The sequence below is a fragment of the Clostridioides sp. ES-S-0006-03 genome (assembly GCF_020662275.1).
Taxonomy (GTDB): domain Bacteria; phylum Bacillota; class Clostridia; order Peptostreptococcales; family Peptostreptococcaceae; genus Clostridioides.
In genome coordinates this window covers 1-111,721 of record NZ_JADGMM010000016.1, presented here as the reverse complement: position 1 = coordinate 111,721, position 111,721 = coordinate 1, and the positions used below count along the sequence as shown (strand labels likewise).

Here is a 111,721-nt window from a genome sequence, read left to right as displayed (position 1 = left end):
CTTTAAGAACAGTTACTAAAAGCTTTACTATTTTATGTCTTACTCTATTGCATCTATATAATCCTTTACTGCTTTTCTATACTCTGTATTGGTTACATCATCCAGTTTAAAAGGTCTATTTTTGAGTGGATTCAGCCCTCCGTTTAATATTCTTTCTGCTAATATTCTTACCACAACATTATTTATATTCATTACAACAATCCTCCTTGTAATTCATTAGTTATAATTAATAATTCATTTTCTAATTCTTCGTAACTAAGTTTTTTTTCGTATATTGGATTATCTGATAAAATTATATAGCTACATTTTAATGTTTCTGATAACTCTATTACATATAAATTGTTATTTTCATTAATTATTTTTTCTTTTTCCTCTAAAGAATTGTAATAAAATTGTTTTTTCATATCTATGCTCCTATCTTAACAATGTAACATCAGAAACTGATGTGTAAGCTTTTGAACTAGAACTATTTCCTGTTCCAACATCTGTTAATAACACTTGTATTTTTAGTTGTGTAGTATTATCAATAATTATGTCTTTTTTAAATTTTGTAGAACGACCACTAGCAGTAGCATCGCATGAAAGATAAATATATTCTTTTTTTTCTCCATATATTATTTCTAATCTAGAATTTGCAAAAGTAGCCCAATTTTTATAAACTTCTAAAGTTCCTTCAATCCTTAAACAACCTTTGATATTAGGTTTATCATTATAAATAATGTATGGACTATTTACTTCTTCTACTCTTCCTGTATCTTTACATTTAACAATTAATATTGATTGTACTATAAAATTTATCGCATTAATTAAATCAGTAAATGAGCTTTGAGTACTTGCTGATACTCCTTTATATATTAAATTATCCGCTAATGCACTTTTTAATGTTTCTGTTTTTGTTTTAGTTATATCTAGTTTATCTGTGCTTAAAAATGGACTCCCTAATACAGTTGTTATATTATCTTTACTAGTTTGAAAATCAGTTTGTACACTTTGTAATGCTGCCATAATCTCCCTTAAACTGGCATTTTCAGTTAATTTTTCTGTCATATTTTCACCTCACTTATATCATATCTATTAGATTATTTGCTATTGTAATTCCTCTACTTCTTTGACCACTTATTTCTACCATTATTTCCTCTAATACTCCATCTAACTTATCACTTGTAAATCTATCATTAGCATCTGTAATACTTATACTGGTATCTATAAGCTGTATACTGCTAATAGAATCCGCTATTTTTTTAGAGGAATAAGTAGTCATTTCAGATACTCTGTTATCATCAACAGTCGCATTTATAAAATGAGTCTCTGCATTCCCATTTATAACATAAACATTTAACTCAACTTTTACTTCACTTCTAATTTCAATTGAGTTATCATCTATAATTTTAAAGTTTGTAACTACATTCTCTTTTGTAGTAACATCTATAATATTCACAACTATTCTTTGTGTTAATAAGTTATGTGTTACAGTTGCCTTAAATCCATTTTCTGTATCATCCACCCAATCGTTAATTGTGACTCTTTGAGTAGATGCTACATTCGAGCCACCTGCGATTAATTGGTCAATTTTAGAATTTAACTCTGACTTAGCAGTTTCTATATTTGTATTAACTTTTTCAATTTCATTATTAGTGTCAATAGGCACATTCTTTAATTTTTTTACTACATCTTCATTTAACAATTTATCACCTCTTTTATTTAGAGAGCTACAAAAGTAACTCTCCATTTTGAGCATAAAAAAGAACTATCCTATATAGTCCTCACCTGTTATTTCTCTATATTCTATTTCTGTTATTTTATTCTTTTTTACTGAATTTTTAACCATTTCCTTAGTCCACATTTTATTATCATAATAATATTTTATTTTATCGTAATTTAACATTATATTAATCCTCCCATCATTAAACTGTAATTTATGTTTGCATTTTCCTGTTCTAACTCTTTAATCTTTTTTAATACTTCTTGTTCTGGTGTTAAAGGTATTTCCACATACTCATATGTAATCTCTTTTGTTACCTTATCTACATACATAATAGGTGCAAAACCTTCTCTTTGTTCTGCTTCTACTACTTCATTAACTAATACTCCATTTAATTCTAATTCTTGTACTGATTTATTTAATCCATATGTTTGGTCAAAAGGCATATTGTGAATTAAATTTACCTTATATATATTATCTTCTTTATGTTCTAATCCTGTTAAATATTTTTGCATTTTAGTTCCTCCTAATTTTTAATTATAATAAGCTACTTTTTGTACTGTATGTGTGTTTTGTAATTTAACCACTTTTTGGCCAAACTCTCCTATATAAAGGTACTTAGAATTGGTACATATTGTATATACATTGTTTATACTATCACTAAAACTCCATATTTCAGTACCATTGTGGGATAATTTTTTTACAGTTTTATCGTCACTTCCACTATAAATATTGTCTTCTGAATCTATATGTACATGGTTTATCACTCCCGTATGACCTAAGAACGTCCATATATCATCTCCAATTGAAGATATTTTTCTTATTATGTTATCGTAACTTCCACTTACAATATTACTTTTAGAATCTATTGCAACTGAATACATTAAATTAGAATAATACTTTTTCCATACAAGAACTCCTTCAGAGTTTAATCTTGTTATTGAACGGTCATTACCACATATTGTAATATTATCTTTAAAATCTACAACAACTGAACGCATATAATTTGGATTATTATAATTCCAAATTTCATTACCATCAGGAGATATTTTTTTCGTTTGATTACCTGTACTATAAATATTATCTTTAGAATCTACTACAACTGAAGGTACATAAGCTGTATGCCCATTAAATTTCCAAATTTCATTACCATCAGGAGATATTTTTCTTACTGTTTTATCATCGCTGCCAGTTATTATATTGTTATGTGAATCTATACATACACTTCTAACCCAATTATCATAACCTGTATATTCCCACAATTCTATCTTGTCTTGTGATATTTTTTTTACACGATTGCTAGCATTTCCTATTATGATATTATTATCTAAATCCAAGCATATAGAACAGACATTGCTATTTGTATTAAATCTCCATACTTCAATAGGAGCAGGTAAAACCTCTTTCACAATAGTATCTAGTTTAGTTATTTTGTGTATTTCACTTTGGTTATCTTTTGTAACTAGAATACCTAAATTTTGTTGTAGTTTTCTTACAGTAGTATCATTACTTCCACTATAAACATTACTATTAGAGTCTATAGAAACACATCTGACATAATCAGTATGACCTTTAAACTCCCATATTTTTGTGCCAATTGAAGATATTTTCCTTATAATTTTATCTCTACCTCCAATATAGACCGAACCTTCAGAATCTGTGTTGACTGTAAATATATTACTAGTATTTTCATTATATTTCCATATCTCAGTTCCGTTTGAAGATATTTTTCTTATAGATTTATCATCACTACCACTATAGACATTACTATCTAAATCTACACATACTGAATATACTGAACTTGTATGACCTGTGAACTTCCATATTTCTATACCACTTTGAGATATTTTTCTTACAGTATTATCATAACTACCACTATAAAGATTGTTATCTAAATCTGTACATACAGAAAAGACATAACTTGTATGACCTGTGAACTTCCATATTTCTATACCACTTTGAGATATTTTTCTTATTGTATAATCATCACTAGCACTATAAACATTTCCATTTAAATCTACGCATACACCTTCAACATACCCTGTATGACCAGTAAATTTCCATATTTCTATACCACTTTGAGATATTTTTCTTACTGTGTAATCATCGCTGGCACTATAAATATTATTTTGTTTGTCAACACATATGGATTTTACTGGTAGTGTATGGCTTGTGAACTCCCACATCTCAGTACCACTTGTTGATATTTTTCTTATTGTACTATCATGACTGCAACTAATTATATTATTATTTAAATCTACACATACTGAATATACTCCACCTGTATGGCCTGTAAATTCCCAAACTTCTTCAACATCATCAGGCATATCTGGCATTTGTTTTATACTACTAATATTACTTGCCATAGTTTGAAATGTATCACTACTATTAGTTGGAACTTCTTTGTCAGTAATAGCAGTAGCGATTAATTCCTTTCCATTACTGACAGATTGAAAAAGTTCATTAACTGCATCTGTTAGGTTTTTAGCATTTGTGCTTAATTCGTTTACACCTATTTTTGAATCAATTTTAACACTAGAATAAGTACTATCTAGTGTTGTTATATTATCGTTTATTGTAGCCGTTATAACTTCTTTATTTGTATTACCATTTACAACAGTCACTTTTACATCTATATTACTTTCATTAAAAATTTCTATTGTATTAGAATCAACTACAGTATAAGAATTAGTCATACTTTTCTTAGTTGCTTCATCTAGTATCGCTACAAATATATTTTCTGTAACAAGATTATGGTTAACTGTAAGTTTAAAGTATTCTCCATCAGCAACCCAATCAGAAGAAATATAAGACTTACTAAAGGCTACATTTGTTGCTGCCGAAGTCATTTCTGCTATCTTCTCATTAACTTTTTCAAAGTCATATGTCAATCTGTCTTTCAGAGTATCCTTTACAATGCCATCAATTGTCTCTCTGGCTTGCATTAACTCACCTCTAGCATCAAGGCTTTCCAATTCACCAAATCTATTCTCAAACTCAGTTATTTTATTGCTAACAGTAGTTTCCATATCCGTCTTAGCAGTATCAACTTCAACTATTTTGTCATCTACTTCTTTTATTTTTGTATCTAATTTTTTAGTACTTTCATCAATACAATCTTCAACATCAGATATAACTTGATTTACTTCATCAAGTTTGTAATCTATTTGCTCTTGATTGTCTGTAAGTTTATCTTCAAATGTTTTATCATAATAACTAAAAGTGTTTTCTGTTCTAGTATCTAAATCTTGAAATTTTTTATCTGTCTGAGCTTGTACATCAAGCATTTTATCATCAACTATATTGTCTATTTCTTCAGACTTGGCATCTATCATTTCATCAAGTTGTAATTGGCAGTCAGTTAACTTATCATCAACTTGGATTTGCATATTTTGAATAGATTTTTCGCGATTTTCCTCTTGATTTTGACGTGTTAATTCATTAAACTCTCTATCGTCTTCTTGTATATTTCTTAAGTCTTCATTATAAATTCTAATCTGCTCTGCTTTATCTCTAACTTCTTCATTTCCTAGAATAGTTATTTCAAGTTGCTCAACTCTTTTAGTCAATTCTTTATTATTCTTTATGATTTCCTCAGCTTGAGATATTAAGACTAATAAGACTCCATACTCATCAGTCGAAGTAATGTCATCATCATTTATCATACCTTCTTCGACTCTATAATAAAGGTTACTGGTATTAAGTAGGGTACCATCTTTTACAAGAGATAATTGAAATGTATTTATACCAACACTAGATAATGCTTGTCTACTAAGTTCTATTTCTACAACACCATTTTCTGCATCTACAACTTCACATTCACCATTGACTTTAAATCCGTCACTTTTTGTGATACTAACTAAAACTCTATCATATTCAGATAAATCTATTATTTCATCTTTATTTTTTAGTATTGCTTCGATATAGGCTGTTTTAACATCATTTTCATTGTAAATAAAATAGTCTAGTAATCTTTTGTTTATCCTATAATTACTAAAATCGACTTCTATAGTATGATTCTTTATTTCATAATTTTTCAAAAGTATCACATCCTACTGTTCTTTATTTTGTTTTGCTTCTTCTAACTCTTTTTTAAGATTATTTATTTCTTCTTGTTGTTGCATATTAAGTGCTTTATGTAATATAAGCTCACTATGTAAATTCTTTATTTCTTCTATCGCTATTGTATATGCATTTTGTATATTTACTTCCATTTTATTTCCCTCCTAATTTATTAACTTTCTCATATAATTCACTAACTATCATTTCTAATTCTTCTCTTTTTTGTATATCCTCTTGAAGTGCGGTAGCTACAACTGTTGTATAACCAGATGGACTAAACATTAATCCATTTTCTTCTCCAAAATCATATAGAAATGTTTTTCCAACATAGCTATCTTTAAAATCATTGGCAATAAAACCTATTTGACTATCTGCGAGGGCTCTATCTCTTTCCGCTATATAATCAAATGTTGCAGGTTTAAATTCGTCTCTTATAAAATCTAAGAATGGAGTTGGAATTACACTTGAACGAGACCTATTCTTGATGTCTTTTATGTAAACTATATTCTCTTTAAATTTTTTATCAGATTCACTAAGAGTCGAACGAGAGTATATATGTCTCCATTTATATTGGTTGCATCCAAGGTCGGTTACAGAACGTTCTGGATAGAATGAATAACCTGTATCTGATAATCTTTCTCCATTTGTAAAAGCAAATGTAGCCCCTCCACATCTTATAAACGTATCATCTTTCTCAACTATAAAATGTTCTTCTCCGTCAACATATATTTCAGCCGTATCATATCCTACCCAAAAATAATTATTACTATCATATTTAAGTCTTATTGCTGATGCTTGACTAGAACCATCAGACTGTCTTGCATCTATTGCAAATCCAGACCGACTGCTTCCAAATAATCGGATTATTGGTTCATGACCAGATGGAGTGGTTAATATATCACATGCGACAGCTCCTTGGTTAACAGTTAAACCAGACCTACTTATAACAACATAATCGGATATATCATTAAATCCAAATTGAATTTTATCAGGTTTAATCCCTACAATTGAGCCACTACCATTTCTAGTGACCATCATTGTTATATCATCTTTAGTTAATTTAATTTGAGCAGCATTTGTTTTAGTTGCACCATCCACTTTCGCTACTTCTAGTTTTATTTCTTTAGCTGTAGCATTTATTTGAGAAAATTCCTCTGAAACACTTCCACCCATACCTTTAAGAAATACACCATCAAGAGTATTTTTTAGTTCATTAACCTTTAAATTATACTTTGCGAATCCATTTGTAACTAGAATTACATCTGAAGGAGTGATTATATTATCAGATATAACTGAATTAATTATTGTTTTAAGATTATTATGTGTATTGTCTAAAGCTGTTTTAGAAGTATTAATTGCAGCAATACTTGTACTATCACTATTTGATTGGCATCTATCAATTATTTTTTGTATTTGAGTATATAAACTTGTTTTATCTGTATTCAATAAGTTTATTTCAGTCTCTATTTGAGCTTTTTCAATATCTGTGACTTCATCATCTTTAAAATATTCATTGATATTAGAATTAAATAATCCTAAATCAGAGTTAAGTTTAATTATAAGTTTATTTGTATCTTCTCTTAACTTAGTAAGTTCACTAGAATCATTAAAATTTTTAGTTACTTCCTTTACAAATATATTTATATTATCTGCTTTTTGGTCTATAACTGAGATATTTTCTTTTATGTTTTTAGCATCTTCCTGTATAGCCCCAACTGTTTGGTGTATTCCATCTATATCTTTTTCTACAATTATAAATCTATCTCCAAATTCTTTATCTGTCTCATATAAAGCATAGATATCTTTTTGTATATTTTTCTTTGCATCTCCATCATAGCTTATACTAAATATATCACTATCATTAGGTACTTCAGTATGGATTCCATTATCATTTATAACTATTAAAAACCTTTTATTACTTCTATCCAACATCAAGTTAGAAGTTTCAAGCTTATAAGGATTATCTACATTCCAGTATATATACTTTCTATTTGTTGATTCATCCTGTACAGTATAAACTTCTTCATTATAAGTCACTATACACCCTGTTATTCTTATATAACTTAGTGTATAACTATTATCATATATTGCCATTAAGACACCACACTTTCTGGAACATTCATTCTATTGAATTTTTGTCTATTGAGTAAGTACTTTTTCTTATTAACTGAATCCATAGTATGTTTTGATTTAGTTAAATAATCAGAAATAGTTCTTGTATTATCTTCCTTTAATTTCTTATTAGATAAATCCAAATTTAAACTTCCATCTTTAAAGTTTTGTGTATATCCAACAAAATATATTATATCTTCAGTATTTTCATTTCTATCATAAAATATAATTATGTCTCCTACACTTAATGATCCATTCCAATGTTGTCTAAACTCCATATTAATAATTCTACTTAAAAAATTAACAGAGTCTATTGTCCAATCAATAGTTGGCCTACATTTAAGTTCTAACTCTCTTTCACCTGTTTTAATTAAGTCTTCAACCTCCAAAAATGAATCATTTGTATAAGTATCACAATAAATAAATTCTTTTAATTCTTCTAGTAATATTTCATTAAAAATTAATTGTCCATTTTCATTAGTTGCGGTTTCTCTCTTACACAATATGTTTATTTGCTTTATACTATCTTCTAATTCTAATACTTGTTGTTCTAAATTTTTTATAGTTACTTCAAGTATTACTTTTTCATCATTATTCTTAGTTATATCTGCTGCTACTTTGGCAGCATTAATAGTATCTTTATTTGTCTCATATGTCTTTTTAATACTATATAGTGCATTGATGGTAGAGTAGATTACTTGGAGTTTATTTTTATTGTCCCTTAATTCTTTTTTCTTTTTATTCTTTTCATCTATTAATTTTAACCACTCAACTTCTCTTAACTTAATCATCTCATTATACTTAAGTATTGCAGTAACTAAGTCTTTACTCATCTCACCATTTTCTAAAAAATAAGAGTAGTTTTCAATATATTTATATCCTGTTACAGTAGCTCCAATGATGTCCATTTCTTCATTTCCAACTAAAGTCATTCTAGTGACTATTTCATCTGAATTTCTAGTCTTTTCATGTGATTTTATATAGTTATCATAAGATAATACTAATTCTATATTGTCTCCAAAGCTATCCACATCATATAAATGTACTTTTTTGTTATATGTATCAAACTGAACTACACATCCAAATTCCTCTTTAATATCATTAATTAAAAAATCATGCCAATTACTATCTACACTTTCTTGCCACCTTACCTTTTCTCTTTTTTCTCCTGTCTCAGTAGTTTCATAACCTATTGAATCATCTACATTGCCTAAAGTCCATCCAGTTTCTTCTTTCATATAATCATTGAGACTTATTATTCCAGCGTCCTTATCTTCTGTAAATAGCTGTAGTCCCATATCTTCAATGTTTAAATTTATCTTACCCAGTTTAACTTCTGCGGATGTTGCTCTAATAACTTTATTTTTATATCCATCTTCTTTTATTTCTTTTATTACAAAATACTCTTTATTATCTACACATATAAACCGTTCGTTACTTACTTCATAATACAATGGATTTATTATTTTTTGGAATGAAAAGCGATTTGTTATAAATTTTGGTATGGTAAATTGAATTTCATCTGTACCATCAATGCTACGAGTTAAACTATCTATAAATTCTATTGGAATTTCACCTAGAATTTCTTTGTTAACTTTATGGAGGGTTATATTATACTCTCTTTGGATTTGTTTGAGATTCACATTAAAATGCATATTTTATCACCTTCTTTACATTAAAAAAGTCCATCATTAATGATGGACTAAAATATTTTATTAATTGTTAAATTATGGTATAATTTGTTATAGTAAGGAATTATAAATCGAAAGTGCTAAGAGTGGTTGTTTCTATATTTAGCCTACTTCTTCAAAGGAAGGAGGTGAGCCTCACTTTATTTTTTTATAGGGAGGTGAATTTATGGAAACAGTAGTGTTTAATATTTGCCTAAATATTGTATCAAGTTTAATAGCTTGTTACATATATGATAAAGCAAAAAACCACTCAAACGCCAATAAGAGTGGTTTCAAAAGATAAATTGATTTTTAATTAACTTTAAGGAAGCAATCACTCTTTGTATTAAGTAGATTAAATTCCTTACTTTTATTATACCCTTAAATTTATTAATCTGCAATAATTATAGCTTGAATTATTATAAAAAGAGCCACTTGTTTAAGGTGGCGTAGATAAGTAGTAATTCTTGTATAAAATATTTTCAATCTTCTGTTATTTATATTATAACTTTATTCTACTCTCGTAGTCAATATAATATTAAATTCAACATGATGGTAAATTATGGTATAATAATCTTAGAGACTACATGAAAAACTATTAGGGTGAATTTTCATATACATAAGCCTCCCATGTCAAATAAAGAGGGAGGTGATATTATGAAATATCTGATTTGTTTGCTAACGATAATAACATTTCTTACAACCATAACAGTCAGTTTGATTAAATTGGTTCAGAATTTGAATAGACTCTTTAAAGAGATAGATGAGTTTAGAAAAACGTTGCAAAAAATTAAGAATCACCCGAACGGCAATTCAGGTGATTCTTCTTCCAATTAGCAACTTGCTTATTTTATGAAGAGACACCCTAGCGTAAATAGTTGTAGTCTCTTTTTTTATGTCTTTAATGATATAATTTATATCATCTATATAACTATTATACTCCAATATTGTCATTATAGTCAATATTGTCATTATCTTCATTAAATATTTTTCTAAAATAAAAAAGTCATCCTATAATAGAATGACTTCTTAGAACATAAGTCTCTTTAAATAAAGAGCGTGTTCGGAATGGTAATTATATTATATCATATCTAACAAAAAGAATCACTAGAATTTTCCAGTGACTCTTTTAATACATACGAACACCAATGAGATATTGTGGTAACTACATTATAACATATATTTTCATAATATTTTAATATTTAGTTTTTCTTACTATTTCTTTGGCAAGTTCATCTTGAGACTTTTTAATCATTTTTTCTACTTCTTTTAATATATCCCTATTCATAGTACCTTGTACACTAACTAATGGAGCATTGTAATTAAATTGATTTTGATTAGATTGTTGAGGTTGATAACTACGACCTCTAGGTACTGAATAATTGCTATATTCACCAACACCTAATTTATCTTGAATATCTAACATATCCTCCATTACTTTTTTAGCAATTTCAAGGTTACCAACTAATTCACTTTTTATAATAGCCCCTGTAGCCCCTAATCCATCACCATACTTATCAGCAAAATCAAGCAATGTTTGTTGTAAATCATGAACCTCACCATTTATGTCTGTAAATAATCCTGTATTTAATGCTTCTTTGATTAATCTAGCTAATTCTTCTTTAGTATACTTATTATCCAAATCTTCTTTAGCCTTATCTGCTTCATCTTGGAGTCTATCACTTTCATCATCATACATATCATTTACATCTTTATCAATCTGGTCTTGAACTAAATCTTCTAATGCTCTCTTAGCCTCTTCTAATTCTTTTCTTAATTCCTGTACTTTCTTTTGTCCTGATAGTGAACTATCTCTTTCAGCAATATCCAATTTCTTTTGAAGTTCTTCTATCTCTTTTGATTTATCATCATAATCACGCTGATAATCTGCTTTATCTCTAGCTTTATTGTAGGCTTCTTTTTCTTTATTAAGTGCATCAAGACGTTTTTTAAGTTCATCATCTATCTGTTTCTTACGTTCTTCAATTTGCTTTTCATAGACTTTAGTTATCTCATCTTCTATTTCTTTGGTAGTTTCTAACTTTTCTTTTAATGCTGCTTTAATTGTAGCATCTAACTTAGCCATTTCTTTTTCAGCATCAGGAATTTTATCCATCATTAAATCTAAATAAGCATCAACTAATTCTTTTGCTTCATCAAAGTTATCATTACTTTGAAACAGCTTATCTAGTTGTTGAATATAGTTAGTTATAGTACCATCATCTCTAAATTGAAATCCAAAGCCTTGAAGTTTACCTTTTATTTCATTTTGACTTTGTTTCATGTAAGCCGTAGTTTCGCCCATTTCTTTTTTCTGTTTTTCTAATAAATCTAGTTTTTGTTGAAGCAAATCATTTTTTTCAACTCCAAAAGCACTTCCCATCAGTACATCTAATAATTCAAGTTGATTATTTATATCTTCAACATCCCTACTCATAGATGTCCACTCAGATTCTTTGTGTAGCTTCCAAGCCTCATTTCTTAATTCTTGTTCAGCTTTCGCTATATCCTTTGTGGCATTTACTACTTCTTGTTTTTCTTCAACTACTTTTGGTAGTTCAGTAAACATGATATTTAAATATTCATCACAATATTTCTTAGTTTCATCCCAAGCTTTTTTAGCATCTTCATATTTCTTCTTAGTCTTATCAGATGCTTTCTCTTTATTTGCTTCTGCTTCAAGTTTAGCTAATTCTTTTTCTTTTTTTATAGATAACTCTTCATAATTTGTCATGTTTCCATCAGAGTTAAACTTGAAACCTTTATCACTCAATACCTTTTTAAATCTATTTGCTTCATCTTTTGCAAGAGATTCTTTTCTATTTAAAAGTCTTTCCTGCTCTTTATATAGTTCATTTTGTTTTTTAAGATAATTGAGTTTCTGCTCATTAGTAGCATTTTTCATTTGTTTATCTAACAAAGACAATTCATTTGTTACTTTTGAAAGTTGGTTCTCTAATTCTTTAAATAACTCTATTTCATATTTTATAATAGCATCAAAATTTTTATCTATTGGAGTGTCTTGAGTTAGTGTTTTAAGAGCTTTTATTGGTGCTGTTGCTCTTGATACTGCCCTTGAAAATAAGGATGGTTTTGTTACAGGAGTTTCGTCACTTATGGGAGCTGGTTCTGATGTTCTAGGTTGAGCTGATAAATTAGTTGGGATTGGTTGTGGAGTTTCTGTAGAATTTATAGATTGTACACTTTTCCTATCACTCTTTCCTCCACCAAGCCCAGCATTATGAGCAAGGTCAACAAGTCCACTTGTTACTTTTGAAATTATACTAACATGACCTATAATATTGAAGCTTTTGTCGCTTATCTTTTTATTCTCAGTTTGGTTGATTTTATTATTTGCGTCAGTTGCATCTGCTTTTAATTTAGCCCATTTAGGACTTAGTGTTTTTTTATCAACACTATCTATCCCAGCAATAGCTCCTTCTACCGCTGCAATTACTTCAACTTGTTTATCAGGAGGCAATTTATCTATTTCTTCAACTAATGAATCAATATCTCCATTTGCAAGAGATTTTATTATGTTTATTTTTACATCTTTATTTAAATCTAAAGCATTTAATTTCTCAACCTCATCTAATGCTTCTGGATTATTTACTATAAGGTTGGCTATAATATCTTTATTATCAGGAAAGTCATCATAGAGACTTTGAATTAAATATAACTTATCTGGATTATTCAATATAAAATTTAAAACTTTATCTTTTTGCTCTTCTGGTGTAGTATTATATAAATCAATTGCACTTCTTAATTTATCTGCATTTTCAACAGCAAAATTAATAACAGCGGTTTTAGTATCTTCGGGAGTCTTACTATATAATTCTTGAAATTCTTCTAATTTATTTGGATTATTAATTACAAATTCCGCAAATACTTGTTTTTTCTCTTTTGTATCTAAACTAGTATAGACTTCTTTTAGCTCATCAAAGTTTTCTAAATTATTTATATTGATATCATAGTCCATTGCCATTGTAGGATTATTTTTAATCCATTCAACTACAGCTTGATAATCTTTTAATCCTTTTAAACTATCTACATTATCAACTATAAATTTATTTGTAAATGTTGAACTTGTAGGGAGATTCTTTATTGTATCTAAAAATACTCCTACCTGTTCTATATTCACACCTGAAGATTCAAGTTTTAATTTTACTTCGTCTCTACCATCAAGTTGTGTAATTGAATCTAATTGTTTTTTAAAGTCTCTATTTTCTACCTGTAGTTTAATTTCTTTTGTAACAGGAGTATTTAATATATGGTCAACTACATCATTAGCTTCTTTTGCTTTTGATTTTAAAGGATTTTTATTGCTTGAAGATTTTCCTATAGCTTCTTCAGTAGAATTTTTCGCATCTTCAACAGGGTCTTTTTTATCTTTGTCACCCTTTATTTCTTTTAGCTTATTTTGAATCCACTCAATAGTATCAGATGCTAAATCCTTAACCTCTATAGTAAAAATTTTATTTGCTATTTCAGAAGAACTAATAGTTTTAATATCATCTTTAGCTTTTTCTATTTCGGCAATTACTTCTACTCTTTTATCTGGTGGTATGCTTTCAATGGCTTTACCTAGAGCGTCTATATCCCCTTCTGTTAACGCTTTATAGATGTCAATTCTTACTTCTTTACTCATAGGAATTTTATCTAATGAGGTTATTAAATCTTGTATCCCAAAGTTATTTTCATTTTTATTTAAATATATTTCAGTTATTTTCTCTTTTGGAATATGTTCTAATGCATCTTTTAAACTTGTAGCATTATATAAAGCATCTTTCCCATCAGCTAATAGGTATGTCTTTAGTTCTGGTGGTATTTTATTATATATTTCTGAGATTTGTACAGCCTTTTCTAGTCCAACACCATCTGTTTCTAAACTAGTTCTAAGCTTAGATGGTATCTTCTTATATTTAGAAGTTAACTCTAATACCTTTTTGCCACCTTCATCTGCACCCTTTTGTTCTATGATAGTATTTATTTCTTTTGGAAATCTATCATACATTTGCTTTAATGAATCAGCTTCTTGTAATGTTGTGGTAGGATTTGCTTGAATGATTGTAGTAACTTCTTCTGGGACTTCCTCATACTTCTGTTTTAAACTATCTATTATTTGATTTACATTAGCTTGACCTGAATCATCACTTAAAAGTATTTCTGGGGTTATGGTAAACGTACCTTTTCCAAATTTGTTATCTAAGTCATTTTGAAGTTTAGTTATATCTGGGTCACCAGTTTGTAACTCCATTAAAACATCCATTGTGAACTTCAATACATCAGTGGAACTTGCCCCTGTTCCTAATAAAGAATCTATCATACCTTTAACTTGGCTAGGAACTTCCTTAGTATTTTTAATGTCAGTTAATATATTTGCATCAACTTTCACATCTCCAGTTATTGTTGTTGTATCTAAGATGTTTTGTATGCTATCAAATTGATTTTGAAGTTGCATTGCAAATTCATCACCATTGGCCAAATCTAATTTTGTCTTACCAAACTTCGCTAATAATGTATTTATTGATGTCATATCCTTAATACCATTAGGATTAACTTGACCAAATAAATTTTCCCATATATTAACATCTGTATTAGTCGCTTTAGCTATGCTCTTAGCTGTTTTATCTATTGTTTGATTATATTTCTCTATATCTTGTGTTCTAGCAAATTCTTCATTGGCATCTTTAAGAGTTTTAGATAAATCTCCTACATCAACTTTTCCACTTCTAACAGCAGTAAGTAATTTATTAACTGCTTGTTCTGTGTCTACTAAAGTATCTGGTGTAACCTCACTAAAATCAAATAAACTCTCAAGTCCAGCAAAATTAGACTTATCATTTCCTTCTAATCCACTATAAAGAGTTTTATTCTTAATGTTAGAGAAAATTCCATCTCCTATTTCTTTTGAATATCCTTGAATCTTGCCCACTTGATTTCTATACATTTCATCATATTTGAAATATATCTTCTCTTCTTCTGCTTTAGCTGACATCAATTCATTTCTAGCTTTATCTCTTGCTCTGCCAGTTGAATTATTATATTTTTCTATTGCTTTTTCTTGTCTTTTTTTATTCTTTTCAACTTCTGCCGTATAATCTTCCTCTATTTTTACAAGCTTACCAGTTTCACTTTCTCTCATTCTTTCTTCCAAAGTTTTATTTGGATTTTTACTTGGAGAATTTAATTTTTTAGCAGCTGTTTCTGCATTGTCATGTTTATCATAGGACATCAATCTTTCTTTTGCATTAATAGCTCTGTCTATTTCAGCAATTAAATCAGTGACCTGACCTTTTAAAATAGGTATTCCATTTTCATCTGTACCTATAACTGAATCTGGTTTTATTTTTCCAATCTGTTGTTTTAGTTCATTTAATCTATTATTATCTTCTTTAGACTTATTTTCTTTTTTAGATAAATTATCATATTCTTCTGCAAGTGCTTGTAATTGAACCTTTTGGCTTTCATATGAATTAATTTGTTGCTTTGAAGTTTGTATATTTTTCTTTCTAGCTTGATATGCATTTTCTTCTCTGTTTGCATAATTTTCTAATCCCCTTGCTAATAAACTAATTCCCGCAAATGCAGCAGTTAATACTAAAGAATTTCCTACAGTAGAAGCAATACCTTTGCCAAAGTTCATAATTCTACTATTCGCTAATGATTGCCCCATATTTTTTAAGCCATTATTTACTATTGAAGCACCTTTTTTTACCGAAGAAGCATTTTCATTTACTTGTCTAGTTGCTTTTGATACTTTTCCAGAGGTAGCCAATAATTCCTCATTAGAGCTAACTATAGCCTTATTAGAACCTGATAATTCTCTATTTTTTGCCACTAAATCTTTATATGACTTTGAGATTTTACCATTAGCTAAAGCTGTTTGATTTGAACTTATTCCTAATTTTTTATAATGTTTAGATAGTTTAGCTGTTTCTAAGGATGTATTTTTTAAATTGGGAACACCCTTTTTAGTAGCTTTATTCATTGCTGTAGCAGAAAGTGCATATCCTTTAGTTGCAATGGTAATTCCTTTTATCTTTCCTTCAGTTCCAACTACTGCTCTGTTAAGTTCTTTCATTTGCTCTTGGGAATTCATGCCTAATGAGCGTTTTGAATATTTAAAGAAATCAAGTCCTGAACCCACTAAATTAGGAACAGTTTTTTTAGTTCCTAATGCTTTGATTGTCATAAACAAAGCCGACAAACTTGCCAGTGCTACAGGAAGCGAAATATGCATTTTATCTGCTGCCTTAGTTATCCCATTTAAAATTCCAGTAACTCCAGATAATCCATCCAAACTACTCTTAAACATATCAGTTGATATAGTATCTGTAACTAATTGTTTTAGACTTTCTTTTAACTTTATAATCTTTCCTTCTGCTGAATTTATAAATCTCTCATTTTCTTTATCAGCAGACCCTACCATTAACCCCTGTTTATACTGTTCCTGATAAGCTATGACATGTTTCCAGTTGTTCATTAAAGCTACAAAACTATTTATGTGATATTTTCCAGCCGCTGCTTCGGCGATACCATTTTTTTGGGCATCATTAAGGTCGCCCCATTTTGTATTTAACTCACCTAGAACATCCATTGTTCCTTTTATTTCACCAGTTTGTTTATTCCAAATATCTATATTGGCTAGTTGTTTGAAAGCTTTATTTGTCTTATTAGCCTCTAATGTTCCTTCCTTAGCTGAAGCCTTTACTCCTGCTAGGTTCACTGCAATACTTTTTAAAGCTGTACCTGTTTTTTCCAAATTGTTATCCATAAGGCTTTTTATCCTTATGTTCTTACATTTCTTATTAATGTAAGCTCAGCATACATTTTCACCTTCAACTTAATGTTAAGGTGGAGGACACTCGTGGGAAAATTCTATTCTATACTATTTTAAACATAAAAATAGCATAGGTTCATTTCCTATGCGTTACGGTGATTAAAGTTTTTTAATTCTTTAATTTACCTCGGTGGTAACATCTCAGCCTTCACCGATTTTGCCCCCTCATAATATTAATTATTTCTAATTAACACGCCAAAAGTTTAGCATTTTGAGTACTTTCTTGCATTCCAACCACTAATGCAATTGAATCTTCCATTGAAGTTCCAAATCCAGCTAATACACTTGCACTTCTCTGTAAAGCGGCTCCAACGTCCCCAGTTGTAACAGCAAAATTATTCTTTCACACCCTCGATTTCTCGATATTTATTAGGGGAATAGACTATACCACTATCCATTTAGGATACTCATTGGTAGTCGTTGCGACCTTTCCTTATCAATTGACTTAGGACTGTGTCTCAGGATTATCCAATCTCTAATCTTATTACCATACCATTGTAATTAGCAATGCCACGCTTCAATTTCTTTAACGCTTGGTAATTAAAGCTCTAAGGATTTTCCCTGATATTCTGAGTTCAATTATATATTACTATATAAAGGGGCTATTTTGTTAACCAGCATAATTGGCAAGGTCTGAGAACTTTGTTAGATTATTATAATCTTTTCCTGCACCTTGCAATTCAGTACGAAGAGGTTTTAAACTGTTAGCCACCCCACCGTATGCTGACATTATTGATGTCAGATACTTATTTGAATCTTCTTGTGATAAATCTGAAACATTACTAAATTGAGCTGATTTTTTTGCATACTCCATAGCATCGTTGACATTATGTATTCCTGTTTGTAAAGCTTTTGATGTTCCTTCAATTATGTCAGTACTTGAACGAGCAACGCTTATACCAGCTTCAATTGCTGAATTTTTTACATTCTTTAATTGTTCACTTGTCCCTTCAAAGTTATCAGGTGCTACTTTCATCATATCTCTTAAAGCACTATCTAATTCAATAATGGTTGTTTTAATGTTTCTTACACCATTTGTAATAGACATACCTATCATATTACCTAGAGTGTAAGTTCTCATCGAGCCATATAAATCACTAAAGAAACCACTTGTTGTTTTTACACTAGTTCCTAATCCTGTGAAATTAGATTTCATATTATTTACTCTATTTTTTATTGCATCTAATTCCTTTACTTTTTGACCTAGAGGCATACTATTTAATTGCATTAATTCTTTTTCGAGTTTATCAATTCCAGCAGTTGATTGACCCAATTCTAAACATTTTTGTCTAAGCCTATTCAAATCTGAAATTACTTTAGAAAGATTCATATTAAATTTAACATCTAGCTTAGTATTTTTAATAGCACCTTCTACTTCTTTAACCTTGTTTTTCATTGATTCTAAACCAGTAATTGCAGCGGTCATTCCACTACTATTCATATTTCTAAAATCTAAACTTTGTATTTTTTTTAAATCATTTAACATGGCATTTAGCTGAGAAGAATTAGCATACTTAGAATTTGATAGCTTAGCTATTCTTGATTCTAATTGAGCTGCATCTTTTTGAAGTGTTTTAAATTGAGCCGACATACTATTATTTATATTCGGAAGTTTAAATTTAGAAATTCCATTTTGAACAGCTTGTACATCAGATAGTAATCTTGACATACTCTCGAATTTCAATCCCTTTAATTCTGTACTAGATAATCTAGTTAATTTCGAGGACAACTTGTCTAATTCATCTAATTGAGCATTATTTAAAAATCTATTCTGTCTAAGTTTACTAATCTGATTTTGCATTTTTTCTATATCAGCTTGAGCTTTTTGAAAAGTTGTTGCTAAAGACCTCTGCATATTATCAAATGCACTATCGTTAACTTGAGTTTTCCCTTTTAGATTATCTAATGCAGAACCTAGATTAGAGATTTGATTAATAGTTCTGGTTAATTGCCCATTTAATTCTGTATATGACTGGACATTCGTAGTCTTGGACATTTGTTTTTCAATTGTATTTTTCTTATTAATTAATTTCTGATAATCGGATAGTAAACTATTTACTCCCAAGCTAGAACCTTTGCTGGATTTACCTCCAAATAAGTTGTTTTGAGTTTTTGCACTTAAAGCGTTGATTTTAGTTAAAACACTTTCTAGTTGTTTCAAGTTTTTTAATGAGGATGTATTCATCTCCACATTTAGCTTTATATTATTTTCCTTAGCAGATGTCTGTAATGATTTCAGTTGGGCTTTAGCTTTTTCATCATCCAGTTCTATACTGGTCTTAATCTTAAATTCACTCATTAAACCACACTCCTTTTTTACATAAAAAAATAGAAGACTATTTAATCTTCTACTTTATACTATATCTTACATATTCTCATTATTTATTATTTGCTGTATTTTCATTCTAAATATTTGAACATCTTCAAATATTTTATCTAAAATTGATTTATCACTTTCTGGTTTCTGTGCCACCATTTCATAATCTTTATATTGCTTACAATTAGAATTCATTTTTATTACAAGTCTCAATATATGGACTTCCTCTCTTATTTCATCTATATCTTTTGGAATATAATCATTATCATAAATTATATTTCTATCATGAAGTAATACTATTCTTATATTGCTTATTTTTTTTATATTTATTTTAATTTTCTCTTTGTTTTGTATAAAATATAATTCATTCTTTTCATTAATAAGAAATCTTCCCCACTCATATACTTTATCTTCTAATTTTGTAATTTCTTCATCTGTAGGTACTAATTCTTCTATACTCTTAACTTCATTAACTTTAGTTTTTTTAATTTCAATGTCCTTGTTTTCTTTTTCAGCAATAGTATTTTTAGACTTATCATATTCATTTTTAAATATTTTCATTTCGTTTTCTATGACTATCTTACTACTTTCCATTTCTTTAATTTTCTCTTGAATATCTAAATTTTCTATGTTCTTATATTCAGGAATATAGAATACCTCATGTGTACCTGATGTAAATGTAAAAATTAAACTTATTTTTTCAACAAAAATATATTTATTATATGCAGGAACTATTGATATAATTTTCATTACATTTTTTTCTCTTGTCTGCATATTAAACCTGACATCTAATAAATCTTTTATATCTTTTTCTAAAATTGAACTTGAATTTCCATAAACAAAATATATTTTTCCATTATCACACAATACAAATCTAGGACTATATGAGTTACCAGAAATTTTACATTTTGTCATAGATTTTTCCATCTCTATTTCCGATTTCGATTTTTTTCTATTTCTTTCTGCTATTCGTTCTAATCTAGCTTCTTTTTCTTTGGCATCATCTATTGCATTTGATATAAAAAAACAAATAATAAATAATCCTAAAACTGCTCCTATAAAGATTAAACCACCTAAATATTCTTCCATAATATTTCCCCCTATACTCTGATACTTCAATTATATCAACTCTAAAGGAAAATTTATACTACAAAAGGAAATAGAAGTCAAAACTCCTATTTCCACAACATCATTTACTCAAATATTTATCAATATCTTCTTTACTAGCCTCTTCTATGTAATCTATCATACAAATTGGAATATCCCTACTCCTAGAAACATCTCCAATTTCTTCTACTCTTATTTTCTCATTTCTTACACTTTTTAATATTCCAATAAATCCATAATACTCATGGTCATATATAGCATATGTTTTCCCTATCTCAACCATAACTCCTCTTATGTAATCATTATTTATCATGAATCTTTTAAGTACCTTATTATTCTCTCTCAATATCTTATTTACAAAATATATCTGACCTTTTCCAGTCACAACAGGTGTTTGTCTAATTACAATATTTCCTTCTTTATCTATACCAGCACTCTCAGAAATTTCTAACACTTTCAAATCCATTGACTTCTGAGTTGGAGAATTGTGGTCAGCTCTTTTCTTTTTAATCAAATATTCATTATTTCTCATCCACTCAAATAATCTATTTTGTCCTATGTCTACACCATTCTGATTTAATATCTTAGATAATTGAGCAATTAGTATTGAGCTTGATGAACACTCTATTGCATTAGCTAATTCAAGTTTTGGTTTATTTTTCTCTTGTTCTACTCTTAACTTTTCTTTAGTAGCTCTCTCATTTTTGAGTTCTGTTAATAATTGTATAGTCCAGTCTGGATCATTAATCGCTTTCTCTAATGCTTCATTAGTCATATAAGCTCCATGTTTTCTTATTGCAGGTAACACCTCATCAAATACCCAATTTTCAAATTTTTCTGCATTCGGCAACCTACTATTCATAATTAATCTATACAAATCACTCTCTGGAATAATATTTACCTCTAAAATTTTATCTTTACTTTGAGGATGAGGTATGTGGTGTTTTAGGGTACACCTGCAATGTGTTTGTATTGCATTATTTGGTTTAACATATCCAAGAACTTTTGCTATATCTGTAGCAACAAAATAGGGTTTATTTTCAACTTCAATTGTTCTTATCTCTCCAAACAATTCATTGTTAAAGCTTATTACTCTTTTTTCATCTTCTCTATTAATTATTTCCATAATTAATACCTCCTTATATATTGTTTTTTCTATAAGGAATGGTATATAATATCATTAGTATAGAATCATATACCATAAAGGGGTTATTCAAACTTGGTTGGGTGAATAACCCCTTTTCCTATCCTTATTTTTATAACATTTAGTATTGTAATAATACTTGTTGTTATATTTGTATTATATTACCAACATTTTGTTATGTCAAGTATATATTTCATAACACTTTGTGTTATAATATATGTATAGGAGGTGTTAGAACATGATTGGAGCAAAATTAAAACAACTTAGAATTAAAAATAACTTAAAACAATCAGATGTAGCGTTATTGCTAAATGTAACGCAAGGAGCTGTAGGTATGTATGAAAATGATAAGAGAACTCCCTCAGCAGAGCTAATTGTTAGATTAGCAGAACTTTTTAATGTCACTACAGATTATCTTTTAGGTCATACAGAAACTAATTATTCAGTCAATGCAAATATACCTGAAATGCCATCAATCGTAAATGAAGAAGATACTTTTATATATAATATACTTGATGAAAAAAAAGACATTGAATCTTTAGAAGACATGAATAAATTGTTAGAAAATACTGATTGTAATGATGAAGTCAAAGAAGTTCTTAGGAAATATATTCAACTAAATGAAATTGATAAAAAAGTTATAGAGAGAATTGTAGATAATGCATATGAACGATTAAAAGAGGAGGATTAATATATACCTCTTTTTTTTGTAATGTAGTGGTCCAATGTTGAAATTCCAATATGTATCCATATTGGACACACTTATATTTTTAGAAGTTGCTAAATACAACATCTGAATTTATTTGATTATTTCAAATTGTCTTAAATAGTCCAAATACTCTTGTTTTATTCTATAAAAATGTAAATCGCTCATATTTTCCTCTCAAAAATTAAAAAGAGATAGATTTTTCTATCTCTTGAATTATAGTTTCCATTTAAGGCTGGATACACCTAAATTGTTTTAATTAAAATTCACGCTTAAAGTGGTGAAACACTCAACATTAAAATAAGCTCTCATGGTGGCTAAACACCGAACAAAATGTGCGAATTATGCACACTTGTTGAAATTCCAATACTTTCAGCCATAAAAAACAACCTCTTATGTTCGATTTTGAAAAATCAAGGTATAAACACAAATAGTCATTTTTATGAAGCCTTAGAAAAGCATATAAGAGGTTGTATTTTTCACAATAAGAAAAGATACCTTCATTAAGAAAGTATCTTTTAAAATTTCATTACTAATAATTCTAAACCGCCTATCTAGGCTGAAAATAATCTAAAACATCCATCTGGACACTTATATTATAACATACTATAAATTTCCATCTATTTAGGTTTACGTTTCTTTGTACTAGTTTTTGTATATGATATTCCAGTTCCAGGTATACTCAATGTAGCTGATTTTCTTCCTTTTGAATTAACTGATACTCTAGCACCTTTAACACCAGCACTTATCCCTACACTTTTCTTACCTAAATTTAATTTTACTCCACCACCTAGATTTATGCTTTTTCTAAAATTAAATCCCACAGATACAACCTCCCTTATATATTTCAAATAAATATACTTAAAATTATATTTGTCATACACTTGTCATCATTGGTATATCTAGTATCTATATCTTTTTATGCTTTTTCTTTTTATATACTACTCCAGCAGCCACAGCTATAGTTCCAGCTCCAACACCATATGTAATATTTCTACTTTTCTCTTCTTCTCTTTTTTCTAATCCATCATCATATATACCTTTTAACTTAGTCTCAATAGACTTCATTTCACTTGGTACACTAAAATCTTCTTCATTATATCCTTGATTATATACACTTTCTTTTACTTTAGGAAGTTTAGATTTCCCATTATCATATCCTTCTTTAAACCAATTAGAGTATTTAGCATTACTTATACTTGATGTATCAAATTTATTTCCTTTAATTGCACTTTCAAATCCTTGAGTAGTATAATCATTTTTTAATTGATCTTGAATTTCATCATAGGAGCTGTTGTAAGCATCTTTAAATGAAGAATCTAATCCTTCTTCAAACGACATCTTCTCTTTATCCTTTTTACTATCATCTATTCCTTTAGCCTTGTATTCTTCTATTTTTTTAATCTTAAATTCATTATATCCAGTTGAGTAACCATTATCATAAGCATCTTTTAAAACTTCTTTTTCATATGTATTATTAGACTTAGCTCCTGTTACCCCTAAATTATAACCTGTCTCTTTAACTGCCTTTTCTTCCTCTTCTAATTTAGCCTTACCTTTTTCATATCCCTCTGAGTACTTTGATTCATATGTATCACTATAATCTCCATTATAGCTTGATGAACTATAACTTCCTTTATATCCATCCTCGTATCCTTGATTATATCCTTTTTCTCCAACAGATTTCTTTTGCTGTTCTTCATTATTAGTCGAAGTGGTTGTTGTTCCAGTACTGCTTCCTCCCCCAGTATAAGGACATGCTCCATTATCATGTAGATGTGCTGGATAACCACCACAATGATAGTGATAGCTTCCTAATCCAGATTTATTCTTATTGTCACGATGGCCTCCAGATGAATCAGTTCTTCCTGAATGAGCATATGAAAAGCTCCCTATACTAATCATAGTTACACTCATTACTATAGCTATTAACTTTTTCTTAAACATAATATATTTCCCCCTAAAATATTCTATGATTTTATTATATCAGTCAATATATTATGTTTAAACCGTTTAAATTCGACAAAGATAAAGTTTATTCTACTGGTACACCTAATCCATTCATTGTAGATTTAAAACATAAAGGAATCTCAGCTCTTACTTTAGTCTCACTTTCAATCATTATATTTGTCTTAGGTCTAAAGTTAGGTTCTTTTCTAGTACCACCAGCTCCCCAAACTGTACCCTTTTCTAATCTTTCCATTGGAAACGCTGGATTCTTACTAAATGCATCAAACCATTTCCCATTATTCTGTATTTCAGATGTAACAGAATTAGAGGAAAGTTCTGTTACATCTAAAGAATTTAATAAGTCATAAGTTCTGCCACCCCATAAATCAGGACGCCAAACACCTTGAGGTGTATATCCAGAATAAACTTGCCTATCTATTTCTTCTTTCATTATCTCTTTCATCTTTTTACCAACTTCAGGCATAGAAGCTTTAATTTGATTCTTAGTATAAGCAACCAGCTCATCTAAAGACTTAAAAACCATAATTCACTACTTTCTCTTTGACATTATTCATCTTTTCGATTTCCTCAGTTTCTTTAAGCACTTTATCTTGTAATATATCATTTTTTAACTGACCTAATTTAATTTCAGTATTCATTAATAAAGATGCTGTTAATTCATTCTCTATTTGACCTATGTAATACATTACAGTTTCTAATTCGCTAGATATATTACCATTTATTAAATCATCTATTTCAATATTTAACTCTATATTAGTCAATTCATCAACCAACATTTTAAGAATGTCTTCTTGAGACAATGCTAAATCTTGATTTTCCATACCAGCCCATATTTTATTTAATATATCTTCTTTAGTTTTCTTATCAGGATTTCTAACTTCTATATATTCTTCTTTACCATTTTCATCTGTAAATGCTATTATTGCTCTTATCTCATCTTTCATCAATTTATCTACTTGTATTTTATTCATCTTATCATTCTCCCTTTATTTTATTATTGGATATTTACATTTAATAGCAACTTTGCAGTTACCAGTAAACTTCAATATATTTACACCTCTTTTTAATCTAATCCACTTTCTATTAACAATATTAAATCTATTTTCTCCATTACTATTTAAAACTGTATAGTACAAATTATCTATTGTTATTTTTTCATTTAATGCTAATCCACTTATAAGCAAACTATCCTCTTCATTATCGCTGATAGTAGAATTTCTAATAGTTATATCTCCTTCATCAAGACATTCAACATCTATAACTGGAGAATATTCTTCATCTACATTTGATGTATTATTTAGTTTAATTTCCCTTGTATCCTTGACAGTTATCACTTTTTGAAAGTTCTTATAAGCATAATTTGTGTATGGCTGAAACTCTATCTCTAGCAAACCTTTTTTATTTTTTGTGTACTTTTTTATTATCTTCCTCGCTTTAAGATAATAGATTTCTTCTATATTGTCATAAGAAATAAATGGTTTAAACTCTCTTTGCCAAAACCAGTTACAAGTATTCTCTAATGTACAATCGTCCCACTCATAAGCCTCTCCATGTTCACTACACAAACAGAATTGTAATGTTATGGGTTCAATAGTAGTTTCATCCTCCGAGTAACAAGGATTCTTATTAAAAGTATTATCAGATTTAATTGCTTCTTCATAAGGTAACCCATATTCATTTAAAATATCATCATCACCCAATGTAACCAACTTGATGTTCATAGATTCGCTTGAGATATTATCAAATAAAAACTTATCATCTAAAAATACCAATTTATCACCTTCTTTCATTTTTTTAAGTTCAAATCCGATTAAAATTATATTTAAACGTAAAAAAATAACCCCTACTCAATTAAGAGTAGGGCAATTCACTATTTCTTAGATTTAACATCCTTTTCATCTATTAATTCAGCACCTAACATAGAGGCCATTCTAACAGGGCTAACATCTTCATTTCCAACAAATGCAAATGTTACATATTCTTTATTTTCATCTGGTAAAACATCTAGCGTCATATTAAATCCAGATGGATTTTCAGCAGTAAGATTTAATTCTATACTTCTTTGTGCTTTAGCATTTGGAATAGTCATGTATAATACCATATATTCACCATCAGCAGTTTTAGCCATAACATCTGCCTCTACTACATAGTTTGGAGCAGTAGATTCTTCTTTTATTTTTATAACTTTTGCTTTTGGTAACTCTTCTAAATAAAATACTGCTACCTTATCTCCTGCATTAAAATCAGCAGTAGATATTGTTATCTCCGTATTAGAACCTGTTACAGTTGAAGTAAATTGTAATTTCTTAACTAAAGATATACCATCTTTTTCAACACTATATACAGATATACTATTAGTGACTGGTTTTACATTTTCTAAAGTAACTTTCTTAGTACTATCAGAAGTTAATAATTTTCTTTTACCAACCTTGGCAGATTCTTCAACCATATCAGAAGCTAATAGCATTGCCAGTTGTGGCATTTGTATTACCTCTTGTTCGAGTGCTAAACTACAAGTCACGCTTCCGTCAAAAGCTATGGCATTTGCACCTTTAGCCTTGGCATAAACTGATTCTGAATCCAATTTAAAGTTAAACGCATTTAAATCCGCTGTATAAAAAAGTGGTTCTCCAGTTGTTTTATTTTTTACTATTATATTACTTGCATCTTTTATCGCAAATCTCATTATTTAATCATCCTCTCATTTTTACATAAAAATAATACTGTTATCTAACAGTACTAGTTTGTATTTTTATTTCTTTAGACCAATGCTTCATTTTATCCATATCAGTTTGATATTTAAATGACCATGCATAGCCTAAACTTTCATTGTAATTCTTAAATTGTATCTTAGTTTTATAAGCATTAATCAGTTGCCAATAAGTCATTTTTAATATTTCATCCATTGATACATATCCATCTATATTTTGAACTATATTTATATAATCACATAGATGATATGCTTCCTTTTCTCTTTTCTTTCTTTCCTTCTCTTTAAAGTGTTCAATTAACTTTTTTTCTCTCTCAGAACCAGTATTTTCAACCCATTTATCCTCATCATCTTTAAGATTTTTTTTATCAATACAAAACATCTCTAAAATTAAATCTGATACTAGTCCAAAATCTTCTCTGCTTATAAAAGCATTTTTCTTTTTATCATCAAATTTAATTAAAATACCAGTTTTAATATTATTCATATACTCAATATTTTTAATATCAGTTTTATATAATATTGATAAAGATTTTTTTATCTTGTCACTAAGTAATTCAACTTTCTCAGAAGAGTCTTTCATTGATGTTAACATCATTAAATCTAAGATGGGTATAGTGTCATATTTACACTTTAATTCAAATGATTCCTCATTACATAGCTGAGAATAGCTCTTTTCGAGTATTAAAAAAGGATTTACTATTTCTAAATTAACCATATTTAATTCAATAAGTTTTCTAATAGTTGGTTGATATATAGTTCCTAAAGTTTCACTTAATTTTATCGGAAGTCCTGTCACATAATAATTTTCTAACATTACATATCACCAAAGCTTTCAGCGGACACAGTTATTATAAAACCATTGTAATCTGTGCTTAAATTGTACATTTGGTATGTATCTTCTAATTTAATTTTACCTATACCAGCTATTTCTTTATTTTCAGTTATTGTATTAACAATACAATCTACCAGTGCGACATCTCTTAAACCATTTATTGTATTTTGACATTCATCGTGGCAGACAATACCAATTTCTATCTTTGTTTTTTTAACTATTCTACTTGCTTCAGAGCAACGTCTATATTCTTTTAACATAATATAAACTGAAACATCTGCTTTTTTTAAAACTTTTTCTACTCTTCTATTAAAAAATACTTTCTTGTTTCTAAGCTTTTTAACTGGATTTTTTATATCAGGCATGGATAAAATATCTTTTTGGGATTCATCATTATAAATCATAAATTTAGCGAAATCTTGATTTGACATCAGAGTTGTTCCTATATTACTTATCATTTTGTTAGGGAAAGCCATATAAGCTAATAATATCTACCCCCTTAGTGTTATCTTTTTAGTATCTATAATTTCATTTGTTTCTTTGTCTTTTGCTAATAATAAAATTTCTAATCCAGAGTACTTAGCCAATGTGCCACTCTGTAACGTGCATGTTTTCTCGTCTTGATTAATTATATTACAAAATCTATACTGCTTGTCTAAGAGCCACTCAACGTCTCTCATGTAGTCTATAGTATATTCATTTTCTTCTCCTAGGGTTATAAATTCATCACCTATTATTTTGTCAAAAGGTATAATTACATTATCATTTTCAGATAACTCATTATAAGCAATATTATTTATTGTATCATCCTTTGAAATTAATGCATCTTGTAAACAGATAGCTTTAATAAGACCATCTGCTCCTGTTTCTCTTCCATTGAACTCAAAGTCATTAATACTTGTAACTCTAAACACAGTTTTACCAGTCAACATTATTCTAGTATCAATGTCTATAGTCTTTGTTATAGGATTACTACCATAATAAAGCTGCCTTTTAGTGTCGGATACAGATGTGTACTTGTTGTCTGCCATCCCATCTGAGTATAAAGTTAGGTTCTCTACAGATACAGGAATTTCATACATTTGACCTTTGTATCTATAATTAAATATTTGATTACATCTTTTAATTACAAAGTGTTTCTTTGTATTAATTGTTTGATGTTCTTTAAATATAGTCACCCAGTAGCTATTATCATAAAATACATAACACCCAACATCTACATTCATATCTTTAGGTGTATATAAATACTTCTCATCTAAAGCTCTTTTATCATTATTAGTAATATCATTTATTGAAACTAAAACTCTCTTAGTTTCATCTGTTATTGTTACTTCTCCAATATCAGTCAAAGGGACTACTAATGCAGTTGGAGCAGTTTCTAAGTATTTTTTAAAACTATCTTCTATCTCATTTTCTATCTTTTCTTTTCTACTTGAAAAACTTCTTAAAACTCTATCTTTATAACACTGAAAGTAATTCATTAATTAAATCCTTTAAAGTCTTTATAAGAATAATTTCTTACTTTTACTTTTAATTCTGATTGAGATAGTTTTTTTAACTTTATTAATTTGTCCAACATATTAGCTTGAGATAGTTTCTTGAAGTCATGGTCTGTTATTTGTTGCTTCAAACTCTCATCTCTAAGAATTTTAGGTTGCAACCAATAATAAATCATTCCTAATGCAAGAATATTAATCTCATCTTCTTCCAAATCATCTACTATATCTCCTATTGTACACCAATTAATTTCAACAGATTCTTTTAGCTCTGTTTCAAAGGATAATGTACAATTTATATCATTAAATTCTATAGAATAATCTTTGTTAAGCTCATACAATTTATTAGTTTTTAGACCAATTAAATCAAACTTTGCTTCTTGTTTATCGAATTCAAATTCATATGTCAGTTGATTTGGCTCAATAATAATTTCTCCTTGCTCTGAGCCAATTATAGATAAGTTTTTTTTACATGTAGTAAACTCTATTATTGAGCTTTTTAAATATCTCAGTAGCAATTTTTCAACTACAGTAGACTTCATTAAAGCAAGAATATCATCTTCTATCTGAGATAAAAATGATTCATATATTTTATATAAAGGAGTCGACATTTAGCATTTCTCCTTTATATACTAGAAAATAAATACTTACTGTGTGATTTTTCTTCTAGCAAAATTCTTTTATAATTACTATCTAATTTTCCTTGTTTTGATAATTTAATTGCTCTTTCAATAATTCTTTTCAGTACTTTTTCATTTATCTTATCCAAAGATTTTTCAAACTTTTCATTGGTTGAGTTTTCTATAAAGTCATCTATGCTATCTAGTTTCATATCACACACTTTATATTTATCTTCTAACCCTAATACATCTAATACAGAATCCATATCTATACCATCAAAAACATCCACTATAGATAAAATTAATCCATCTAGCATACTTTTCGATTGTGTCTTCATATTGAGTAACAAATCCAAAGAAACAGTTGTTGTATCACCTGGTTCATCCAATTCTATAATTTCATTTGTTCTTTTACATTTATAAAATACTGAACCATTTGTAATATTCATAACTTCAACTTCTATATTCTTTGCATTACTTTTCAACTCTTTTCTTATAACACTTTTATTTTTTGTTTTAACATTTTCTTTATTTACTGTTGATTTTTCTTCTTCTTTAACATTTTCTTTATTTACTTTTGCCATATTATTCATCTCCCATCATTATTTATATTAAAATAAGAGATGAATAAACAAACCCATCTCTTATAGCTCTCAACTATGCACTTATAGAATACAATCCATAATTAACCGCTCTTACAACACCTATCAAGACTTTTCTCGTGAATAAGTACTCTAATTGTCTATCTTGTCTCTTTCCAGTACCTCTGTCTTCATCTATAAATGCATCGCCTTCAAACCCAGCCATTATAGGTTTTACACCAGACGGAACTATAAACAATTTATCAGTTGCTATACCCCAAGTCTTATTATCTTTATCATATGTATTTTTTATTTCTATACAGTCAACACCATTAAATATTCTTACATACCCATGATTTCTTTTATCATTTGCATCTGATTCCAGCCATTCTATACCTGGTATTTTAGATAATGCTAACTTTGTGCCATATATAGTTACCTTATTCCCACTTGAACCAGCTACCTTTTCTATTAACTCTGTTAATTTATCAGCATCCATAGCACCAGTAACGGTCATATCTGAATCTATGCCTGTATAAGCTGATACAAATGTTTTTCCTATCAATGTAGCTATTTCATGTTCAAATGACTTTGCAACATTTTGAACCATTTTAGTCCAGCTTATTCTTCCTGCCATAAACTCATCAAATTCAGCATAAATTTTTATACCTAATTCAAATGATGTCATCGGAACTTTTGTACCCAACATTTTTTGTCTTAATAAGTTATTTGTTCCTGCTGCTATAACTGCAACATCGTAAAGTCTATCATCCTCTACTTTAAATTCTATAGTATCTCCTAATGCACAATCTTTAAATTCAACAAATGGAGCAAATGTTTCTTTAACTAACCTAGAAGTTGTAACTGTCAACAACTCCGTCATTATAGCGAATATATCCCATTTATTTTTTTGGAAATTATAATAATTCCATTCTCCACCAACTTTTTCTTCCAATAATTCTCTAAGTTTATCTTCTGCTTCTCCAACAGAAAATTCTTGTACATTACCAGTATATAAGTCAATTGATAGTTTTTCTAAATCTGTCAATCTTGCCATTATATTTATTCCTCCTATTTCTTTGCATAAAAATAACACCTTAAAGGTGTTTTATATTTAACCATTATTTTTTTATATTATCTCTATCATTACTGAAGGTTGTCCCTCATAAGTTAAAACTTTTCTAACTACTGCAACTGCTTCATTTGTTGTTTTTTTAGTTAGATTATATGTAGTTGCTTTTTTCTCTAGTTCATCTCCAACCACTACATCACCATCAAAATGAGCTTTAGCTATTGTATAAACCTCGCCTTTTTGTGGTAAATATGCTCTTCCAGCTATATCTTTTTTTAGCACAAAATCTCTTTCATCTAATCTTTCATCGTGCATTAAGACTGAACATGCCAATATAGCTAATTGAGAATCGTCTTTTAATGCTTCTACTTCATAACACTCTCTTTCGTTTTGTGCAAATCCTTTTACACCTAAAAAAGCTCCACTTTCTAATGGAGTTTCACTTTTATGTTTTATTGATATTGGATTTGGATATGGTATTCTATCTAATCTTATTATTGCTGCCATTTAATTTCCTCCTTGATTTTTTATATAAAAATTAGCCTAAAATTCCACCATAAGGTTTTCGTTTAGGCTGCTTTTTTGATTTTATTGATGTTAAATCTATTGAATTATCATCTGTACTACTAAAATTCATATTTCCTTTTCTACTATTAACTATCTTCATACCTTCTAAAGCATATAATTCTTTTTGGAAGTTTTCTTTAGTTATTTCTCGGTTTAAAACTTTTTCCTTTAATTCACATATTTCATCTTCATTAAAACTAAATTCTTGAACTATAGATTCTACATCATTTTCATAATTAGCATTATCTATTGATTTTTTAAATTCTTCAAGTTTGCTCAATTCAAATTTCATTGTATTTACTTCTTCTTCTTTTAATTGAAACTTTTCTAAAACTCTATCTTTTAATTCATCTCTATTTGAATCAAAATGTACTACATTTAATTCTCCTGTTTTTTCTCTCCATTCACTTATATATTCCTTCTTATTATCAAAGTCGGCAATTATTGTATCTCCATTAATAGAGTAAGGTATTCCATAGTATATATAGCAATTTGAACTTTCTACTATTAAAATATTTTCATTTGGCAACAAATCTCTATACCAAAATTCTCTTGATTGATATTTATCACCCCAATAATCTGTTTTTTCAATAGTTCTTGACTCTATTTGTGTATATAATTGATCTCTTATATTTTCTACAGATAATCCAAATGTTTGCACTTGAGGTTCTGTATCAATTACATTTTTTTCTGACACACTACCACTCTCCCTTTCGTAATTTTTTATCTTATTATTCATTTCTTGAACAAAAACATCATATTCTTCATTATTTGAATAAATATTTAAGTTACAAGTTCCATTCATACCTTGTTCAACTTCATCACCTAAAATAGTCACACCCCTAAACTGGAATTTTTTTATATCGGTAAATCCTGTTTCTGAATTTAGTTCATATTCAAGGGTTTTTATTTCCATAGAGACATCTTTTGTACCATCATCATCCATGATTAATTGATAACTTTCATTGCAATAACCTTCCCATATATAGCAATCTGCAACCAAATGCTCTACATTATCTATAATTTCATATCTTGGATTGCAACTTTCACTAAATAAACCAATGGGTTGTTCCAAATAGAAATGTTCTAATTGGTATCCATTCTCAGTTTGAATTAATTTAGGTATTATTTTATGACTCTCAAAGTCTAACGCTTCTCCATCTGCATTTCTTTTTATATATGCTAACAAAGGTCTATTTTTCAAACTCTCTTTAGCATCATCAATAACTTCTTTAGAAAACGAAACTTTTTTTCTGTTTCCACCTTCGTGCATTATAATAACTTTAGCTTTAATAAGACCATCTTCAGAATCATTAGAAAATGTTTGTATTTTACAAGGTATTTTCTCTATTTTCAAATCTTTTCTCACCTCCTTGCTAAAAATACATTTTATTAGTAAATAAATATTTCATTTTATCTTCTTGTGAAAAATTTAAAATATTGTCTGGTATATTTTCAAACATATAAATTGTATGATTTCCTAAATCCTGACTCATTATATATTTAAATCCTTTTAAAGTTAATATTTCTTTATCTTGTTCATTCAAAGCGCATATAAAATTCACATATCTACCCTCCTATTCTAAATTTTCACCTGTTTGAGTATTTCTTTCACTAATTTGTGAATTATCAGGTCTTCCTTTTTTGGAAATTGTATGAGCTGTCTGCATAGGCATTAAACTTTCTTCTAGCCCTAACATTTTTTCGTTTTGAGTAATATTAAGTACTTGGAGTGGAGTGAAACCTTGAGTTGCTAAATATTTTTTTCTTGAACCATATAATGTTAAATTTTCTCTTTCATCTTGAACGGCTTGTCTTTTATTGTATTCAGAAGTACCCACAAAGTTAAGAGTCCAATTTCTACTTTTAGGATTCTGACCTAATTCATCATTTATCCAATTCTCTATCATACTTTGAATCTTTAGTGGAAGCAATGTGTCAACAGTAGCCCCTATGGCAATTGCTTCGTTTGTAGATTTATTCCCATTAAATAATTCATTATTAATACCAGAATTATCATAAATGCTCTCTTTTACCTTATTTATGTATTCCATTATTTTAACTTTTTCGTCACCCAGTACAACAGAATCTACTTTCATTGGTGTAGTAATAACACCAATTCCATCAGGAACAACACTTTTTATAGATTCATGAAACATCATAAGTGTATCTTGGTCTAACAATAAATTTCCTTCATCATCTGTATCTGCCAACTGGTGTAATAACTTGAAGTTATCAATCTTAGCATTATTATCTTGTATATCATCCATGTCTTCTAATGCTAATAGTGAATCAAATATATGAGCATAATATGGAATTCCCTTTTTACCCCACATATCTAAATTAAAAGCTGCTGCATTGTCATCTAGTCTATAATATGAGCTGTCTAATAAATTCTCATCTTCATCTAATTTACCATTTTTATAAAGTTTATATAGTCTTTGAATTTCAGTAGGATAAAAACCAATACTTTCATCAGTTATACCTGATAAATCTATAGCATACTTTGATACCATATTATTGTTTTTACCTACTATTTTACATAAACTTGCTGGCATCTCTTGAATTAATATACTACTTTTATTTTCCCTCTTATAAACATAAAGCTCTCCGTTAGTAAGTATTCTTTCAACCATCCATTTTGCATTAAATTTTATTTTAAACTTTTCTATATATTTAGCTGCTTCATATTCTTTTTTCTGCATAATTTCAGTTGTCTTATATTTGTTAATATCAACAGGTACTATAAAATGGTCGTATGTCAAAATCATAGATTTATATAGTATAAATTCCTTCAACATACCATTTGTTAGCTTTAATATTTCAGAGGCTTCTTGTAGAATATCTACACTTTCTAAAGGATTTTTTAAGGCCATTCGTAATTGTTTTCTTGTTATTTTTCTTGGTCTATAAATTTTGTTATATATTTTTTCAATATTTTTTAGAGGATTTTTAGACTCGAATATTAGATTTGAAGCAAATTGACTTGTATTTTCTTTTTTTATATTTTCTATTGAATTATCTATTTCTTTATCTTTCACTCAACCATATCACCACTCTTTATGTTAAAAATAGGTACTTGTTTGTACCTTTCTTTTTCTTTACAAACTCTTCATTTTCAATTAATTGAGCTAGATAGTTAGCATATGCAATACTAGAATATCTATCTTTTCTTGCCTTACCTTTTTCCACAATTCTTATATTACCATGTAACAACTCATATTCAAGATTTATCGTCTCATGAACCATCATAGTAGTTTGAAGAAATGGAATTAATATATCTGCTTGTTCTTCTGCACTTTTATCTTCAAATTTTTTATTTTCCAACATTAGATTTTGTCTTTTTTCTGTATCATCTATTAATAATCTTATCTTCTTAGTTACAAAAGAATTTTTTAAATATACAGCTATATCATTATTTTCTTTGGCATATGCTTTTAAGGCATAAACAACTGGTTTTGCTCCTTTGCTTAATGCCAAATCTATATCTGGATTTCTATTATAAGCTGTAAGTGCCTCATAATGCTCATCTCTAGCTTCGTCATATTGAGTCTTTTGTAGTTCTGTCATAACAGACGTTCCATTACCATTCGTATCAACTATCATCTTATCAGCTTCAAAGTCAAAGAATAATTGTTTTAATCTAAGTGCTTGCTTTTCAGGGTCTAAACCATTGTGAGACTCTATCCATACAACTTCTCTAGTATAACCTACTGTATTTGGTAGTAACCTCATTAAGGTGTATATAGAGTTATCATTGTTAGCACCCTCTTCAACAGCTATATCTGCACCTATAATTCTTATCTCACCATTTTTTTTTACCATTTGTTTCTTTTTCTTTCTTCTTTCATCTTTATTACAATATTCATAGTCTTTAAGTGGATAAAATGGTGTTTTCAGGACTCTACACTGATTCATTTCACTTGATTTAAAATAAGACTTTTCATTTTCTCCATACCATATACCACAGTACTCCATAAGAAAAGCTACTTCTCCTATATCAACTCTATCTTCATCAATCTTTTCTTTTAAAAGTAGTCTATTATCCAGTGAACAAATATAAGGAATATCACAAGAGAATGCACTTTTACCACTACACATATCTTTAGTTATATCAATAAATTTGTCCCAACTCCAATGTGATTTATACCATGCACTACTTAAATATAGTTCTTTATTAGGCTCTAATGGATAATCTTTATATTCTGGTTTATCTAAAAATCCTGGATGTCTTGGGTCAGTTAAAAATTGTTTTAAGACAGTATCAATATCATTCTTTTTAACTGTCCTATATTCGTCTACAATTACAACTTGCGCTCTTTTACCTCTAGCTCCATCTCCAGATACACTTGCTTGTATTATACTTCCATTTTTAAATATACATTCAATCCTATTTTGACCCGTTGAAATATCTAAAATTTCTTTATCTAATGCGATAGATTCTCTTTTCATAGTAGCTATCTTATCTGTTATAATCAAACCTGCTTGTTGCTTACTTCCAGCAGCAATTACAATTTTACTACCTGGGTATAATATACATCTAACTATGCAAAATATTGCTACAAGAGTTGATTTACCTAATCCTCTACAAGCTATAAAACAAAATTTTGTAGATACATTCATCATATACAAGAGTAACATTTGAAAAGGATACAACTTCAACCTTAGATAATCTAATACAAATCTATGAGGATTTTCTCTATAAAAACTTGTCCATATCCCTATTCCCTCTATAAGATTATCATATGAGTCTTTATATTTTAGTTTACGTTGCCTACTTTTAGTTACCATTATAGTTCATCCTCATAGGTATAATTGTTAGATTCATCTAAGCCAAATACTTTTTTGAAGGGTTTTACAAAATATCTATCTATCATCCTCTTAAACCCATCAACATCTTTAAATGAATCTAATGCATCAGGTACTGGTTCTTTTTTCTCATAAATCTCCAATAATGTTCCATAAACTAAATTATTATCGTCTCCATATTTTTTTTGTTTCGATGGAATTATATCTAACTCAGCCATCTTAGCTGATGTCTGTTTCATTAGTTTGTCATAATCATTATACTGTTGATTTACCCTACATTTCTGTGCCTCTAATTTCAATTCACACATAGACATTATTATTTCTTTTTGCTGAAGAGTTTCTGATGGAAAGTTTCGTTCGTATTTTTTATAGTTCTTTTCTAATTTTAGATATTCATCATTGGAATATCCATCTCCCCATTTGTCAATTAGATACTCATCAATTTCAATATATTTGTTGTTGCTTTCTCTAACATATGTTTCAACATCAATATCTTCAACTATATTATCTGAGGAAGTTTTTCCTCTATATTTTGAGTTTCTATTAATAATTTTCATATATTCATCAACAAAATCTTCACTTTTTTTCTTAAATAATTCATCTGCTAAATTCTCATCGAAATAAATATCAAAATTAAAACAAAGATGTTTCAAAGCCTTTATGCTCCTTCTATACTTATCATTTAATTTATTATATATCTCTTTAAGACAATCCTTGCAAACTGGTAATCTACCATTATCTGAATATATAAAGCTATAACTCTTCCAGAAATATCTCTCTTCATATTTTTCTTGCCCACAACAGGAACATTTTTTTTTATTTACTGCCACATATTATCACCACCATAAAAAAAGACCACTAGAGATAATTCTCTAGTGGTTAATAGGGAGATTCAGTTCAATCAAGAGCTGAATTAAACATACTCTTATAAACTTAACTCAACTCTTAATTAATCCCCCCTGTTTTATCAAACAAATATCATTATCAATATATTAGATAAAAAATAAATAGCCCAAAAATATTATTGGACTATTGTTTCACTCAATCTAATTGTTATATTTAAATCTGCATCACCAGAATACTTATCTAAAACATCGCTAAGTAATACCTCATTATCTCCATCTTTTAAATGTTCTATAATTTTATAAGTGCCATCTTCTTGTTTTACTATCTCACACTTTTCTAAGACTGTTCCTTTATTATTTTTCATATATTATCTCCCTTATTTTTTTATTATTTTGTAGAGTTATAATTTAGGTAGGATTAAAAAAACTATAACTCTACTAGGAATGTATTAATGTTTTTATCTGCAAGTGATTCACTTCCAGAAATTATATTACTAATTTTAAATCTATATCATTTTTTTCTAACCAACATTTAGCTATCTTCTCCATTTCCAATATTTCATTATTTGAAAATCTAGCCAACCCTTTACCTTTTCTATTTTTAACATTAATTCCAAGTTTATAATTAATAAATCTATAAAATTCATCCCATGCTTTACCAAACATACAATTGAATTTTTTAACTGCTATCGTTCTAACACATTTATTAATAATAGCCTTACTTTCTGTTATAGTTACTGAATTAGTTACAATATTTTCTAAGTTGCCTATTCTTTTATTTTTCAACCCTATTAATTCAGTCTGTAGTACGGATAATTTATTATGGTCACCAGAAATTATCGCTTCAAGCATATCTTCTTTTAAATTTTGTTCAGTTCTAATTTCTTCTATTACATCATTCACAATTTCAGTTCGTTCTTCTGCATCATGTACAATATCTAATAACCTAGTTCTGATTTCTTTAGCAACTTCTGAATCTCTAAGTAACATACCTATTCTAAGAATAGCTCTTTTTGGTATTAATATCAGACCTCTTGGAGGAATTTTAAAAGTGACATCCAGTCCCTTTTTAGTATTTTCAAGTACTTCAGATATATCATTATATTTATATAACTTAAGGCCATCTAATTCTAATTCAATTCTATTTCTCTGTATAAGTTTTTTTATTGTATCTCTATCTACTTCATAATACTCAGAAACAAGTTCTACTGTACTAAAATCTGTATTTGCTAAAGTTAATATCTCTTTCACATGTTCCAATACATCTACTCTATCTATGTTTCTATCTCTTAATTCTTTATTTTCTATAAGTTTTTCACCATTCATCTTATCAAATCTCCCTTTTATTATTTATTTAAAAGGAAGAAAGACTTACTGCTATCTCACGACATGTGCTTTCTTCCAGTTATGAAATGGTGAGTAATTATCCCACAAATTCCATTATAATTGTCACTCTCGTGAACAATATATTTGTTTGATAAATTATATTACTGCATCTTTTAAAGATTTAGTCGCTTTTATTTTAGGAACTCTTTTATCTTCAGTCTTCCAAGGCTTTTTAGTTCCATCTTCAAGAGTCATTTCTCCTTCTCTTCCTTTTTGTACTTTAGTTAGATATTTAACTCCCATCAATGTCAATTCTTCACCATCTTGTAGTACTTCGTTTCTTTTTTTTTCTATCACATCAAGCATCTCTCTTACTCTTATCTGTGATACACCTAATTCTTCTGCTACTTCTTTTAAAAAATCTACTTTTTTCATATTTTATTAATCTCCCTTTTCTCATATAATTTTCATTTGATAATAATAAGGGGTAATTTTATTATTTTTATTAACCCCTTACATAAGTAATATGTTTTAAGCGACCCTTTTTTAAACCACTTTTCCCCACCAGCTAATTACAGCTTTTACAATTTGAACGATATCCCTTTTTACCATTTTTATCAAACTTAGATAGCAGCTTAATTTTTCCACATCTACTACATTTTTTATATTTTCCTTTACAAACAGATATATAATAATAATTTTCTTCATAATTTTTCTCATATACATCTATTATTTTATTTACTATTTTATTTATTTGATTATTTATTGCTTGAGGAGTTATATTCATTAAATTTGAAATAAACTCTAATGATTTATCTTTTCTATATAAATTTAAAATATCTTTTTGTACTGTGGTAAATTCAGTTTTAGATATAATATTATTTAAATCCATAACTATACATGTTAAATCATCTTGTAAATCATTGCCCTTTTGAACCTTTAGAAGCTCTTTAACATGTGATTTATCAAACATATCTAAATAATCCCATTCTGGGCTTCCAGCATCTGCTAATGGTGCTTTCCATATAATAGGTTTCTCTATAGAATTTTTAACATCAGTCATATCATTTTTTAATGCATTTAAATTTTTCCTAACTATTCTCTTAAGTTTTAACTCTTCTTTACTTAATTGTTTATGTCCTAATTCTTTATACTTAGCTTTATACCATTCATAAGTATCTGAATATGTTTTTATAATTGGATATTTTCTAATATCTTTAGGTTTGACTTTTATATCTTTTATTTTTTTATAGTTTTTAGGTAGTTGAAAAAATGCAAAAGAATTGTCTTCTAGGAATCCATCTTTATTAGAAGTGTTTGAATTTATATTTCCACCATTTGCAGGTGCTATTTTATTTAGAAGTGCTTCTTCCTGACATGCTCTATTAAATAACTCTTTTGAATTGTATATTCTTATTTTAGTTTCTTTAGGTTTGTCATCTGCTGATAATATGTAACTCCCCATTATTTCTAATGCTTTTGCTATATTAGAAGTGGAATATGTGCTGTCTGCTTTATTTAATAGCAACTTAATTTTTGATGTATTATGATGTGTGTACTCCCATGTACCATTACTGTTACTAAAAGGATTTTTAACATCTATATATTTGACTGGATTAATCTGATTATGGTCACACCAAGTAATGAATCTATTATAGTCCATAACTATCTCTTCTCCATCAATAGTAACATAATATACACCATCTTTATCTAAAGGGCTATCTGATGTTTGCTCAAATATATTTTCCCAAAATTTATCATTGAATTGTTTTTTTTCTTGATATTTCACTCTAGTAATAATATTCTCATTTCTTTTTGCAAGAGTATTATAAAATGTATCCATATAACTTCTATTTGACTCTTCAAACCATGTGTGTTTTACCCCTAATCGTTCCTCTATGTGTTTAATTCTGTCTTTGCTATTGCCTATGCTATAATCTAAATTCTTTATGTAATCTTGTGCAGATTTCCCATCTATTTCTTCATAAAAATTGTTATTATTATATATCAATATTATATCTCCTTTCCTTGCAATCCATCATCATAATCTGTATCATCATAACCCCAGATTTCATCTTTAAAATCCTCCTTATGCCTTTCATTTATAATTTTATATGAAGACCTTTTACTCATCTCTATATATGTATCTATTTCTTTTTCATACTCATCACTCTTATATAAATTTATTTCTTCTAACGACTTTAAATCTTCTAAATATATTAGTTCTATTTTTTTTCTCATAATGCCCCTTTTATTTTTAATTTACCTTGATTTTAAAATTGATTTGCAAAGATTTGCTTTCTTTGACTTAAATTTATAGATCTATTATTATAGATATGCATAAGTAATTATATATCATTTTTTTGCTCTAGTATCAATACCAAAATCTGTCTTAATTTCCGATAACATTTCCCCTATTTTATTCTTTTTTTCTTATTAATCTTAGTGTTTAGATTTTCTAATTCTTGATATAAATTTGCAAAGAGATGCTTTTTTTGATTTGAATTTAAGTTATCCTTAAACTTATATATTAGATATCTAATGGCATGTATTTTATCCATTCTGTCTTTTAAAAACCATGTATTTCTAATTGATTCAATATCTTTCAGTAAATCTTCATATAAATTTACTATACTTACCACTCCCTCTATATTTCATAATTCAAATATTTATACAACAACTCACGCATTCTTCTGCTAGGTATATAGATATTTATTGGCTCTCCTTTTCTTATCCTGCTTCTCCATATCCATTGCAATAAATCACTTACAGCTAATAAATCTACATTTACATTTATTCTTCTATCTTGAAAAAAGCTTTGCTCTATAGGATTAATATATCTATTATAAACATATGCCAAATTACTTCTATCTTGGTAACTATTAGTAGCTCTTATATTGAAAGCTAGAAAACCTCTAGCGTATCCATCACCTTTTAAATCTTTTTTAACTTCTTCTAATGTTGTCCATAGATTATCTTTTGTTCTAGAATTACATATATTCTTGAAGTATGTTTGCAAATTAGCTTTAAGTCTTTCTTTCTCTTTATTTGTAGCTCTTCTCAACCAACTAGCCGATAATTCTGTATGCTTAAAACTTTCCCTACCTTCAATAAAATAATTACTATTTAGTTTGCTTTTACCATTATCTTCATATACTCTTATAAGTTTTTTTAAATTTGTTCTGCATTCATTTTTTTTATCATATTCTTTCAACTCATATTTTTTATTTTTAGAATTAAATACAATTGAATAGTGTTCATATTCCATACCAAAATACTTATAATAGTATGCTTGTAATTGTCCTTCAAATAAATAAGTTAGAATATATGCTTCATCAAACAAATCAAATATTTTATATGGGAAAGTCCAAAACATAAAATTACTTCTACTCATATATAAATTATTATTATTTGCTAGATATTTTATATCTCTAAACTTGCCATGATAATTATTATCTCCTAACCATACAACTCTCCCATCTTCTTGTACTCTTATTAACTCTTGTTTAAATAATATTTCTTTATCCTTTTCATCAATGTTCTGAAGTTCTATAATAGACATAACTTCATCCAATATCAAAACATAATTATTATTTTTCAATCCTTCAATTACCTCTTCATCAGCGTATCTAAACAACTGATGAGACATACAAATATTTTCACCTTCAGCTATTAAACTTTTTAAATTTCTAAACTTACTCCCCTTACCTGAACTAGTTCTATTATTTGGTTGTATCATATTTCTAGTTGTAACACTCCTTTGTATTCTCTCACATTCATTTATATATGGTGTTACATAAAGATAACTTCTAGTGTCATTAATGTTGTTCATCATCTGTATTGCAAATGATGATTTTCCACTCCCCATAATAGAATCTATTACTTTTATTTTTCTCAAGCAATACCCTCCTTTTTTACATTAAGAATTTTTATAATACCTAAACCTTCTTTTTCTCAATAGTCACTTTTCATTTTCCCTAGAAAAACAGGGGTTTTTTTAATTTTTTTTTTCTTGTCCTTAAAGAAGATATATATATAACCTTCTTATTCTTTTTTTTAAGTACTGTATTTATTGACTTTTTTTAATTCATCCTTAAAGAAAATCCATAATATAAGCTGACATTTTCATCATTTATCCTCCTTTTATGTGACTTATAATTCAATCGCAAGATAAAAAACATCTTGCAATTGTTCTTCGCAACAAGTTGCTTCAGAAATTTTATTACCCTCTATGTTCTATTTATATTTTAAGTATAACATATACCTTCTTCGTTCTCAATAGTTTTCAAAAAAATATCTACCCAAATTTTTATGAGTAGATATTTCTGTATTTAATCAGGCATATTATTAAATATATTTTTAATAATAGGGTTTTCTTTCTTTATCTCTTTTTTTTCTTCAGTTATAGTTGTTTCTTTATTTATCATATATGAACCATTGCCTAAACACTGTTTCAATAGTTTATTTTCTTCTTGAAGATTCTTCCACTCTAAAATGATTCTCTCTAAAGCTGTATTCCTACTGCTTATATTTTTATCACTTTGATACTTTTCTATTTCATCAAATATATCCTCTTCTAAATAAAAACTAGATGATTTTTTCATATAATACCACTCCTAGAATTGTTCCATACCTACTTCAAATAAGCCCTTAGATGTAGCCATTTGAGCATCTTGGGACACTTTAAATCTATTGTCAAATGTCATATGTAATGCAGTACCACCAGACACATATACATCCATCTCATCAATATTTTTCCACTTAGAGGAAATTCTTTGAGCAGTACTTTCAGAAGCCATTATATAAGCAACCTTTTTAAGTTCATCATAATCATTAGAACTATCTATCTCATTAAGTTCTCTTATTATTCCCCTATCCTTTAATTGTTTCTGAACCATTGTTAATGCATCCTGATTTCCAGCTTCTAATGTATCAGATAGTTTATCATTAAATACAAAACCCTTTTCAAAGAAAGACATCTCAGTACTTCTAAAACCTATTGAAACCATGCCAACAGCCTTATCTTCATTTACTTTTCCTTCTAATGTATGAAATAATGCAGCATCTCCTTCTCTAAAAATTGATATATCAGATATTTTTATTTCTTTGTGTCCACCTTTTATTTTATCTTTTACTTTAAAAGTCTTACCTTTATATGTATCTATCACTTCTTTTAATGTAGTTTTTCTAAACGACTTATATGGAACACCCATCATTATTTTTACTTCATCAGCTACAGCTATTTCATTAAGAGCTGCTGCAACTAATATTCTCATTGTAAAAGACGTTTTTGAATCATCAGAATTTCTAATAGGTGTTATACTTTCTTTTTCTGCCAACGAACCAACAAAATAACTCACACTTTCGAAATCTATATATATTGGATTTTCATGTTTCTCAAAATCTATATTTCTTCCATCACCAAACACTGATTTAAATAAACATTCTTTAACCATTCCATTATATTTACTATATCCTTTTACATATCCTCTTCCTATATCTAATCCTATAACTTGGTAATTTTCTTCCATTTTTATTCCTCCTAAGTAAATATTTTCTATATACATTATATCATATAAATAGTTAATTTTTGCATTAAAATTGCACAAAAATTCAACTATAAAATGACATATTTTATATTTAAGTTTAAATCCATACTAATTTCAAACTATTTATAGTTCAAATATACACTAAAAAATATTTGTAATGCTTTTTAGTTTATATTTGAACTGTATTCAACCTAAATATACATCAAAATTTTAATACATTTAAATATATTATCTATGTTTATCTCAATCATAAGTTTTAGTTTTCAGCAGAATATTGAAATTTATTTTCTTACAGACGATATTTTAATTTAAATTTAATAAAATGACCTATATTACAAAACAATATTAACAATTTATCCTTTTATATTTTTTTAGTAATTTTCTAAATAATACATACATACCTTTTCAGTATATATTTTTCTTATTCAAAGTAGAATTTTAGAATGAAATCCTTAGAATTATCTTTAGACATAATATGATTTTATACGAAAAATGCAGGTTCATCTCGTCTGTAAATCCGTCTGCATTTATATGTTTTTTTTGAGATGTGGAAATGAAAGGACTACACACAATTATTTATCCACAAACAAGTCACTTTCCTAAAAATACCCCCTATCTATTTTTACTTTAATTTATTATATTAAATATCATTTTTATCTTATTTAATTAATATAAGTATTGCTTTTTACTCATTTTCTAAATCGTTATTTTTGTCAGTAATACACGGCATAAAATCAAGTATTCTATGCCATTTTTACAAAACCTAGTATTTTCAATATCTTTAAAGGTATATTATTTTAATTTGTCAGTAAAATGTCAGTTATTACTTTTTATACGCTATAAAACTATTGTAATCACTATATTATGTGAACTTTAAAGTATTAGGTTTTATATAAAATATCACTTATCTTATATGAAAATTTTTGTTATGGATTAGAAAGTCTTATAGACATTAATATAGACATTAACTTGACATTAATTCAATATCATAATATTAAACAAATTTTAGGACTTATAAGCATTGACATAACTAGACTTGAACAAATATATAAATAATACACTTCATAATTATCACGTTTATACTTGCAACATTGTAGTCGTTCATGGTATAATAAACTTGTACCAAAATTTAACATAAAGGGGGAACAATAATGTGGGTAAGCATAGTAGACGTATCAGCAAAGTTTTATTGTTAAAGAAAGTTTTTATTATAACCTTTAACATAGTGAGTATAATAAGTTCTCTAATAACTATCTATTGTTTTATTAATAAGTAAAACAATAAGCCTATACAAGAGTGTACCGACTCTTGTATGGGTGATACGTCTACTATATATTATAACACATTTAAACAAGCTATGAAAAGAGATACTAAAACATGTATATTGTATGGTGTTGGTTGTTTAATAGTTATTATTGCATTAATAATAAACATTAAACGATTGTTTTAGGAGGTGGGTACTGATTAATGAAACTAGATTTATTGAAACAATACAGACTTGAAAGGGGACTAACACAACAACAATTATCTACTTATATTGATATGTCTTATCGAAGTTATTCAAGTAAGGAGAACGGGCAAAGACCTTTCTATATTGGAGACTTAGAAAAGATATTCGATGTACTAAATTTAAGTGATAAGGAAATATTAAGTTTGTTAGACAGAAAAAATGTATAGTGTAACACTCAATAGACTAGGTTGTAATATATCTAGTCTATTTTAATGTGCTAATATATTTCAGAAATATTTTACCGAAATATATTTACATATTATTCCATTTATGATATTATCTAATCATAGTAAGAAAAACTTACTAAATAATTTAATATTGGGGGGGTGTCTTGATGAAGTTCACTAAAGACAAAATAAAAGAGCTAATCGAGTTGGTAGGACAACTTGAAAAGCTCATAGTTCAGATAATTCAATCTGCTGAACATATTTTTATATCTTTAATATCTTTATTAGGCTGGGTTTTTATTTTTATCTATATTATATTTAATTAAAGATAACATAAAACCCTTACAATATACCTATAAGTACATTATATAGGTATATTGTAACACACCCAATATTAATTATACAAGAGGTGATTTAATGAACCAACATACAAATACAATCTTTAAAATACTTCGATTTTTAGGATTATGTATATTCCTTTATTTTGCATTAAAAGCCATGTATATAGTTTATTTGTAAAGTAGGTGATAGAATGAAACTAGACAAAGTTTCACAATTAAGAAAAGATAATAAATTAACTCCAACCGAACTAGCATATCATTTAAATATGTCCGTAAGAAGTTATCAAAATAAAGAAAAAGGCAAAACAGAGTTTACGGCATCAGAAATTGAAAAGCTTATAAATCTTTATGATATAGAAGCAAGGGAGATACTTAACATTAAATAAAATAATTTAATAATACTCAATAGACTAGATTGTAATATATCTAGTCTATTTTATTATAACAATACATCATACAAGCTATTTAAATCCATTTTAAGCACATTGTAACATACCCACTTTATGTTTGTACCTTTCTTTTTTAAAATCGAATATAAAAATAAGCTAGAATTATATATCTAGCTTACAGTAGTTTTTTTAATGTATTAATTTGTTCTTGTACTATTGTTTTACTTTTAGTGTCTAACTCTCTATAATTATTTAATAGTTGTTTTTCTTCTTCTTCTAGTTGTGTATTCTCTCTATCGTCTGTAAGACAAGTTATATAATCTAATGATACATCATATAATTTTGCTAAATCTTTTAATTTATCTATATCTATTTTTCTTCTGCCATTTTCCCAATTTTGAATACTTGTATAATGTACATTTAGTTTATTTGCAATTTCTTGAGTAGATAAATTCATTTCTTTCCTTAATTCTCTTAATCTGTTCATTGTATCACCCCTATTCTTTATATAAATAATAACATAAAGATATATTAAATACAATTTTTTTAAGACTCAATGTCTTGTAATTGCCGTTATTCAAGACTTAATGTCTTTTTTTATTAATGTTTTTTAGAATTATCATTGACTTTAAAGACAAAACGTCGTATAATTAAATCATAGCAAGGGAGAACAAGAAAACACAGAGCCACCTCTCACAGAAGTAACAGGCGAAGAACCTTCTTAAAACTCTAAGCTAATAAATAATATTGAAAACTAAATATGACATAGTAGTTATGAAGCATGTCATTATCAAAAACACATCAAGTATTTAGTAAAATAATTTACGGATTGTTTTATTAAGTACTTGAATATAGTACTTAATATTATGTTATAATAATAAAAGGAGCGTGGTCGTGATGGATGAAAAAATATTAGAACTATTACAGAAAATGGATAGTAAACTTAATGGAATTGAAAATGAATTAAAAGAAGTAAAAACAGATATGAATACCAGATTTGATAGTATCGAAAACAGACTTGATAGTATTGAAAAGAAACAAGATATACTATATAATCAATCTATTTCAACAGCCGAGGAAATGACTTCTATTAAAGATAACTTTGATGTGGTTGACATTAAGTTAAATGCAATAGAAACTAGAGTAATTAAGATTAATAGAAAGCTAAATGGAGCGACTGACCAAGTAGCTAGAAATATGGAACAGTTAGAAGAAATAAAAATAAAATTACAATAATACATAAAAAGTACTTGACATTTTGTTAAGTACTTTTATATTTTTATAATTTTTTCCACAGGTTACATAATGATATATATATTTATATAAGTATGTAACCCGTGACATTTTTTAATATGGTTATATTATAGCAGATTTACACAACATAATATATGATACAAGCCATTTAAAACCATTCTAAGCGTGTTGTAATACATCTGTTTTATATTTTGCACCTTTTATTTTTAGAATCGAATATAAAAAATAATCTATATATAATTCTAGTTTATAGTGATTTGTTTATTCTTACAATATTGTCAAATTTGACAAAATACTATTCTTAAAATATTATATAATATATGTAGTAAAAAGGAGTGGTAAAAATGAAACTTGATAAACTTAAAGAATTAAGAATAGAAAGAGGATACAGTCAGCAACAGTTTGCTACTTATATAAATATATCTCAAAGAGCATACAGCTATAAAGAGGCAGGAAAAAGGGAATTTTCCATTTCAGAAGTCGAAAATATCTTAAAATTTTTAAATGTAGAACCATTGGAATTACTTGATTTAGAGTAGATTCCAATATTTTTTATATTTTTTAGAACATTTTTACTTGTAATTTTGTTCTAAACACAGTATAATTAAATCATAGCAAGGGAGAACAAAGAAAATACAAAGCCACCTCTCAAATGAAGTAACAGGCGAAGGCTTCTTAAAACTCTAGCTAATTAATAATACTAGTTGGTGAGGTGTTCCCAACATTGAGTAAATTAAGTAAGTAAATAAAATTAATAAAGGTTTCCAGTTGTTAGCCTACAAAAATCTGAGGTATCAACTTAGTTGCTCCTAAAATGGCACTCAATACAACTTAATACGACATAGCAGTTGTGAAGTACTGCATTATCAAAAGTACTAAAGATTGAGCATTAAAATTATAGTTTGTACTGCTTAACACCTACATTGGTCATAAACTATCTAATATTTACTAAAATTATTTAAGCTATTTATTTTAGATTATTTTAGTAAGTGTTAGAATACAACACTTGAATTATGATATAATAATAAAATAGGAGTGTGAACGGCATGGATGAAAAAATATTAGAATTGTTACAAGAAATGCAAGGAGAAATAAAAGGAATTAATACTAGACTAGATGGCATTGAAGGCGATATTAAGGACTTAAAAACTGGACAAGTTGAAATTAAAGACGATTTAAAAGAAATAAAAGGCGATATAATAAAATTAGATTTAAAAACAGAAGATACAAAAAGAAGTATAAAACTTATGCAATTAGACATTAATAAAATAGAAACTATTACTAATTATAATCTGAATGATATAGCAACACTTAAAGCAATTAAGTAGGAGTGTGGTATTAATGGATGAAAAAATATTAGAATTATTACAAAAAATGGATAATCGACTTAATGGAATTGAAAGTAGACTTGATAGTATCGAAAATGAAGTGAAAGAAGTAAAAGTTGATATGGGCAATCGCTTTGATGAAGTAGACAAAAAACTTGATTACATACACAAAGATATACTTATCGCTAAGACAGATATAAACGAAGTAGATAAGCATTTGGATAGAATTGATGATAATATGAATTTTGTAGAAATGGCTACATCTAAAAATTGGAATGAGATTGCAAGACTTAAATCAATTAAATAGTAGTACGTAAAAAAGACACTTGAAGTATTGAGTGTCTTTTATATAACTCTTTAATATGATATTATTATTCTATAATAATATTACTAGGAGGTATGACATGAATTTAGCTAGACTTAAAGAATTAAGAGTAGAAAAGAAATTTACACAACAACAATTAAGTACTGCTATAGGAATAACTTTTAAAACATATTCAAAAAAAGAAAATGGACATAGAGAGTTTACAATTAGTGAGTTTGAAAAGATTTGCTTTGTATTAGATATAGAACCATCTGAGTTGTTAGAAATAGAAATGTAAAAATTTTTTAATAAAATATCTACAAAAACATATTGCATTATTGGCGAATATGTAATATAATAAAATCAAGAAAAGTACAAGAGGGAATAATAATAAAATATAACTCGCCGTTTTTACCATATTAAATAAGCGAACAATTATAAGGAGGATATAAAAATGCTAAATATATACATAACTAACTTAGGGAAATACAATGAAGGTGAATTGATAGGAGAATGGGCTAAACTTCCAGTAAACGAGGAAGAATTACAAGAAATATTAAATAGAATAGGCATCAATGAAGAATATGAGGAATATTCCATAACTGATTTTGAAACAGATATGAAAGGATTAGAAATAGAAGAATATAGCAACATAAAACAACTAAATCAATTGGCTGAGAAAATTGAAGAACTAGATATCGCTGAGTTTGGACAATTAGAGGCTTTGCTTGAAGGTGACTATATAGATATTGATACAATACTTGAAAATGATATTTCTAATTTATTAGAAAAACACGATTTTACATTACTTGATGGTGAAAATCCTAGTAAAGAAATTGAATTAGCATATAATTCTATTGAAAATCTAGGTGGAATTGACAATTTAGATATAGAAACACTTAAAAAATATTTTAACTATAAGGAATATGGTGAGTGTTTAATTACAAATGGTGCTTATATAGCATCGAATAGTATAGCCGTAATTAACTAAAAAAGTTTTAGGGCGTTCTTCAAAAACGCCACTTCCAATAAAAAAATTGAAAGGGGAATAAATTATGAAAAAATTAATAATCAAGATAAAATTGTTGTTTAAAAAGGATTTAGATAGTAGCTATTGGAGTAATACAGAAAGTATTTTATTAAAATGTGGGAATAGTAATCAGTTAGAATTATTAAAACAAGCTAATAAATTATAGGAGGATATAAAAATGAATGAAATAATTGAAAAAAAATCAAATATTGAACTTGATAACATTATAGAAAGATTAATAGGAATAGGGTTCTGCGAACCAAAATATTATAAAGTTACTGTCTGGAAATATGCTAATTTAGTAATGCAAGAATTATGTAATATGAGACTTGTTTATCCTTTTGACTTTGGAAGAGGTAAGGGAAAATATAAGTCAAATACTGATGAAGAGACAATTTATAAGAGAGCTAAAGAAAGTACAAAGATACAAGAATATAGTAAAAAGTATCTAAGCTATATTGCTAAAACTAAAAAATAGTATAAGTAAATAAAATTTAAATTTAATATAACAGGAGGCAATAACATGAATAGAATAGTAGTATTTTACGATAATGAAGACCATCCAGTTTTTCAAGTACTTGTAAGAAATGTAAAAAAATATACTAGAAAAAATATAATAGTTGAATTAGTGGAGGATTATATTGAAAATAATACAGGTGAAATTGATTTAAAAGATAAGGGAATATGTGACATTGTAAGTTGGGAAGTATTTACTATAACGGATACAAAAGTATATAATTTATTATTCGATTTAAAATTAGATTATGATAGCTTAATTGATAATAAAAATAATGTAGATACAAGAGATTGTAATACAGAAGATAGTAATATAGGGAGTTATAATAAAGGAGATTGTAATACAGGACATAGCAATACAGGCGATAGGAATACAGGACATGGCAATAAAGGAGATTGTAATACGGGATACAACAATACAGGAAATTGGAATACAGGAGATTATAATATGGGAAGTTTCGATACAGGTGATAGGAATACAGGAAATTGGAATACAGGAAATGACAATAGAGGGAATCGTAACTCAGGACATGATAATATAGGGGATGACAATACAGGATATTGTAATGTGGGAAATTGGAATACAGGAAATTATAATATAGGAAAATGTAATACAGGAGAATGGAACATAGGAGATTATAATACAGGTATATTTTGTACAGATGTTCCAAAAATTAGGATGTTTAATAAAGAAACTGATTTAACATATGAGGATTGGATGAATAGCGAGGCACGAAATATTTTAAAAAGAAATAGTTATTTAGAAAAATGGATTCATATTGATGACATGACAGAAGAAGAAAAAGAAAATAATCCAGAATATTTAATCAATCATGGTTATTTGAAAGTATTTTCTACATTCAAAGAGATGTATAAAGATATGTGGGATAGTTTAACTGAAGAAGAAAAGAAAATTATTATGGACATACCTAATTTTGATGCTGATATTTTTAAAGAGATAACTGGAATAGAAGTAAAAATAAAGTAATGAATATAAGAATATAAATAAAATTCAACTTTTAAGTTGGTATAAAATATTAGGAGGATATAAAAATGAAAAAAATATTATTGTTTGAAGGTGCTGGAATGAATATATATGAAAAGGGTTCAGATGTTGGAAATCATAGAATTAGAACCGCTTTTATAAATGGTAATGGAGATAAAATATATTTAGAGCTAGGAGGAAGTATACTAAATTGTAAAACTTCAAAAAGATTTGGGTGGTATACACATATTGACCATTGTTTTAACATTAGTGTATCGACTGATGAAAATGTTTCAAGAATAAAATTGAATAATACATTTTTTAAGGGATATTCAAAAAGGGAATTAACAAATTATATAAATGAAAATCTTAACTGTAAGTTTGACACTATAGAGGTTTTAGACTGGATGGAAGGCTATAGAGTACATAGGAATAGACATGAGTGTAATTTAATGGATGACCATAAGTTGAACAGAAAAAGAACTATAGCAAGAAATAAAGCTTATGAAAAAATAGATAAAGAAATAAGAGAAAAATTAGGAGAAAAATATTCTAAAATAAGCCTTTATTCTATGGATGAAGAGTCTATAACTATCAGATGTCATACATTTGAAAAAGACTTATACAAAATAGGAATGAGTAAAGATAATAGATTATTAAAAATACCAGTTAATTACTAGATATAGTCAAATATTTAAAAACAGGTGGTTAAGCATTAAAGTAAATAAAATTAAACTCTTAATAAAAAATAGGAAATGGCGGTAAACAATATGGAAAATAAATTAAGAAGCGTAAATTTTAAACAGTTTGAAGACAATTTTGGAAATTTAATACAAGAATATGAAATAATAAAGTATCATAAAAATTCAAATGGAGAATGGATAGAAGATAGGAGGTTTAATAGTTCAAGAAATTATTATATTGTAAATAATAATTTATATCATAGAATAAATGATAGTTTATTCTTATGTAATATGGATTTTAATAGTTCTACATGTGGAGCATGTTATCAAATTGGAAAAGAAATAATAAATAATAAAAAAATAATAGGAAACAAAATCTTATTTACAGAAGTATGTAAACTTGATAATCAATCATTAATATTAAGTTTGCATAAACAAAGTTACTCAGATAATACTTCTTTTTATTCTCTTCGAGATAGATATAATAATTTTAAATTAGAATATGGGAGTAATAATATTGAAGATTTAATAATTCAAATAGAAAAAGAAATCTTTTTAAAAGAACGATATATAAAAGAACAAGATGAGACTCATGTAGAACATTTAAAAAAGATTTACAATTGGAAAATTAATATATTTAATAGATTACAGAATATTCAAATTAAGTATTAAAGTGAATAAAATATTAATTTTAATAGCATATATGAGTTATCAAATTACTATCATTCTAAAACTTAAATGATAATGATAGTAATTTGATAAAAAGATTTTAAAAAGTATAAAAACGCAAAGGTATAAATACATTAAGAGGTTATTCAAAGAGCTTATACGAGCTTGTACGAGTTCGTGATTATAAACTAGGAGGGTACTAAAATGAAAAATTTAAAAAGTATGATTATAGGAATGTTATTAGGTTTAATTATTATAGGAGTTGTTGGATCAATAGAAGTTAAGGCTGCCGAATTAGATAATTTTTATGTAGAAACTACAGATAGAGTTATTGAAGTGTTAGAAGATGAAAGTGTAGTTTTATATGATACTAAAGAGCAAGTTTATAATTTCTATCCTGTTTGCTTAGGTGATTGGAACTATAGCTTTGATAATAAAAAAGAGTTGCACAGAGCAGTTAATACTTACAAAGAATTATCTAGCAATATAAGTCATTCAAGTAAAACATATGTGGTTAATAAGTTAAATTACAATGGAAACATTAAAGTGTTTCTAAGCGATGGAAGTTCAATTGTTTATATAAAACAGGATAATAAATATTACTTTTATCCTTCTTGTATGGGTGACTGGTACTTAACATTGGATAGTAAAATTGATTTAACTAATTGTATTAATACTTATATAGAATATTATTATTCCTTGTCAACTGGAGGTGGCACAAATGAATAATAATGATAAGTTATCTATATTAAATCAATTGGAATACATAGAAAATGATATTGATGCAAGAAATGAAATGATTGAAAAATTTAAGGACTTATTGGTCAAATATCCAAAAAGTAGAGATATAAGAAGATATATCAAACAACAAACTCAATTCTTAAATGGTATTAAATATATATATGATAATTTAGATATTTTGAAGAATATGGTAAATAATAACAAGAAGTGAGAACATTACTAGACATAACAATGTCTACTGAGTGTAAAAGGGATTCATTTAGTCAATACAAAGTTATTATGCCAATTTTTAATTAAATTGTAATTTAACATAAAAATGTAGTTACTATTTTAAAACTCATAATAACTACATTTAATAATTTAAAAAGGGAGATGGAAAAAGTGAATGAATTAAAAGTTAAAGGAAAACAAAAGTTTATGAATTTAGAAATACTGGTTATAGAAGGTGGTTTTGGTGAAGATAAAAAATGTATGACGGATAAGACTATATCTGAAATACATAATCAACCGAATAGAGAAATTAGACGTAGAATATCAGACAATATAAAAAGATTCAAAGATAATATAGATTATATAGATTTAAAACGTGTGGGCGATAGCCACACGTTGATAGAATTAGGTTATGCCAAGCAATCTATAACTCAAGCTGATAATATATTTTTATTATCTGAAAGAGGTTACTCAAAGTTAATTAAGATAATGGATACTGATTTGGCTTGGGAAATACACGATAAAATAATGGATGAATACTTCAATATGAGAAAAAAGTTAAATGACCCTTTTGAAAACTTATCTCCAGAGTTAAAAGTTATAATCAAACTAGAACAAAGACAAGCAGAACTTGAATCTGGGCAACAGGAATTAGAAGAAAAAGTTAATATTCTATATGATTTTTCTACCATAGACTACAATCAACAAGAAACTATTAGAAATTTAGTAAATAGAAAGGTAATACAAATATATCAATGTTTAAATTTTTCAGCTTATGAAGATGCTAAATTAAGAAAAAGAGTATACTTTTCACTATGGAAAGATTATAGAAAAAAGTTTGGTGTTAATAGCTGTCAACCGCCAACTACCCTAAAGGGTAGTAGCTTGTAAAAAGCTAGTTGAATAGCCTAAGTTTACACTACGTTATGTAAGAATATATAGGTACTTCAGGATACTTCTCTAGTCCTGAACTCTACGGTATATCATTAAACATCACTGATGGCAGGTGAAGTGTGGTATATTCAAAACCTTTCATAACATTGGCGAAGAGAGTCTACCACCATAAGGTGAGGTTAAATTATCTGAAAGGATTATACTATGGTATATGTAATTAATTTTGAAGGAAAACCATTAATGCCTACTACTAATGCAAAGGCTAGAAAATTATTAAACCAAAAGAAAGCTACTGTTAAAAGAGCTAACCCATTTACTATACAGTTGTTGTATAAGACAGATACTGAATATATTCAAACTATAACATTGGGAATAGATAGTGGATATTTAAATATAGGCTTTTCAGCTATAACAGATAGTAAAGAATTAATAGTTGGAGAAGTAAAATTGCTTCAAGGTATAAAAGATAGATTATTAGAAAAAAGTCAGTATAGAAAAATTAGGAGACAAAGATTAAGATATAGAAAACCTAGATGGAACAATAGAAAAATAAGACAAGGATGGTTAGCACCAAGTTTACAACATAAGTTAGATACTCATGTTAAATTTATAGATTATCTTAATACTATATTGCCTATCAGAAATATAGTATTAGAGGTTGCTAATTTTGATATACAAAAAATCAAGAATCCTGATATATCTGGTGTAGAATATCAGCAGGGAGAACAAATGAGTTTCTGGAATGTTAGAGAATATGTACTTCATCGAGATGGACATATATGTCAAAATCCTAATTGTAAGAATAAGAGTAAAGAACAGATATTAGAAATTCATCATATTAAGTACAAGAGGGAGGGTGGTTCTGATGCTCCTAGTAATTTGATAACTTTATGCAATAAGTGTCATACATCTCCTAATCATAAAAAAGGGAAATTTCTATATGATTGGTGTGAAAATGGTAAAAAAGTTAGAGGTTTCAAAGATGCTACATTTATGTCAATGATAAGATGGTACTTATTGGAACAGTTGAAAGAAAAATATACTAACATTAAAGCAACTTATGGTTATTTGACTAAAAATCATAGAATTGAACATGGTATAGAAAAAAGTCATTTTAATGATGCTTTTGCTATAGCTAAAGGTGTTAATCAAGTTAGAAATTTAGAAATATTTAAAGTTGAACAGTCAAGATTAAATAATAGAAGTCTTGAAAAATTCTATGATGCTAAATATATAGATAATAGAACTGGTGAAAAAGTTTCTGCAAGTGAACTTAATTGTGGAAGAAGAACTAGAAATAAAAATTTAAATTCTGAAAATCTTAAGGTGTTTAGAGGTCAAAAAATATCTAAAGGTCAAAGAAGAATAAGGAAGAAAAAATCATTATATCAGCCTAATGACTTAATTAAATATGAGAGTAAAGTTTATACAGTTAAAGGTAGTCAAAATGAGGGAAAATACATAGCTTTAAAAGGAATCAAAAAAGTACCAAATGTAAAACTAATTAAGCCATATATCTTTAAGAAGGGATTAAATTGGAGTCATGGATTATGTTAGTAGAAATCATTCTAAGTGTTTGTTATTGGTACATCTGATATTTGTATGTAAATATAGAAAAAACTTGTTAATTAAATTCGGCGATGAAATTAAGCATATTCTTAGTGATATAGCAAAAGAAAAAGATTTAATCATGGTTGAAATGGAAGCTGATAAAAATCATGTGCATCTATTAGTTAAATACAGACCAACAGTTTCTATATTGGAGATAGTAAGATGGTTCAAGCAAATTTCAACTTATAGAATTTGGCGAATTAATAATAATCAATTATACCTTAACAAATATTTCTGGAAGGAGAAGACCTTTTGGTCAGATGGATATTTTGCTTGTAGTATCGGGGATATTTCTAAGGAAACTATTGAAAGATATATACAGAATCAGGGATAGGCTTACATCCACTAACCTAAAGGTATAGTGGTTTTACGCCTTATCTTATAAATTATTTGCCACCACTACTATATGACTACACAGATTTAAGGCTTGATTATCAGCCTAATGATAAGAATATAAGAGATTTTATAGGTGATAGAGTCATGCCAGAAGAAAGACATGGGTTAAATAGTATCCTAGAAGGTCTTGGATTAGATTTCTATGACCCTTGGGAGATATGTAAAAAATGTCATGGTTGTTCACATGAAGACTATTGGTGGCTTAAAAAAGAAGGGGATACTTTTCAGTGGAGAGAATATCATCAAATTAGTTAATATCTATTAAAATGGTTATTTTAAAAATATTATTCAACAACTAAATTTTTAAATTATAACTAAAAAATGTCCTATTATATTGTATATTTTAGGACATTTTTTAGTTATAATTTAAAATACAATCTATATTAATAAGGAGAAAAAAATGCTCAAAATATTATTTATGTCATTAGCAATTTGTATAATTATTAAATTATCTATTTCAATATTTAAAGACTCATTAAAGTTTTTAAATATGTTTGATAATAAAAAGGAGAGTTTTATTGGGTGGATAATTTTATGTATTCTAAGTTTAGCTATATATTGTTTGATAGATATAATATTGTAAAAATATGATATAGTTTAGAAGTATATGTAGATAAAAGATAGAATTAAAAGATTAACATAGTATGACAATCGTAATCTCATATAGTATACTTAAATTGAGGTGATTACATGACTTGGAATAATTTAAAAAATAACGATATAACATATATAGTTGAATATATTAATAATAAGTTAAATAATAGTAAGAGCTTGACTAAAGTTGCCATAGAGCTTGGTGTATCTGAAAGTAGTGTAAGAAAATATCTCACTAAAAGAGGTTATAAGCGTATAAATGATGAGTATGTATTTATTGGTGACAATGGTATGACAAAGGTAATAAATAATAAATTACAGAGTAATAATGATAGTATATTTAATATGACAATAGAAGATGACAACAGTCATAACATAGTAATTGACAATCAATTTAAAAATAACATAATTTCTTTAGCAAAAGACTATGACAAGATACAAGATGTATTAAACTGGTTTGAGAATAAAGAAGATAAAAATGTAATAGAGGTTGTACAAGATGGTATTAAGATTGATTTACCTTCAAAAGATGCTATAAGAACTACAGTTAGGTTGAATAAAGATGCTTGGAATTTATTTGATGAGTTTTGTGAAAAATATAGAGAGTTTAATAAGTCTGATTTAATGAGCATGGCTTTATTAGAATACATAAAAAAGTACGATAAATAAAAATGACAATAAAATCATAGTTTTAATATAAATAATCTCATTATTTGAGGTTATTTTTTTATTTTTTATTTAAATCGGAGAAGGTAAATGCTATAATACATATATATAATAAAAAAAGGGATGTTTGAACATATGAATTATAATTTAAAAAATGAAAATGTATTATCAGAGTTATTACAAAATGAAGATGAAAAAACAAGGATTGGCATACTCAAAGTTTATAAAGTTTTAATATTTTGGTTTGCTAAAGAAGAAAAGCTTATTGAAAAGGAAAATGACTATATTGTTGAGATAGTAGGTAATGATAAAGAAAAAATTGTAAGAGATATGAGTCAGGATAAAACATACAATGCTATAATGGCTATAATTTTCAAGATTAACAAGATATTTAAAACTTTAAACTATGATATTCACTTTTATAAGCCAAAAGATTTAGTTGCTGAATTTGATTTATCAAAATACCTAACAAAAGATGAAGTCCTTCAAGTATGTAATAAGTTAACTAATGCACAAGATAAGTTTATAATTTACGCAGCTTTTTGTGGACTCATTGGTAAAGATGCTGAAGACATAAGAGGTATAAAAATAAAAGACATAGATTTAGAAAAAAGATTAATAAAATTAAAGGATACAGAGTTTAAATTGGACAAGTTCTTATTTGATTTTACAAAAGAAACATTAGAGCAGAAAGAGTACAAACAATATCTAGAGCAAGGTAGTAATGCGGCTGAATTTTATCTATTTAATTCTAATTCTGAATATCTAATTAAAACTAAACCAGATGCTAGATATGGAAATGGATTAAAAGAGATAGGATACTCAACAATTCGTAAAAGATTACTTATAATTAATGATTACTTAGATAATAAAGTGCAGTTGAATTTCACTAATCTAAAAATTTCTGGTATTATGCATCAAATGCAAGTAAATGAAAAAAAATATACTCAATCTGGTTGTTGGACGAACAAAAGTTTAAAAGAGTTCAAAGAAGATAACAATTTAAATTTTAAGATACAGGAAGTTTTATCTATTTATAAGCAAAAATATGTTAAAAAGGAGTAATCTATGAGTAAAGATATAAAAGAAAATAACATAAATCTAAATAAAATAGATTTAATTATACATGCTATTTATGATACAGAGACATTTAAATTATTAACAAAAAAGTTTTTTGAGATTTTCAGAATACGAAATGATTTACCTACTGAAAAAGTAAAGCCTATTTTTGAAGATTTTGTATATTCTACAATTGCTGATAAGATTGATGAATTGGATACTCCTACCAAAGCTAAACGATTAAGAAAAAAACATAGTAAAAATGCATGGGACTTAAAAAAAAGATGGATGAGAATGACATTAGAGTCTATGAATAAAACAGCAAATAAATTATTGAAAAAGGAATATGGAATTGTTAAGGGTGAATTTATAAAAACTGGTAGGATTATTACTGCCGCTGTGGATAGTCCTGAAGAATTACTTGAAATAAGAAAAGATTTTCTTGAACAATGGTCTTCAAATTTATCTTATAAAATATCTGACTATATTTATCTTGAAGAGCTAAGTGATAGTAAAATTAATTCAGCCTTTTCACACGATTTGATTCTATGTGTCACTAAGATATTACAAGATGAATATGAATTTGATATTAATAAGATAATTATTAAAAGTCCATCACAATTAGCCCCTGGTATATTTATACCTCACACTAGAGGGAGAAAAATAAATCACTTAAATGTAGCAAGAAAAGATGAGAATTTATATCAATCACATCCATATGATGCTATAAACGATTCTGGTACACAGATAGATATGTTTTATGAATTTAATTTAGACCCTAATTCAAGTGATATTAAAAACATTGATGGATTAAAATTAGAACTTACTAATCAAACTACAGAAAAAAAAGCTATTAGTAAATTATTCTTAGACAAACAAGACTTAGATATAATCAGATTTGCTTATTCATATAGTTATTTAAATTCATATACTTTTTTCTTATCAGATTTATTAAAGTATCTAGGATTGACAGATGCTAAAGCAAACTATCAGAAAGTAAGAGATAAATTAATGAAGTTACCATTTTATACTTTTTATACTGAGACGTATGAAAAAGATGGTAGCTTAAAATCTCAAACAAGTTTTAACCTATTTTCAAGAATTCATATAGAAGAAATAAATGGAAGAAATGCTGTTCAAGTTACAAAAGCATTTGTTGAAGAAATTGAAAGAGTTTCAACTGAATTAATGTATAAAAATGAATTAAAAAAATTAAAACTACCACAATCTATCAACTTAGCTTACTTACTTGAAGGTAGAAGAAGCTTTGAAATTAGTCAAGGAGTAAATATAGTGGACAAAAAGTACACATTTGATATAGAACAACTAAAGTGGTATGTACATTTAAATAATAAAAATAAACTAAAAGACAATATGAAATATATTGAAGATGGTCTTAAAGAAATTATGGAAAACCAATTTATAATAAAAAAATACGATGTAGGATATGGATATTTTGATATTTGGTTCTATGAGGATGTTGAAAAAAGAAAATGTTTAATAAATAATACAGTTTTATCTTTACCCTCTTATATAGTAGATTAAAAAATAATGGTCTGTACTCCGTAGTAATTAATCTTATATGTTTCTTATTACTCGAATTTAAAAATTAAAAACTATGAATAATGGTCTCAGCTCCGTAGTAATTGTTTTTTGGTATTTTTCAAAAAGTACAAATAATGGCCTGTGCTCCGTAGTAATTCAAAAAACCACTAAAAAAGCTGTTTTTTAAGGTAAAAATAATGTCGAAAAATTTTTTTTATTCTAAAATTCAGCTTTTACACATCTTGAAATTGCTACTCTCTAACATGAATAATGGTCTCATCTCCGTAGTAATTTATAAGTATTGAAATTACTGCTCTCCAATATGAATAATGGTCTGTACTCCGTAGTAATTCAAATAGACAAAAACTTTTAATTTGGTTAAGATAAACTTATATAAATATAAAATTTTTAGATTATTTTTATATAAGTCTATTTTTAATAATAATCCATAAAAAAATAATGGTCTGTACTCCGTAGTAATTAATCTTATGTAAGGAGAAAATTATGAGTATTAAATATAATGATAAAAGAGTTGTATTAGTTAATTTTGAAAATATTGATAAATTAAATAACTCTGAAATTGAATACATTGATTTAGAAGATAAACAGTATTATGTAGTTCATCAAGGCAAGAAAAACAAGAGATTTACAGATGAAGAAGTAAAGAAAATAAAAGAAGATTTAGATAACGGATTGAGTATAAGGAAAGCAGAACAAAAGTATAACTGTGGTAGAAATACTATCATGAAAATCAAAAAAAACGAGTACTAGTGTTACATATTCTTACAACATGTAACTATATGTGTTATAATAAGTTTATAGAAATATTATCCAGAAAGGAGGATTATGTTATGCAAGTATTAAAACCAGTTGCTAGAATATCAAAATCAAAACTAAAAGATATCTTAGATGTTTTTAAAACTTCTATAAGGAAAGTAGAAAAAATAGATTATTCTGCTTGTAATTCTTGTGCAATAAAAAATAACCCTTCTTTTGACAATACTAAATTAAATGAATTTTGTTCAAATTGTCCTAAATTAAAAACTATATCAGAGTTTTCTTATGTTACAGAAAAAGAAACAGAGCTAGGTACAATAGAGATTGTAACCAGTGAAAGTAAATGTATGACTTTAAGTAAAAGTGCTATAAAACAGTATTTAGCATATCACTTTATAGTATCTAATAAAAATTATGTTAGAAAATCAGTATCATTCAAAAACATAGCTGATATATGCAATGTTTCTGTTGTTACAGCTAGACATAACCATAATGTATTACTACAAGTTGGATTAGTTTATTCTACAGAAATTAAAAGAGGTAAATTCGATATAGTTATAGATGAAGAATACAAGAATCATCTTAAAAAAGAAGATGGTGGAAAAGGTTACTTAACTATGTCATTAGATACTTTAAATCACTTATTAAGTTTTGAAAATGTAAATGAGTTAAAACTTGAAATTAAAAAGTTAATTTGGGCTGATGCTAAAGGAAGTAAGTTAGGTAAAAGAATACGATTTAAAAAAGATAATCTTATATCCATACTTCCAGAATACATAAAGAAATCAAACAAGCGTACAGAAGCCTTTTTAAGGAGTTCTAAAACTCTATTTGATATAAGTAATGATACAATAGATACAAAGCGTTACGAGACGAAAGAAACCATCTCAGATAAATATACAGAATCAATTAGAATAAAAATATTAAAATTCTTTGACGATACTGGTTGCTCTTTGAGTTCTAATTATAGTAAAGTGTTATCTCAGATAAATTTAGATAGACATAATTTATTTGAAGAAGATTTAAAAAGTAAATTAGAAATGGAAAAAGATATTATTATAAATGACTTAGTTGGATTAGCAGTGCAATATGGTATTAGTAGAGTTCTAGCAGCATTAGATTATATGTTTAATAAATATACAGTTGATGAAGAAGATACAAACTATAATGAAATAAATAATCTAGGCGCATTTATAAGAACATTGATTGTTCAGAGCATAAATAAAAATGGAAGTCTAGCAATAGCAATTTAATATATGGAGTAGTTCAAAAAAATTGATTTTGGCTACTCCTATTAGTGTTTATATTCAAATAATAAAATACTTAAATAGAGCTATAAAGAGTGTAAAATCTCTATTAGCTCTATTTTTTTATGCTTATTCTAATTAATTTATATACACAATAGAAAGTTTTTTATACATAATAATAACTTAATTTTCCATTATATAAATATAATTATACAATTTAATAAGAAACTTATTCAAAAAAAATAATAATACATCAACAATATATTATTATTAAAAATTAATTTTTATTGTATTTATTGCAATTACCTTACTACATAGAATTTCCACTTTTTCTAATTACTGAATTTAATTCGTGTTCTTAATTATTATTAATAATTCCTGATTTAATTTCTGAGAAACTATTTAATAATATTTTTGTAATATTTACTAAAAAATTGAACATTTAATTAATGAAAACTTTATAGGAAATATTTTACATTGTATAATAATAGTATAAATATTTTAAAGGGGATAAATTATGGGATATCAAAGTGAACCTGAATTAGAAGAATTATTAATTAAACAATTAGTAACTCAAGGATATAGTCAAATAAATATAAGTAGTGAAAAAGAGTTAGAAGAAAACTTTAGAGAACAATTATATTTACAAAATAAAGAAAATCTTGAGGGAAAAAGACTTACAGATAAAGAATTTGAACGTGTACTAGCACAATTAAAAGGAAAGTCAATATATGAAAGTGCAAAAATACTTAGAGATAAATTTATAATTCAAAGAGAAGATGATTCAAATGTATATTTAACACTGTTTAATACTAAAAATTGGTTTGAAAATAAGTTTCAAGTCACACATCAAACGACTGTTAAAGGAAAGCGTGTAAATAGATATGATGTAACGATACTTATAAATGGATTGCCATTAGTTCAGATTGAATTAAAACGTAGAGGATTAGATTTAAAGGAAGCTTTTAATCAAATAAATCGTTATAGAAAAGATTCTTTTAAAGGATTATATAAATATATTCAAATTTTTATAGTTAGTAATGGGGTGGAAACAAAATATTTTTCAAATAGTGATAAAGATATTTCATTTATTCATACTTTTTTTTGGACAAATATAGAAAATAAAAGAATAAATAGGCTTGAAGAATTTACTAAATCATTTTTAAATCGAAGTTATCTTACTAAAATAATATTTAAGTATATGGTATTAAACAGGAGTGGTAAATTTCTGATGGTTATGAGACCATATCAAATATATGCAGTAGAAGAAATATTAAAACAAGCATCTGAAACTAATGAAAATGGATATATATGGCACACAACAGGTAGTGGAAAGACATTAACTTCATTTAAAGTTAGTCAATTATTATCTAAAGAATCAGATATAAAAAAAGTATTTTTTTTAGTTGATAGGAAGGATTTAGATACTCAGACATTAGAAGAATTTAATAGTTTTGAAAAAAATTCAGTTGATACCACAGATAAGACTAAAAAATTAGTTCAACAAATTGAAGATATAAATAAAAACTTAATTTTAACTACAATACAAAAAATGGCGAATGCAATAAAGTCAAAAAAACATGTAGAAGTAATGGAAAGATATAAAAATGAAAAAGTTATATTTATAATAGATGAATGCCACAGATCACAATTTGGCAAAATGAATACCCTTATTGACAAACATTTTTCTAATGCACAATATTTTGGATTTACTGGTACACCTCGCTTTGTTAAAAATAAAAGTCAAAATGGAAAAACAACATCTAGTTTTTTTGGTAGATGTTTACATACATATCTAATAAAAGATGCCATAAATGATGGAAATGTATTAGGATTTTCAGTAGAATATATAAAAACTTTTAAGGGAAAATTTGATGAAAATGATGATACAAAAGTAGAAGATATTGATACTAATGAAGTATTTGTATGTGATGAAAGACTTGATTTGGTAGCAAAAAATATAGTTAAAAATCATAACTTAAAAACAAGGAATGGAAAATATAGTGCTTTATTTACAGTTCCTAATATATCTATACTTGTAAGATATTATGACAAATTTAAAGAATTGAATCCTGATTTTAAAATAGCAGCCATATTCAGTTATGGGGTTAATGAAGATAGTGAAGGAAGAGACGAACAATCAAGAGATAGTTTAGATAGAATTATTAATGATTATAATAAAAATTATGATACAAATTTTTCAACAGATACATTTACTAATTATTTTAAAGATGTATCTAAAAAAATGAAAAATGGGAAGATAGATTTGCTGATAGTTGTAAATATGTTTTTAACTGGATTTGATAGTAGTAAATTAAATACTCTATATATAGATAAAAATTTAAAATATCATGAATTATTACAAGCATATTCAAGAACTAATAGGATAGATGGTATTACAAAACCTTATGGGAACATAGTTTGTTATAGAAACTTAAAGAAAAATACTGATGAAGCTATTTGTCTTTTCTCAAACACTGATAATACTAATGTAGTTATTATGGATGATTATAATGAATATTTAAAAATGTGGAAAAGTTCATTAGATAAGTTGTATAAGATAGCTCCTACTCCAGATTCTGTTGATGATATACAAATAGAAGAAGAAAAAAAAGAATTTATAATATGCTTCAGAGAACTTTCTAAAATATTATCAAAACTACAAACATTTGTAGAATTTGAATTTAAAGAAGAAGTATTAGTTATGAGTGAACAAGAATATCAAGATTTTAAAAGCAAATATTTTACGATATATGATAGTTTAAAATATGCTAAAGGTGAAAAAGTATCTATATTATCAGATATTGATTTTTGTATAGAGCTTATGCATACTGACAAAATTAATGTCAGTTATATTATGAATCTAATAAGAGATATAGATTTAAGAAATAAAAATAAGAGAGATTCAGATATTAAATACATAGTTAATGAATTAGGTAGGGCTGATAATGAAGAACTAAGATTAAAGGTTGATCTAATTAAAGAATTCTTAGAAAAAGTTGTTCCTAAGCTTACTCCAGAAAATTCTATAGATGTTGCATATAATGAATATGAAGAGATTAAGAAAGAAGAAGAAATTAGTGAGTTTGCAAAAGATGTTGGTTTAGACAAGTATGAATTAAAACTGTATGTTTCAGAATATGAGTATTCTGGAATTTTAAATAAAGAAGATATAAGTAGTTATGTAAAAGTAAAATTAAAACCAAAACTTATAGATAGAAGGAGAATAGTAAATACTGTTGTTAACTTTGTACAAAATCATGTAAGAAAGTTTACTCTTTAGACATATTTTAGTGTAAAATAATAATGGTTTAATTATTCAGTAGTTAAAGGAGAAGTAAAAAATGCAGACAAATGAAAAGCAACAAGAGCAACAACAAGAATTATATAAAAAGTTATGGGATATGGCTAATGATTTAAGAGGAAATATGGAAGCTAATGAGTTTAAAAACTATATTCTTGGATTAATATTTTATAGATATCTTTCAGAAAAAGTTGAAAATAAAGTGGAAGACGAGCTTTCAAGTGATGATATGAATTACTTTGAAGCGTGGGAAGATGATAAATATAAAGAAGAATTAATTAAGATATTATCAGAAGATATAGGTTATTATATTGAACCTAAATACTTATTTTCAACAATAATAAAAGAAATTGAAAGTTCAAATTTTGATATAGAAATGTTACAGAATGCTATAACAAATATGATTGAGTCTACAATAGGTAAAAAAAGCCAAGATGAGTTTGATAATTTATTTGATGATATGGATTTAAACTCTACAAAATTAGGAAGAGATGTAAAAAGCCGTTCAAATTTAATAGCAAAAGTAATTGCAAATGTAAATAGTATAGATTTTGCTTATGAAGATAGTGAAATAGACATACTTGGAGATGCATATGAATATTTAATAGGTCAATTTGCTGCTAATGCTGGTAAAAAAGCTGGTGAATTTTATACGCCTCAACAGGTTTCAAAGATATTAGCTAAAATTGTTACTGTTGGTAAAAAAGATTTGAAGAATGTTTATGACCCAACATGTGGTTCAGGCTCATTACTTCTTAGAGTTTCAAAAGAAGCTAATGTACGTAAATTTTATGGACAAGAATTAACTTCGACTACATACAATTTAGCTCGTATGAATATGTTACTTCATGATATAAAATATTATAATTTTGATATTAGAAATGATGATTCACTTGAGCATCCAGCACATTTAGATATGAAGTTTGAGGCTATAGTTGCCAATCCTCCATATTCGGCTAAGTGGAGTGCTGATATAAAATTTATGGATGATGAAAGATTTAGTTCATATGGAAAACTAGCACCTAAATCAAAGGCTGATTTTGCTTTTGTACAGCATATGCTTTATCATTTAGATGAGGAGGGTACTATGGCAGTTGTATTACCTCATGGAGTATTATTTAGAGGTGCAGGAGAAGGCATTATAAGGAAATATATCATAGAAAAGAAAAATGTTTTAGATGCTATTATAGGGCTTCCTCCAAATATATTTTTTGGAACAAGTATCCCAACTGTAATATTAGTATTTAAAAATAATAGAAAAAATTCTAATAATATCTTATTTATAGATGCATCAAATGAGTTTGAAAAGGTTAAAAATCAAAATGTTCTTAGAGATTGTGATATAGATAAAATAGTTAATACTTACGTTGAAAGAGAAATTATTGATAAATATTCTTATAGAGCTAAAATTGATGAAATAAGAGAAAATGATTATAATTTAAATATTCCTAGGTATGTTGATACCTTTGAAGAAGAAGAAGAAATAGATATTTTTGAAATTAGTGAGAAAATAAAAAAACTTGATGAAGAAATAGTTAATATTGATAAAGAATTGGCTGTTTACTTAAAAGAACTTGGAATATAAGGGAGGTATTAAATATGAAAAATATACCAAATCTTAGATTTTCAGGGTTCAAATATGAATGGAAGGAAGAAAAATTAGGAAATATCGTTGATAAATTTCAATATGGTATGAACTCATCTTCAAAAAAATTTGATAATATAAATAAGTATATAAGAATAACTGATATAAATGAAAATACAAATAAATATATTTCCTCAAACCCAGTTTCGCCATCAGGTTTACTGGAAGATAAATATTTAGTTAAAGAAAATGATATTTTATTTGCAAGAACAGGAGCAAGTACTGGTAAAACTTACATTTATAATAAAGAGGATGGAAAATTGTATTTTGCAGGATTTTTAATAAGAGCAAATGTTATTAAAAGTTATAATTCTAAATTTGTATTTTTCCAGACATTAACTGAAAAGTATAACAGATGGGTAAAAGTTGTTTCCATGAGATCTGGACAACCAGGTATAAATGCTGAGGAATATGCAAGTTATTATGTAAATATACCTTCATTAAAAGAACAAGAAAAAATAGCGTCTTTCTTTACATTGATTAATAAAAAAATTGAAAAACAATCAGAAAAAATTGAGTTACTTAAAGATTATAAAAAAGGTATGATGAAAAGAATATTTTCTCAAAAAATAAGATTTAAAGGTTATTTGAGTTGGAAAGAAGGAAAACTTAAAGATATCTTGAATGAAAAGTTATATAAAATCAATAAGCCCCTAAACCCATACTGGAGATTAGGTATTAGAAGCCATGGAAAAGGAACTTTTCATGAATATGTAGCAGATCCATCAAAAATAAATATGGATAAATTATATGAAGTTAAAACAGATATGTTAATTGTTAATATAACCTTTGCTTGGGAGCATGCAATTGCAATTACTAATGTAAAAGATGAAGGAAAATTAGTTTCTCATCGCTTTCCAACATATGTCTTTAAAAATAATGCAAGAGATACTTTTTACAAGTACTATATATTAACTCCAAAATTCAAGTATTATTTAGTAAATGCATCTCCTGGAGGAGCAGGAAGAAATAGAGTCTTAAATAAAAAACAATTTTTAGAAATACCAATTCCAATACCATCAATAAAAGAACAAGAAAAAATAGCTTCTTTCCTTTCTTTAATTGATAAAAAAATTGAAAAAGATGAAGAAAAATTAGAACTATTAAATCAATATAAAAAGGGATTATTACAACAAATGTTTGTATAAATTATAAAAAACTTCTAAGTATGCTTGAATGTATACATAGAAGTTTTTTTATATTGCAAAAAATTTAAAAATCATAAAATTAAAAATCTATTAAATTTATATTATAATAAATTTAAAGGAGTGGATAAAATGAAAAATAATTTTACAAGTATATCTAATGAGATTAGATTTCATGTAGAAAATATTTTAAAAAGTGAGGATAGGGATTTTGCAGTTCAAGAGATAAGAGACGAATTACATAAAAGAACAAATACGGAATTTGGTTCAGGAGTGCTTTCATGAGTATTAAACAGGTTAAAGCTATGCAATTCAGAGGTTTTTTATACAGCTGGAAGGGGGTTATATAGATATAAAAAACAAGATAGTTTTGAAAATGAAATTCAAAAAATGTAGTTGAAATATTAAATAAAGCAGTAGAAACAATAGACAAGAGTAAACAAACTATTGATATATTAAGTATAGAGGAAGAAGATTAAAAGTAGATTTAATAAAAGCTCAATAAAAAATTAATTAGATTAAAAGTAATAACTTTATATGGTTATTTCTTTTTTTTACCAATTAGTCTATAAGTATACTATAATTATCTTGAGGAAAATAATCATATAGAGGGAGAAATTGAGGAATGGATAGATTTGAGATATTGAAGTATCTAGAATTTGATGTTTGGCATTCAGAATGGCCATTAGAGCTTCTCAAAGGGGCTATAACAAAAGATAATGCTACTAATAATTTATTATTACAACTAAAATTGTGTAATATATCTGATAAGGAGATAAAGTCTGCATATTTTAAAATAGAATGTTTTAATGATGCAGGAGATTTGATAGATGGTAATTTAAAGCATGTTTATCAAGATATAAACATTAAACCTCATGAATGTCTTGGTGATGACATTGCTATAAGAATAAATGATAATAAAACAAGAACAATAAATGTTATATTAGAACAAGTAGTGTTTTCAAATAATGAAGTCTATAAATATGAAAGAGAAGAAGGTTTAGTTATACCTGAATTAGATAAAATAGGATTGTTAAAAACAGAATTATTAGAAGAACTTAAAAAAGATTATGAAGAATATGACTTTGAATATGAAATTAAGTATATGCCTAATATAATAGAAAAAAAAGCATGGAATTGTTGTTGCGGTAAAATAAATAAATTAGAAAAAGATAGGTGTAATAATTGTAAGAGAAGTAAAACACTACAAATAAAAAAGATAAATAAAAATTATTTAGAATCTCTTCACAAAAAAAGCTTAAAAAATAAAAAAGAAATAGAAATCAAGCTTGAAAAAGATAATAAATGTAAAAAACATAAATTAAAGAATATAAATAAAAACAATAAAAAAAAGTCAATGTTACTAATAAGTATATTATTAATTTTTATTATCTTTATTGGTAAAAATATTATTAATAAGCATGTTTTTTTAGATGAAATAAAGTATAAAAATGAATATAATAAAAAAATATCTGTAGAAAAAGATAATGTATATATGTTAAAAGATAATGGAAAAGTAACACATAGAAAAGTGAATGGTGAAAGTAGTTCTATATCTGGTTGGGAAGATATAATATCTATAGTATCATATGAGGATTCAATAATAGGATTAAAAAAAGATGGTACTGTTGTTTCTAAAGGACTTGAAGATTCAGATTCAGATAATATTAGTAAATGGATAGATATAATAGATATAGAATGTGATAGTGGAACTTTTGTAGGATTAAAAAAGGATGGTACTGTCGTTGCTACTGGAAATAATGATTATGGTCAATGCAATGTAAAAAATTGGTCTGATATAGTAAGCATAGAGATAACAAAATCAACTATTGAGTATATGAAAAATACAACAGTAATAGGAATAAAAAAAGATGGAACAGTATTACTTACAGGATATGATAGTTCAACTCATAGAAAAGAAACAGATAAATGGAAAGGAATATCAAAAATAAAATGTGGTTCCTATAGTATCTTTGGAATAAAGAATGATGGAACAGTAGTTGTATCAGGTGGTGCTTATGATATTAAAAGTTGGAAAGATATAAAAGATATACATATTGGATTATGTGGGATAGTGGGGATAAAAGAAGATGGAACAATAATAAGTACAGATGAAAAATTTAATGAAATCATTAAAGATTGGAAAAATATTATTTCTGCTGAAATAATAGATAATCATGAAGGTGTTTCTATTATAGGAATTAATTCAAACGGAGATATTTTAACATCTAGTAGAGGTCAGAACTTAGATAATATAAAAAGATTAGAAGATGTGGAATATATAAATTTTGATGACCCTATTGATAATTTTTTAGTGGGCATAAGAAAAGACAATGTAATTTTTATAAGAGGAATAAACAATACTATAGCTGAAGAATACAATGAAGAAATATAAGAATAAATATTTTAATTTGGGGGTATAGAAAAAATGAAGAATTACATAGCAAGATGTTTATCAAATATGGGAGTATTTTTGGCAGGTATACAAGTATTAGCAGGTATAATAATCATGTGTCAAAAAGTAGAAATTCCATATGATTACTTATCAGATACTTATGAACAATATAGTCCTATTATGATTGGTATTGGTGCTGGAGTGATAGTTAGTGGAATAGTTATATGTTTAGTTTTAAAAGGATTGGCAGAGTTAGTTGAAAATTCTACTAATCAAATGGAATATCAGAAAGGGATATTAACTCTATTGAAAAATAACAATGGTATTATTAATGAATATGAAAATATTAGCAAAGTTAAGTTAGAAAAGCAATTTACAAATGAAGAATTACCAAAACTATAGACAAATATGAACCAGTTCAATATGAGCTGGTTTTATTATATTCTAATAGTAAAATTGTATGCATGTATTTATATATAAACTTATAATTATAATATAATAAAATTGACTTGTCAAGTAGTTTATGGTATAATATAAATTATTAGATAGTAAAAACATTGTACCTAAGTTGCAATATCTAAAATCCAGTTATGGAGGTATAATATATGTATAAAATTGGTGAAAATGTAATGTATCCAAAAGAAGGAGCATGTTATGTGAGTGATATTGTAACAAAAGAAATAAACCATCAAGAACAAAAATATTATGAATTAATTGTTATTTTTAATAGTAGTCTTAAAATTTCTATACCAGTTAAAAATGCTAATAAAGTTGGTGTACGTAGAGTTATCAATGAAGGTGAAATTAATAAGCTCATTCAAGATATTGATAAGAGTAATGATATATGGGTGTTGGATAGAAAAGAGAGATTTAAATTGTATGATAAAAAACTTAAGTCAGGAAACATATTTGAAATAATAAGGTTGATTAAGATGCTTGAAATACAAAATTCTGCAAAGAAATTATGTAGTACAGATAAAGCTTTTTTAGTTAAGGCTCAGAAATTTGCTTTATCAGAATTAGCAGCTACTCAATGCAAATCTTATGAATCTGTATTGAAAGAGATGTCAGAACATATCTTAAATTAAAAAAAATTAAACCAGCCAATAAGACTGGTCTTATTTTTTTTGACTAATAACTGATGTTAATTGTGTTAAATCTATATAAAAATATATAACATACTTATCTAATTACATATAAATACTAGATTTGCTTTTTTAATTCTCAAGAGATTCTTTAAAAATATTCTATTAAAACTCAGTGCTAATTGAAGTGCTGAGTTTTTTATGTAACAATAAATTATATTAATATAAAAATATATTCTACATTTATAAAATGATAAAATAACCATTTATAATACATTAAATTACATTAAAGTAAAAAAAGTATATGTCGAAAATATATAATATTCAATGACTATATACTTTAAGGAGTGGTTTAATGATTATAATTATTTGTGAGAATAACGATATGCAAAGAGATATCCTCTATGATTTTATTAAGATATTTTTAAATAAAATCAAAATAAAGAAATATAAGACTTTATTGTTTAAGAATGGAGAGGATTTATTGCAAGAGTATCCAGAGAAAGTTGATTTAATTTTGATGGATATAAATTTAGGAGGCAGAAATGGATTTGATATTTCAAAAGATATTAGAAAATTTGATAAAGATGTAAGAATAATTTTTGCAACTGCATCAGATAAGTATGCTATTAGAGGTTATGAGATAAATGCATTTAGATATATGATAAAACCAATATATTATAAAGAGTTTGAAAAATCTATGCTTGACTTTGCAATTGATTGGAGAAAAAGAGAGGCTATTATTACAATAAAAAGAAAAAGTAAAATAATAAAAATAGACGAACATAATATTTTGTTTGTTGAAATAGTGAATAGAAAGCTAAGAGTTGTTACTAAAGATGAGGAGTATATAATAAATGATAAGATGGATTTATTTGAAGAAAAGTTGAAAGAGAATATTTTTTTTAGATGCCATAAGAGTTATCTTATAAATTTATTAGAAGTAACTGACTTTAATTATAACTTTGTTTATTTAACAATAGATAAAATAAAACTTAAAGTAGCTCCTAAAAAGACAAAAGAACTTAAAAAAAAACTAGCCGATGTTTTTAGTGAAATATTATGGTAAAGTAGAAAGATTTGTTTTTGTTAATCGAATGTATGTTCTTGATAAAAACATGGATAAGAGTTATAATATTATTGTGTAGGAAAATAGGAAAAATATTAATATTTTTGAACATTTTGACATTAATTGTGATTTTAGTGTTGAATTTCTGTTAAAAAAATTTTATCATTTAATCAGAGAAATCTACTATTATAGAGTGGAAGGTTGTTAATTATAAATGATTTTAATTTATTTAAAATAAAATTTTTTGTTTCTTAAAAGAACGAATGTTCTGTAAAAGTGTAGACTGAGGGGATGTTTATTAAAAGATATTAGATTATCTTGCTTAATTTATAATGCACATATGGGGGTTATATACTAATGAAAAGACAAGTCATGAAAGAAATACTTAAAATGCTAGAAAAAATGGATTTATCTTATTTACTCATAATCAAAAGTTTTGTATCTAAATTAAAATAGCCCTTATTGGGCTATTTACTAAGTTTATCAATTACTTTCTGTATAACTTCTCTTTCATCATCAGTAAGCTCAGCAAATGTTAAGAATACTTTTTTTAAAAATTCATCATTACTTGAAAATGTTTTACCCATCATTGCTGCTAATTCAATATCATCTATATTTTTAAACATTTCTCCATTTCCATTTCGCAACCAGTCCTCATTTACATTAAAAACTTCACATATTTGAGATATATGACGCTCAGTAATATTTCTTTCTCCATTTTCTAATTTTGAAATAGATGCAGATGTTAATTTTAATTTATCACCAAATTCTTTCTGAGATAAACCTAATTCTTTTCTTAATTTTTTTAAATTACATATCATTGTGTTCAAGTCATCACCTCCAATAATTAAATTATACAGTTCCATATTGACAAAGTCAATAAAAATGATTCTGATATGAAACAAAGTACAAAATTATATTGACAAAGTATAATATTGAATATACAATGTATTTATGATAATGAAATAAAAAATGTACAAAATTAATAAAGGAGAGTGAGTTCATGAAAAATAAAAGATACAAAGAATTAATAAAAATGATATATTCCTTTAAAAATATAACAAATAAAAATCAAAATATTGTATATGAATTGTCTTTAGAAATTATCTCTAATAGGAAAGATAGAATAGGAGGAGTGATTGAAAATGAAAGATATTAAAGTTAAAGGTCAGCAGAGATTCATGAATCTAGAGATACCTATTATAGAAGGTGGTTTTGGTGAAGATAAAAAATGTATGACGGATAAGACTATATCTGAAATACACAATATGGAGATAAAACATGTTAGAGAGTTAATAAATAGGAATATTAGAAGATTTGCAAATACTATTGATTTTATAGATTTAAAAGTGGTCGTTGATAACGACTACAATTTAGAAGTATTGGGGTTGCTTGGTTATAGAAAAATGCAAATATCAAAAGCAAATAATATTTATCTTTTATCTGAAAGAGGATATTCAAAATTAATTAAGATAATGGATACTGATTTGGCTTGGGAAATACACGATAAAATAATGGATGAATACTTCAATATGAGAAAAAAGCTCATAGATAGCTATATGATACAAGACTCTATTGAAAGAGCTAAAAGATGGATAGAAGAAGAAAAAGAAAGATTATTACTTAAAGAAACAATTCAAGTTCAGCAGCCTAAAGTAGAATATCATGACAAAGTATTAAATCCTGAAAAATTAGTGACTACAACAGATATTGCGAAAGATTTAGGAATGTCTGCACAAGGTTTAAATGCTTTGCTGTATACGAATAAGATAATATACCCAGTCAAGAAAAATGGAAGGACTAAATGTTGGAAACCTTATAAGGATTACCAATGGTTGATACCTGAATATGCAGATTTTAAAATAAGTGAATATGATACACAATTAAAATGGACTGAAATAGGTAGAAAATGGTTGATAGAATTTGTAGAGAACATTAAAAAAATAAGTTAAAGCAAGAAGTTAAAATGTACTTTGAAAATTAAATATTTAAAAACATAAAAGATAGGTGATTAAATGATAAAACAAATACTAAATAAAAGAGGTAGTCTATTAAATCTAGCAAGTGAGTATTTGACAGAACAAGACTACCTCGACTTTCAAGGATGGTATACACATAGATATAGTAAGCTGAATGCTTATGATGCTTCTATAAATGAATATTTAAATTATAAAAATGACAAAAAATTAATAACTTATGTATTTAATTTAAAATTTCAAGAAGCTCTCATAGAAATATAATATTACTAAAAATGGTGATTGAAATGAATTATAATTATATAACTAAAATTGACTTGAAATATGGAAATACACAATTTGGATTTGAGAAATATAGCGATGCTTTAAACAAGTACAGAGAACTTAAAGAAGAATTTAAGTATGTTCCATGTGTTATAAAACTTCATTCATATGTAGCACATCAAGATTTATATGTGAAAGAAATTAAAGCTGATGGTTTTGAAAAGAAATATTCAGATACTAAAAGTTTAATAAATTTATTCAAGGAAGATAAACAAAGAATATTAAATGAATTAAGTATCTGTGATAGAAAAAGAGAAGAAATACTACATATGATAGAGGAAATGAATTTAGATATAGCCTCTTTAAATTATAAAATTGATACTATTAAAGAATTAAAAAATATTTTAGTTAAAAGGAGGTTAGTAAAATATGAGTTAAACAAATATTTAGCATTTGATAATACTTTAAATGAAATTAATCAAAAACTAGATAAGTATGAAACTAAATATAAACCACTAGAGAATCAAGGGAAGAGTAAATTTAAGAAAAATAAAAAGTAGGTGATTAAATGCATGATGTAAGAATAGAAACAAATCGAAATATAACAAAAGTTATAATTAATGGACATGATATAGGTGATATTATTGGATGTAAAATAATAAGTTCATTTGTTGAAAGTGGAATGAAAAATGAACTTACTATTAAACTATCTGTGAAAAATTTAGAAATTATTGCTAATTAGAGTAGTTATAACGTTAGATGCAATTTCAGTTAAAACATTAATAGATGTAGAACCAACTTTTGAAGCAACTTCTTTAGTTTTATTCCAATTTGTGTTTAAACGTATATTAGCTAAAAATTCATGACCTAAAGGTGTTAAATCATCAATAGTACAGTAAGCTGAAGTCCAAGAAACTCTGGTAAAAAAACCGTATAAGTTACATTGCCTTATATGATACGAAATCTCTTCATCGTTGTACATTTGTAATAATTCATAGTTGTTTTCTTCTTTTCTGTTATAATACATAATTTGAGAGAAACTTGTATTTTCTTCTACAGTTAATAATAAATCTCTAATACAATCAGGATTTAATCTCATAATGTTACCACCTTTTAAATTAATTTGAAGTTCTTAAGTTAATTATATCAAATATATAGTTGAGGTATATAAATTTAAAATAAAAAGGTAGGTATAATTTAATGCAAGAGTATCAATTTAACTTACTGGAAAAGATTTGTACTTAAAGAAAAGTATACAAGAGATTTTTAGAATAATTGGAAAATGTGGTTGTAGTAATAAATGTAATAAGAAAAATTGTAAGATGCTAGAAAAACTATAAGGAGGTATGTGTGTGGAGAATAAAGTTGAATTAACACAGGAAGATATAAAAAACACTTTAGTTGCTTTAAATACTATTAAATATATTTGTACAAAGTCTAAACACTGTAAAAATTGCCCTATAGGATACATAAAGAGTATAGATGAACATGACTGTATGTTACATAAATTAGTAGAAAGTAATTTATTGCCAGTTGATTGGCATATAAAAGAAGTTTCAAGATTACTAGATACAACAGTTAACTAATAAAAAACTTAAAGGAGTGTTTAAAATGAAGGAAGATCCAGTAAAAGTAAAAAATGTGAATGTGGTGGAGATGTATATGAACTTAATACAAAAATAGGTATTGTATATCAATGTAAAAATTGTGGTGAAATGTATAAATAGTGCTAAAATATTAGTTAAAGAAGATGAGGTGAAGTCAATGAGTAAAAAAGATAATTTATCTGTATTTATCAGTTTAATATTAAGGCACAAACCAGAAACTATTGGAATTAAACTAGATAACTATGGATATGCAGATGTTAATGAATTGATTGGAAATATAAATAGTACTGGAAGAAATATTAATATGGAAATCCTTGAGCAAATAGTTAAAGAAGATAATAAGCAAAGATATAGTTTTAATGAAGATAGGAGTAAAATTAGAGCAAATCAAGGCCATTCTATTAAGGTTAATGTAGAGCTAAAGGAATTAAGACCTCCAAAATGTCTTTATCATGGAACGACAATTAGATTTCTATATAACATTAAAAAGGAAGGTATTGTTAGAAAAAGTAGGTTATATGTACATTTATCAAATGATATAGATATCGCTATTAAAGTTGGGAAAAGGCATGGGATACCTATAGTTTTAAAAGTTAATACAGAGAGAATGTATGAAGATGGATATAAGTTTTACTTATCTGAAAACAATGTTTGGTTATGTGAGTATATACCATTTAAATATGTGGAGATTGAGTAGTTAAAGAAAGTTGTTCCATTGTTAAAAGGGAGCAACTTGAAAATTAAATCATATTAAAATACTAGTTTTAATACGATTTTACCTAGTAGAGTTAAAATGAAATAATAAAAATATCACATTAAGGAGGACTTTAATGTCAGAGCTTTTAAAAGTAAAAGAAATATTTGAAGCTTTAGCTGCTACATCTAGTAGAAAAGAAAAAGAAATAATATTAGAAGAAAATAAAAATAATAGAATGTTTGCTGAATGTTTACAATTCCTATTGGATTCAAATATTCAGACTGGAATATCTAAAAGTAAAATATTTAAAGAATTAAATAGCATCAGTTATAATGAATTAGATAATATATATGATATGATTGATTATTTGATTAATAATAACACTGGAAGGGATATAGATGTAAAGACGGTACAAGTATTTGCTAACAAAGATGAGGAATTAAAGTATTTCATATTTAGTTTAGCTACAAAAACAATTAAATTAGGTATAACATACAAAACCGTAGATAAGATAATGCCAGGTTTGATTATCTAATAAATTTATATTTTTTATAAAAAATCATTGAGAACATAGAAGGTATATGTTATAATATAAATATAAATAAAACAGAGAAGGTAAAAAGGTGATAATATGACTGATAAAATAATAGTTGCAAGTGTATTAGGAGAAGATATGATATTTAGAACGGAAATGAAAAAGTTAGAAAGAGGGGATGAGATAATAGTATCTGTAAATGGTAAAAAGGAACTGGCCATATTTATTAGATATATAGATAAGTGTGAAGAGTATATAGAAGATATAGCCTTTCAAAAAATAGATGAGACACTTTATGAAAATACAAAGGCTAAAGAGTCAGAAAGATTAAAAAAAGTATTCAAAGATAAATGTATGAAAAATTATAAACCTATTATTAATATGGAAGTAGATTATTATTTAAGAGAATGTGGTTTTAATTGTGAGGGTAGAAAATTTTTAAAAAATATAGATAATTCACAAATTTTAATTTATAGAGATTGCAATAAAGATATTTTAACTGTATCAAAAGGATTAACTTTAACTAAAACGGATATAACAAATAAGAATTTAATTACAATTATTAAAATAATAAATAATAGTTTATCAGTAGTTAGGTAGTAGAAATGAATTATAGTTTTAAGGGGGAGAAAAATATTTTTAGGTGGGTTAGTACTTTAATGTATTATAAAATGATTTTCAAATAAAAGGAGCGATTTAATGATAAGTTGGGAAATGAATGAAATGCAAAATGCCATATGGAATAATAAATATAGAAATAATAATGAAACTTTTGATGAATGGCTTAATAGAGTATCCAATGGAAACAAAGAAACAAGAAGATTAATACAAGAAAAAAAGTTTTTGTTTGGTGGCAGGATATTAGCTAATCGGGGATTGTATAAAGATGGTAGAAAGATAACTTACTCAAATTGTTATGTTTTGCCTACCAATGATTCTATTGAAGATATATATCAAACATGTAGTGATTTAGCTAGAACCTTTAGCTATGGAGGAGGAGTGGGAATTGATATCTCTAAGTTAAGACCTAGAGGAGCGAAAGTAAATAATTCAGCGAAATCTACAACTGGTGCAGTTTCCTTTATGGATACATATTCTTTGGTCGCTGAGACAATAGGACAAAGTGGTCGTAGAGCAGCTCTTATGATATCTCTTGATGTAAAACATCCAGATATTGAAGAATTTATAGATATTAAAACGGATTTAAACAAAATTACCAAAGCAAATATATCTGTAAAAATAACAGATGAATTTATGCAAAAAGCTACAGGAATAGATTCAAATCCAATGTATAATTGTTCTTTTACAAGAGAAGAAACTGGTGAAATTATAGTTAAAGAAATAAATGCTAAAGAACTATTTAATAAATTATGTGAAAATGATTGGAATTATGCAGAGCCAGGAATTTTATTTTGGGACAAAATAAATAATTATAATTTATTGAGTGAAGATGATGAGTTTGAATATGCAGGTGTAAATCCCTGCGCCGAGGAGCCGCTTCCAGCAGGTGGAAGTTGTCTTTTAGGTTCATTTAATTTAAGCGAATATGTTAAAGAGGATAAAACTTTTAATTATAATGATTTTAGAAAAGATATAAAAATAGTAGTAAAAGCAATGAACGATGTTTTAGATGAAGGTTTACCTTTACATCCATTGAAAATCCAAAGAGATACAGTTAGAGATTACAGACAAATAGGAATTGGAGTTATGGGAATAGCTGATATGCTTATAAAAATGAATGTAAGATATGGTTCAGAAATGGCTATTGAATTATGTAATGTGATAGGTAAATGTTTAGCAGATGAAACACTAAAACAATCAGCCTTATTATCAAAAAAATATGGAACATACCCAAAGTACAAAGAATGTATTTTAAAATCAGAATTTATTCAGGAAAATGCATCTCATGAAACACTAGAATTAATCGAAAAATATGGTCTTAGAAATTCACAACTTTTAACAATAGCTCCTACTGGAAGTATATCAACTATGTTAGGAATATCTGGAGGAATAGAACCAATCTTTGCCTTTTCTTACACTAGAAAAACTGAAAGTTTACATGATAAAGAAAAATATTATAAAGTCTACACACCTATAGTTAAAAAATATATGAAAGAAAACAACATTGAAGATGAAAAAGCACTTCCTGATTACTTTGTATCAGCAACAATGTTAACACCAAGAGAGCGTATTTTAATGCAGTCTGCATTTCAAAAACATATAGATGCAAGTATCTCATCTACTGTAAATTTACCACATGAATCAACAATTGAACAAGTTAAAGAGTTGTATTTATTAGCATGGATTAATGGGCTAAAAGGATTGACAATATATAGAGCTGGCTGTAAACGTGAAGGGATTCTTACAACTAATACTATAAACAACACACAAGAGCTTAAGAGAGGAGACTGGAAATCTGTATCAAATGATACTGTTTCATATAAAAAAGAGCTATATGTTGGATGTGGTAAATTAATTTTATTTATATCCTATTCAGAAAAAGAAAAAGCCATACAGGAGTTGTATGTAAAAAAGGCTGGTTCAGGTGGGTGTGAAAAACTTCTTGAAGCTGCAACAATCGCAATGTCTGGGATGCTTAGACTCGGAGGAACTTTAGATAATATAGAAAAGGCTTTGAAGGGTGTTAATACTTGTCCTAGTTTTGCTACAAGTAGAGCAAAAGGAAATATATTAGACCGAGGAAATCATTGTGGCATCACTATTTTAAATGCCGTAAAAGATTTTCTTAAAGAAAAACAAGGAGAAAAAGTGGAAGAATCCAAAAAATTTAAACCAAAATGTCCTGATTGTGGGTTAGAAATTCAAATGATGGAAGGGTGTATGACTTGTCCTGATTGTGGGTGGAGTAAATGTAATTAATTGAGGGAGATTCTTCCCTCTTTGGAGGTGGCTTAAATGGAATTTAGTGAACAAATTATAAAAATTTTAGATAATCTAAGTGATAAAGTTGGAATGACTATTGATTGGTCTAATACGAATGTAATTCCATATTTACAAGCATTAACTAATAGATACATTAATTATGAGGTAGTTACAAGTATATTTTGGATAATTATAGGTGTAATTGTAATAATTCTTGGTGCTTTATTGATTTATCTAAATCGGAAATTAGATGAAGATGATTTTCTGATATTCGTATATGTTGGTTTATTAATTATAATTCCTTCTATTGTTTTTATAATTATACAATCAATAGATATAATAACTGCAAAGACATTTCCAGAAAAAACTATAATTAATTACTTGATTGAAATAAAAAATAATATTTAGAGGTGATTATTTTGACTAAAGAAGAATTTATAGTTAAATTTCTAAAAGAACAATATAAAAGAAAAAAGGTTTTAAAAAATGAAGTTGAAAATTTTAAGATGGATAGAAGATTTAATGAGTGGAAAAAGTCTAAGAGACATTAAAATGTTTCTTTTAATACAATGTAAGGAGGAAACTGTATGTATTTTGAAACAGACATTATAAAAAATAAAAATACTATAAATCAAATGATTGAGTATTGTGGTGGAAATACTAAAAAGCTAGAAAATTGGCTAAAAGAATTAGAGAATAAAAGTATTAATAATTTAGAAGAATTAAAAGAATATCCATTAAAAAGAAATTACACATTTGTATTTTCAAAAAAGGAAGCACCTAATTTAAATAAACTTATAGAAATAAAGCTAAGAGATAATTATTTAGAAAAACGTGAGATTTGTAGTTTAGAAAATCTCTTAAGTATGTTAAATGATGAGATTTTAGATTTAAATAAAGAAGATATTTATTATGAAGATAATATTGAATGGATTGAAAATTGCAAAAAAGAATTAATTAAATTAAAGGTAGGGAGTATTTGTATAGACTGGTAGGAAAAATTAAAGGAGTGATATTGTGAGATTTTGGTGCGAGAATTGCAATAAATATTTCAATAGAGAAGAAACATTACAAAAATATAATTATTATTTAGACGAAAAGATATTTATATGCCCTACTTGTAAAAAAGATTTAATATCTATAGCTAGGAAAACAGAATTATCATTAGGTTTTGATAGTGATATAAATCAACTAATTTATGTTGAATATGATTCTAGTGATTATAGCTTTATTAGAACTATAAATGCCGATATTGAAGACATACCAAAACCTATAATATCTTACATGAAAAGTTTAAATAAAAATAGATTAGATTTAAATGGAATTACAATAACAATGAATGGCCAGAATTTTATAGAATTACCAATAAGAGATTTAAGTGAATGCTGTAATTATGAAAAACTATAAATCTTTTATTGATGATAATGTACTGTAGATTGTTCCAAAAGATAAAAAAATTATAAAATACAAAGACGAATATAAGTATGTTGCTTTGAAATAGATGAGGTTGTAGGTGTGGTTAAAAGAAAGATTTTATTAGATAAGGAGTATTAAGCATGAAGCAATGTAAAGACTGTAAGAATTTATATAATAAAAATAGTACTTGTTATAACTATGAAAAAGAAGAAAGTATTTCATGTGAGCAATTTACTTGTAAAGATAATGGATTGACAATAAAAGAAAATATAATAATGGATAATTTGGTTTCAGCGTGGAATGAATTTATAAAACTAGACAAACAACATCCTAGTGAATTAAATGATTTTTGTGACGCAATACATAAAGCACAACAAATCCTAGGATTAAGGGTTCTAAGAAATGATTATCCAGAAGGTTGGAATAAAAAATATAACAAGGAGTGATGATATGTCTACAAAAAGTATATTAAAAAATATAGATATAAAAGATGAAAATTCAGCAGAAAAACTAATATCAGCTTTAGAAGAATCAGAAGATAAACAAAATTCAGATTTAGATATGCATAGAGTTTGTACTGAAAAAGAAGCTAAAGATTAGGTGGATAGAATGAAAAAAGAGTCTATTGAACAATTAAAAATATCTGAAGAAGATATAGATTATTTATGGTATGAAGCAGTTGATGTAGTTGAAGGAAATTATTATTTAGATAAATATAAAGTGAACTTATCTAAATGTGAGTAAAAGACAGATTTTATCACAAGGGTAGAATAAAAAACTAAGGAGGAAGTTATGGAAAAATTATATAGATTTAATTGGGATTGCGGAATAGGTGGAGATGTAGAAGGTATGTTTATAGCAACAGAAGATGAAGTAGGTTCAGCGATGGATAAAGATGTTTATTTTGGAGAAATATTAGGTAAACACAGTGAGGTATATGGAGTATTAGAAGAACATGATTTAGAAGTTTTAGACGTATCAGATACTACAGTACAAGAATTGAAGAAGGTGTTAGGGCGTAGTATAAGCGGATATAACCCATTAGAATATATAAAATATTAATTAAAACAACAGTTTTAAAAGGAGTGATGATTATAGAAAATACAAAAATGTTATGGAAAGAAAAAAATAAATGGATATATAATGATGACTTCATAAAGTATCTTATAAAAAAATTTGAAAGTGGGTATAGTATAAATTCAATTTCTAAAAACTTAAAAATTAGCTATAAAGCATTAGAGAAAATAGTAAAAGAAAACAATATTAAAGCACCTATATTAAAAAACAATTCTAATTTCAAATCTGTTTATCAAAGTTATGATTGGTGCTATCAGAAATATATGGTAGAAGGGCTGAATCATGATGAAATGGCAAAAGAAGCAAATGCAAGTAAAAGAGTGATTGAAAAATGGTGTACAGAAAAACACAAACTAACTCAAAAATACAGACAAGAAAATAAACAACTCAATTGCATTCAAAAAGACATTGTAATAGGTTCTCTTTTAGGGGATGGACATATAGACAAAAGACTTGACCAACCAATATTTATCATATCTCATGCAGAAAATCAAAAAGATTACCTGTTTTGGAAATACAATATTATGAAAGATTTCTTTAATTCTCCTCCCAAATATTATCCTCAAAAAGAAAAATATTTTAAACAGAATGGTTATGTATGTCAGCCATTTTACAGGATATCTAGCCGCATACATAATTGTTTTATAAAATATAGAGAAATGAAAGTTGTAGAATTAATGAACAATTTAAATGAACTGTCATTCTCAATATGTATGTTAGATGATGGTTATAGAGGCGAAAGCAATTGGGATTTATGTGTAGCCGCATATTCATTAGAAGAAAAAGAATCTTTAATTAAAATTTTAAAACAAAACTTTAAAATTAATGGATATATAAAGAATTGTGATAATAGATATTTAGGATTTATGGCGGTCGATAGTAGAAAAATAGACAAAATAATTTTAAACAACCTTCCAAACAACCTCGATATTATAAAATATAAAATTCTTAATAAAAAGAGCAAGGCTGCAAACTATAGATATGTAAATTTAGAAAATGGAGGAAAAGTAGGGTTGTCTAATTTCTGTAGAAAAAACAATATATCTGTAAACAACGACAAAATCAAAGAATTATATGATAGTGGATTTAGAAGCGAAAAAATTCTAATTGAGAAATATAGAGAGGTGTAAATGAACCATTATACAATAACTCACATACATACAGATAGGTCTTCTGGTACAACTAATATAGATAGTGTAACAAAGCCAGAGCAATACATTTCTAAAATAGCAAATCTAGGTATGAAGTCTATAGCTTTTACAGAGCATGGTAATATATTAGATTGGTCAAAGAAAAAAAGCTTGTGTGAAAAACATGGTATAAAATATATCCATGCAGTTGAATGTTATATAACAGAAACACTAGATGAAAAAATAAGAGATAACTATCACTGTTGTCTGTATAGCAGAAATTTAGAAGGTGTCAAAGAGTTAAATAAATTGATTTCAAGTTCATACAACAGAAAAGACAATCATTTTTATTATGTTCCTAGAATTTCCTTTGAAGAATTAATAAAAACAAGTGAAAATATAATAGTAACTACGGCATGTTTAGGAGGAATATTTGGAAAAGGAAACGATGAAATTAAAAAAAGATTTTTGGATTTCATTATAAAAAATAAAAATAGATGTTTTTTAGAGATACAACATCACTTAGATGAAAAACAAATTAAATTAAATAAAGAATTGTATAGCTTAAGCAAGGGATATAATCTTAATTTAATTATTGGCACAGATACTCATGCTCTTGATGAATCACATGCAAAAGGAAGAATAATATTGCAAAAAGCTAAAAACATTCATTTTAGTGATGAGGATAAATGGGATATAACTTTAAAGACTTATGATGAATTAATAGAGTTATATTTAAAGCAAAAATCAATTCCAATAGAAAATGTAAAAAAAGCACTTCATAATACTAATGTACTTTCAGATATGATAGAAACCTTTGAGGTAGACAAAAGTTATAAGTATCCTAAATTATATGGAAATCCAAAGGCTATCTTAAAAGAAAAAATTATTCAAGGAATTAAAAAAAGAGAAATCTCTAAACATTCAAATTATGAGTCTGAATATCTACCAAGAATAAAAGAGGAGTTAGAAACTTTTGAGCATAACAAAGCTATCAATCTTTTATTATTAGATAACGATATAAAAGAATGGGCAAGAAATAATAATATATATCATGGATATTCTAGAGGGTCAGTTGCAGGAAGTGAGATATGTTATATTATCGGAGTGACTGATATTGATAGTATAAAACATGGCCTGAATTTCCAAAGATTTATGAACAAAGAAAGAGTTAGTTTAGCAGATATAGATACAGATTGGGATTCTACAGGAAGAGAGAAGGTTAAACAATATGTATATAGTAAAGATGAATTATATTGTGCAGATATAATAACATTTAACACAGCAGCATTAAAAGGAAGTATAAGAGATGTTGGAAGAGCGTTAGATATTCCATTGTCACAAATAGATGATGTATGCAAGAACATTGAAATAAAAGAGAATTATTATAGAAGTATTTATAAGGAATTGTTTGAATATGTTGACATAATAAATGGTACAATTGTTTCAATTGGCACACACCCTTGTGGTTTAGTCGTAAGCCCAGTACCACTTGAAGAAAATATGGGGACGTTAACGCTTTCTACATGTGAATATCCAGTTACTATGTTAAACATGAAGGAAATAGACCACCAAAACTATGTGAAATTGGATTTGCTTGCATTGGATACAGTGGAAATTGTAAACAAAACCTGTGAACTTGTTAACATTCCTAGATTAACTCCTGATAATATGGTTAATGATATTAAAGTTTGGGAAAGCATAAGAGATAATACATTAGGAATATTTCAATGGGAGTCTGATTCAGCACAAGCATACTTAAAGCAATTGTTTTCTAAAAACACGATAGAAAGAATAAGAAAAGCAAACCCAAATTTTAGTTATATAGATATATTTTCTGTTGGCAATGGAGCTATAAGACCAGCAGGAGCTTCCTATAGAGATGAATTAGCAAATGGACAATTTAGGGATAATGGACATGAGGCTTTAAATGAATTTTTAGCTCCAACACTTGGATTTTTAGTATACCAAGAACAAATATTAGAATTCTTAAATAAGTTCTGTGGTTATTCAATGGGTGAGGCAGATATTGTAAGAAGAGGGTTTGCGAAAAAAGATGGGACAGAAGAGTTCATACCAAAAATTAAATTAGGATTTATTAATACTATGAATAAAAGATATAGTATTAGTAAATATGAATCAGAAAAATTAATAGAAAATTTCTTAAATGTAATAATAGATGCAAGTGATTATTTATTTTCATTAAATCATTCAACACCATATTCTTATCTAGGATATGCTTGTGGTTATCTTAGATATTATTATCCGTTAGAGTTTATTTCAGTTTTATTAAATACAAATAATGGAAACATAGAAAAAACATCTAAAATAACAGAATACGCACTAAAAAGAGGTGTGAATATTTTTAATCCTAAATTTAGATTCTCCAAGTCTGAATATTTCTTTGATAAAAAAACAAATAGTATTTATAAAGGTATTGAATCTATTAAATTTTTAAATTCTGATATAGGAGAGTATCTATATTCTCTTAAAGATAATAAATATGATTCATTTTTAGAACTATTGAATGACTTGCAAGGACATATAAACTCCAAACAATTATCTATACTAATTAAATTAGATTTCTTTGAGGAATTTGGAAAGTCTAGCAAACTTTTAAAAGTTTATGATATTTACAACTCAATCTATAATAAAAAACAATTTAAAAAAGATAGTTTACCATGTGATATAAAGGTTATGAGAAAATACTCTAATAAAGAAACAGAAAAAAAGTTTAAAGAGGTAGATACGAAAGAATTATGCTCCTATCTTGTAAATCAAATAGAAAGTGTTGATACCCCAATTAGTAAAAAAATACAAACTAATTTTGAGTTTGTAGGTTCATGTAATATAAAAGACAATAATTCAAATCCAAGACATTGTTTAGTAATAGATGTAGATACTAAATATTCTCCTAAACTCACACTATACAATCTAAAATCAGGCAATAAAAAAATTCTAAAAGTAAGTAAAGCTGTTTTTGAGGACAATAAAATTGATGTTTATGATTTGATTTATTTAAAATCAATTGAAGAAAGAGTTAAATATAAAAAAGTAGATGAAAAATGGATTAAAAGTAATACAGAAACGGAATGGTGGATTCGGGAATATTGGAAAATAGAAAATTAAAAATATGACCTCGTATATGGCTTTCTAAGTCTTTGTATAAAATACTGTTTATATTTATACCTTATAATCTCAAAATGGCGTATACGAGGCAAGTGAAAGGTAGTGATTTCAATACTTATAGATGAACAAAGATACCGTGATTTATTAGAGACAAATAGAGAATTAAATACTAAAATTGATGAATTAAATGAAGAAATACTCTTTTTACAAGAAGAGAATAAAGAGTATGGAGGAGTTTTGGAAAAGTGGCAAAATGTAAAAGAAGAAATTAAATCTGCATATGAAATTAGAAGAAAACTAAATAGGAAATATGGAAAATTAGAAATGATATGGCACAAAATTGAGGATTTGTAATGAAAACAAATAAAATATATGAAAAAAATGAATACATTATTATTAAAGTCCGAAATGGATATATTGTCTATAATACTAATAAGATATTTGAGGAAGGTCACACTCATCTTAAATGTTATAATGCTGCTAAAACTGCAATTGATTTAGCTATTAAAAAAAAGATTCCTAGAAGTCATTCTTTATACTTCCTTACAAGTTTAATAAGAATTTCTAATGATATAAATTATATAGAGAACATAAATACTATTATAAACACAAGAAATAGAAAATATCCTAAAGAAAAATATATAAACTTTAAAAATAATTAAAAAAACTATTGAGAACGTAGAAGGTATATGATATAATGTAAATATAAACAGAACAGAGGAGGTATTTATGAGGTGGAGAAATATAATTGTAACAGGAGCTTTAATAGTTGGTAGTACTATAACTATATTTGCTAATACAGAAGAAATTAACACTAGTAATATAAATAAAAACGTAATACTAGATACAACTAAGAATATTGACTTAATGTATAAATACGAATGGGAACAATGCAAAAATAGTAAAGAATATAAGTTGGAAATAAAAAAAATGAACTTAGAAAAAGAACTTAATATCAAAATAGAAAAATTAATTCCTACAATATGGGAAGTAAGTTATTATACTTCTTTAAATTGTGAAAATAGTAAACATGGAGCTGTGACAGCTACAGGAGAAAAGTTACAATATGGTTTTGTCGCCAATAATCATCTTAAATTTGGAACTAAAATATTGGTTGATGGTAATTTGAAGGTGGTTAAAGATAGAGGTTCTAATAAATATTTTGGTAACTCTAATGCAATAGATGTATTTGTACCAAGACTAAACAAGGAGAGTGATTCTAAATATTATAAGAGAGTAAATAATATGGGAAGGCATTATAAAGAAGGGTATATTATAGTTGAAGATTAGGAGTTGGTAAGTTGAAAGTAAATGGAATAAAAGTGTCAGAAATTATCAATGTATCAAATGTATATGTATATGGAATTGAAGAAAGTATAATAGCAAGTGGATACCCAATGTATAAACAACAGGTAATAGATATGAAAGAAATAAATATTTCAGAAAAAGATTTAAAACGAGCAAATCAATTAGGCAAATCAAAGCAAGGTTCAGGTCATGATTGCTTCTCTAAAGGAATTATTGTACAGATGGATTTACAATGGTCAGAATATATGTGGAGACAATGGGACAGATACCATCATAACGATTATGTCTCAAGTCAAAGTAAAATGCATAGATTAACTAAATTTAACCTTGATAATATGTGTAACAAATATGTTGATAAAAATACAATAAATTTCTTAAATGAATTAATTTATGATTACAATAATTTTGATGAATTAAAATTATCCGCATCTGATAAAGTGACACTTAGGAATGGGGAAAATATCGAGGCCACGAAAGAAAATCTCTGGAAAATAATAATATCGAATTGTCCATCAGGATTAATGTTAACTGCAAGAGTTACATTAAATTATCTACAAATAAAATCTATGATAAGTCAAAGAGAAAATCATAAAATGGAAGAATGGAGATTCTTATGTGATTTTTTTAAAACATTACCAAAATATAAAGAATTAATGATGTAGCAAGTTTTGTTAGCAATTAAATTTTAAATATAAAGGAGAAGGGTAAATGGCAGAAAAAAGAATAAATTATAATCAAGTATTTGTATTAGGAGAAGTTTTAGACATTTTAAATATAGCTAGAATGAATCAAGGAACTAGCCAAGAAGCAATAAGATTTACCTTAAAAGTTGAAACGGAACCAAATGAATCAGTGAATGTAGACTATTTTACATCAATGTTTAAGTCAGATGGTTCACCAAATCAAATGTTTTTAGGGATAGAGACAATAGCTAATGAAATAAAAACTAGAGCAGAAGATGGAAAAGGAGATATTGTTAGATGTGTTTGTTCATTAGACAATAGCTTATATTATAAAGATGGTGAAAAGAAAGAGCGATTCCAGATATCAGGAACTTTTTGCAATAGAGAAAAATATGATGACAAAGGTAATCCAATTGATGACAAGGGTGAAGTAGTAAAAGCAATAAAGGCAAGTCAAGTTTGGAGAGCATATACATTAATTGAAAATATAGAAGAAAAAGAAGATGACTTAGGTAAATATTTAGAGATTAAGGGTCTAATTAATAAATATGGTAAGCAAGGTTGTAATATGACATTTAGAATACATAACAAAGATATGATAGAAGGATTTAAAAGTTTATATAAGGTGGGAGATGTTGGTCTTCTTGAAGGTACAGTAAAATCTATAATTACTAGTAAATCAGCAGGGTTTGGTTCAAGAATCAAAAAAAGTGCTTTTACATTTTTAGAAATAGAAGGTGGAGACGAACCTTTGAAAAAAGGAGATGAAATATTAAGTGATAAAAATTATCCATTTACAGATAAAAATATAGAAGCAATGAGAGAAAAAATAAAAGAAAAGGATGAAAAAGAAAAACAAAGAGATATTGATAAAAATGGTAAGACAGTTGAAGTAAGTGATGATGATGTACCTTTTTAATATTTAATAAATATAATTGTGATAAATATTAAATAATTTATTTAAAAGGAGAGATTAAATGGAAAATAAAGAAACTATAATTATGGATGATGTTAAAAAAGTAGTAAGTGCAGAAATAAAGAAATTAGCACAAAGTTTACAGATAGATAGGATAGAAGGATTAAAAGAGAGTGATAGCCAAATTGAGATAATAAAAGCATTAATAGCCTTTCATTTAGATATAGAGTCAATTCCAAAAGACAATACCAATCCATTTTTTAGGTCTAAGTATGCAAATCTGGATACAATTCTTAAAGCAGTAAATCCATTATTAGCAAAACATGATTTAATACTAATGCAATCAGCAGAAGATGCAGGTAATGATAAAGTATATATAAAAACTAAACTTAAACACTCATCAGGTGAATACATAGAGTCAAATTCTGCACCATTTAAACCAGCTAAGACTAATGATATACAAGCTAGAGGGGCATTAGAAACTTACTTAAGAAGATACGCAGTTCAATCAGTATTAGCATTATCATTCGAGGAAGACGATGATGGTAATTCTCTAACAAACAAATCAAAAAGCAAGTCAGATGAAGAAAATACAACAGTTAAGAAAAGCAGAGTGTAAGTAAAAAAATGCTACCTCTTAAATGAGGTAGTAATAAATACATAGCATAAGGAGGGGAAAACTTGAATTGTAAGTGTAAGGTTTGTAAGAAAAAATTAGATACAAAAGATGCTTATAAAGTAGAACATATTACATCTGGAGGGAATAAGCAGAATAGGTATTACTGTAATGAACGGGAATATAGAAAAGAGCAGCAGGACATATATTTCTGGAAACAATGTCAACTTGGTATAGATTATATTATGGGCTATACAGTTATAAGTAATCAAAAAAATAAGATGTTACAAGAGATAATAAAAAGTGGTTATACAAGAGAAGAATTATATGACTGTATGCTTGAAAAAAAAGATGAAATCATAGAATTGCTTAACTACAGAAAAGATATAGAAGAAGAATATCCTAAATTATGCTATGTATTTACTATATTAAAAGGTTGTATTAGAGATATAACAATTAGAAATAAGCAAATAAAAGATGAAAGAGAAAATGAAAAGATATACAAAGAAAGTGAAAAATATTATGAAGTAATTGCTCCTAAAAAAGTACTTACTAATAAAAGAAAAAGTCTATTTGAAAAAATTAAAGAGGTGAATTAATGAGTGCATATGAAAAAATAACAAAGGATAGAGGTATTATAGAGACTTTAGTTTTAGGAACAATGCTAAAATCATTAACTCTTTTTAGTGAATATAAAATTAGTGAAAATGACTTCATAATAGATAAAGTAAAATTCTTTTTCTCATTAGGAAGAACAATGTCTAAAACCCATAGTGAACTTGATGAAGCAAGTGTAGCCAAATTTGTATGTTCAAATAAACTTAAATCTGAATATGAAAAATATGGTGGTTGGAATAGCTTGTCATCTGCTATGGAATATGGAAAAGAATCCAATATATCAGCATATATTGATGATTTAGCTAAAAATAATCTATTAATCGCCTTAGATGAAAGAGGTTTTAATATAGTAAAAGAAATGGGTCATAAAGGAGAGAAATTTATTCCATTTGAATTATTCCAATCTATAAATTGTAGAGAAGTTGAAGAATTTTATGAAGGGTTAATATCTTCATGCAGTGTAAATTCCATAAAGAATAATATGAAGGTCGAAAATCTTTTACTTACTAAAGAGGATAGAGAAAAGTTAAAACAAAAAACTGAAGCAGGAACACCTTATAATATTATCTTTGAATATAATGAAAATGAAATAGGATTAAATGAGAATGAAGAATCTAAGTATATATATGGTTTACCAGTATTATCAAATAGAACTAATGGACTTGGCAAAGGTGGCGGAATAAATATAATATCTGGATTCTCAGGAATAGGAAAAACTACATTATTGTTCTTTAATTATATATTAGCTATGATATATCAAGGTGAAAAAGTAGTTATATTTGCTAATGAACAAAAGTCTCAATATTTTAAAAGTATGTTAGTATCATTTATAGCATATAACATATTTAATTATCATGATTTAGATAGAAATAAAATTGACAATGGAGACTTCACAGAGTTTGAAGAAGAGCTTATGGAAAAGATAGAAATGTTCTTAAAAGACAGAGGATTTGAAGAAAGTCTGAAATTTATATATATGGAAGAGTTTGAGATATCTGAAATATTAAGAAAAAGTAAAGAGCTTGTGGCACATGAAGGATTTACTGTAATAGCAGTTGATACATTCAAGTCAGAAAATTCATCAGATGCAAATTATACAGGAAGGTTAATAGAAAACTCTAAATTACTAGATAACTTTGGAAATAAATACAATGTAATAACACTTCTATCTATGCAATTAGTAACGGCTCAAGAGAATAAAAGTTCTTACTTATCAGCTTCAGATTTAGCAGAAGCTAAAGCGGTAAAGAATGTGTGTGGATTATTAATGCTTATGAGAAAAGTAGTTAATGATTTAGAATTAGATTCAAATAATAAAAAATTCTTTTTAAAACCATATAGACTAAAGTATAATAAGCTAAAAAAGACTACTGAAAGAGAATATATCCAATTCGATGTAAAGGATTTGCAAAAAGAATACAGATTATTATTTTTAAACAAGTCAAGAAGAGGTCAAGATGGAGATGTGATTCTACTAAGATTTTATGGTAAGACTGGAAGGTTTGAAGAAATAGGAAGGTGCGAGAAAGTCTATAGAGGACAATTGTCATACTAGGTGATGACTATGGAAATAAAGGATTTGACTAATAAACAGATTATAAGTTTTATGGAATATTTAGGTTCGGACTTATCTCCTAAAAGTACTAATAGACAATTAATATTTAATACTCATTTATGTCATAATGGTGATTCATATAAATTATTTTATTATACAGAAAGCAAAACATTTCATTGCTATAGTTCTTGTGGCCATATAGGTAGCTTAATAGATTTATTGATACATATAAATAAATATGAATTTAAAGATGCTATTAATGAAATAAAAAATTTCTTTGATATTTCAAGTCAACCAATGTTAAGAAAAGGATTTAGAATAAAGAAAAAAGTAAATAAAATGGATGATATTAAAGATATACAAATAGAATTACTTCCTACCCCTAAAAAGCCATATGTATATAAAACTTTTCAACAAATCCCAATCAAAGAATGGAAAAATGAAAACATATCTTTTGAAGTTCTTAAAGCATATCAAATACATTACAATCCATATGAAAATCAAATAATAATTCCTCACTTCTGTTGGCATGATAAAGAAAGACCTGTTGGTATTAGAGTTAGAAACTTAGATGAAGATAAAGCTAAAAATTTTGGTAAATATATTCCATTATGGTATGACAATAAGTGCTATAATCATAGACTTAGCCTTAATTTATATGGACTAAATGTCAATAAACAAGTCATAAAGAAATGTAAAAAAGTAATAGTATTTGAAGGTGAAAAATCAGTATTACAGATGGCCACTATGTATAAAAATAATCCTTCTGTAGCTATATGTGGTAGTAATTTCAGTAGAGAGCAAAAAAAGATGTTAATAGATTTAGGTATTGAAGAATTAATCATAGCTTTTGATAGGCAATTTAAAATTAAAGGAGATGAAGAATATATTGCATGGAGAGCTAAGATATATAAGTTGGTTCAAGATATTAAAAATGTAGTGAATATAAGTGTAATATGGGATAAATATAATTTATTGGGTTACAAAGATAGTCCTAGTGATAAAGGAAAGACAGTATTTGAAAAATTGTTAAAAAACAGAATTAATATAGAACACTTTGTTAAATAATAAAAAAGTAAAGGAATTAATTTTATGAGAAAATTTTTATTGTTTAGGGATTTACTAGCAGATGTTGAATAAAATATGTGTTTTAATAGGAGGTGTTATATGGAAATATTAAAAATAAGTTATAACAATATAAATGTTATATCAAAAACATCAGAGAAATTAAGAAATATTGTAAATGATGATACTTTAATAGTATGTATAGGAAGTGATAGAAATTTAGCTGACTCATTAGCCCCTATGGTTGGAAGTATATTAAAAAGGTCTGCTATTAAAAACCAAATATTTGGAGTGCTTGGAGATGCAATACATGCTGTAAATCTGGAATACAAAATACAGTCAATAAAAAATAAATATCCAAATTCGAATATATTAGCCATTGATGCTGCTTTAAGCAAACATTCAGACAAAGGTACAATTATAATTAGGGATGAGCCTGTTAAACCAGGTCTAGGAGTTCATAAGAAATTACAAGCGGTTGGCGAATATTCAATAATTGGGGTTGTAGGTAAAAATGAATATGATATATATAATTCTTCAGATAAGAATCTCATCTTAGATTTAGCTGATATTATATCGAAATCTTTAACATCAATATTATTAGAAAAAGAAGAAAGGATGATTGTATGATACAAGAAGTCAGACAGGAAATACAATTAAAAAATGGGTATATATTATATACAGGAGATATTGTAAATGTAAAATATAAACTAGAAAAAGACAATGAAGAAAAAAATTATAAAGGAAAAATTAAATATGCATGTGAAGCATTCATCACACTAGATACAAGCTCTAAGTATAATTCATCAGAAGAAACAATTTGTGCATATACGATAATAGATATAAACAAGGTGGGTGATGAAAAATGAAAAAAATAATTAATAGCAAATATAGAGCCTTATATTTAGTAATGCTTTTTCTGATTTTTAACTTTACATATAGTCTATATTTTGGAAAGAACACAGAAATCGGATTTTATTCTAGCCCAAGTTGCATAGAAGAGTATCTATTGGATATCATAACCTCTATAGGAATATTTTTCTCAATGATGTTAGCTGGGTTTGACGTTACAGAAAACTTTATAAACAGTTTAAGGAATTATTGTGAAGAAGATGTGAAGTGAGGTGAATTAATTGGAAATAAGAGATTATATAAGTAAAATAGAATTAAATGACATGCCAATAACTTTAGACAATGAATACATGTTAAATGAAATAAACATATCTGAATATGGGAAAATATTTGCGGTAAAGGACACATCAGGAAAGACATCTTATTACACCGAAATAGAATTTAATAAACGTTTTAGAGGAATTAATAGCATCCTAGAGAATATTATTTAGTATATATTCTTTAGGAACTGAGGGTTGAGGGCTATTAATTAATAGCTCTCTATTTTTTTGAAAGGGGAGAGTTAATGGAAAAGGAACTATATAGTTTCAGTAAGTTAAGTGCATTTCACACATGTCCATTTCAGTATTATCTTACATATATTAAAAATTTAAATCGAGAACAAAATTGTTATGGTTATTATGGAAATGAGTTACATAGTTTATTAGAACAATTACAACAAGAGAAAATAACAAATCAAGAAGCTATCCAAAAATATAATGAAGTTATAGAATATGCAAATCTAATGAATTACAATTTTCCTACACTAAATTCAAGAATTAATTATTTAGAATGTATCTTACATTACATAGAAAATTTTGTACCAATCAAATGTGATAAATACTATATAGAAGAATATTTCGAGTTTAATATTAATGGAATTATCATGAGAGGATACATAGATTTGTATTACATGATAGGTAATAAAATCTATGTTATAGATTACAAATCAAGTAGCAAATTTTCTAAAAAAGACCTGCCAAAGAAATCAATGCAGCTCATCCTATATGCAATGTATCTTAAAGAGAAATATCCAGATAAAATAATTGAATATGTAGCATTCGATATGTGTAAATATATGAAAAATGCTAATGGGACATTAATTGAAAGAAATAAGATTAATGACTTAAATGAATATGAAAGAGCTATAGTAAAAATTAAATATACTAAAAGACTAGAACAACAATTAATTGACTTTGTTGTTGATACAGTAAATCAAATAAAACAGCTAGATTTCAACGATAAGAGTGATTGGTGCAAGAATGATGACAAAAGTAATCAGTTCTTTTGTAAAACTCTATGCTCTCATTATAAAGCGGCATGTAGTAGACTTAATAATTCATAATGGAGGTATGTTTTGATAAAAACAGGTAGATATGAACTATACAATGACGAATGTTTAAAAGTAATGGATTTATTAATTGAACAAAATTCAAAGGTAGATGCAATAATTGCTGATATACCTCAAGGAATAACTAAAAATGAGTGGGATAAACCTCTGGCATTTAATGAGATGTGGGATAGATTATATAAATTAAGAAGAAATAAAAACACTCCAATTATATTATTTACCAATCAACCATTTACATCTAAATTAATTTGTAGTAATGATAAGCATTTTAAAGTGATGAAGTATTGGGAAAAAGATAGACCAAGCGGTTTTTTAAATGCTAAAAAAATGCCTTTAAAAAACGTTGAAGAAATAGCAATATTTTATGAAAAACCACCAGTATATAATCCACAAATGACAATTGGGAATCCTAGTCATAGCATAGGTAAAGTCAATGGCGAAAATAATTGTAAGAATAATAATAACTATGGTAATTTTGCAAGAGTTGAAAGAGAAGGAAATTTAAAATATCCTAAACAAATCCTAAAATATCCTAGGCCTCACCCACCAATACATCCAACTGAAAAACCTGTACCACTTCTAAAAGATTTAATACTAACATATTCAAATGAAGGAGATGTAATTTTAGATTTTACTGCTGGTGTAATTTCGACAGGAGTTGCAGCATTGGAAACGAGTAGAAAGTTTATCGGAATAGAATTAAACGAGGAAAGCTTTAATAAAGGAGTAAAAAGAATGAAAAATACGGAGAATTTAATAATTAGTGATTACAGATATAAGGAAAGTAATGGGTTTAGAAAATCTAAATCACAATAAAATGTGAATTTTAATAAGATTGGAGAGTGTTTAAATGAATATACCAAAGCAAGTAAAAGTAGGAGGTTTATCCTATAAAATAGAAGAGACAGAAGAACCTATTTTAATAAATAATCAATTATGTTATGGGTCAGCAGATTATGGAAATGAAGTAATTAAATTATCTAGTAGTTTACAATCACAAAGAGTGAAGAAAATCACATTTTTACATGAATTATTCCATTGCATTTTTAATGATAGATGTATAGAGAGTGAAGATGAAGAATATTTGGTAGATGTATTGGCTAAAGGACTTTATCAAGTTGTTACAGATAATCCAGAAATATTTGAATGTAAAAAAAAGGTGAATTGTAATCCAATCACTTATCCTTCAATCTCTTTTGATAAACTAGACTCTATAGAATTAAGAGGAATGTAATGAATAAAATATTTGTATTTTTAGGCTACTCAGGTTCTGGTAAAGATAGTATAGTAAGTGAAATTTCAAAGCAATTCAATATTCCAATTCTAACATCACATACAACAAGACCTCCTCGTGGCCAATCAGAAATCATCAATAGAACATATCATTTTGTAGATAATAACTTCTTTAAGAAAGAAAAAAATAACTTTATAGAAATGAGAAAATATATAGTCCATGATGGAAGCATTTGGCTATACGGAATACATAAATCTGAATTAGAAAATAAAAAATATGCTTTAACTATAGTGGATGCAAGTGGATATAAGTCATTAGAAAAATATTTTATGGGAACAAAAACTAAATTAGTACCATTTTTTATAAACGCAAATGAAGATACTATAAGAAAAAGATTAATAGATAGGGGTGATAATCTTAAAGAAATTGAAAGAAGATTAGATGATGATAAGATTAAATTTAAAGAGTTTTTAAATAGTGAAAACTACATTGTAATAGCGAATAACTTAAGTATAACTAATGCAATAGAGCAAGTTAAAATACATATGAAAGAGGGGATTCTATGGTCTTAGCTTTAGATGTATCAATGTCCAGTACTGGATGGGCGGTTATAAATAGAAATAAAGAAATATTAAAATATGGAAAGATAGTAACTAAAAAAGATAAATTTGATACTGAAGATGAGCGAATGTGCTATATCTGTAATACTATTCAAGAGTTAATTACAACTTATAATATTCAAATAGTCTTAGTTGAAGACCAATTCACTTCCAGAAATTCTAAAACAATTCTTAGTTTAAGAAAACTCTTAGGAGCAATAATGAGAACTGTTAAATTAAATAATATAGAGATTGAATATATGTATCCAGCATCTATTAGAAAATATATTATGAATAGTGGTAAAGCTAAAAAAGAAGAAGTGGCTGAATATGTAAGAGAAAATATTATTGATATTGGAAAGTACATTGATAGGACTTGTAAGGCTAAAACAAGTGATATATATGATGCTATATCGCTTGGAATAGCATATTTGAATAAGGTTGGTGATGCTAAATAAATGGGTGTAACTATAGTTGATAGTATGTGTGGGACAGGTAAAACAAGTTGGGCAATACAAACAATGAATGAAAGTTTAGATAAAAGATATATTTATATAACACCTTATTTAGATGAAGTAAAAAGGGTTATAAAAGGTTGTTATATGAGAAAGTTCTATCAACCAGAATCAAAGAAAGGAAAAGGAAGTAAATTAACTCATTTTAATAATCTTCTCTCGAGAGGATGTAATATAGTTTCTACTCATGCTTTATTTAGAAATATTAATGAAGAGACTCTTAAGCTACTTAAAGATAAGAACTATACTCTGATTTTAGATGAAGTAATGAACATAATTGAACGTATTCCAATTGATAAAACTGATTTTAGGATGCTTTTTAATGATGGAGTTATAACTATTGATAATAATACGAAGAAAATGTATTGGGATTCTAGTGATAATAATTACAATGGAGAATTTATAGAATTAAAAAATGCAATAGTAAATGGAGATGTTTACTTTATTAGAAACAGTTTGGCCATGTGGCACTTCCCAGTAACTATATTTAAAGAATTTCAAGAAATATATATAATGACATATTTATTTAAAGGTCAGATGCAGCGATATTATTATGACATGAATGCTATAAATTATAGTTATAAATCAGTAAAAAATATAGATAATAGATATGAATTAATAGAATATAGAGATGCCAATAAGGAGCTATATAGAAGATTGATTAATATTTGCGATAATAAGAAATTAAATATGATTGGCCAAGAAGGTAAAAATTATCATCCTTTATCAAGTACATGGTTTGAAAAACAAGTAATAAATAAAACAGATGCTTTAGATGTATTAAAGAAAAATATTTATAATTATTTTACAAATATATGTAAATCTAAAACATCAAACAACGGATGGACAGTATATAAAGATTACTTGCATAAATGTAAAGGCAAAAGATATACGAAAGGATTCATAGCTTTTAATGCAAGAGCTACAAATGAATACAGAGAAAAATCTGCTTTAGCTTATTGTATAAATTTATATATGAATCCAATTGAAAAAGGTTTTTTTATAGATAGAAAAATAAATATTGATGAGAACTCATGGGCTTTAGCCGAAATGATTCAATGGGTATGGAGAAGTAGAATAAGAGAAAATAAAAGCATAGATATTTACATACCTTCATCAAGAATGAGGAATTTAATGATAAATTGGTTAAGCACTTTTGAAAAATAAAAAGTGCTAAAATCAAAAATTTTGCTCTTTTTAGCCTATAAATATAGGGTTTTAAAAATGAGGCCTTAAAAAAGATTATATAGAAGTGCTAATATTAAGATACATTATAGCAAAATCAACACATTTGGAGGTAAGGGTGTGGAAGAGTACTGTTTTACACTAAGATATGCTTATGCTCTAAATAAGATTTTATAAAAAAGGGAGATTAAATTAATGAGTATAAATGTTAAAATAAAGAAATTAAGTCAAGATGCAATAGTACCATCTTATGCAAAAGAAGGCGATAGTGGGATAGATTTATATACACTAAAAGATACAGTTATTCCAGCTAAATCAGCAGTGGCAATACCTACAGGTATAGCATTGGAAATTCCATATGGATATGAAATGCAAATTAGACCAAGAAGTGGTATAAGTTTAAAAGGAATGTTAGTTACAAGAGATATAGAAGTGCTTTATGTAGACAGAGATAAATCATTTAGAGATGTGATTGTATGTGATAGAATGAGACCTAAAGAACAAATGAAAAAGAGTTTTATAGTACATCCAACTGTAAGATTAGGCACAGTGGATTCAGGGTATAGAGGTGAAATTAAAATAATTACATATAATGAAGAAGATTTTGAAATTCTAATTCCTAAACATACTAAACTAGCACAAGGAGTATTCCAACAAATTCCAAGAGCTATATTAAAAGTTGTAGATGAGTTATCCAACTCTGAAAGAGGTAATAATGGATTTGGAAGCACTGGTATAAAATAATGCCTAAATATAGGTTATTAGAGAAATATAATTATTACTATGATGACAGATGTATGACACTATATCATCTAGAAAATATATCTACAAAAGTAAGAATTTCCATTGAAAAAAGTGAGATTAAGTACTATAATATATGCTAGACCAAACTTTTGGAGGAGATTAAATGTACAGATATGATGATTATGTAAATTTAATAAATGACTTAGAATTACCAAAAGAAATTAGAAATAAATGTGTTAGAGTTGTAATGACACTAGAAAATATGCAAGATATTATAGTTGTACATAAGTTTAAAACTTATATTATTAATGAAAGATATATTGAAAAAATAGCTTAAATAAAAAGTCATCTATTAATTTAGATGACTTTTTTATATATTACTATTTAAATAAAAAGGAGAAAATGAAAAATGGAAAAATTACCACCAATCGAAAAGATATATGAAGCTTACAGTGCTATTGCAGATAATCGTATTATCATAAATACAGAAAATGCAAATATTACTTCTTCTAATAGAGAAAAAGAATATATAGTTGCATGGAAAGAAAACATTTACGCTTCTAATGATAGTGCTTCATATTGGCAAGGTTATTCAGGCTACCCTGTTATTGCTGTATTGATGTTACAAGGAAAACTTTCTTTAAATAGAAATATAGCTAATTTATTCAAAGGGATTAATTGGACAGCTCTTAATAAAAAACATAAAAGAAATTATTCTGAAGCAGTTAATGAAGTAATAAGCAACATGAACGAAGATAAACAAATGATTGAAAATGAAGTTAATAGTGTCTATGAAGAAATAAAAAAACTTGATATTATTATTAAAAGAACTTTATCTTAAAATTCTAAGTCTAAAAAATAAATAAATCTACTTTTAAGTGAAAGTGACTCTTTATTTTCCAATATAAGGCTTCATAGAATTTATACCTTATAATTTATCCTATGCAGAAAATAAAAGCCTTACAATCGATATTTCAAAAAAACAATAAAGTGATAGTGTAAGGCATAGAAGAATTCATTCTATGCCTTTTTTCTTTATAATTAAGTGGTTTCAATAATTATATAAATGAAATATTTAAAAAAGTCAGTTGAAAGTCAGCTAAAATGACTATTTTTTGCCTTATCTGTATGGTATAATAAATATATAAACTTTGATAGGAGGGGTGATAATGAACGCTTTTATAAGAAAAAGAAATAAAAACTATGTAGTGTATTTAGAATTTAGAGATGATGAATCAGGGAAGAGAAAACAGAAGAATATGGGAGCATTTGATAAAAAAAGAGATGCTAACAAAAGATTGGCTGAAGTTAAGGATAGTATATACAAAGACAGCTTTCTTATTCCAAATGAAATAACATTAGGTGATTTTTTATTAGATTTTCTTGAAAAGTATAAAGATAACATATCGGCAAGCACATACAATGGTTATATGGCCATTTGTAAAAATCATATTAATCCTTCTATTGGGAGATATCGTCTACAAGAGTTAAGAAATATTCATATACAAAATTACATAGATGATTTAGCTGGTAATTTAAATCCTCAAACAATAAAAGTTCATATAAATGTATTGAGACTTGCTATAAAGAGAGCGTATAGAATTAAGTTAATAAAAGAAAATATTATAGATGGAATAGAAAGTCCTAGAATTAAAAAATTTAAAAATGATATTTATGATAAAGAGCAGATGTTAAAATTATTAGAATTGGCCAAAGGTACTAATATAGAACTGCCTATTAACCTAGCTACAGGTTTAGGATTAAGACTTTCAGAAGTCTTAGGTTTAACTTGGGAGAATATAGATTTTGAAGAAAATACGATAACTATAAGTAGAATAACTAGTAGATTAGATGGTTCTGTTATACTTAAAGAACCTAAGACAGAAAGTTCGATTAGAAAAATATTTGCACCAATAGAGCTTATGGACTTGCTAAAAGAATATAAATTAGAGCAGAATAAAAAATTATTAAGAAGTATTATTAGAAATGAATATAACTTACTATTTTTCGATAGAAAAGGAAATCCTATTGCTGAAGATGTAATGAGTAAGAAATTTAGAAAATTTTTAGAGAGCAATAATTTACCACATATCAGATTCCATGACTTAAGACATTCACATGTCACTTTACTTATAAATTCTAAAGTACCAATTAAGGTTATATCTGAAAGGGTAGGACATTCAAATATTAATACTACTCTTAATGTATATTCTCATGTACTTAAAGAAATGGATAAAGAAGCCTCTGATAGAATATCTGAAAACTTATTTAAAGCTAATTAATAATTATTATCAGTAAATGTATATATTTTTATTTTATATAAATTTAATTATAAAATGTAAAGGTATAAACATACATGGAACTTTTTATGAAGCCTTAAAATGGCGTATAGAGCGTCGTGTTTTAGATAATATTAGGATTATAACTTTATAAAAATAAGTTATAATCCTAACAGTGTATACTCTATCTTAACCTTTGTACTAAGATTTTTTATTTGCAAAATATGATGCTATAAATAGTATGATAGAAAGAAGAAATCCTATTAATACAATACCAGATATAATGTTATTGTGCATCTCATTTATGTTTAAAATTGATAAGACTACATTTGAAAGCAACATGACTATATTAGCAGCTAAAAAAGTAGTTCCTTTTTTATTTGTATAACATATAATGTTCATTATACATATAATATACAAAACGATGCTTGTAATCAAGTATTATCAGCTCCTAATTTATATTTTATAAGACAAATGCTAGGAATGCTTTAGTAACCCACCATGCAACGTCATTACTCATATCAAGACTTTTACAACCTTTATATAATACATATTCTACTGTACCAGTAAATGTATTTAAACACTAAGTATTTTGCTATAAGTTGCATACCCCCCCTATAGCAACTTTAACTTTTGTGGGAATTTTAGTCCAAACATCTCTTAATATTTTTACAGCCCAACTTAATTTTCCTCTTGTAGTAGGTGCAGATTGTGCTTCTAACTTTACTTCTTTAATAGCATTGATATAATCTGCTTTCTCTTGCTCAGTAAAACCAAAATATGCTGAAATCTCATCAATATCTTTTAGTCTTTGTTCATCTAATATGTATGATTCTATTTCTTTCTGATGTGAACTGCTATCAGCAAAAGATACTGATGGCAACAAAGTAGTAAATAATGTTGTACCAATTAAAGAAGTAGCTATAACTTTCTTGCACTTTTTGTTCATATATCAAACCTCCAAAGTATTTTAATTAGATATCTATCTCAATTCTATTGTAATAGTATAAAACATGCAACAAATTATTCATTAATAATTATTAAGTATTCATTAATAAAGATTAATTATTTATAAGTATTTCTTAATTATTAATATAAATTTATAACTGTTTTTTTATTTTAACGGATGTTCATGAAAATAAAATTAATATTTTTGGATAGAAGAGTAAGCTTTATACTTAATTAGTTATAATATAATCCATTTAATTTATAAAATTTAGTTTCAAAGAAAATTAAATGGTTTTCTAATTAATATAGAAGGGAAGTGTAGAAAAATGAGAATTGACAATCCTAATCTTTTTGCAAATATTACAGAATATCATGTTGCATATTGTGCAATTGCATTATTATTTATCTCTGAATTTGTTATTTACTTTTTTATGTTTAAGAGTAATAAGGATAAATCAGCAAACCGTTCTGACAAAGGCACATTCTGGTTAATTATCTTCGGTTGGTGGTTCAGTATAATGCCTAGTGTGTATTTTAGAGATAATAGTATTCCAGAAACATTGAGAAATTTATTATTCCCACATTTCATTTTTTATATTGGAATAACATTTATTATTTTAGGGATAGTTATTCGTTACAGGGCAGTTTTAACTTTAAAATCAGCTTTTACACTATCAGTACAGACAACAGATGTAAAACTGGACTATATCATATTGTCAGAAACCCTGCATATACAGGAAGCATTATGAGTTTACTTGGAGTAGGTTTTACATATTGACATGTTTTAAGTTTCATTACCGTATTAATTATATGCCTAATATGTCATAGTATTAGAATACATGTTGAAGAAAAAGCATTAAAAAAACAATTTGAAGAGGAATTTCAACAATATTGTATGCAGACAAAGTATAGATTGATACAATGATTATATTAAACTTTTATCTAAATATATATGGTCGGATTTTAGATGATATTTGAAATTCTATATTTCTAATATTTATGTTATAATAAATATAGCAAGGAATAAATATTTGAAAATCTAAGAGTGGTATTTCCATAAAGTCACCTTAACTTTCTTTTAGGAAGGAGGTGAAACTTATGGTGAATCTAATGATGAATGTTATAGCAGGTTTAATAGCTTGTTGGATTTATGATAGATTAAAAAACCACTCAAAGTCGGCAGCTAAGAGTGGTTGGGAACTTAATATAAAGTTCCAGAAAAATAAATCTTCAAAATAATTTGTTGAAGGAAACACCACTTAAAGTTAAGTAAAATATATTTCCTTGCTTTTATTATACCACAAATTAAAAATATTAAAACAAGATTTAATGTAAATAATATTTTAATCTATAGATTTTCTATTTTTTAAAAAACTAACTAAAAGTTGGAACATCACAAATCCAACTGTTGAACCTAAAGCATTTATAGGTATAGATGATATATTAGTAAAATTATTCAAAGATGACATACCTAGCATTACTATAGAGACTATAGCTAAATAAAGAATAACTAGAGAAATTGGTATTGAGATATTTATCTCTAATTCATGTTCTTTCATAATATCATTCCTTTCAACATTGGCATACTTAATCTTATTATATCATTAAATATAACAAATCGTAATGCACAAAATAACTTATTTATAATTACATAATATGAGAAAGAGTAGTTATAATAGATTTCTATATACTATTCCTTAAAAGTTTATTTTCAGAATAGTATATAGAAATCATATTATTTACTAAGTATTATTATCAGTTCATGAAGCGTTTTACATAAATTAATGGATATATTTATTTAGAAAGTTGGTAAATAAGAAGCACAAATACATGCTATATATAATACAATACCTACTATAAAATAAGAAATATGAAACCAAAAAACAAATTTATCTTTTTTCATATCTTTTATAAACAACCTTATGGAATGAAATGTTAAATATACATAATCAAAACTTAAAATATTAGTTTTTGCTAGTAGTGAATACATCTTATTGTTTGGATTATGCTTTATTTCACATTCTTTATATAAATTATATGATATTGTAAAAAATGATATTAAAACTAAAATAATAATTATTGATAACACCATATTAATATTAATATTAAAGATATGTCTTATTAATTTATAAAATACAATTATAAAGATAGAAGTAAAAAAATATGTATATATTATTTTATCTGCATATTTAAAGTACTCTTTCATATCATGGGGATAATTATTTGTATTCATAACTTTATTAAATAATTTACTATCTGTGATATTGGAATAAATAAGTAAATTATGAACTGAAAAATATAAAAACTTTGCTAGAAAAGCAGATAAAAAATACACTATTAAAGGATTAAATGGCCATATAAGTATATATACCATTAAAAATAAAGTCAATAGAAGAAACAGGATTGATTTTACTAAATTATCACATTTTATTTTCCCAAGATAATCATTGTATTTATCCTTTTTAATAATATTACAAATTACTGTTACTATTATAGCTACAGTCAATGATATAATTATTTTACACACACTTATACACTCCTTTTATGTAATATTATACCATTTAATATTCTATATGGGTAGAAGATAAAAAAATAAAGCCCTCTAGGGATTACTCTTAATTGAGTTTTTCCTAGAGGGCTTTATTTTTATCTATCTCCTTTTTTCTTACCTTTTTTACGACTTTTACATGCCATATTATCACTTCCTTTTAATTTTAAAATTTTATATAAACTTGTCATATTCTTCAGCTAATTTATTTTTATTTTCTATTGTATAGTGGTTTATGGTTACATCCACCCCACTGTGGCCAAGCAATTTTGAAACTGTAGTTATTGGAACTCCTCTATCTTTTAGAAGATTAGACATACTGTGTCTAAGGTCATGATTATACCCTCCATTTATATCAATTAACTTGAAAGCTTTTTTAACCCATGAACTCAAGACATTTGAATTGACTTGATTATATTTGCCTCCATATCTTGTAAAAAATATATATGGATAATCTATATCATGTTGAGATAAATAATCTTTCCATTTTAGTAGTAGTTGTTGTACTTCTTCTGAAAATCTAAAATCTCTTGATACTCCACCTTTAGCTGTAATCCCATGAATCCATCTATTATCTAAGTTTATATTATCCCATCTAAATTGGCTTATTTCATTACTTCTAGCCATTGTAGCTAATCCTAAACTTATATAAACTTCTAACTGTAAATTTTCTTGCTCTGAAAGTTTCTCTTTTAATTTACTTAATTGTTCCTCAGTCAAGAAAGTTCTTTTTTGAACCTCTTCACCTGTCCCTGGTCTTTCTATCATTTCACACCAGTTGTCAGTAATTTTTCTTTTCTTCTTTAAAAATGATAGTAACGATGAAATTGAGCTTATTCTACGTCTAATTCTTTTTTCATTATTTCCCTGTTCCATGCAATAGCCTATATAAGCTTCTATTTCTTCTTCATTTATATCAGTTAATAACGCATCAAAACATTCTATATTTAAAAACTTAAAAAATTGCATTATATCACATTCATAGTTATAGATTGTTTTTTCACTTTTACCAGCTATTTGTTTAGCTCTTTTATATTGTTTCCATAATTTAATATTTTCTGGATTTGGTTCTCCAATTATACTTATTCTTTTACTACGTTGCTTTGCCAATATATCACTTCCTTATGAAAAGACTAGAGAAATTAATCTCTAGCCTCTAATTTGTCTTTTATTTCTGTTATATCTGTTTCTACTCTTTCAAGTCTACTATTATTAGTGTTCAATGCTTCTGCAAATTTATCTAATTTGTCATCGAATTTATCTATTGTGTCTCCAAACAGCTTTCTTTGTTCTCTAATCTCTCTAGAAAAATAAGCTCTTTCTTTTACTCTATCTTCTTGCTCTAGTTGTCTATTCTTTTCTAAATATTTTCCAAGCCATAACATCAGCACCATTAATAGTATAGCTGTATATCCATATTGGCTTAATAATTCAATCATTTCTTTAGATAACATCTATTTTTCCTTTCTATTTTGCACTTGTATTTGATTTATCCCAACAGATGCTCCCCAACATAAGATACCTTCAAAGATAGCTTCTATTGACAACTCTTTCATAAATAAACAACTACTTATCATTGCTATAACTAATAATATAAAAGGTATATATTTATTTTTAATATCTGATTCTTTTATAAAAGTTCCTAATATGTAAAGCCCACCTATTAACATTATTAAATTTTCAGGTATAAATTGCATTATATCCATATAATTTCCTCCTATCCAAGAATTTCATTTAATTCTTTTACTTTAGTTTTTATTTGTTCTAATTTTATATCATTGTTTGATATCTTCATTGAACTTATCTTATTGCATATATTTATTATGTTTTGACCATAACCCATATCTGGACACCATTTACCAGATAAACTTTCAACTGTTTTAGCCTCTCCATGCAAATATGGAAAATGTCTAGTGTCTAATGTAGTTCCATTGACTTTATATTCAACCTTACCAACTAATTCGCTATATTTTGGATAACCTTTAGCTCCAGCATATAAAGCTAGATGGTCTATAAATGCCGATACTCCATCTTCCCAACAACTAAATCTTGTATGAGCTGATGGGTCTAAATCTCCACCACCTTTATTACCTTTAAGTCCACATACATTGCAATATGAAGGATTTAAAACTCTACCAAAATTAAAATATCCAGTTTCTACAAATGCTTGGGCAATTGCAATAACTGGATTTACACCTTTTTTCTCTGCTTCTTTATATATTATTGGTACTATAGCCTTACATAAATAGTGTGGTGGATTAGAGTTATTATTTAATGTATCTAAATATGCAAAGACTTGTTCTAATGTTGCGGTTGGTTTATCTAATATATTCAATTCATTACCTCCTACTTCCCTATAAAATCTAATACTTTATGAAGCGTAACCCATCTATCATCGCCTTGTAGTTTAGTAAATCTTTCACTAGTCTTAATTTTTTCACTTGCTGACCCTATTACATAAAGATTTTCACAATGGCCAGCTACATAATTTTTTAACTCACATACATAGACTTCATCAGATTTATAATTTATGGCCATTACATTAGCTATAGCTTTATCAACTTCACCTTCATAAACTATTGTATATTTATTTTTTTTATCTTGTGAACTACCACTTACAGACTTATTAAATATTCCTTCAAAAATATTTATGGCCATATCTTTAGCATTATAGTTTTTAGTATCATCGGTATCCACAAAGCAACATTCGACTAAGATTGACTTTGCCTTTGTTCTTCTTAAAAATGCTAGAGTTTTCTTTTCTTTAACACCTCTATTTTTAAAGTCTTTATCACCTTTCGCATGATAAGTTTCAGTTATTTTTTTACACACTCTTGATGCTATTTCAACTGTTTCTTTATCATTTAAGTTATATACTAAAACTTCTACACCTCGACCACCACCTGAGTTAAAATGGATACTTACATTTAGATTACTATTATATGAATTACATTTATCTATAATTTTATTTAATATATCACTTTGAGAAGTTCCATTGTTACAAGTAGTATCATATACCGTACATTCTTTTTTTACTAAAGGTATTAACTCTTTTAGCACATTTCTTGCCTCTGTAGATTCTTTTATGTACTTTACTGCTCCAGAACCCACCTTACCATCTGGATTATGTCCCGCATGGACTGTTAATGTTTTTATGTTCAAAATCACCACTCCTTTCAATTTTAAAAGAGAGTTAACTTAATAAACTCTCTAAATTTAAACATAAAAACCTGCTAAGTAAAATCAAGTGTTTTTAGCAATTTTTTATTAATTATTTTTGTTAGTTTTTTGCACTAAAATTAAGACTAAGCAGATTTCTCTTTTTTAGCCCTGTAGTCAATAAACACTA

At 26.7% G+C, this 111,721-nt stretch carries 131 protein-coding genes; 80 read left to right on the top strand and 51 right to left on the bottom strand.

The genetic code is table 11. The features are described from left to right. Positions 1-39 precede the first annotated feature (39 nt). From IR151_RS17725 to IR151_RS17660, 14 genes are all read right to left on the bottom strand, one after another. On the bottom strand, positions 40-192 hold the full coding sequence (locus tag IR151_RS17725) for a hypothetical protein (RefSeq protein ID WP_227436986.1): 153 nt from the start codon (positions 190-192) through the stop codon (positions 40-42). Beyond that, on the bottom strand, positions 192-404 hold the full coding sequence (locus IR151_RS17720; protein ID WP_227436984.1) for a hypothetical protein: 213 nt from the start codon (positions 402-404) through the stop codon (positions 192-194). Before IR151_RS17720 ends, IR151_RS17725 begins: the two co-directional genes overlap by 1 nt. Positions 405-414: 10 nt before the next feature. Continuing rightward, entirely contained in the window at positions 415-1,047 is a 633-nt protein-coding gene (locus tag IR151_RS17715) for a hypothetical protein (RefSeq protein WP_227436982.1), read from the bottom strand. A gap of 13 nt (positions 1,048-1,060) precedes the next feature. Continuing rightward, positions 1,061-1,684: a hypothetical protein gene (locus IR151_RS17710; RefSeq protein WP_227436980.1), complete on the bottom strand. Its 624-nt coding sequence runs from the start codon at positions 1,682-1,684 to the stop codon at positions 1,061-1,063. A 63-nt stretch (positions 1,685-1,747) separates the two neighbouring features. Beyond that, positions 1,748-1,885 carry an XkdX family protein gene (locus tag IR151_RS17705; RefSeq protein WP_227436979.1) on the bottom strand — a complete coding sequence of 46 codons (138 nt, stop codon included), beginning with the start codon at positions 1,883-1,885 and terminating at the stop codon, positions 1,748-1,750. Beyond that, complete coding sequence (locus IR151_RS17700; protein WP_227436977.1) at positions 1,885-2,217, bottom strand: hypothetical protein; 333 nt, start codon at positions 2,215-2,217, stop codon at positions 1,885-1,887. Before IR151_RS17700 ends, IR151_RS17705 begins: the two co-directional genes overlap by 1 nt. A gap of 18 nt (positions 2,218-2,235) precedes the next feature. Further along, complete coding sequence (locus IR151_RS17695; RefSeq protein WP_227436974.1) at positions 2,236-5,742, bottom strand: BppU family phage baseplate upper protein; 3,507 nt, start codon at positions 5,740-5,742, stop codon at positions 2,236-2,238. Between the two features lie 12 nt (positions 5,743-5,754). Continuing rightward, positions 5,755-5,916: a hypothetical protein gene (locus IR151_RS17690; RefSeq protein WP_227436972.1), complete on the bottom strand. Its 162-nt coding sequence runs from the start codon at positions 5,914-5,916 to the stop codon at positions 5,755-5,757. Between the two features lies 1 nt (position 5,917). Continuing rightward, positions 5,918-7,858, bottom strand: a complete 1,941-nt coding sequence (locus tag IR151_RS17685; protein ID WP_227436970.1) for a tail fiber domain-containing protein — start codon at positions 7,856-7,858, stop codon at positions 5,918-5,920. Then, entirely contained in the window at positions 7,858-9,531 is a 1,674-nt protein-coding gene (locus IR151_RS17680) for a phage tail protein (protein WP_227436968.1), read from the bottom strand. Before IR151_RS17680 ends, IR151_RS17685 begins: the two co-directional genes overlap by 1 nt. Before the next feature lie 1,210 nt (positions 9,532-10,741). After that, a complete protein-coding gene (locus tag IR151_RS17675) occupies positions 10,742-17,323 on the bottom strand; it encodes a hypothetical protein (RefSeq protein ID WP_227436965.1) in 6,582 nt (2,193 codons plus the stop codon). Positions 17,324-17,999: 676 nt separating this feature from the next. Next, a complete protein-coding gene (locus IR151_RS17670; protein WP_227436963.1) occupies positions 18,000-19,688 on the bottom strand; it encodes a phage tail tape measure protein in 1,689 nt (562 codons plus the stop codon). A 66-nt stretch (positions 19,689-19,754) separates the two neighbouring features. Continuing rightward, positions 19,755-20,795 (bottom strand): hypothetical protein, encoded by a 1,041-nt coding sequence (locus IR151_RS17665; RefSeq protein ID WP_227436961.1) that lies wholly within the window; start codon positions 20,793-20,795, stop codon positions 19,755-19,757. 100 nt (positions 20,796-20,895) lie between these two features. Beyond that, positions 20,896-21,939: a phage antirepressor KilAC domain-containing protein gene (locus IR151_RS17660; RefSeq protein ID WP_227436959.1), complete on the bottom strand. Its 1,044-nt coding sequence runs from the start codon at positions 21,937-21,939 to the stop codon at positions 20,896-20,898. A gap of 256 nt (positions 21,940-22,195) precedes the next feature. On the opposite strand from IR151_RS17660, the gene IR151_RS17655 reads away from it, so the two are divergent. Then, complete coding sequence (locus IR151_RS17655) at positions 22,196-22,648, top strand: helix-turn-helix transcriptional regulator (protein WP_227436957.1); 453 nt, start codon at positions 22,196-22,198, stop codon at positions 22,646-22,648. A gap of 635 nt (positions 22,649-23,283) precedes the next feature. Here the strand turns inward: IR151_RS17655 and IR151_RS17650 are convergent. The 27 genes from IR151_RS17650 to IR151_RS17520 form a co-directional block, all read right to left on the bottom strand. Beyond that, complete coding sequence (locus IR151_RS17650; RefSeq protein ID WP_021383048.1) at positions 23,284-23,487, bottom strand: DUF4236 domain-containing protein; 204 nt, start codon at positions 23,485-23,487, stop codon at positions 23,284-23,286. Between the two features lie 85 nt (positions 23,488-23,572). Then, on the bottom strand, positions 23,573-24,610 hold the full coding sequence (locus IR151_RS17645; RefSeq protein WP_227436955.1) for a YHYH domain-containing protein: 1,038 nt from the start codon (positions 24,608-24,610) through the stop codon (positions 23,573-23,575). A gap of 88 nt (positions 24,611-24,698) precedes the next feature. Continuing rightward, on the bottom strand, positions 24,699-25,157 hold the full coding sequence (locus IR151_RS17640; RefSeq protein WP_227436953.1) for a hypothetical protein: 459 nt from the start codon (positions 25,155-25,157) through the stop codon (positions 24,699-24,701). Beyond that, positions 25,147-25,605 carry a hypothetical protein gene (locus IR151_RS17635; protein ID WP_227436951.1) on the bottom strand — a complete coding sequence of 153 codons (459 nt, stop codon included), beginning with the start codon at positions 25,603-25,605 and terminating at the stop codon, positions 25,147-25,149. Before IR151_RS17635 ends, IR151_RS17640 begins: the two co-directional genes overlap by 11 nt. A gap of 15 nt (positions 25,606-25,620) precedes the next feature. Then, positions 25,621-26,406: a phage tail domain-containing protein gene (locus IR151_RS17630; protein ID WP_227436949.1), complete on the bottom strand. Its 786-nt coding sequence runs from the start codon at positions 26,404-26,406 to the stop codon at positions 25,621-25,623. 98 nt (positions 26,407-26,504) lie between these two features. After that, positions 26,505-27,320 (bottom strand): hypothetical protein, encoded by an 816-nt coding sequence (locus IR151_RS17625; protein WP_227436947.1) that lies wholly within the window; start codon positions 27,318-27,320, stop codon positions 26,505-26,507. Positions 27,321-27,360: 40 nt separating this feature from the next. After that, on the bottom strand, positions 27,361-28,161 hold the full coding sequence (locus IR151_RS17620) for a hypothetical protein (protein ID WP_227436945.1): 801 nt from the start codon (positions 28,159-28,161) through the stop codon (positions 27,361-27,363). Next, entirely contained in the window at positions 28,161-28,610 is a 450-nt protein-coding gene (locus tag IR151_RS17615; RefSeq protein ID WP_227436943.1) for a hypothetical protein, read from the bottom strand. Before IR151_RS17615 ends, IR151_RS17620 begins: the two co-directional genes overlap by 1 nt. Positions 28,611-28,670: 60 nt before the next feature. Beyond that, complete coding sequence (locus tag IR151_RS17610; RefSeq protein ID WP_227436942.1) at positions 28,671-29,660, bottom strand: hypothetical protein; 990 nt, start codon at positions 29,658-29,660, stop codon at positions 28,671-28,673. Continuing rightward, complete coding sequence (locus IR151_RS17605; RefSeq protein WP_227436940.1) at positions 29,660-30,286, bottom strand: hypothetical protein; 627 nt, start codon at positions 30,284-30,286, stop codon at positions 29,660-29,662. Before IR151_RS17605 ends, IR151_RS17610 begins: the two co-directional genes overlap by 1 nt. 14 nt (positions 30,287-30,300) lie before the next feature. Then, positions 30,301-30,879, bottom strand: a complete 579-nt coding sequence (locus IR151_RS17600) for a hypothetical protein (RefSeq protein WP_227436937.1) — start codon at positions 30,877-30,879, stop codon at positions 30,301-30,303. Positions 30,880-30,952: 73 nt separating this feature from the next. Next, entirely contained in the window at positions 30,953-31,933 is a 981-nt protein-coding gene (locus tag IR151_RS17595; RefSeq protein WP_227436935.1) for a hypothetical protein, read from the bottom strand. A 72-nt stretch (positions 31,934-32,005) separates the two neighbouring features. Next, positions 32,006-32,455: a hypothetical protein gene (locus tag IR151_RS17590; protein WP_227436933.1), complete on the bottom strand. Its 450-nt coding sequence runs from the start codon at positions 32,453-32,455 to the stop codon at positions 32,006-32,008. Positions 32,456-32,486: 31 nt separating this feature from the next. Continuing rightward, positions 32,487-33,872 (bottom strand): hypothetical protein, encoded by a 1,386-nt coding sequence (locus IR151_RS17585; protein WP_227436931.1) that lies wholly within the window; start codon positions 33,870-33,872, stop codon positions 32,487-32,489. Between the two features lie 19 nt (positions 33,873-33,891). Then, positions 33,892-34,080: a hypothetical protein gene (locus IR151_RS17580; protein ID WP_227436929.1), complete on the bottom strand. Its 189-nt coding sequence runs from the start codon at positions 34,078-34,080 to the stop codon at positions 33,892-33,894. A gap of 12 nt (positions 34,081-34,092) precedes the next feature. Beyond that, entirely contained in the window at positions 34,093-35,556 is a 1,464-nt protein-coding gene (locus IR151_RS17575; RefSeq protein WP_227436928.1) for a hypothetical protein, read from the bottom strand. A 19-nt stretch (positions 35,557-35,575) separates the two neighbouring features. Continuing rightward, positions 35,576-37,306, bottom strand: a complete 1,731-nt coding sequence (locus IR151_RS17570) for a terminase large subunit domain-containing protein (RefSeq protein ID WP_227436926.1) — start codon at positions 37,304-37,306, stop codon at positions 35,576-35,578. After that, complete coding sequence (locus IR151_RS17565) at positions 37,306-38,154, bottom strand: hypothetical protein (RefSeq protein ID WP_227436924.1); 849 nt, start codon at positions 38,152-38,154, stop codon at positions 37,306-37,308. The genes IR151_RS17570 and IR151_RS17565 overlap by 1 nt, the downstream gene beginning before the upstream one ends. 191 nt (positions 38,155-38,345) lie before the next feature. Continuing rightward, entirely contained in the window at positions 38,346-38,534 is a 189-nt protein-coding gene (locus IR151_RS17560; protein WP_227436922.1) for a hypothetical protein, read from the bottom strand. 121 nt (positions 38,535-38,655) lie between these two features. Then, positions 38,656-39,495 carry a hypothetical protein gene (locus tag IR151_RS17555; RefSeq protein ID WP_227436920.1) on the bottom strand — a complete coding sequence of 280 codons (840 nt, stop codon included), beginning with the start codon at positions 39,493-39,495 and terminating at the stop codon, positions 38,656-38,658. A gap of 156 nt (positions 39,496-39,651) precedes the next feature. Then, the gene (locus tag IR151_RS17550) at positions 39,652-39,930 is read right to left on the bottom strand and encodes an HU family DNA-binding protein (RefSeq protein WP_227436918.1); all 279 of its coding nucleotides are present in this window, start codon (positions 39,928-39,930) and stop codon (positions 39,652-39,654) included. A gap of 133 nt (positions 39,931-40,063) precedes the next feature. Continuing rightward, complete coding sequence (locus IR151_RS17545) at positions 40,064-41,506, bottom strand: hypothetical protein (RefSeq protein WP_227436916.1); 1,443 nt, start codon at positions 41,504-41,506, stop codon at positions 40,064-40,066. A 2-nt stretch (positions 41,507-41,508) separates the two neighbouring features. After that, positions 41,509-41,736, bottom strand: a complete 228-nt coding sequence (locus IR151_RS17540; RefSeq protein WP_227436914.1) for a hypothetical protein — start codon at positions 41,734-41,736, stop codon at positions 41,509-41,511. Positions 41,737-41,909: 173 nt separating this feature from the next. Further along, positions 41,910-42,137 (bottom strand): hypothetical protein, encoded by a 228-nt coding sequence (locus IR151_RS17535; RefSeq protein ID WP_227436912.1) that lies wholly within the window; start codon positions 42,135-42,137, stop codon positions 41,910-41,912. A 5-nt stretch (positions 42,138-42,142) separates the two neighbouring features. Then, on the bottom strand, positions 42,143-43,393 hold the full coding sequence (locus IR151_RS17530; protein ID WP_227436910.1) for a hypothetical protein: 1,251 nt from the start codon (positions 43,391-43,393) through the stop codon (positions 42,143-42,145). 433 nt (positions 43,394-43,826) lie between these two features. Continuing rightward, on the bottom strand, positions 43,827-44,099 hold the full coding sequence (locus IR151_RS17525; protein WP_219673430.1) for a hypothetical protein: 273 nt from the start codon (positions 44,097-44,099) through the stop codon (positions 43,827-43,829). A gap of 12 nt (positions 44,100-44,111) precedes the next feature. Next, positions 44,112-45,026, bottom strand: coding sequence for a ParM/StbA family protein (locus IR151_RS17520; protein ID WP_227436909.1), 915 nt, complete (start codon positions 45,024-45,026; stop codon positions 44,112-44,114). Positions 45,027-46,511: 1,485 nt separating this feature from the next. Here IR151_RS17520 and IR151_RS17515 point away from each other — a divergent pair. The 3 genes from IR151_RS17515 to IR151_RS17505 all read left to right on the top strand — a co-directional run bounded on the left by IR151_RS17515 (position 46,512) and on the right by IR151_RS17505 (position 47,448). Further along, a complete protein-coding gene (locus tag IR151_RS17515; RefSeq protein ID WP_227436908.1) occupies positions 46,512-46,721 on the top strand; it encodes a helix-turn-helix domain-containing protein in 210 nt (69 codons plus the stop codon). A 167-nt stretch (positions 46,722-46,888) separates the two neighbouring features. Then, positions 46,889-47,047, top strand: a complete 159-nt coding sequence (locus IR151_RS17510) for a hypothetical protein (protein ID WP_167641003.1) — start codon at positions 46,889-46,891, stop codon at positions 47,045-47,047. A gap of 206 nt (positions 47,048-47,253) precedes the next feature. Next, positions 47,254-47,448, top strand: a complete 195-nt coding sequence (locus IR151_RS17505) for a helix-turn-helix domain-containing protein (RefSeq protein WP_167641004.1) — start codon at positions 47,254-47,256, stop codon at positions 47,446-47,448. Between the two features lie 178 nt (positions 47,449-47,626). On the opposite strand, the gene IR151_RS17500 is transcribed toward IR151_RS17505, so the two are convergent. After that, positions 47,627-47,938 (bottom strand): helix-turn-helix domain-containing protein, encoded by a 312-nt coding sequence (locus IR151_RS17500; protein ID WP_227436906.1) that lies wholly within the window; start codon positions 47,936-47,938, stop codon positions 47,627-47,629. A 410-nt stretch (positions 47,939-48,348) separates the two neighbouring features. On the opposite strand from IR151_RS17500, the gene IR151_RS17495 reads away from it, so the two are divergent. The 30 genes from IR151_RS17495 to IR151_RS17350 all read left to right on the top strand — a co-directional run bounded on the left by IR151_RS17495 (position 48,349) and on the right by IR151_RS17350 (position 74,603). After that, the gene (locus IR151_RS17495) at positions 48,349-48,687 is read left to right on the top strand and encodes a hypothetical protein (RefSeq protein WP_074174559.1); all 339 of its coding nucleotides are present in this window, start codon (positions 48,349-48,351) and stop codon (positions 48,685-48,687) included. A gap of 362 nt (positions 48,688-49,049) precedes the next feature. Further along, complete coding sequence (locus IR151_RS17490; RefSeq protein WP_021373110.1) at positions 49,050-49,244, top strand: helix-turn-helix transcriptional regulator; 195 nt, start codon at positions 49,050-49,052, stop codon at positions 49,242-49,244. Positions 49,245-49,751: 507 nt separating this feature from the next. Then, positions 49,752-50,033 carry a hypothetical protein gene (locus tag IR151_RS17485; protein ID WP_227436904.1) on the top strand — a complete coding sequence of 94 codons (282 nt, stop codon included), beginning with the start codon at positions 49,752-49,754 and terminating at the stop codon, positions 50,031-50,033. Positions 50,034-50,046: 13 nt separating this feature from the next. Next, entirely contained in the window at positions 50,047-50,340 is a 294-nt protein-coding gene (locus IR151_RS17480; protein WP_227436902.1) for a hypothetical protein, read from the top strand. Positions 50,341-50,437: 97 nt separating this feature from the next. Continuing rightward, positions 50,438-50,635 (top strand): helix-turn-helix domain-containing protein, encoded by a 198-nt coding sequence (locus tag IR151_RS17475; RefSeq protein WP_021383038.1) that lies wholly within the window; start codon positions 50,438-50,440, stop codon positions 50,633-50,635. 156 nt (positions 50,636-50,791) lie between these two features. After that, the gene (locus tag IR151_RS17470) at positions 50,792-51,328 is read left to right on the top strand and encodes an antirestriction protein ArdA (RefSeq protein ID WP_227436900.1); all 537 of its coding nucleotides are present in this window, start codon (positions 50,792-50,794) and stop codon (positions 51,326-51,328) included. 64 nt (positions 51,329-51,392) lie between these two features. Then, complete coding sequence (locus IR151_RS17465; RefSeq protein ID WP_227436898.1) at positions 51,393-51,533, top strand: hypothetical protein; 141 nt, start codon at positions 51,393-51,395, stop codon at positions 51,531-51,533. A 12-nt stretch (positions 51,534-51,545) separates the two neighbouring features. Next, the gene (locus IR151_RS17460) at positions 51,546-51,845 is read left to right on the top strand and encodes a hypothetical protein (RefSeq protein WP_227436896.1); all 300 of its coding nucleotides are present in this window, start codon (positions 51,546-51,548) and stop codon (positions 51,843-51,845) included. A gap of 45 nt (positions 51,846-51,890) precedes the next feature. Further along, complete coding sequence (locus IR151_RS17455) at positions 51,891-52,871, top strand: hypothetical protein (protein WP_227436894.1); 981 nt, start codon at positions 51,891-51,893, stop codon at positions 52,869-52,871. 65 nt (positions 52,872-52,936) lie between these two features. Continuing rightward, a complete protein-coding gene (locus IR151_RS17450) occupies positions 52,937-53,548 on the top strand; it encodes a hypothetical protein (RefSeq protein ID WP_227436892.1) in 612 nt (203 codons plus the stop codon). 90 nt (positions 53,549-53,638) lie between these two features. Continuing rightward, on the top strand, positions 53,639-54,223 hold the full coding sequence (locus tag IR151_RS17445; protein WP_227436890.1) for a hypothetical protein: 585 nt from the start codon (positions 53,639-53,641) through the stop codon (positions 54,221-54,223). Positions 54,224-54,424: 201 nt separating this feature from the next. Continuing rightward, entirely contained in the window at positions 54,425-54,949 is a 525-nt protein-coding gene (locus tag IR151_RS17440) for a hypothetical protein (protein ID WP_227436888.1), read from the top strand. Further along, positions 54,942-55,172, top strand: coding sequence for a hypothetical protein (locus tag IR151_RS17435; RefSeq protein WP_227436886.1), 231 nt, complete (start codon positions 54,942-54,944; stop codon positions 55,170-55,172). Before IR151_RS17440 ends, IR151_RS17435 begins: the two co-directional genes overlap by 8 nt. Before the next feature lie 170 nt (positions 55,173-55,342). Then, complete coding sequence (locus tag IR151_RS17430; RefSeq protein ID WP_227436884.1) at positions 55,343-56,062, top strand: ORF6C domain-containing protein; 720 nt, start codon at positions 55,343-55,345, stop codon at positions 56,060-56,062. A 207-nt stretch (positions 56,063-56,269) separates the two neighbouring features. Then, positions 56,270-57,622, top strand: a complete 1,353-nt coding sequence (gene iscB, locus IR151_RS17425) for an RNA-guided endonuclease IscB (protein ID WP_227436882.1) — start codon at positions 56,270-56,272, stop codon at positions 57,620-57,622. Then, positions 57,609-58,010, top strand: coding sequence for an IS200/IS605 family transposase (gene tnpA, locus IR151_RS17420; protein ID WP_227436880.1), 402 nt, complete (start codon positions 57,609-57,611; stop codon positions 58,008-58,010). Before iscB ends, tnpA begins: the two co-directional genes overlap by 14 nt. A gap of 146 nt (positions 58,011-58,156) precedes the next feature. Further along, positions 58,157-58,327 carry a hypothetical protein gene (locus IR151_RS17415; protein WP_227436878.1) on the top strand — a complete coding sequence of 57 codons (171 nt, stop codon included), beginning with the start codon at positions 58,157-58,159 and terminating at the stop codon, positions 58,325-58,327. A 435-nt stretch (positions 58,328-58,762) separates the two neighbouring features. Continuing rightward, positions 58,763-59,335: an integrase gene (locus IR151_RS17410; protein WP_227436876.1), complete on the top strand. Its 573-nt coding sequence runs from the start codon at positions 58,763-58,765 to the stop codon at positions 59,333-59,335. A 132-nt stretch (positions 59,336-59,467) separates the two neighbouring features. After that, on the top strand, positions 59,468-60,397 hold the full coding sequence (locus IR151_RS17405) for a hypothetical protein (protein WP_227436875.1): 930 nt from the start codon (positions 59,468-59,470) through the stop codon (positions 60,395-60,397). Between the two features lie 3 nt (positions 60,398-60,400). After that, on the top strand, positions 60,401-61,936 hold the full coding sequence (locus IR151_RS17400; protein ID WP_074438452.1) for a hypothetical protein: 1,536 nt from the start codon (positions 60,401-60,403) through the stop codon (positions 61,934-61,936). Between the two features lie 504 nt (positions 61,937-62,440). Beyond that, a complete protein-coding gene (locus tag IR151_RS17395) occupies positions 62,441-62,707 on the top strand; it encodes a helix-turn-helix domain containing protein (protein WP_074438451.1) in 267 nt (88 codons plus the stop codon). An 80-nt stretch (positions 62,708-62,787) separates the two neighbouring features. Then, a complete protein-coding gene (locus IR151_RS17390; RefSeq protein WP_227436873.1) occupies positions 62,788-63,966 on the top strand; it encodes a hypothetical protein in 1,179 nt (392 codons plus the stop codon). Between the two features lie 511 nt (positions 63,967-64,477). Next, positions 64,478-67,243, top strand: a complete 2,766-nt coding sequence (locus tag IR151_RS17385; RefSeq protein ID WP_074438449.1) for a type I restriction endonuclease subunit R — start codon at positions 64,478-64,480, stop codon at positions 67,241-67,243. Positions 67,244-67,304: 61 nt separating this feature from the next. Continuing rightward, positions 67,305-68,849, top strand: coding sequence for a type I restriction-modification system subunit M (locus IR151_RS17380; RefSeq protein ID WP_074438448.1), 1,545 nt, complete (start codon positions 67,305-67,307; stop codon positions 68,847-68,849). 14 nt (positions 68,850-68,863) lie between these two features. Then, positions 68,864-70,057, top strand: a complete 1,194-nt coding sequence (locus IR151_RS17375) for a restriction endonuclease subunit S (RefSeq protein ID WP_227436871.1) — start codon at positions 68,864-68,866, stop codon at positions 70,055-70,057. A gap of 129 nt (positions 70,058-70,186) precedes the next feature. Continuing rightward, the gene (locus tag IR151_RS17370; RefSeq protein WP_227436869.1) at positions 70,187-70,339 is read left to right on the top strand and encodes a hypothetical protein; all 153 of its coding nucleotides are present in this window, start codon (positions 70,187-70,189) and stop codon (positions 70,337-70,339) included. A 340-nt stretch (positions 70,340-70,679) separates the two neighbouring features. Continuing rightward, positions 70,680-72,449, top strand: a complete 1,770-nt coding sequence (locus tag IR151_RS17365; protein ID WP_227436867.1) for an RCC1-like domain-containing protein — start codon at positions 70,680-70,682, stop codon at positions 72,447-72,449. 33 nt (positions 72,450-72,482) lie between these two features. Continuing rightward, positions 72,483-72,851: a hypothetical protein gene (locus tag IR151_RS17360; protein ID WP_227436865.1), complete on the top strand. Its 369-nt coding sequence runs from the start codon at positions 72,483-72,485 to the stop codon at positions 72,849-72,851. A gap of 203 nt (positions 72,852-73,054) precedes the next feature. Continuing rightward, on the top strand, positions 73,055-73,537 hold the full coding sequence (locus tag IR151_RS17355) for a CarD family transcriptional regulator (RefSeq protein WP_227436863.1): 483 nt from the start codon (positions 73,055-73,057) through the stop codon (positions 73,535-73,537). A gap of 352 nt (positions 73,538-73,889) precedes the next feature. Then, positions 73,890-74,603, top strand: a complete 714-nt coding sequence (locus IR151_RS17350; RefSeq protein ID WP_227436862.1) for a LytR/AlgR family response regulator transcription factor — start codon at positions 73,890-73,892, stop codon at positions 74,601-74,603. A 467-nt stretch (positions 74,604-75,070) separates the two neighbouring features. Here IR151_RS17350 and IR151_RS17345 read toward each other — a convergent pair whose 3' ends face one another. Next, on the bottom strand, positions 75,071-75,424 hold the full coding sequence (locus IR151_RS17345) for a helix-turn-helix domain-containing protein (protein ID WP_074124351.1): 354 nt from the start codon (positions 75,422-75,424) through the stop codon (positions 75,071-75,073). 182 nt (positions 75,425-75,606) lie between these two features. Between IR151_RS17345 and IR151_RS17340 the strand changes: the two genes are divergently transcribed. The 5 genes from IR151_RS17340 to IR151_RS17320 all read left to right on the top strand — a co-directional run bounded on the left by IR151_RS17340 (position 75,607) and on the right by IR151_RS17320 (position 77,585). Beyond that, positions 75,607-75,762 (top strand): hypothetical protein, encoded by a 156-nt coding sequence (locus IR151_RS17340; RefSeq protein ID WP_227436860.1) that lies wholly within the window; start codon positions 75,607-75,609, stop codon positions 75,760-75,762. Beyond that, on the top strand, positions 75,749-76,555 hold the full coding sequence (locus IR151_RS17335; RefSeq protein ID WP_227436858.1) for a phage antirepressor KilAC domain-containing protein: 807 nt from the start codon (positions 75,749-75,751) through the stop codon (positions 76,553-76,555). Before IR151_RS17340 ends, IR151_RS17335 begins: the two co-directional genes overlap by 14 nt. Before the next feature lie 63 nt (positions 76,556-76,618). Beyond that, positions 76,619-76,843: a hypothetical protein gene (locus IR151_RS17330; protein WP_227436856.1), complete on the top strand. Its 225-nt coding sequence runs from the start codon at positions 76,619-76,621 to the stop codon at positions 76,841-76,843. A 23-nt stretch (positions 76,844-76,866) separates the two neighbouring features. Next, positions 76,867-77,403, top strand: a complete 537-nt coding sequence (locus IR151_RS17325; RefSeq protein ID WP_074438438.1) for a hypothetical protein — start codon at positions 76,867-76,869, stop codon at positions 77,401-77,403. An 8-nt stretch (positions 77,404-77,411) separates the two neighbouring features. After that, positions 77,412-77,585, top strand: coding sequence for a hypothetical protein (locus tag IR151_RS17320; RefSeq protein WP_176699525.1), 174 nt, complete (start codon positions 77,412-77,414; stop codon positions 77,583-77,585). On the opposite strand, the gene IR151_RS17315 is transcribed toward IR151_RS17320, so the two are convergent. Then, positions 77,565-77,942: a DUF2513 domain-containing protein gene (locus tag IR151_RS17315; protein ID WP_227436854.1), complete on the bottom strand. Its 378-nt coding sequence runs from the start codon at positions 77,940-77,942 to the stop codon at positions 77,565-77,567. The genes IR151_RS17320 and IR151_RS17315 overlap by 21 nt on opposite strands. 253 nt (positions 77,943-78,195) lie before the next feature. Between IR151_RS17315 and IR151_RS17310 the strand changes: the two genes are divergently transcribed. The 39 genes from IR151_RS17310 (at position 78,196) to IR151_RS17130 (ending at position 105,264) form a co-directional block, all read left to right on the top strand. Next, a complete protein-coding gene (locus IR151_RS17310) occupies positions 78,196-78,429 on the top strand; it encodes a hypothetical protein (protein WP_074438436.1) in 234 nt (77 codons plus the stop codon). 178 nt (positions 78,430-78,607) lie between these two features. Next, positions 78,608-79,147 carry an RNA 2'-phosphotransferase gene (locus IR151_RS17305; protein WP_227436853.1) on the top strand — a complete coding sequence of 180 codons (540 nt, stop codon included), beginning with the start codon at positions 78,608-78,610 and terminating at the stop codon, positions 79,145-79,147. 133 nt (positions 79,148-79,280) lie between these two features. After that, positions 79,281-79,682 carry a DNA ligase gene (locus IR151_RS17300; RefSeq protein ID WP_227436851.1) on the top strand — a complete coding sequence of 134 codons (402 nt, stop codon included), beginning with the start codon at positions 79,281-79,283 and terminating at the stop codon, positions 79,680-79,682. Positions 79,683-79,778: 96 nt separating this feature from the next. Then, positions 79,779-80,282, top strand: coding sequence for a hypothetical protein (locus IR151_RS17295; RefSeq protein ID WP_227436849.1), 504 nt, complete (start codon positions 79,779-79,781; stop codon positions 80,280-80,282). Between the two features lie 99 nt (positions 80,283-80,381). After that, positions 80,382-82,562: an adenosylcobalamin-dependent ribonucleoside-diphosphate reductase gene (locus IR151_RS17290; RefSeq protein ID WP_227436846.1), complete on the top strand. Its 2,181-nt coding sequence runs from the start codon at positions 80,382-80,384 to the stop codon at positions 82,560-82,562. Between the two features lie 36 nt (positions 82,563-82,598). Further along, positions 82,599-82,973, top strand: a complete 375-nt coding sequence (locus IR151_RS17285) for a hypothetical protein (RefSeq protein WP_227436845.1) — start codon at positions 82,599-82,601, stop codon at positions 82,971-82,973. An 11-nt stretch (positions 82,974-82,984) separates the two neighbouring features. Next, a complete protein-coding gene (locus IR151_RS20285) occupies positions 82,985-83,116 on the top strand; it encodes a hypothetical protein (RefSeq protein WP_255621673.1) in 132 nt (43 codons plus the stop codon). A 36-nt stretch (positions 83,117-83,152) separates the two neighbouring features. Then, the gene (locus IR151_RS17280) at positions 83,153-83,560 is read left to right on the top strand and encodes a hypothetical protein (RefSeq protein WP_227436842.1); all 408 of its coding nucleotides are present in this window, start codon (positions 83,153-83,155) and stop codon (positions 83,558-83,560) included. Positions 83,561-83,582: 22 nt separating this feature from the next. Beyond that, on the top strand, positions 83,583-83,972 hold the full coding sequence (locus IR151_RS17275; RefSeq protein WP_227436841.1) for a hypothetical protein: 390 nt from the start codon (positions 83,583-83,585) through the stop codon (positions 83,970-83,972). Positions 83,973-84,121: 149 nt separating this feature from the next. Continuing rightward, complete coding sequence (locus IR151_RS17270; RefSeq protein WP_227436839.1) at positions 84,122-84,427, top strand: hypothetical protein; 306 nt, start codon at positions 84,122-84,124, stop codon at positions 84,425-84,427. Between the two features lie 4 nt (positions 84,428-84,431). Then, the gene (locus tag IR151_RS17265; RefSeq protein ID WP_227436837.1) at positions 84,432-84,581 is read left to right on the top strand and encodes a hypothetical protein; all 150 of its coding nucleotides are present in this window, start codon (positions 84,432-84,434) and stop codon (positions 84,579-84,581) included. 9 nt (positions 84,582-84,590) lie between these two features. Further along, positions 84,591-84,725 (top strand): hypothetical protein, encoded by a 135-nt coding sequence (locus IR151_RS20280; protein ID WP_255621672.1) that lies wholly within the window; start codon positions 84,591-84,593, stop codon positions 84,723-84,725. 48 nt (positions 84,726-84,773) lie between these two features. After that, positions 84,774-85,043: a hypothetical protein gene (locus IR151_RS17260; RefSeq protein WP_227436835.1), complete on the top strand. Its 270-nt coding sequence runs from the start codon at positions 84,774-84,776 to the stop codon at positions 85,041-85,043. Between the two features lie 26 nt (positions 85,044-85,069). Beyond that, positions 85,070-86,188: a hypothetical protein gene (locus IR151_RS17255; RefSeq protein ID WP_227436833.1), complete on the top strand. Its 1,119-nt coding sequence runs from the start codon at positions 85,070-85,072 to the stop codon at positions 86,186-86,188. After that, entirely contained in the window at positions 86,189-89,317 is a 3,129-nt protein-coding gene (locus IR151_RS17250; RefSeq protein WP_227436830.1) for a PHP domain-containing protein, read from the top strand. A 102-nt stretch (positions 89,318-89,419) separates the two neighbouring features. Next, a complete protein-coding gene (locus IR151_RS17245) occupies positions 89,420-89,671 on the top strand; it encodes a hypothetical protein (RefSeq protein WP_227436827.1) in 252 nt (83 codons plus the stop codon). After that, the gene (locus tag IR151_RS17240; RefSeq protein WP_227436826.1) at positions 89,671-89,979 is read left to right on the top strand and encodes a hypothetical protein; all 309 of its coding nucleotides are present in this window, start codon (positions 89,671-89,673) and stop codon (positions 89,977-89,979) included. Before IR151_RS17245 ends, IR151_RS17240 begins: the two co-directional genes overlap by 1 nt. 67 nt (positions 89,980-90,046) lie before the next feature. Next, complete coding sequence (locus IR151_RS17235) at positions 90,047-90,607, top strand: hypothetical protein (protein ID WP_227436824.1); 561 nt, start codon at positions 90,047-90,049, stop codon at positions 90,605-90,607. An 11-nt stretch (positions 90,608-90,618) separates the two neighbouring features. After that, positions 90,619-91,287, top strand: a complete 669-nt coding sequence (locus IR151_RS17230) for a hypothetical protein (RefSeq protein WP_227436821.1) — start codon at positions 90,619-90,621, stop codon at positions 91,285-91,287. Between the two features lie 46 nt (positions 91,288-91,333). Continuing rightward, the gene (locus tag IR151_RS17225) at positions 91,334-92,227 is read left to right on the top strand and encodes a hypothetical protein (RefSeq protein WP_227436820.1); all 894 of its coding nucleotides are present in this window, start codon (positions 91,334-91,336) and stop codon (positions 92,225-92,227) included. A 58-nt stretch (positions 92,228-92,285) separates the two neighbouring features. Further along, on the top strand, positions 92,286-92,843 hold the full coding sequence (locus tag IR151_RS17220; protein ID WP_227436818.1) for an ERF family protein: 558 nt from the start codon (positions 92,286-92,288) through the stop codon (positions 92,841-92,843). A gap of 62 nt (positions 92,844-92,905) precedes the next feature. Continuing rightward, on the top strand, positions 92,906-93,439 hold the full coding sequence (locus IR151_RS17215; RefSeq protein ID WP_227436816.1) for a hypothetical protein: 534 nt from the start codon (positions 92,906-92,908) through the stop codon (positions 93,437-93,439). Beyond that, positions 93,439-95,013, top strand: a complete 1,575-nt coding sequence (locus tag IR151_RS17210; protein WP_227436814.1) for a DnaB-like helicase C-terminal domain-containing protein — start codon at positions 93,439-93,441, stop codon at positions 95,011-95,013. The genes IR151_RS17215 and IR151_RS17210 overlap by 1 nt, the downstream gene beginning before the upstream one ends. Positions 95,014-95,022: 9 nt before the next feature. Beyond that, on the top strand, positions 95,023-96,081 hold the full coding sequence (locus tag IR151_RS17205; RefSeq protein ID WP_227436812.1) for a hypothetical protein: 1,059 nt from the start codon (positions 95,023-95,025) through the stop codon (positions 96,079-96,081). Between the two features lie 99 nt (positions 96,082-96,180). After that, positions 96,181-96,708 (top strand): spore protease YyaC, encoded by a 528-nt coding sequence (yyaC, locus tag IR151_RS17200; protein WP_227436810.1) that lies wholly within the window; start codon positions 96,181-96,183, stop codon positions 96,706-96,708. Then, complete coding sequence (locus IR151_RS17195) at positions 96,705-96,947, top strand: hypothetical protein (RefSeq protein WP_227436809.1); 243 nt, start codon at positions 96,705-96,707, stop codon at positions 96,945-96,947. The genes yyaC and IR151_RS17195 overlap by 4 nt, the downstream gene beginning before the upstream one ends. Then, positions 96,944-97,201, top strand: coding sequence for a hypothetical protein (locus IR151_RS17190; RefSeq protein WP_227436808.1), 258 nt, complete (start codon positions 96,944-96,946; stop codon positions 97,199-97,201). The genes IR151_RS17195 and IR151_RS17190 overlap by 4 nt, the downstream gene beginning before the upstream one ends. A gap of 10 nt (positions 97,202-97,211) precedes the next feature. Next, positions 97,212-97,421 carry a hypothetical protein gene (locus tag IR151_RS17185; protein WP_227436807.1) on the top strand — a complete coding sequence of 70 codons (210 nt, stop codon included), beginning with the start codon at positions 97,212-97,214 and terminating at the stop codon, positions 97,419-97,421. 74 nt (positions 97,422-97,495) lie between these two features. After that, positions 97,496-98,314 (top strand): PD-(D/E)XK nuclease family protein, encoded by an 819-nt coding sequence (locus tag IR151_RS17180; RefSeq protein ID WP_227436806.1) that lies wholly within the window; start codon positions 97,496-97,498, stop codon positions 98,312-98,314. A 12-nt stretch (positions 98,315-98,326) separates the two neighbouring features. Then, positions 98,327-99,136: a site-specific DNA-methyltransferase gene (locus IR151_RS17175; protein WP_227436805.1), complete on the top strand. Its 810-nt coding sequence runs from the start codon at positions 98,327-98,329 to the stop codon at positions 99,134-99,136. A 34-nt stretch (positions 99,137-99,170) separates the two neighbouring features. Beyond that, positions 99,171-99,554, top strand: coding sequence for a hypothetical protein (locus IR151_RS17170; protein ID WP_227436804.1), 384 nt, complete (start codon positions 99,171-99,173; stop codon positions 99,552-99,554). After that, on the top strand, positions 99,554-100,126 hold the full coding sequence (locus tag IR151_RS17165; protein WP_227436803.1) for a guanylate kinase: 573 nt from the start codon (positions 99,554-99,556) through the stop codon (positions 100,124-100,126). The genes IR151_RS17170 and IR151_RS17165 overlap by 1 nt, the downstream gene beginning before the upstream one ends. Continuing rightward, the gene (locus IR151_RS17160) at positions 100,117-100,611 is read left to right on the top strand and encodes a crossover junction endodeoxyribonuclease RuvC (RefSeq protein WP_227436802.1); all 495 of its coding nucleotides are present in this window, start codon (positions 100,117-100,119) and stop codon (positions 100,609-100,611) included. Before IR151_RS17165 ends, IR151_RS17160 begins: the two co-directional genes overlap by 10 nt. Next, on the top strand, positions 100,612-101,835 hold the full coding sequence (locus IR151_RS17155) for a hypothetical protein (RefSeq protein WP_227436801.1): 1,224 nt from the start codon (positions 100,612-100,614) through the stop codon (positions 101,833-101,835). Positions 101,836-102,048: 213 nt separating this feature from the next. Then, entirely contained in the window at positions 102,049-102,597 is a 549-nt protein-coding gene (locus IR151_RS17150; RefSeq protein ID WP_227436800.1) for a deoxyuridine 5'-triphosphate nucleotidohydrolase, read from the top strand. A 163-nt stretch (positions 102,598-102,760) separates the two neighbouring features. Continuing rightward, the gene (locus IR151_RS17145) at positions 102,761-102,934 is read left to right on the top strand and encodes a hypothetical protein (RefSeq protein ID WP_227436799.1); all 174 of its coding nucleotides are present in this window, start codon (positions 102,761-102,763) and stop codon (positions 102,932-102,934) included. A gap of 72 nt (positions 102,935-103,006) precedes the next feature. After that, on the top strand, positions 103,007-103,438 hold the full coding sequence (locus tag IR151_RS17140; protein ID WP_227436798.1) for a hypothetical protein: 432 nt from the start codon (positions 103,007-103,009) through the stop codon (positions 103,436-103,438). 328 nt (positions 103,439-103,766) lie between these two features. Beyond that, positions 103,767-104,879 (top strand): tyrosine-type recombinase/integrase, encoded by a 1,113-nt coding sequence (locus IR151_RS17135; protein ID WP_227436797.1) that lies wholly within the window; start codon positions 103,767-103,769, stop codon positions 104,877-104,879. Positions 104,880-105,117: 238 nt separating this feature from the next. Continuing rightward, positions 105,118-105,264 carry a hypothetical protein gene (locus IR151_RS17130; protein ID WP_227436796.1) on the top strand — a complete coding sequence of 49 codons (147 nt, stop codon included), beginning with the start codon at positions 105,118-105,120 and terminating at the stop codon, positions 105,262-105,264. Between the two features lie 207 nt (positions 105,265-105,471). On the opposite strand, the gene IR151_RS17125 is transcribed toward IR151_RS17130, so the two are convergent. Then, the gene (locus tag IR151_RS17125; RefSeq protein ID WP_227436795.1) at positions 105,472-105,825 is read right to left on the bottom strand and encodes a hypothetical protein; all 354 of its coding nucleotides are present in this window, start codon (positions 105,823-105,825) and stop codon (positions 105,472-105,474) included. A gap of 558 nt (positions 105,826-106,383) precedes the next feature. On the opposite strand from IR151_RS17125, the gene IR151_RS20535 reads away from it, so the two are divergent. Together IR151_RS20535 and IR151_RS17115 are read left to right on the top strand one after the other, a co-directional pair. Next, entirely contained in the window at positions 106,384-106,602 is a 219-nt protein-coding gene (locus IR151_RS20535; protein ID WP_413927313.1) for a methyltransferase, read from the top strand. Between the two features lie 320 nt (positions 106,603-106,922). Next, on the top strand, positions 106,923-107,063 hold the full coding sequence (locus tag IR151_RS17115; RefSeq protein ID WP_021383152.1) for a hypothetical protein: 141 nt from the start codon (positions 106,923-106,925) through the stop codon (positions 107,061-107,063). A 104-nt stretch (positions 107,064-107,167) separates the two neighbouring features. Here IR151_RS17115 and IR151_RS17110 read toward each other — a convergent pair whose 3' ends face one another. From IR151_RS17110 to IR151_RS17085, 6 genes are all read right to left on the bottom strand, one after another. Further along, a complete protein-coding gene (locus IR151_RS17110; protein ID WP_227436794.1) occupies positions 107,168-107,383 on the bottom strand; it encodes a hypothetical protein in 216 nt (71 codons plus the stop codon). Between the two features lie 1,163 nt (positions 107,384-108,546). After that, a complete protein-coding gene (locus IR151_RS17105; RefSeq protein WP_227436793.1) occupies positions 108,547-109,482 on the bottom strand; it encodes a site-specific integrase in 936 nt (311 codons plus the stop codon). A gap of 32 nt (positions 109,483-109,514) precedes the next feature. Then, positions 109,515-109,826: a hypothetical protein gene (locus IR151_RS17100; protein ID WP_227436792.1), complete on the bottom strand. Its 312-nt coding sequence runs from the start codon at positions 109,824-109,826 to the stop codon at positions 109,515-109,517. After that, a complete protein-coding gene (locus IR151_RS17095) occupies positions 109,827-110,078 on the bottom strand; it encodes a phage holin family protein (RefSeq protein ID WP_227436791.1) in 252 nt (83 codons plus the stop codon). It lies immediately after the preceding gene. An 11-nt stretch (positions 110,079-110,089) separates the two neighbouring features. Beyond that, entirely contained in the window at positions 110,090-110,707 is a 618-nt protein-coding gene (locus tag IR151_RS17090; protein ID WP_227436788.1) for a glucosaminidase domain-containing protein, read from the bottom strand. A gap of 11 nt (positions 110,708-110,718) precedes the next feature. Beyond that, positions 110,719-111,540, bottom strand: coding sequence for an N-acetylmuramoyl-L-alanine amidase (locus IR151_RS17085; protein ID WP_227436786.1), 822 nt, complete (start codon positions 111,538-111,540; stop codon positions 110,719-110,721). Positions 111,541-111,721: the final 181 nt, after the last annotated feature.

Bases quoted from the DNA above. Each gene is read 5' to 3' on its own strand.
- IR151_RS20280 (WP_255621672.1), top strand. From the start codon at position 84,591: ATGAAAAAAGAGTCTATTGAACAATTAAAAATATCTGAAGAAGATATA.
- IR151_RS17570 (WP_227436926.1), bottom strand. From the start codon at position 37,306: ATGGTAACTAAAAGTAGGCAACGTAAACTAAAATATAAAGACTCATAT.
- IR151_RS17595 (WP_227436935.1), bottom strand. From the start codon at position 31,933: ATGGCAAGATTGACAGATTTAGAAAAACTATCAATTGACTTATATACT.
- IR151_RS17160 (WP_227436802.1), top strand. From the start codon at position 100,117: ATGGTCTTAGCTTTAGATGTATCAATGTCCAGTACTGGATGGGCGGTT.
- IR151_RS17715 (WP_227436982.1), bottom strand. From the start codon at position 1,047: ATGACAGAAAAATTAACTGAAAATGCCAGTTTAAGGGAGATTATGGCA.
- IR151_RS17180 (WP_227436806.1), top strand. From the start codon at position 97,496: ATGGAAAAGGAACTATATAGTTTCAGTAAGTTAAGTGCATTTCACACA.
- IR151_RS17365 (WP_227436867.1), top strand. From the start codon at position 70,680: ATGGATAGATTTGAGATATTGAAGTATCTAGAATTTGATGTTTGGCAT.
- IR151_RS17555 (WP_227436920.1), bottom strand. From the start codon at position 39,495: ATGAATGGTGAAAAACTTATAGAAAATAAAGAATTAAGAGATAGAAAC.
- IR151_RS17415 (WP_227436878.1), top strand. From the start codon at position 58,157: ATGCCAGAAGAAAGACATGGGTTAAATAGTATCCTAGAAGGTCTTGGA.
- IR151_RS17305 (WP_227436853.1), top strand. From the start codon at position 78,608: ATGAGTAAAAAAGATAATTTATCTGTATTTATCAGTTTAATATTAAGG.
- IR151_RS17340 (WP_227436860.1), top strand. From the start codon at position 75,607: ATGAAAAATAAAAGATACAAAGAATTAATAAAAATGATATATTCCTTT.
- IR151_RS17615 (WP_227436943.1), bottom strand. From the start codon at position 28,610: ATGTCAAATCAAGATTTCGCTAAATTTATGATTTATAATGATGAATCC.
- IR151_RS17155 (WP_227436801.1), top strand. From the start codon at position 100,612: ATGGGTGTAACTATAGTTGATAGTATGTGTGGGACAGGTAAAACAAGT.
- yyaC (WP_227436810.1), top strand. From the start codon at position 96,181: ATGGAAATATTAAAAATAAGTTATAACAATATAAATGTTATATCAAAA.
- IR151_RS17705 (WP_227436979.1), bottom strand. From the start codon at position 1,885: ATGTTAAATTACGATAAAATAAAATATTATTATGATAATAAAATGTGG.
- IR151_RS17480 (WP_227436902.1), top strand. From the start codon at position 50,047: ATGGATGAAAAAATATTAGAATTATTACAAAAAATGGATAATCGACTT.
- IR151_RS17375 (WP_227436871.1), top strand. From the start codon at position 68,864: ATGAAAAATATACCAAATCTTAGATTTTCAGGGTTCAAATATGAATGG.
- IR151_RS17505 (WP_167641004.1), top strand. From the start codon at position 47,254: ATGAAACTAGACAAAGTTTCACAATTAAGAAAAGATAATAAATTAACT.
- IR151_RS17410 (WP_227436876.1), top strand. From the start codon at position 58,763: ATGACTTGGAATAATTTAAAAAATAACGATATAACATATATAGTTGAA.
- IR151_RS17500 (WP_227436906.1), bottom strand. From the start codon at position 47,938: ATGAACAGATTAAGAGAATTAAGGAAAGAAATGAATTTATCTACTCAA.
- IR151_RS17660 (WP_227436959.1), bottom strand. From the start codon at position 21,939: ATGGAAATAATTAATAGAGAAGATGAAAAAAGAGTAATAAGCTTTAAC.
- IR151_RS17655 (WP_227436957.1), top strand. From the start codon at position 22,196: ATGATTGGAGCAAAATTAAAACAACTTAGAATTAAAAATAACTTAAAA.
- IR151_RS17300 (WP_227436851.1), top strand. From the start codon at position 79,281: ATGTCAGAGCTTTTAAAAGTAAAAGAAATATTTGAAGCTTTAGCTGCT.
- IR151_RS17380 (WP_074438448.1), top strand. From the start codon at position 67,305: ATGCAGACAAATGAAAAGCAACAAGAGCAACAACAAGAATTATATAAA.
- IR151_RS17465 (WP_227436898.1), top strand. From the start codon at position 51,393: ATGAAAAAATTAATAATCAAGATAAAATTGTTGTTTAAAAAGGATTTA.
- IR151_RS17235 (WP_227436824.1), top strand. From the start codon at position 90,047: ATGAGGTGGAGAAATATAATTGTAACAGGAGCTTTAATAGTTGGTAGT.
- IR151_RS17390 (WP_227436873.1), top strand. From the start codon at position 62,788: ATGCAAGTATTAAAACCAGTTGCTAGAATATCAAAATCAAAACTAAAA.
- IR151_RS17620 (WP_227436945.1), bottom strand. From the start codon at position 28,161: ATGTTAGAAAATTATTATGTGACAGGACTTCCGATAAAATTAAGTGAA.
- IR151_RS17520 (WP_227436909.1), bottom strand. From the start codon at position 45,026: ATGGAAGAAAATTACCAAGTTATAGGATTAGATATAGGAAGAGGATAT.
- IR151_RS17625 (WP_227436947.1), bottom strand. From the start codon at position 27,320: ATGAGATTTGCGATAAAAGATGCAAGTAATATAATAGTAAAAAATAAA.
- IR151_RS17685 (WP_227436970.1), bottom strand. From the start codon at position 7,858: ATGGCAATATATGATAATAGTTATACACTAAGTTATATAAGAATAACA.
- IR151_RS17640 (WP_227436953.1), bottom strand. From the start codon at position 25,157: ATGGTTTTTAAGTCTTTAGATGAGCTGGTTGCTTATACTAAGAATCAA.
- IR151_RS17515 (WP_227436908.1), top strand. From the start codon at position 46,512: ATGAAACTAGATTTATTGAAACAATACAGACTTGAAAGGGGACTAACA.
- tnpA (WP_227436880.1), top strand. From the start codon at position 57,609: ATGGATTATGTTAGTAGAAATCATTCTAAGTGTTTGTTATTGGTACAT.
- IR151_RS17220 (WP_227436818.1), top strand. From the start codon at position 92,286: ATGGAAAATAAAGAAACTATAATTATGGATGATGTTAAAAAAGTAGTA.
- IR151_RS17295 (WP_227436849.1), top strand. From the start codon at position 79,779: ATGACTGATAAAATAATAGTTGCAAGTGTATTAGGAGAAGATATGATA.
- IR151_RS17470 (WP_227436900.1), top strand. From the start codon at position 50,792: ATGCTAAATATATACATAACTAACTTAGGGAAATACAATGAAGGTGAA.
- IR151_RS17315 (WP_227436854.1), bottom strand. From the start codon at position 77,942: ATGAGATTAAATCCTGATTGTATTAGAGATTTATTATTAACTGTAGAA.
- IR151_RS17645 (WP_227436955.1), bottom strand. From the start codon at position 24,610: ATGTTTAAGAAAAAGTTAATAGCTATAGTAATGAGTGTAACTATGATT.
- IR151_RS17435 (WP_227436886.1), top strand. From the start codon at position 54,942: ATGAATAATAATGATAAGTTATCTATATTAAATCAATTGGAATACATA.
- IR151_RS17115 (WP_021383152.1), top strand. From the start codon at position 106,923: ATGGTGAATCTAATGATGAATGTTATAGCAGGTTTAATAGCTTGTTGG.
- IR151_RS17360 (WP_227436865.1), top strand. From the start codon at position 72,483: ATGAAGAATTACATAGCAAGATGTTTATCAAATATGGGAGTATTTTTG.
- IR151_RS17720 (WP_227436984.1), bottom strand. From the start codon at position 404: ATGAAAAAACAATTTTATTACAATTCTTTAGAGGAAAAAGAAAAAATA.
- IR151_RS17140 (WP_227436798.1), top strand. From the start codon at position 103,007: ATGGAAAAATTACCACCAATCGAAAAGATATATGAAGCTTACAGTGCT.
- IR151_RS17540 (WP_227436914.1), bottom strand. From the start codon at position 41,736: ATGAGAAAAAAAATAGAACTAATATATTTAGAAGATTTAAAGTCGTTA.
- IR151_RS17510 (WP_167641003.1), top strand. From the start codon at position 46,889: ATGAAGTTCACTAAAGACAAAATAAAAGAGCTAATCGAGTTGGTAGGA.
- IR151_RS17190 (WP_227436808.1), top strand. From the start codon at position 96,944: ATGAAAAAAATAATTAATAGCAAATATAGAGCCTTATATTTAGTAATG.
- IR151_RS17100 (WP_227436792.1), bottom strand. From the start codon at position 109,826: ATGTTATCTAAAGAAATGATTGAATTATTAAGCCAATATGGATATACA.
- IR151_RS17610 (WP_227436942.1), bottom strand. From the start codon at position 29,660: ATGAATTACTTTCAGTGTTATAAAGATAGAGTTTTAAGAAGTTTTTCA.
- IR151_RS17240 (WP_227436826.1), top strand. From the start codon at position 89,671: ATGAAAACAAATAAAATATATGAAAAAAATGAATACATTATTATTAAA.
- IR151_RS17725 (WP_227436986.1), bottom strand. From the start codon at position 192: ATGAATATAAATAATGTTGTGGTAAGAATATTAGCAGAAAGAATATTA.
- IR151_RS17370 (WP_227436869.1), top strand. From the start codon at position 70,187: ATGAAAAATAATTTTACAAGTATATCTAATGAGATTAGATTTCATGTA.
- IR151_RS17560 (WP_227436922.1), bottom strand. From the start codon at position 38,534: ATGAAAAATAATAAAGGAACAGTCTTAGAAAAGTGTGAGATAGTAAAA.
- IR151_RS17255 (WP_227436833.1), top strand. From the start codon at position 85,070: ATGATTATAGAAAATACAAAAATGTTATGGAAAGAAAAAAATAAATGG.
- IR151_RS17670 (WP_227436963.1), bottom strand. From the start codon at position 19,688: ATGAGTGAATTTAAGATTAAGACCAGTATAGAACTGGATGATGAAAAA.
- IR151_RS17680 (WP_227436968.1), bottom strand. From the start codon at position 9,531: ATGCATTTTAATGTGAATCTCAAACAAATCCAAAGAGAGTATAATATA.
- IR151_RS17700 (WP_227436977.1), bottom strand. From the start codon at position 2,217: ATGCAAAAATATTTAACAGGATTAGAACATAAAGAAGATAATATATAT.
- IR151_RS17525 (WP_219673430.1), bottom strand. From the start codon at position 44,099: ATGAAAAAATCATCTAGTTTTTATTTAGAAGAGGATATATTTGATGAA.
- IR151_RS17400 (WP_074438452.1), top strand. From the start codon at position 60,401: ATGAGTAAAGATATAAAAGAAAATAACATAAATCTAAATAAAATAGAT.
- IR151_RS17335 (WP_227436858.1), top strand. From the start codon at position 75,749: ATGAAAGATATTAAAGTTAAAGGTCAGCAGAGATTCATGAATCTAGAG.
- IR151_RS17675 (WP_227436965.1), bottom strand. From the start codon at position 17,323: ATGGATAACAATTTGGAAAAAACAGGTACAGCTTTAAAAAGTATTGCA.
- IR151_RS17605 (WP_227436940.1), bottom strand. From the start codon at position 30,286: ATGTCGACTCCTTTATATAAAATATATGAATCATTTTTATCTCAGATA.
- IR151_RS17455 (WP_227436894.1), top strand. From the start codon at position 51,891: ATGAATAGAATAGTAGTATTTTACGATAATGAAGACCATCCAGTTTTT.
- IR151_RS17285 (WP_227436845.1), top strand. From the start codon at position 82,599: ATGGAATTTAGTGAACAAATTATAAAAATTTTAGATAATCTAAGTGAT.
- IR151_RS17195 (WP_227436809.1), top strand. From the start codon at position 96,705: ATGATACAAGAAGTCAGACAGGAAATACAATTAAAAAATGGGTATATA.
- iscB (WP_227436882.1), top strand. From the start codon at position 56,270: ATGGTATATGTAATTAATTTTGAAGGAAAACCATTAATGCCTACTACT.
- IR151_RS17600 (WP_227436937.1), bottom strand. From the start codon at position 30,879: ATGGCAAAAGTAAATAAAGAAAATGTTAAAGAAGAAGAAAAATCAACA.
- IR151_RS17265 (WP_227436837.1), top strand. From the start codon at position 84,432: ATGTCTACAAAAAGTATATTAAAAAATATAGATATAAAAGATGAAAAT.
- IR151_RS17475 (WP_021383038.1), top strand. From the start codon at position 50,438: ATGAATTTAGCTAGACTTAAAGAATTAAGAGTAGAAAAGAAATTTACA.
- IR151_RS17550 (WP_227436918.1), bottom strand. From the start codon at position 39,930: ATGAAAAAAGTAGATTTTTTAAAAGAAGTAGCAGAAGAATTAGGTGTA.
- IR151_RS17270 (WP_227436839.1), top strand. From the start codon at position 84,122: ATGAAGCAATGTAAAGACTGTAAGAATTTATATAATAAAAATAGTACT.
- IR151_RS17690 (WP_227436972.1), bottom strand. From the start codon at position 5,916: ATGGAAGTAAATATACAAAATGCATATACAATAGCGATAGAAGAAATA.
- IR151_RS17135 (WP_227436797.1), top strand. From the start codon at position 103,767: ATGAACGCTTTTATAAGAAAAAGAAATAAAAACTATGTAGTGTATTTA.
- IR151_RS17150 (WP_227436800.1), top strand. From the start codon at position 102,049: ATGAGTATAAATGTTAAAATAAAGAAATTAAGTCAAGATGCAATAGTA.
- IR151_RS17145 (WP_227436799.1), top strand. From the start codon at position 102,761: ATGTACAGATATGATGATTATGTAAATTTAATAAATGACTTAGAATTA.
- IR151_RS17210 (WP_227436814.1), top strand. From the start codon at position 93,439: ATGAGTGCATATGAAAAAATAACAAAGGATAGAGGTATTATAGAGACT.
- IR151_RS17395 (WP_074438451.1), top strand. From the start codon at position 62,441: ATGAGTATTAAATATAATGATAAAAGAGTTGTATTAGTTAATTTTGAA.
- IR151_RS17635 (WP_227436951.1), bottom strand. From the start codon at position 25,605: ATGAATAAAATACAAGTAGATAAATTGATGAAAGATGAGATAAGAGCA.
- IR151_RS17445 (WP_227436890.1), top strand. From the start codon at position 53,639: ATGGAAAATAAATTAAGAAGCGTAAATTTTAAACAGTTTGAAGACAAT.
- IR151_RS17260 (WP_227436835.1), top strand. From the start codon at position 84,774: ATGGAAAAATTATATAGATTTAATTGGGATTGCGGAATAGGTGGAGAT.
- IR151_RS17325 (WP_074438438.1), top strand. From the start codon at position 76,867: ATGAATTATAATTATATAACTAAAATTGACTTGAAATATGGAAATACA.
- IR151_RS17590 (WP_227436933.1), bottom strand. From the start codon at position 32,455: ATGGCAGCAATAATAAGATTAGATAGAATACCATATCCAAATCCAATA.
- IR151_RS17440 (WP_227436888.1), top strand. From the start codon at position 54,425: ATGAAAAATTTAAAAAGTATGATTATAGGAATGTTATTAGGTTTAATT.
- IR151_RS17250 (WP_227436830.1), top strand. From the start codon at position 86,189: ATGAACCATTATACAATAACTCACATACATACAGATAGGTCTTCTGGT.
- IR151_RS17170 (WP_227436804.1), top strand. From the start codon at position 99,171: ATGAATATACCAAAGCAAGTAAAAGTAGGAGGTTTATCCTATAAAATA.
- IR151_RS17125 (WP_227436795.1), bottom strand. From the start codon at position 105,825: ATGAACAAAAAGTGCAAGAAAGTTATAGCTACTTCTTTAATTGGTACA.
- IR151_RS17460 (WP_227436896.1), top strand. From the start codon at position 51,546: ATGAATGAAATAATTGAAAAAAAATCAAATATTGAACTTGATAACATT.
- IR151_RS17385 (WP_074438449.1), top strand. From the start codon at position 64,478: ATGGGATATCAAAGTGAACCTGAATTAGAAGAATTATTAATTAAACAA.
- IR151_RS17095 (WP_227436791.1), bottom strand. From the start codon at position 110,078: ATGGATATAATGCAATTTATACCTGAAAATTTAATAATGTTAATAGGT.
- IR151_RS17345 (WP_074124351.1), bottom strand. From the start codon at position 75,424: ATGATATGTAATTTAAAAAAATTAAGAAAAGAATTAGGTTTATCTCAG.
- IR151_RS17490 (WP_021373110.1), top strand. From the start codon at position 49,050: ATGAAACTTGATAAACTTAAAGAATTAAGAATAGAAAGAGGATACAGT.
- IR151_RS17665 (WP_227436961.1), bottom strand. From the start codon at position 20,795: ATGGAAGAATATTTAGGTGGTTTAATCTTTATAGGAGCAGTTTTAGGA.
- IR151_RS17350 (WP_227436862.1), top strand. From the start codon at position 73,890: ATGATTATAATTATTTGTGAGAATAACGATATGCAAAGAGATATCCTC.
- IR151_RS17495 (WP_074174559.1), top strand. From the start codon at position 48,349: ATGGATGAAAAAATATTAGAACTATTACAGAAAATGGATAGTAAACTT.
- IR151_RS17205 (WP_227436812.1), top strand. From the start codon at position 95,023: ATGGAAATAAAGGATTTGACTAATAAACAGATTATAAGTTTTATGGAA.
- IR151_RS17290 (WP_227436846.1), top strand. From the start codon at position 80,382: ATGATAAGTTGGGAAATGAATGAAATGCAAAATGCCATATGGAATAAT.
- IR151_RS17110 (WP_227436794.1), bottom strand. From the start codon at position 107,383: ATGAAAGAACATGAATTAGAGATAAATATCTCAATACCAATTTCTCTA.
- IR151_RS17355 (WP_227436863.1), top strand. From the start codon at position 73,055: ATGTATAAAATTGGTGAAAATGTAATGTATCCAAAAGAAGGAGCATGT.
- IR151_RS17225 (WP_227436820.1), top strand. From the start codon at position 91,334: ATGGCAGAAAAAAGAATAAATTATAATCAAGTATTTGTATTAGGAGAA.
- IR151_RS17330 (WP_227436856.1), top strand. From the start codon at position 76,619: ATGATAAAACAAATACTAAATAAAAGAGGTAGTCTATTAAATCTAGCA.
- IR151_RS17165 (WP_227436803.1), top strand. From the start codon at position 99,554: ATGAATAAAATATTTGTATTTTTAGGCTACTCAGGTTCTGGTAAAGAT.
- IR151_RS17320 (WP_176699525.1), top strand. From the start codon at position 77,412: ATGCATGATGTAAGAATAGAAACAAATCGAAATATAACAAAAGTTATA.
- IR151_RS17280 (WP_227436842.1), top strand. From the start codon at position 83,153: ATGTATTTTGAAACAGACATTATAAAAAATAAAAATACTATAAATCAA.
- IR151_RS17405 (WP_227436875.1), top strand. From the start codon at position 59,468: ATGAATTATAATTTAAAAAATGAAAATGTATTATCAGAGTTATTACAA.
- IR151_RS17130 (WP_227436796.1), top strand. From the start codon at position 105,118: ATGATAGAAAGAAGAAATCCTATTAATACAATACCAGATATAATGTTA.
- IR151_RS17450 (WP_227436892.1), top strand. From the start codon at position 52,937: ATGAAAAAAATATTATTGTTTGAAGGTGCTGGAATGAATATATATGAA.
- IR151_RS17485 (WP_227436904.1), top strand. From the start codon at position 49,752: ATGGATGAAAAAATATTAGAATTGTTACAAGAAATGCAAGGAGAAATA.